The following is a 96,443-nucleotide window of genomic DNA, read 5'->3' as shown; positions in this document are numbered from 1 at the left end:
TTTGTTTATACTCCCCTGGGGGTTTTGTTGGCCTCCCGGGGGCGCGCTAACAACCCCGTTGTGTGGGGGGCCTTCACCCCGGGCCGCGGGCCGGGGCGCGCGCCCCCCGCGGGGGGGGCGCCCCCCGCCGGGGTGTGGTAGAGCGGCAGGAGAGCGGTTCGACACCGGGCGGCCGTGCGCGGGACACCGCGGCGACATCCGGCCGACGGCCGCGACCTGCGGCGTTGCATTTGTTTTGACCGAGCCCGATGCGCTAGGTACGCTCTGACCTTGTGCCTGGGGTGTCCCCGGGTCCTTGTGCGTGCATGCACACCGGCCGCCGCGCCGAGCCGGAGCACCTTTCAGTGCTCCGCGCGTTGAGCGCCGTCGCTGTACATCAGCTCATGGGATTCCGTGTCGGAATAAGCCCAACACACCCGACCGCGTGGGTCGACCACGGGGCCGTGTGCGATGGAGACACCGCAGGTTAGTTTCACCAAGCCTTGGCACACAGAAAACGGAGAAACGGTGCCTACGATCCAGCAGCTGGTCCGAAAGGGCCGGCAGGACAAGGTCGAGAAGAACAAGACTCCCGCGCTGAAGGGCTCGCCCCAGCGCCGCGGGGTCTGCACGCGTGTGTACACGACCACCCCGAAGAAGCCGAACTCGGCGCTTCGCAAGGTCGCCCGTGTGCGCCTCACCAGCGGGATCGAGGTCACCGCTTACATCCCGGGCGAGGGCCACAACCTGCAGGAGCACTCCATCGTGCTGGTGCGCGGTGGTCGTGTGAAGGACCTTCCTGGTGTCCGCTACAAGATCATCCGCGGTTCGCTTGACACCCAGGGTGTCAAGAACCGCAAGCAGGCTCGCAGCCGCTACGGCGCCAAGAAGGAGAAGTAAGAATGCCTCGTAAGGGCCCCGCCCCGAAGCGCCCGGTCATCATCGACCCGGTTTACGGCTCCCCGGTCGTCACCCAGCTGGTCAACAAGATCCTGCTGCACGGCAAGCGTTCCACCGCCGAGCGGATCGTCTACGGCGCCCTCGAGGGCGTCCGCGAGAAGACCGGCTCGGACCCCGTCGTGGCGCTGAAGCGCGCGCTGGAGAACGTCAAGCCGGCCCTCGAGGTCAAGTCCCGCCGTGTCGGTGGCGCGACCTACCAGGTTCCGGTCGAGGTCCGTCCGGGCCGCGCCAGCACCCTGGCGCTGCGCTGGATGGTCGGTTACTCCCGCGCCCGTCGCGAGAAGACCATGACCGAGCGCCTGATGAACGAGATCCTCGACGCCAGCAACGGCCTGGGCGCTTCCGTGAAGCGTCGTGAGGACACCCACAAGATGGCCGAGTCCAACAAGGCCTTCGCGCACTACCGCTGGTAGTCCCAACCCCGTCACTAGACAGAGAGAGAACGAGCCACCATGGCTGCAACCTCCCTTGACCTCGCCAGGGTCCGCAACATCGGGATCATGGCGCACATCGACGCGGGCAAGACCACCACCACCGAGCGGATCCTGTTCTACACCGGTGTCTCGTACAAGATCGGTGAGGTCCACGATGGCGCTGCCACCATGGACTGGATGGAGCAGGAGCAGGAGCGCGGCATCACGATCACGTCGGCCGCGACGACCTGTCACTGGACGCTCGACGGCGTTGACAACACGATCAACATCATCGACACCCCGGGTCACGTCGACTTCACCGTCGAGGTGGAGCGTTCGCTGCGCGTCCTCGACGGTGCCGTCACGGTGTTCGACGGTGTCGCCGGTGTCGAGCCCCAGTCCGAGACCGTGTGGCGGCAGGCTGACCGCTACGGCGTCCCGCGCATCTGCTTCATCAACAAGCTGGACCGCACGGGCGCGAACTTCTTCTTCTGCGTCGACACCATCGTGGAGCGCCTCGGCGCGACCCCGCTGGTGATGCAGCTCCCGATCGGTGCCGAGGCGGACTTCCAGGGCGTTGTCGACCTGGTCCGCATGAAGGCGCTGGTCTGGACGGCCGAGGCCGCCAAGGGCGAGATGTACGACATCGTCGACATCCCGGCCGACCTGGTGGAGCAGGCCGAGGAGTACCGCGAGAAGCTGCTGGACACCGTGTCGAACGTCAGCGACGAGGTGATGGAACTCGCCATGGAGGGCGAGGACGTCCCCGAGGCGCTGCTCATCGCCGCGATCCGCAAGGGCACGCTGAACTCGGACTTCACGCCGATCTTCTGTGGCACCGCCTTCAAGAACAAGGGCGTTCAGCCCCTGCTCGACGCGGTCGTCAACTACCTCCCGTCGCCGCTGGACATCGAGTCCATCGAGGGCACCAAGCCCGGCGACGACACGGTCAAGATCTCCCGCAAGGCGTCGGACGACGAGCCGCTCGCGGCTCTGGCGTTCAAGATCATGTCCGACCCGCACCTGGGCAAGCTCACCTTCGTCCGGATCTACTCCGGGCGCCTTGAGGCCGGCACCGCCGTCCTCAACGCGGTGAAGGGCCGCAAGGAGCGGATCGGCAAGATCTACCGCATGCACGCCAACAAGCGTGAGGAGATCGAGTCGGTGGGCGCCGGCGACATCGTCGCCGTCATGGGTCTCAAGCAGACCACCACCGGTGAGACCCTGAGCGACGAGAAGCACCCGGTCATCCTGGAGTCCATGGACTTCCCGGCCCCGGTCATCCGCGTCGCGATCGAGCCGAAGTCGAAGGGTGACCAGGAGCGTCTGGGCACCGCGATCCAGCGGCTGGCCGAGGAGGACCCGTCCTTCCAGGTCAACACCGACGAAGAGACCGGCCAGACCATCATCGCGGGTATGGGCGAGCTGCACCTCGAGGTGCTGGTCGACCGTATGAAGCGTGAGTTCAAGGTCGAGGCCAACGTCGGCAAGCCGCAGGTCGCGTACCGCGAGACGATCCGCAAGGCCGTCGAGCGCATCGACTTCACGCACAAGAAGCAGACCGGTGGCTCCGGCCAGTTCGCGAAGATCCAGATCGCGATCGAGCCGATCGAGTCCGGCGAGGGCTACGAGTTCGTCAACAAGGTCACCGGTGGCCGCGTGCCGAAGGAGTACATCCCTTCGGTCGACGCCGGTTGCCAGGAGGCCATGGAGTTCGGCGTGCTCGCCGGCTACCCGCTCCAGGGTGTCCGCGTGACGCTGCTCGACGGTGCCTCGCACGACGTCGACTCCTCCGAGCTCGCGTTCAAGATCGCCGGTTCGATGGCCTTCAAGGAGGGCGCTCGCAAGGCGTCCCCGGCGCTGCTCGAGCCGATGATGGCCGTCGAGGTCACCACGCCCGAGGACTACATGGGCGATGTGATCGGCGACATCAACTCTCGCCGTGGCCAGATCCGGTCCATGGACGAGCGTTACGGTGCCCGCGTCGTTTCGGCGCTGGTGCCCCTCTCCGAGATGTTCGGCTACGTCGGTGACCTGCGCAGCAAGACCTCTGGTCGCGCGAGCTACTCGATGCAGTTCGACTCGTACGCCGAGGTTCCGCGGAACGTGGCGGACGACATCATCGCCAAGGCCAAGGGCGAGTAAGGACCGGCGCGAGCCGAGTCCCTACCCGAGGCCGCAGGACATCCCGACATTCGGGACGATTGCGAACCCTTAGGCTATTAGGAGGCGACCCGGGAGAATCCAGCCGGATTCTCCCGGGGCCTCCGCCCCCACCCGCGGGACGGTGTGAGGCGCTCCCGGGCGCCCCGTACCCAACCCGATCAAAGACCAACTGACGTCAGCACGGCGTACAGAACTGTCCTCAGGAGGACTGCAGTGGCGAAGGCGAAGTTCGAGCGGACGAAGCCCCACGTCAACATCGGCACCATTGGTCACATCGACCACGGTAAGACGACCCTTACCGCGGCCATCACCAAGGTGCTGCACGACGCTCACCCGGACATCAACCCCTTCACGCCGTTCGACCAGATCGACAAGGCGCCGGAGGAGCGGCAGCGCGGTATCACCATCTCGATCGCGCACGTCGAGTACCAGACCGAGGCGCGTCACTACGCCCACGTCGACTGCCCGGGTCACGCGGACTACATCAAGAACATGATCACCGGTGCGGCCCAGATGGACGGTGCGATCCTCGTCGTCGCCGCCACCGACGGCCCGATGCCGCAGACCAAGGAGCACGTCCTCCTGGCCCGCCAGGTCGGCGTCCCCTACATCGTCGTCGCCCTGAACAAGGCCGACATGGTGGACGACGAGGAGATCCTGGAGCTCGTCGAGCTCGAGGTCCGTGAGCTCCTCTCCGAGTACGAGTTCCCGGGCGACGACCTGCCGGTCGTCCGCGTCTCCGCGCTGAAGGCGCTGGAGGGCGACAAGGAGTGGGGCGAGAAGCTCCTCGGCCTGATGGCCGCGGTCGACGAGGCCATCCCGACCCCGGCTCGCGCCGTGGACCAGCCGTTCCTGATGCCGATCGAGGACGTCTTCACGATCACCGGTCGTGGCACCGTCGTCACCGGTCGTATCGAGCGTGGCATCCTCAAGGTCAACGAGACTGTCGACATCATCGGCATCAAGGAGACCAAGACCACCACCACGGTCACCGGCATCGAGATGTTCCGCAAGCTGCTCGACGAGGGCCAGGCCGGTGAGAACGTCGGTCTGCTCCTCCGTGGCATCAAGCGCGAGGACGTCGAGCGCGGCCAGGTCATCATCAAGCCCGGTTCGGTCACCCCGCACACCGAGTTCGAGGCCCAGTCCTACATCCTGTCGAAGGACGAGGGTGGCCGTCACACCCCGTTCTTCAACAACTACCGCCCGCAGTTCTACTTCCGTACCACGGACGTGACCGGCGTCGTGACCCTCCCCGAGGGCACCGAGATGGTCATGCCGGGCGACAACACCGCCATGACGGTCGTGCTGATCCAGCCGATCGCCATGGAGGAGGGCCTGAAGTTCGCCATCCGTGAGGGTGGCCGCACCGTCGGCGCCGGCCAGGTCACCAAGATCCTCAAGTAATCGAGGCTCTTGACCTGCCTGTGTCACACAGGTGATGTTCGAAGGGCCCCGCACACCTCGGTGTGCGGGGCCCTTCGGCGTGTCGCACTTGGAGGGCGCGGGGGTCCTGTGTGTAGGGCGATCTCGCTGCGGATAGACTGAGCCACCCGCAGCCGTCGCCAGGGCGAGGCTGACCGAGGCTCTCCGCCCCACTCGCTGAAAGCGCTCCGGAATGACCTCTGCCCCCCTTCTCACGAAGCCCTCGCTTCTCCGTCGCCGCTCGGCCACGCGCGCGGAGCGGTCGCCCGACGGCCGCACCAAGCGTCCCCGGCTGTACGCGCTCGACGGGATGCGACTGTTCGCGGCCCTGAGCGTGCTCTCCTTCCACTGGACCGCCTACGTCGGCATCTCCGGGGTGTGGCAGGGCGTCACCCCGAAGGACGTACTGCCGCAGGTGAACCGGATGGCGGCCTACGGCTGGCTCGGGGTGGAGCTGTTCTTCGTCATCAGCGGCTTCGTGATCTGCATGAGCTGCTGGGGGAAGCGACCGGGGGAGTTCTTCGTCTCCCGGGTGGTCCGCCTGTACCCCGGCTACTGGGCCGGCATAGCGCTCACCAGCCTGGTGGTGCTGAACTTCAAGCAGTTCGCCCGCTCGGGGGCCGGTGACGGGCTCAACGCCAGCACCATCCTCGGCAACCTGACCATGCTTCAGACCCCGCTCGGGATGCGGCACGTCGACGGCGTGTACTGGACGCTCTGGGTGGAGATGCGGTTCTACCTGCTCTTCGCGATCGTGGTGGCGACCGGCCTCACCTACCGCAAGGTGGTGGCCTTCTGCGGGATCTGGACGATCCTCGCGGTGCTCGCCCCGCAGGCGGACCTCCCGCTGCTGACCACCCTCGCCATGCCGAACGAGTCGCCCTTCTTCATCGCCGGCGTCGGCATGTTCCTGATGTACCGCTTCGGTCAGAACCTGCTGCTCTGGGGGATCGTCGGATTCTCCTGGATCCTCGCGCTGACCCGCCTCGGTGCCATCCAGGAGGTCTACGTCAACGTCCTCGGCCACCCCCTTTCGTGGAACGTCATGGCCGGTGCGGTGACGGCGGCGTTCGCCCTGGTGCTGGGTGCCGCGCTGGGCCTGTTCGACTGGGTGCAGTGGAAGTGGCTGACGGTCGCCGGCGCGCTGACCTACCCGCTCTACCTGATCCACCAGGAGATCGGCTGGACGCTGATCCACTTCCTGCTCACCAAGGACTTCGGCGTCCGGGCGGCGCTGGGGACGACCCTGGCCGCGGTGATGGTGGCGGCCTGGCTGATCCACCGGTTGGTCGAGCGGCCGGTGTCGAAGATCATGAAGAACGCGTTGGACCGTTCGATGGCGACCCTGCGCCGGGTCTCGGACGAACCCGCCCCGGTGAAGCACTGACCATGCATGAGGGCCGCGTGGAATCAGCGGCCAAAGGATCATTCATGCAATCGCAAAATCCTGCTGCTAGCCTGGCCGCCGTCACGGCTCAGGCCCAGGCCGCGCACCCCTCCTTCGCATCCATCAGCTCGGTCGTCCGGGCCATCCGGCCGTTATCCGGCATCGATCGATCGTTCTCAAAGACATAAGGGACAGGCGACAACTGATGTACAACGCAGCAGTATCGGCAGAGCAGGCCGTCCCGCCGGCGCCGCTGTTGTCGGTCGTGATGCCGATCTACAACGAGCAGGAAGCCCTGCCGCTGACGGTCCAGCGCCTGCGCCCGATCCTGGACGAGCTGGGGATCCACTACGAGGTCGTCGGCATCGACGACGGCAGCACCGACGCCACCCCGGCGATCATGCAGAAGATCCACCAGGACTGGCCGGAGTTCCGGATCGTCCGCTTCGCGCGCAACTCCGGGCACCAGGCGGCGCTGACCGCCGGCATCCACCGCGCCTACGGCGACTACGTCGTCTCCATCGACGCGGACCTGCAGGACCCGCCGGAGAAGATCCCCGAGATGCTCGCGCTCGCCCGCGAGAAGAACCTCGACATCGTCTACGGCGTGCGCGGCGACCGCGGCACCGACACCTTCTTCAAGCGGCGGACCGCCGGCGCCTACTACTGGCTGATGCGCAAGCTCGTCGGCAAGAACATGCCGAACCAGGCCGGCGACTTCCGCCTGCTCAGCCGGGCCGCGGTGGACGCGCTCAAGGCGATGCCCGAGCACCAGCCGGTCTACCGCCTGCTGGTCCCGTGGCTCGGCTTCCCCAGCGGCGAGGTCGTCTACGTCCGCGAGGAGCGGGTCGCGGGCAGCACGCACTACCCGCTGTCCAAGATGGTCCGTCTCGCCATCGACAGCATCACCAACTTCTCCGCCAGCCCGCTGCGGCTCGCCACCTGGCTCGGCCTGCTGAGCTTCGTGCTCTGCTTCTGCCTGGGGATCTACACCACGGTCGAGTACGCGCTCGGCAAGACCGTGCCCGGCTGGTCCTCGCTGTTCATCGGCATGCTCTTCCTCGGCGCCGTCCAGCTCGTCTGCATCGGTCTGCTCGGCGAGTACGTCGGCCGGATCTACTCGGCGGCGCAGGCCCGGCCGGCCTACTTCGTCGGTTACGACTCGGCCGAGGACAACAGCGCGAAGACGGCGAAGGTCTCCGAGTACGCGGTGTGACCCCCCGGTCCGTCCCGCGGCGCCGGCCGCCGCGGGACGGACCACCCGCCGCCGACCGAGAGCCGACGCACAGCCCGCAGGAGAAGAAGAGCGATGGGCACTACCGACAGCACCGCGCCCGCCCTGGGTACGCCGACCGCGCCCGACGGGCGGCGGACCGGCAGTTCCGCGCCGGACGCCGACGGTGCCCCGCTCGGCCTCCGCGACCGGCTGACGGCGTTCCTGCCCGCGGTCGCGGCCTACCTCTTCCTGGCCGGCCTGCTGCTGGCGGCCGACACCTCGGTCAGTGACGTCGCCCGCTACACCTTCTACGTGCTGTGGGGCGTCATGCTCCCGGGCACGCTGGTCTTCCGGCTCCTGCGGCGCCGTCCGCACACACTGGTGGAGGACCTGGCCTTCGGCGCCGTGGTCGGCCTGGTGCTGGAACTGGTCGCCTGGGCCGTGCTGGTCGGCCTGGGCCTGCAGTCGGTGGCCACGGCCTGGCCGCTGGCGGTCGTGATCCCGTTCGCCGCCGTGCCGCGGCTGCGGCGGCACTGGCGGCCGCGCGGCTACCGCCGGACCTCGCCGGGCTGGTCCTGGTCGGTCGCCGGCACGGTCGCGTTCACCAGCGCCTACATGTACGGGGCGGTGCTCAGCCGGAACCCGATCGTGCCGGACAGCGAGACCACCCGGCAGTACATCGACCTGCCCTACCTGCTGTCGCTGGCCGGGAACGCCAAGCACAACTTCCCGCTGACCTTCCCGCAGGCCGCCGGCGAGCCGCTGCACTACCACTGGTTCACCTTCGTCCACATGGCGATGAGCGACCTGGTCGGGCACATCGACCTGTCCGTGGTCCAGATGCGGCTGATGGTCCCGGCGCTGGCCGCCCTGGCCATGGTGATCACCGCCGTGGTGGCGCACCGGCTGACCGGCCGGCCCTGGGCCGGCCCGGTCGCCGCCCTGCTGATCTTCGCGGTGGGCGAGTTCAACGCCGTCTACCCCAACAACGTCGGCCACTGGACCTTCGGGGCTCCGGCGGTGCCGCTGATGTCCTGGGCGAGCCTCTCGCTGACGTACAGCCAGCCGCTGCTGATGGCCCTGATCGGCGTGGTCGGCGACGCCCTGCGCGGGCGCGGCGGCGAGGAGCGCGGCGGGCAGGACGGAGCCGGCCGGATCCCGGCGTTCGGCCGGGGCGCGTTCGTGCTCACCGCGCTGTTCGCGGTGGCCTCCAGCGCGGCCAAGGCGAGCTCGCTGCCGGTGACGCTGGCCGCGCTGGCCTTCGCCGGTGCGATGGTGCTGATCGGGACGCGGCGCATCCCGTGGACCGTCGTCGGCCTCGGCGCGATCGTCGCGGGCGCCCAGGTCTTCGCCACCGCGGTGCTGTTCCGCTTCGAGAGCTACGGCCTCGAAGTGGTGCCCTTCGGCAACATCCAGAAGTACTGGGCCGATCCGCAGCAGACCCGGACGGCGGTGACCCAGAGCGTGGTCGTCGCCGCGACGCTGGTCGCGTTCCTGCTGAACCACCAGCTCCGGATGGTCGGCATGATCCCGCTCCTGTGGCGCCGCCGGCTCCGTCTGGAGCAGACCCAGTGGTTCCTGCTCGGCGGGGCCCTCGCCGGCCCGGCCGTCTACCTGGTGGTCAACGGCTTCAACGCCAGCTACTTCACCCTCGCCGGCCTCTCCTTCGGGGTGCTGCTCTCGGCCTGGGGCTACTGCGAGGTCTTCGAGCGTGCCGCGCTGCCGGCCCGGGGCAAGCTCGCGCTCGGCGTCGGCACGGTGGCCTTCGTCCTCCTGCTCACCTACGGCATCTACCAGTACGCGGGCGACTGGGCGACCTTCGCGCTCAAGGCGGTCGGCGACGCCGACGGCACCGCGTCCTACACCGCGCTGGTGCCGGCGCTGGCGGCGGCGGCGGCGCTGGCCGGGGTCGCGGCGGTCGGCGGTGTGCTCTGGTGGGCGGCCGGCCGGGCGCTGCCGGCCCTGCGCGGCCGGGGCGCCGTGGTCCTGCTCACCGCGGCGCTCGCGGCGGGCGCCCCCTCGCTGCTGCTCGACGTCCAGCAGTCCCGGCAGGTCCCGTGGGACGGCGCGTGGCCGCTGCCGGCCAGCCAGGTAGAGGCCGCCCGCTGGGTCCGCGCGCACAGCGAACCGGACGACGTCCTGGCCACCAACGGCCACTGCCGCTCGGAGAGCGACTACGCCGTCCCCGGGGAGAACTGCTGGAACTCCCTGTCCTTCTACCTGAGCGCCTACTCCGAGCGCTCGGTGCTGGTGGAGGGCTGGGCCTACTCGCCGCGGCTGATGTCGGAGAAGTCCGGCTCCTTCTGGGACCAGGAGCTGCTCAAGCTCAACGAGGACGCCGTCTACCGGCCGACGGCCGCTATCCTCGATCAGTTGCGCGAGCGGCACCACGTCCGTTACGTGGTGGTCAACCGCAAGGTGGCGCCGGAGTCCCCGGCCCTGAAGACCCTCGCCAAGCAGGTCTTCGACAACGGCCGGATGGCCGTGTACGAGATTTCCTGATCCGACGAACCGATCGCATGGGTGCTCACATGGTTTCCACCGACCAGCCGACCGAAGCGGCCGAGGTGCCGCCGGCCGGCCAGGGCCCGCGGCCCGCCGACACCGGGACGGCCAAGCGCCAGGTCCCCTCCTTCCTGGTGATCGGGGTCCTGAGCACCCTCTTCTACCTGCTCCTCTACGTGGTGGCCCGGCGATTCGTCGACCCCCAGGTGGCCAACCTCGTCGCGCTCGCGGTCAGCGCGGTCGCCAACACGGCGGCCAACCGCCGGTTCACCTTCGGCATCACCGGCAGTGAGGGCGCGCTGCGTCACCAGCTCCAGGGCGCGGTGGCCTTCGTGATCGGGCTCGGTCTGAGCGCCGGGGCGCTGGCGCTGCTCGACCTGGCCGCGCCGAACGCCTCGAAGACCGTCGAGGTGGCCGGGCTGGTCGCCGCGAACGGTCTGGCGACGGTGGTCCGGTTCCTGCTGATGAAGGTCTGGGTCTTCAAGGCGAAGTGACCTCGGGCGGCTGCGACGGCGGCTGCGGCTGCGACGCGGGCCGGGGCTCCCGCCCGGCGGCCCGGCGCAGCGGTCCCGGGGTCCAGGAGCGCAACCGCAGCGCGGGCGCCTCGACGAGGTGCCAGGAGAGCACCGCCGGCAGGGCGGTCGCGGCGAGGGCGCAGGCCAGGAAGCCGAGCGGGCCGAAGCGCGCGGCCCCGACCAGCGCCAGCGCCTGCTCGACCGGGAAGCCGTGGATGTACACGCCGTACGAGTAGTCGCCGCGGCTGCCGATCGCCCGGAGGCGGCGGGGGAGCCTGGCCGCGGCCCAGAACAACAGGTAGACCAGCGCGGGGACGCCGAGCAGCGCGAAGCCGCCCCAGCGGGCCGAGCCGGCCGCGGTGAGGGCGGCGGCCAGCGCCAGGGCGTCGTCGACCGGGATCCGCTCGGCGTGCAGCCGTAGCGCGCCTCCGAGCAGGAAGGCGAGGCCGAGACCGGCGGCGAGGTGGAAGGTGACCTGGCCCAGCGGCGGGAGCGCGATCCCGGGCCCGCCGGCCGGGGGCACCCCGGCCGGGAGGTCCGTCGCGCCGGTGGCGATCAGGAGCCAGAGCGCGAGCGCCGCCGAGGCGACGAACGGTCGTCGGTTCAGCAGCCCGAGGGCGGCCAGCAGCCCGGCCACCAGGTAGCAGAGCAGCTCGTACTTGAGCGACCAGAGGGCGCCGTTGAGGCTCCGGTCGAAGTTGGTTCCGCTGCGGACGCCCTCGGCGATCACGCCCGAGATGTCCCAGCCCGTGGTCGGGGCGGCGCTCCCGAGGCTGGTCAGATAGCTCAGCGGACCGTCCGAACGGGTCCAGAAGCCGTTCAGGTTGCCGTGCTGCCACCAGTAGAGGGCGGGCATCAAGGCGGCGGCAGAGAAGAGCAGTGAGCCGCAGAGGCCGGGCACGATGCGCAGGGCCCGGTGCCAGAGGTAGCGGCCGGCCGGCAGCCGCCGGGCGCTGTCGATGATCACGAACCCGGAGAGTGCGAAGAACCCGAGGACGGCGGCCTTGCCGAGGTCGGTCTGCCCGCCGCTCCAGGACCAGAGCGGATCGGGGCGCCCCCAGCCGATGGGGAAGACGTGCGAGGCGACGACGGTGGCGGCCAGCAGGAGCCGGAGCGCGCCGAGCCCGTTGGCCCGGCCGTGGGCGAGCTGCGCGAGCGTGCCGCGCGGGCGGAGCACTGCTGGTCGGCTGATGGCTCCCCCGGCTGGTTCGGCCGGGCGGCGTCCGCGACTGCTCACGGACGCCGCCACGTCATGGCATGCGCTGCTCGTACGGCGTGCGGTCGGGGCCCGCTACGCCTGGGGAGCGGCGATCTGGGCCTCCCAGAGCTCCCGGACGGCCTCGCGCAGGGTGCGCCGGGGCTCCCAGCCGAGCTGCTCGCGGGCGACGGTGATGTCGAGCTGCTGCCACTCGGTCTCCGGGCCGGTGCCGTCCGGCGCGGGGACCTCGGTGATCTCGGTGGGCACCCCGCTCTCCTCGATCAGCAGCTCGACCAGCAGCCGGGCCGAGGACGCGGCGCCGGTGCCGATGTTGACCACCGGCGGGACGTCCCGCCGGACGGCGGCGAGGAGCACGGCGTCCAGGGTGTCGGTGAGGTCGACGAAGTCGCGCTGGGCGGTGAGCGGCTGGAGCGAGAGCTGCGCGGTCTCGCCGGCCCGGCGGGCGGCGTCCAGCTTGGCGGCCATCACGCCGAGCAGGCTGTGGCCGGGCTGGCCGGCGCCGACCACGTTGCCGAGCCGCAGCGACACCGCGTCCAGCCGGCCCGCCTCGACGGCGCGGACCACGGCCTCGGTGGCGGCGAGCTTGAGCTTGCCGTACTCCATCACCGGGGCGGCCGGGTCGCTCTCGCGCTGGCTGGTGCCGACCGGCGCCATGCCGTACTCGTGCACGGTGCCGAGGTGGACCAGGCGGGCGGGGGAGGCCATCGCGGAGACGGCCTCGATCAGCCGGTCCACCAGGACCACGTTGGCCTGGTACATCTGCTCGTCGTTCAGGCCCCACATGCCGCCGGCCGCGTTGACGACCGTGTCGATCCGCTCGCGGTCGAGCAGTGCGGTGAGGTCGGCGGCGGCGTCGGAGGAGATGTCGAAGGCGACGAACCGGCCGGGCGCCGGCACCGCCGGGGCCTTGCGGGCGAGGCTGACGACCTCGGCGCCCTGCTCCAGCAGGCGGGCGCCGAGCACGCGGCCGATGAAGCCGGTGCCGCCGAGGACGGCGACCCGGGAGGGGGCCGGGTGCGGTGCGGTCATTGCGGTGACTCCCTGGGACGGTGATGGGCCTTGGGCGGTGACGGGCGGGGTCAGCGGGGGCGGGCGGCGGTGCTGGTGGCGTTGCGCAGCAGGGCCTTCGCCCCGTCCCACTGGCCGGCGCGCATCGCGCCCGGGACCAGGGTCAGGGCGTGGATCCGGGCCGACAGGTGCATCCGGGACGCCTTGGCGGCGCGCGGCCAGCCGTGCGCGTCCAGGCGGTCGGCGGCGTCCAGGAAGTACCGGCGGGCCTCGGTGAACCGGGTGCCGCTGAAGGCGGAGGAGGAGGAGATGCTGACGGCGTGCCGGCGGTACTGGAAGGCCCGGACGTCGTCGACGACCATGTGCTCGCCGGCCTGGAGCAGGTCGATGACGAGCGCGAGGTCCTGGATGATCTCCAGGTTGTCGCGGAAGCCGGTGGTCTTCACGGCCTCGGTGCGCCAGCAGATCGACGGGAAGTACAGCCAGTTGCCCTTGAGCAGGCTGACCGCGAGCTCCTCGCCGCCCCGCAGGGTGCGGCCCTGCTGCTTGGGCGCGTAGATCCGGCGCTTGGCCTCGTCGGCGAGCGAGCTGGAGGGCTTCCCGTCGCCGTCGATCACCTGGACGCCCGGCTGGATCATCGCGACGCCGGGGTACTGGGCCAGGATCGAGCGGATCGTGGCGACGTAGTTGGGCAGCATGATGTCGTCCGTGCCCATGAACATCATGTACTCGTACTCGGCCATGCCCAGGCACTTGCGGTAGTTGCCGGTGACGCCGAGGTTCTGCTCGTTGCGGAAGTACCGCACCCGCGGGTCGTCGAGCTCGGCGAACCACTCCGGGACGCCGGGCTCCCGGCCGTCGTCGACGACGGTCAGCCGCCAGTCGGGATCGCTCTGCGCCAGCACGCTGCGGACCGCGGCCTGCATCAGCGCGACGTTGCCGTAGTACGGAAGCAGGATTTCCAGAGTGGTCATGGTGGAGGGCACATCCGCTGGTCTGAGTCGGGGCCGGGAGCGGGGCGAAGACCCCGCGGCGGGCCCATCATACTGAGCCCGCCGACGGCTCCCGCCGGGGCGGACGACGATGCCCGGGCCCGCGCCGGAGGGCGGCGGGCCCGGGCATCGGGCGGTTCAGCGGGTGCGCAGGCTCTCGGTGAAGGCCAGGCACTTCTCGTAGTCCGGCAGCAGGCCGGTGGCGAGCGCCTCGGCCAGCGACGGCGCGGCGTCGTCACGGGCGGACAGCTGCGGGGCGTCGGTGGGCCACTCGATCCCGAGGTCCGGGTCGAGCGGGTGCACCGCGTGCTCACCGGTCGGGTTGTAGGTCTCGGAGCAGACGTACGACAGCGTGGCGTCGTCGGTCAGCGCGCAGAAACCGTGGCCGATCCCCTCGGGGATGTAGACCGACCGGCGGTCGGCGTCGTCCAGCCGGACGAACTCCCAGCGGCCGAAGGCGGGGGAGCCGACCCGCAGGTCCACGATCACGTCGAGCACGGCGCCGCGCACGCAGCTGACGTACTTGGCCTGGCCGGGCGGGACGTCGGCGAAGTGGATGCCGCGCACGACGTCCTTGGCGGACACCGACAGGTTGCCCTGGGCGAACTTCAGCGGGTGGCCGACCACCTCTTCGAGCCGGTCGAAGCGGTACCACTCCATGAACAGGCCGCGCGGGTCGCCGTGCTGCTGCGGGGTGACCTCGAAGGCGCCGGGGATCGAGAGTTCGCGGAACCTCACTTGGCCGCCTCCTCTTCGAGCAGCGCGATCAGGTAGTCGCCGTAGCCGCTCTTGCACAGCGGCTCGGCCAGCTCGCGCAGCTGAGCGTCGTCGATCAGGCCGGCCCGCCAGGCGGCCTCCTCGATGCAGCCGATCTTGAAGCCCTGGCGCTCCTCGATGACCCGGACGAACTCGGAGGCCTGCACCATCGAGACGAACGTGCCGGTGTCGAGCCAGGCGGTACCGCGGTCGAGGATGGTGACGTGCAGCTCGCCGGTCTTGAGGTACTCCTCGTTGACCGCGGTGATCTCCAGCTCGCCGCGCGCGCTCGGGCGCAGGCCGGCCGCGATCTTGACCACGCGGTTGTCGTAGAAGTACAGGCCGGGCACCGCGTAGCGGGACTTCGGCTGGGTGGGCTTCTCCTCGATGGAGATGACCTGGCCGTTGTCGTCGAACTCCACCACGCCGTACGCGGTCGGGTCGGCGACCGGGTAGGCGAAGACCATGCCGCCCTGCGGCGCGGTGCGCTGCGCGAGCCGGGTGCCCAGGCCGCTGCCGTGGAAGATGTTGTCGCCGAGGATCAGCGCGACGGGCTCGTCACCGATGAAGTCGGCACCGAGCACGAAGGCCTGGGCGATGCCCTCCGGCTTCTCCTGGACGGCGTACTCCAGCTTGAGGCCGAACTGGGAGCCGTCGCCGAGCAGACGCTGGAACTGCTCCTGGTCCTGGGGGGTGGTAATGATCAGGATCTCGCTGATACCGGCCATGACCAGGGTCGACAGCGGGTAGTAGATCATCGGCTTGTCGAAGACGGGGAGGAGCTGCTTCGAGACTGCTCGGGTCAGCGGCCACAGTCGTGACCCGGTGCCGCCCGCCAAGAGGATTCCACGCATGCGCGCAGCTTATGTGAGGTTCGGAGCCTGCTGCTGACCCGGGGCGATGGCCCCGGGGCACACCGGTAGACTGCCCGCACTATGCGCATCCTCGTTACCGGCGGCGCCGGCTTCATCGGTTCAGAGTTCGTCCGGCAGCTGCTCGGCGCCGACGCAACGGATCAGATCACCGTCTTCGACAAGCTCACCTACTCGGGCGTCGAGGCCAACCTGGCGCCCGTCGCCGGTCACAGCGGCTACTCCTTCGTGCGCGGCGACATCTGTGACGCGGACGCCGTCGACCAGGTCATGCCCGGCCACGACGTGGTCGTCCACTTCGCGGCCGAGTCGCACGTGGACCGCTCCATCGAGGGCGCCGGCCCGTTCGTGGTGACCAACGTCCTGGGCACCCAGGTGCTGCTGGACTCGGCCAAGAAGCACGGCGTCGCCCGCTTCGTCCACGTCTCCACCGACGAGGTCTACGGCTCCATCTCCGAGGGCTCGTGGACCGAGGAGTGGCCGCTGGCGCCCAACTCCCCGTACTCGGCCTCCAAGGCCGGCTCCGACCTGCTGGCGCTCGCCTACCACCGCACCCACGGCATGGACGTGGTGGTCACCCGCTGCTCCAACAACTACGGGCACTACCAGTTCCCGGAGAAGGTCATCCCGCTGTTCACCACCAACCTGCTGGACGGCAGGAAGGTGCCGCTGTACGGCACCGGCGGCAACATCCGCGACTGGCTGCACGTCTCGGACCACTGCCGCGGCATCGAGCTGGCCATGCGCAAGGGTCGCGCCGGCGAGGTCTACAACATCGGCGGCGGCACCGAGATCACCAACAAGGAGCTCACCGAGCTGCTGCTCCAGGCGGCCGGCGCCGACTGGTCGATGGTCGAGCCGGTCGCCGACCGCAAGGGCCACGACCTGCGCTACTCGCTGGACATCACCAAGATCAGCGAGGAGCTCGGCTACTCCCCGCAGGTCCGCTTCGAGGACGGCCTCGCCGCCACCATCGCCTGGTACCGCGAGAACCGCGCCTGGTGGGAGCCGCTGAAGGCCAAGGCCGCACTGCGATGACGAACCCGGTGGCCAAGCTGCTGGGGGCGCTGCCCCCGGGCGTGCGGCTCGTCGCGGGGGGCACCGTGGTCCTCGGTGTCTCCTCGTACATCTTCCTGGCACTGGCCGGGCACAGCTTGGACACCACCCAGGTCGCCGGCGTCTCGATGCTCTGGACCGTGGTCATGTCCGTCGGGTACGGCCTGTTCTCCCCGGTCGAGCTGGAGCTGACCCGCCTGGTGGCCGCCCGCGACGTGGCCGGCCACGGCCCCGGGCCGGCGATCCGGCGCGTGCTGCTGGTCACCGTCGGGGTGCTGGTGGCGGTGCTGGCCGTGATCGCGGCCGCCGCCCGGCCGATCGCGGACCGCTTCTTCGACGGCGACCTCGGCCTGGTGGCCGGCCTGGGCGGCGCCCTGGTCGGCCTGGCCGTGAGCTCGGTGGCCCGCGGCGCGCTGGCCGGCCTGGGCAACTTCGGCGCGTACGGCATGCAGCTCGCCGTCGACGGCGGGCTGCGGATCGGGCTCGCCGCGCTGATCCCGCTGTTCGGCGCGCACTCGGCGTTCGCCTTCGCGCTGATCCTGGTGGTGGCGCCGCTCGCCGCCTCGGCGATCGGGATGCGCTCCGTCCTCGCGGACCGGCGCGGCGGGCCGGCGCCGGTCTGGCGCGACGTCGTCACCGGGCTCGGCCTGCTGACCGGTTCGACGCTGCTGGCGCAGCTGATGGTCAACGCGGCGGTGGTCAGCGTCGGCCTGCTCTCGCCGTCCTCCAAGGCGCTGATCGCCGCCCTGCTGAACGCGGTGGTGCTGGCCCGGGTGCCGCTCTTCGCCTACGCGGCGATCCAGGCCTCGCTGGTCTCCTCGCTCTCCGGCGCCGCGGCGGCCGGCAACCACGCGGAGTTCCGCAAGGTCCTGCTGCGCACCGGCGGCATCGTGGTGCTGATGTGCACCGCCGCCGGGCTGCCGACGGTGTTCCTCGGCCCCTGGGCGATCCGGCTCTTCTTCAAGGCGCAGGACGTGCTGGGACCGGTGGACTTCCTCTGGCTGTCCCTCGGCACCCTCTGCTACATGCTGGCGACCGTCTTCGGTCAGGCCCTGCTCTCGCTCGGGCGCCACCAGCGGCAGTTGCTCTCCTGGCTGGTGGGCTCCGCGGTGCTGGTGGCCGTCACCCTGGTGCCCGGGAACATCGCGACGAGGGTCGAACTCGCCTACCTGGCTGGTGCGGCGGTCAGCGCTGCTGCCATGCTATGGGCGCTGGCCCGCTCGCTGTCCGCCCCGGCCCGGCCCGTGGCGGAACACCGGGCGCCGATGGCGGCGCATCAGTCGTCGGAGGTATGACGCCCGTTCGTCGGGCCCGGCACAGCCGGCGGCGGCGGTACGTTCACGTCACGCCTTTAATATGTGATTACCCTTGGCCACGCCACTGCCGCTGAAAGGCGCCTCCAGTCGTGCATCTCACCGTCATCACTTCGATCACCGGCGTGCTGGTGCTCGTCTACATCCTGGAGTTGTTGCGCCGACAGCAACTCCGGGAGAAGTACGCGGCTATCTGGCTCGCGATCGGCGTCGTCGTGGCGCCGCTCGGGTTCTTCCCGACGATCCTCGACTCGACCGCCCGCCGGCTCGGCATCGCCTCCGGCGTCAGCCTCGTGCTGTTCGCGGGCTTCGTCCTGGTCCTGATGGTCTCGCTGCACCTGAGCTGGGAGGCCTCCCGGCTGGAGGCGGAGACCCGGACCCTGGCCGAGGACGTGGCCATGATGCGGGCCCACCTGGCCGAGCACCACGGCTACCCGATCGCACGCAGCAGCAACGACGCCGCCAAGGCGACGGACCCCGGGGTGACGGCATGATCGACGGCAAGCGGGTACTGATCATCCTCCCGGCCTGGAACGAGGCCGAGGGTCTGCCCAAGATCCTCCACGAGATCCAGCAGAAGCTCCCCGGCGTCGACACCCTGGTGGTCGACGACGGCTCGGTGGACAACACCGCGGCCGTGGCCGCCGCGGCCGGCTCCCGGGTCGCGCAGCTGCCGTACAACCTCGGCGTCGGCGGCGCCATGCGGTTCGGCTACCGCTACGCGCACCTGCACGACTACGACGTGGCCATCCAGTGCGACGCCGACGGTCAGCACGACCCCGCGTACGTACCGGCCCTGCTGGAGAAGCTCCAGGAGGCGGACCTGGTCATCGGCGCCCGGTTCGCCGGCCAGGGCAGCTACAAGGTGCGCGGGCCGCGCAGCTGGGCGATGAAGCTGCTGTCCGTGGTGCTGTCGCGGGTCACCCGTACCCGCCTCACCGACACCACCTCGGGCTTCAAGGCCTGCAACAAGCCGATGATCGAGTTCTTCTCGCAGTGGTACCCGGTGGAGTACCTGGGCGACACCATCGAGAGCATGGTCGGCGCCGCCCGCTGCGGCTTCGTCATCCGGCAGGTCCCGGTGGCGATGCGCGAGCGGACCACCGGCACGCCCAGCGCCTCGCCGATCAAGGCGACGATCTACCTGGCCCGCGCCGGCCTGGTGCTGCTGCTGGCGATGATCCGCCGGATGCCCAAGCACCTGAAGACCATCGAGCCCGCCAGCCGCACGGCGGCGAGCCGGCGCGAGCTGGTCGGCAAGGCCTAGTCCGCACAGAGTTCGGCACGCCTCCGGCGGTTGACCCCACGGGGCCGACCGCCGGAGTCCGTCGGGGCGCGTTCGGCGCCTGCCGCTAGGCTGAGCGCTGCGCGGACCGTGCTGTGGGAGCCGGACCCACCGCGGCGGTGACGGCCCGGTCCCGGCCGCGGAGCAGGGCGCCCGAGTGCGGGCCCTTCGCGAGTTGTTAGCGTGACCTCCACAATCGAACGGGCCGGGCGGCCTGCCGGATCCACCTCAGAGCCGGGCTACCAGGGGAAGAGTCGGAGTTCAGTGCAGACTTCAGCAGAGACCGTCGACGATCAGCTGGACGGTGTCCAGGGGACCGGACAAGCCACCGCCTCGCGGTCGGCGGGTCCGGCCGCCAGGGCGGTTCAGCGGTTCGAGGAGGCCCGTGGGCGGCGCTGGTTCTGGCCCGCCGTCCTGGTGGCCGGGTACGCGGCGGAGGTCGTCTTCCGGCTGGTGCTCGTCCGGCACCTGAGTTACCCGTCGGTGCACGCGGACGAGGACGGCTACCTGGCGCTGGCCCGGGTGCTGGCCGGGCGGCCGACCACCGAGATGCCGGTCGGTGTGGTGATCCCGGGCGGCTACCCGCTGCTGATCTCGCCGGCCTTCCGGATCGCCGACGGCCCGGCCATGGCCTACCACCTGATCATGGGGATCAACGCGCTGCTGAACGCGCTGGTCTTCCCGCTGGCCTACCTGGCGCTGCGCCGGCTGGGCCTGCGCCGGCTGCTGGCGTACGTCTTCGCCGGGGCCACCGCGCTGCTGCCGCCGGTGATCTTCTACTCCGAGTACGTCATGTCGGACACCGTCCTGCCGGTGCTGATCCTGGCCTGGCTGCTCTGCATGCACGGCTGGCTCAGCGACGGCCCGGTCAAGCACCGCTACTGGTACGCGGCCGGCACCGGCGCGGCAGCCGCCTACTCGATGGCCACCCACGACCGCGGCGGCGTCGTGGTCGCCCTCACCGCCGTGGTCTTCGTCGGCGTCCTGGTGCTGCGCTGGGCGCCGTGGCGGACCACCGTGGCGGGCCTCGGCGCGCTGGGTGTCGGCGTGGTCTTCGCCAAGGCGCTGTCCTGGTGGCTCGACCGCCAGTTCGACGTGGAGCCGAGCAAGGTCGGCAGCTACCTGATCGACGGCCTGAAGAACCCCGACATCCTGCAGCGCACGCTGACCAGGACCGTCGGCCAGGTCTGGTACTTCATCGTCTCCACCTGGGGCATCGGCGGCCTGGCGGTCGTCACCTGCCTGTTCGCGCTCTTCAGCAGCCGCTTCCCGCGCCCGCACCGGATCGTCGGCGGCGTGATGGTGGCCCTGCTCTTCGGCACCGCGCTGGCCTCTGCCGCCGCCCTGCCGGACGACGCGCGGATCGACAACTGGGTCTACGCCCGCTACCTGTCGTACCTCGTCCCGGTGGCCTTCGTGGCCGGCGTCGCGGTTCTGGCCCGGTTCAACCGCCGCAACCTCGGCCTGGCCGTGGCCGGCTCGATCGGGCTGACCCTGGTCCTCGCCCAGCTGGTGATCTGGTCCGCGGGCTCGAAGCTGTACAAGCAGGTCTTCATCGGCTGGGGCATGCCGGACGTCCTGTTCCTGGCCAGCGACTGGGGCAGGCTGAACATGATGCGGTCGACCGCCGCGGCGTTCATCATCCTCGGCGCGATCGTGATGATCCTGCTCGCGGGCGGGCGCCGGGTGCTGTGGGCGATCGGTGTCTCGCTCCTGCTGTTCGCCGGGTTCGCCACGACCACCATCACCGAGCAGATCACCGACCCGTACACGGCCTGGCGCAAGACCTACGCGACCGATTTCACCAAGGCCGCCGGTCTCAAGGTCAAGGACAACGTGGTGCTCGCCTGGGACCTGGACGGCAGCACCCGGATGGCCCAGGCCTTCGAGGTCTACCAGGGCCGGGTCTGGTACCGGGACCCGCGCTGGCAGCCCGTCCCCGCCGGGGCGACCGCGATCGTCACCCCGCTCGCGGAGGAGGGCAAGGCGCCCGAGTCCTACTGGAAGGACCACCCCGCGGAGTGGTACGTCGAGCGGACCAACCAGCAGCAGGGCTGGATGGTCTGGCGCAAGCACTGAGTGACCGGACCACCCCGATCGGGGCCGGCGGGGGAGACCCCGCCGGCCCCGATTGGCTTTGTCGCTGCTCCATGTGGCAGTATGTCCAAGTTGCTCGGTTGAGTGCCGATGCTACGCGCCTCCCGCCGGGAGGACTGGAAGCGAGTCCCATGTACTCGTCGTTCCCGTGATGGCCGTTCATGTGTTCACGTGAAGTATGTGAATGCAGTGGTGTGAAGTCGACACCGCGGCAGCTGCGGGGCGGACGTACGGGAATCTTCCGGGAAGCGTGGGCGGGGCCTCGATCCGGCGCCTGGTGGGTGCAAGACCTCACCGATCCAGTGGGAAATCCGCAGGGGGAGACTCTTGTCGGATTTTTTGCAGGCGGACGTGCGACACGCCCGACCGCGTGGGTCGGAGGTAACCACCCAGGGGCGCCGCCGGACACAGTCCACCCGGACGAATCCGGTCGCAGAAGCAGCAGACGACACAAAGGACTACTGAGTAGCCATGGCGGGACAGAAGATCCGCATCCGGCTCAAGGCCTACGACCACGAGGTGATTGACTCCTCGGCGAAGAAGATCGTCGAGACCGTCATTCGCACTGGTGCGCAGGTCGCGGGCCCGGTGCCGCTGCCCACTGAGAAGAACGTGTACTGCGTCATCCGCTCGCCGCACAAGTACAAGGACTCGCGCGAGCACTTCGAGATGCGCACTCACAAGCGTCTGATCGACATCCTCGACCCCACGCCGAAGACGGTTGACTCGCTGATGCGTCTCGACCTGCCGGCTGGTGTCGACATCGAGATCAAGCTCTGAGAGGCACACCGAAGATGGCTAAGCAGATTAAGGGCATCCTGGGCGAGAAGCTCGGCATGACCCAGGTCTGGGACGAGAACAACCGGATCGTTCCGGTGACCGTCGTCAAGGCTGGGCCCAATGTCGTGACCCAGGTCCACACCGCCGACAGCTCGGCCGGCTACGACGCCGTCCAGATCGGCTTCGGCGAGATCGACCCCCGCAAGGTGAACAAGCCCCTCGCGGGCCACTTCGCCAAGGCCGGTGTCACCCCGCGCCGCCACCTGGTCGAGCTCCGTACGACGGACGCGTCCGAGTACACCCTCGGCCAGGAGATCACCGCGGAGCTGTTCGAGGCGGGTGTCAAGGTCGACGTGACCGGCACCTCCAAGGGCAAGGGCTTCGCCGGTGTCATGAAGCGCCACAACTTCCGGGGCCTCGGCGCCGGTCACGGTGTGCAGCGCAAGCACCGCTCGCCCGGCTCGATCGGTGGCTGCGCCACCCCGGGTCGTGTGTTCAAGGGCGTACGGATGGCCGGCCGGATGGGCCACGAGCGCGTGACCACCCAGAACCTGACCATCCATGCCGTTGACGCGGAGAAGGGGCTGCTCCTGATCAAGGGCGCAATCCCGGGCCCGAACGGCGGCCTCGTCCTCGTCCGCACCGCGGCGAAGGGGCTGTGAGGATATGAGCACCATTGACATCCTGTCGCCCTCGGGCGACAAGACCGGCAGCCTTGAGCTTCCGGCCGAGATCTTCGACGCGAAGGTCAGCGTTCCGCTGATGCACCAGGTCGTCGTGGCGCAGCTCGCTGCGGCCCGTCAGGGCACCCACAAGACCAAGACGCGTGGCGAGGTCCGCGGTGGCGGCAAGAAGCCGTACCGTCAGAAGGGCACCGGCCGCGCCCGTCAGGGCTCGACCCGCGCCCCGCAGTTCGCCGGTGGTGGCGTCGTGCACGGTCCCGTGCCGCGTGACTACTCGCAGCGGACCCCGAAGAAGATGATCGCCGCCGCCCTGCGCGGTGCGCTCACCGACCGGGCCCGCCACAACCGCATCCACGTCATCACCGACGTGATCGCGGCCGAGGCGCCGTCGACCAAGGCCGCCAAGGGCCTGTTCGGCAAGATCAGCGAGCGCAAGAACATCCTCCTCGTCGTCGAGCGTGCCGACGAGCTGGGTCTCAAGAGCGCCCGCAACCTGCCGAACGTGCACATCCTGGACGCCGGCCAGCTGAACACCTACGACGTGCTCGTCTCCGACGATGTGGTCTTCACCCAGGCCGCCTTCGAGCGTTTCGTGGCGGGTCCCGCCGCGTCCGCCAAGGCCGTGGCTGCTGAGGGCGAGCTCGAAGGGAGCGCCGCCTGATGGCTGCAGAGATCACGAGCAAGACGTTCACGGACCCCCGTGACGTCCTGGTGAAGCCGGTCATCTCCGAGAAGAGCTACTCGCTCCTCGACGAGAACAAGTACACGTTCGTCGTGTCGCCCGGTGCCAACAAGACCCAGATCAAGCAGGCCGTCGAGGCGGTCTTCTCGGTCAAGGTCGAGTCCGTCAACACGCTCAACCGTCAGGGCAAGCGCAAGCGCTCCAAGACGGGCTTTGGCAAGCGCAAGGACACCAAGCGCGCCATCGTGACGCTGGCTGAGGGCAACCGCATCGACATCTTCGGTGGTCCGGTCTCCTAACGGGGATCGTGATCGTCGATAAGGACGAGGACGAGAGAGCCAAATGGGCATCCGCAAGTACAAGCCGACTACGCCGGGCCGTCGTGGCTCCAGCGTGGCCGACTTCGTAGAGATCACGCGGTCCACGCCGGAGAAGTCGCTGGTTCGCCCCCTGCACAGCAAGGGCGGCCGTAACAACGCCGGTCGGATCACCGTTCGCCACCAGGGTGGTGGACACAAGCGCGCCTACCGCGTGATCGACTTCCGTCGTCACGACAAGGACGGCGTGCCGGCCAAGGTCGCGCACATCGAGTACGACCCGAACCGCACCGCGCGCATCGCGCTCCTGCACTACGCGGACGGCGAGAAGCGCTACATCATCGCGCCGCGCGGCATCGCGCAGGGTGACCGGGTCGAGAACGGCGCTGGCGCCGACATCAAGCCCGGCAACAACCTGCCGCTTCGCAACATCCCGGTCGGTACGACCATCCACGCGGTGGAGCTGCGTCCCGGTGGCGGTGCCAAGATGGCCCGCTCCGCCGGTGCCGGCATTCAGCTGCTGGCGCGTGAGGGCAAGATGGCGCACCTGCGCATGCCCTCCGGTGAGATCCGCCTGGTCGACGCGCGCTGCCGCGCGACCGTCGGCGAGGTCGGCAACGCCGAGCAGTCGAACATCAACTGGGGCAAGGCCGGCCGTATGCGCTGGAAGGGCGTTCGCCCGACCGTGCGTGGTGTGGCCATGAACCCGATCGACCACCCGCACGGTGGTGGTGAGGGTAAGACCTCCGGTGGTCGCCACCCGGTCTCGCCGTGGGGCCAGAAGGAGGGTCGCACTCGTAGCCCGAAGAAGGCTTCGAACGCCCTCATCGTGCGCCGCCGCAAGACCAACAAGAAGCGCTAGGAGCAGGTCAGATGCCGCGCAGTCTCAAGAAGGGCCCCTTCATTGACGGCCACCTTCTCAAGAAGGTGGACGCGCAGAACGAGGCGGGTACCCAGAACGTCATCAAGACCTGGTCCCGTCGCTCCGTGATCTTCCCGGCCATGCTCGGCCACACGATCGCGGTGCACGATGGCCGTAAGCACGTCCCGGTGTTCGTCACCGAGTCGATGGTCGGCCACAAGCTCGGCGAGTTCGCGCCGACGCGTACCTTCCGCGGTCACGTCAAGGACGACCGCAAGTCGAAGCGTCGCTAGTCGCCAGCGAGATTACCGACTCAATGACTTACACCAGCAAGGGGACAACCATGGAAGCCAGGGCCCAGGCGCGGTACATCCGCGTCACGCCCATGAAGGCCCGCCGCGTGGTGGACCTCATCCGTGGCCTGAACGCCACGGAGGCCCAGGCGGTCCTGCGTTTCGCTCCGCAGGCCGCTACCGTGCCGGTCGGCAAGGTGCTCAACAGCGCCATCGCCAACGCCGCGCACAACTACAACCACTCCAACGTGGACGACCTCGTCATCAGCGAGGCGTACGTTGACGAGGGCCCGACCCTGAAGCGGTTCCGTCCGCGTGCCCAGGGCCGTGCCTACCGGATCCGCAAGCGGACCAGCCACATCACCGTGGTCGTCAGCAGCAAGGAAGGGACCCGGTAATGGGCCAGAAGGTTAACCCGCACGGGTTCCGCCTCGGCATCAGCACGGACTTCAAGTCCCGCTGGTACGCCGACAAGCTGTACAAGGACTACGTCAAGGAAGACGTTGCCATTCGTCGCATGATGACGAAGGGCATGGAGCGCGCCGGCATCTCCAAGGTCGAGATCGAGCGCACCCGCGACCGCGTCCGCGTCGACATCCACACCGCCCGTCCCGGCATCGTCATCGGTCGCCGTGGCACCGAGGCCGACCGCATCCGCGGCGACCTCGAGAAGCTGACCGGCAAGCAGGTCCAGCTGAACATCCTCGAGGTCAAGAACCCCGAGCTGGACGCCCAGCTCGTGGCTCAGGGCGTCGCGGAGCAGCTGTCCTCCCGCGTCTCCTTCCGTCGTGCCATGCGCAAGTCGATGCAGGGCACCATGAAGTCCGGCGCCAAGGGCATCAAGGTCCAGTGCTCCGGTCGTCTCGGCGGCGCCGAGATGAGCCGTTCGGAGTTCTACCGCGAGGGCCGTGTGCCGCTGCACACCCTGCGCGCGAACGTCGACTACGGCTTCTTCGAGGCCAAGACGACCTTCGGCCGCATCGGCGTGAAGGTCTGGATCTACAAGGGCGACGTCAAGAACATCGCCGAGGTCCGCGCTGAGAACGCCGCTGCCCGCTCGGGCAACCGTCCGGCCCGTCCCGAGGGTGGTCGTCCCGCCCGCGGTGGCGAGCGCCGTGGTGGCGAGCGCGGTGGCCGTGGCCGTCGTCCCGCCGGTGCCGAGGCTCAGGCCCCGGTCGCCGCCGAGACCCCGGCTGCCGAGAACACCGGAACGGAGGCCTGACCGCAATGCTGATCCCCCGTCGGGTCAAGCACCGCAAGCAGCACCACCCCAAGCGCCGTGGCGCTGCCAAGGGTGGCACCGAGCTCGCCTTCGGCGAGTACGGCATCCAGGCCGTCACCCCGGCCTACGTGACGAACCGGCAGATCGAGTCCGCTCGTATCGCCGTCACCCGTCACATCAAGCGTGGCGGCAAGGTCTGGATCAACATCTACCCGGACCGTCCGCTCACCAAGAAGCCGGCCGAGACCCGCATGGGTTCCGGTAAGGGTTCGCCCGAGTGGTGGATCGCGAACGTGCACCCGGGTCGGGTCATGTTCGAGCTGTCGTACCCCAACGAGAAGGTGGCTCGTGAGGCGCTGACCCGCGCAGCTCACAAGCTCCCGATGAAGTGCCGGATCATCCGGCGCGAGGCAGGTGAGAGCTGATGTCGGCCGGCACCAAGGCTGCTGACCTCCGCGAGCTGGACAACGAGGGTCTCGTTGCCAAGCTCCGTGAGGCCAAGGAGGAGCTGTTCAACCTCCGCTTCCAGGCGGCGACCGGGCAGCTCGACAACCACGGACGGCTCAAGCTCGTCCGTAAGGACATCGCGCGGATCTACACCCTGATGCGCGAGCGCGAGCTGGGCATCGAGACGGTGGAGAACGCCTGATGACTGAGAACACCAACGAGACGCGCGGTTTCCGCAAGACCCGTGAGGGCCTCGTCGTCAGCGACAAGATGGACAAGACCGTCGTCGTCGCCGTCGAGGACCGCGTCAAGCACGCGCTGTACGGCAAGGTCATCCGCCGTACGAACAAGCTGAAGGCGCACGACGAGGCGAACGCCTGCGGCATCGGCGACCGGGTCCTCCTCGCGGAGACCCGCCCGCTGTCCGCGACGAAGCGCTGGCGCGTCGTCGAGATCCTCGAGAAGGCCAAGTAACGAAGTTGATGCGGTACGGCCGTATGTGCACCAGGCCCCTCGCGGGCGCTGGTGTGAGCAGCGGCCGGCCCGTCAGCTCTCGTTGACGATCAGGAGAAAGCTGTGATCCAGCAGGAGTCGCGACTGCGTGTCGCCGACAACACGGGCGCGAAGGAAATCCTTTGCATCCGCGTTCTCGGTGGCTCCGGTCGCCGCTACGCCGGTATCGGGGACGTCATCGTCGCCACCGTCAAGGACGCGATCCCCGGCGGTTCGGTGAAGAAGGGTGACGTCGTCAAGTGCGTCGTCGTCCGCACCGTGAAGTCGCGCCGTCGTCCCGACGGTTCGTACATCCGGTTCGACGAGAACGCCGCTGTCGTTCTCAAGAACACCGACGGTGACCCCCGCGGTACCCGCATCTTCGGCCCGGTGGGCCGCGAGCTGCGCGACAAGAAGTTCATGAAGATCATCTCGCTTGCGCCGGAGGTGCTCTAACCCATGGCGAACAGCATGAAGATCAAGAAGGGTGACCTGGTCCAGGTCATCACCGGCAAGGACCGCGGCAAGCAGGGCAAGGTCATCCAGGCCATGCCCGCCGAGAACAAGGTCCTGGTCGAGGGTGTGAACCGGGTCAAGAAGCACACCAAGCCGGGTCCGGGCACTCAGGGTGGCATCGTCACCGTCGAGGCCCCGGTGCACGTCTCCAACGTCCAGCTGGTCGTGGAGAAGGACGGCAAGAAGGTCGTCACCCGCGTGGGCTACCGCTTCGATGACGAGGGCAACAAGATCCGCGTTGCCAAGCGAACCGGTGAGGACATCTGATGTCTGAGACGTCTGTTGAGAAGGTGACCCCCCGTCTCAAGGAGCGTTACAACTCCGAGATCAAGGGTCAGCTGCAGGAGCAGTTCTCGTACGAGAACGTCATGCTGACGCCCGGCCTGGTCAAGGTCGTCGTCAACATGGGTGTCGGCGAGGCCGCCCGTGACAGCAAGCTGATCGAGGGTGCGATCCGCGACCTGACCGCGATCACCGGTCAGAAGCCGGCCGTGACCAAGGCTCGCAAGTCCATCGCGCAGTTCAAGCTGCGCGAGGGCCAGCCGATCGGCACCCACGTCACCCTCCGTGGTGACCGCATGTGGGAGTTCCTGGACCGTCTGGTGTCGCTGGCCCTGCCGCGTATCCGTGACTTCCGTGGTCTCTCCCCCAAGCAGTTCGACGGCCGTGGCAACTACACCTTCGGTCTGACCGAGCAGGTTATGTTCCACGAGATCGACCAGGACAAGGTCGACCGTCAGCGCGGTATGGACATCACCGTCGTGACCACCGCTCAGACCGACGACGAGGGCCGGGCGCTCCTGCGCGCTCTGGGCTTCCCGTTCAAGGAGGCGTGAGCCAATGGCGAAGAAGTCCCTCATCGCAAAGGCCGAGCGGAAGCCGAAGTTCGGCGTCCGGGCCTACACCCGGTGCCAGCGCTGCGGTCGCCCGCACTCGGTGTACCGCAAGTTCGGCCTCTGCCGTGTGTGCCTCCGTGAGATGGCCCACCGCGGCGAGCTGCCGGGCGTGACCAAGAGCTCCTGGTAGTCAGGACCTCGCGGTAACGCCATCGCGAAGCAGGTGTGCCCGATCCCACAGCGCCCCTTTTTGGGGCTACGTACGGAATCCCGTAAGGTAGTGAGGTCGGGCCCCCTGTCGCGGGAGCTCCATAGCTGCCGTCGACCCTCTTCGGAGGGCTCGCACCCAGTCTTACGACGCCGCAGGTCCCCTGCGTCTGTGCCCCTGTCGCACTCCTCGGAGTGCGACGGGGGGACCTGGCGCGGAGAAACCACGGCGAGAGAGGCCTGAGGCCATCATGACCATGACCGACCCCATCGCAGACATGCTCACGCGTCTGCGTAACGCGAACTCGGCGTACCACGACACCGTGGCGATGCCGGCCAGCAAGATCAAGGCGCACGTCGCCCAGATCCTGCAGCAGGAGGGGTACATCTCCTCCTACAAGGTTGAGGAGCCCGTCGAGGGCGAGGTCGGCAAGAAGCTGACCATCGAGCTCAAGTTCGGCCCCAACCGTGAGCGCTCGATCGCTGGCATCAAGCGGATCAGCAAGCCGGGCCTGCGGGTCTACGCAAAGTCCACCAACCTGCCGAAGGTGCTCGGCGGCCTGGGCGTGGCGATCATCTCCACGTCTTCCGGTCTCCTCACCGACAAGCAGGCTGCCAAGAAGGGCGTAGGCGGAGAAGTTCTCGCCTACGTCTGGTAATTCGGGAAACGGAGGTACAGCAATGTCGCGCATTGGACGGCTGCCCATCCCGGTTCCCGCCGGCGTGGACGTCACCATCGATGGCCAGGCGGTCTCGGTGAAGGGCCCGAAGGGGTCCCTCACCCACCACGTCGCCGCGCCGATCGAGATCGGCAAGGGCGAGGACGGCACGCTGCTCGTCACCCGCCCCAACGACGAGCGTCTGTCGAAGGCCCTGCACGGCCTTTCCCGCACGCTGGTGGCGAACATGATCACCGGCGTGACCGCGGGCTACCGCAAGTCGCTGGAGATCAGCGGTGTTGGCTATCGAGTTCTGGCGAAGGGCTCCAACATGGAGTTCCAGCTGGGCTACAGCCACCCGATCCTGGTCGAGGCCCCGGAGGGCATCACCTTCGTCGTCGAGTCGGCCACCAAGTTCCACGTGGACGGCATCGACAAGCAGAAGGTCGGCGAGGTCGCCGCGAAGATCCGCAAGCTGCGCAAGCCCGACCCGTACAAGGCCAAGGGCGTCAAGTACGCGGGCGAGGTCATCCGCCGCAAGGTCGGAAAGAGTGGTAAGTAAGCGATGAGCGTCTCTGTCAAGATCGGCAAGGGCAACGCCTACAAGAGCGCCGCTCGCAAGCGCCGCGCTATCCGTGTTCGCAAGCGCGTCACCGGCACCGAGGTGCGTCCGCGCCTCGTCGTGACCCGCTCGAACCGCCACATGGTCGCCCAGGTCATCGACGACGCCAAGGGTCACACCCTGGCGTCGGCGTCCACCCTCGACGTGTCCATCAAGGGCGTCGAGGGCGACAAGACCGAGCTGGCCAAGAAGGTCGGGAGCCTGGTCGCCGAGCGCGCCAAGGCCGCCGGCATCGAGTCGGTCGTCTTCGACCGCGCGGGCAACCGGTACGCAGGCCGCATCGCCGCTCTGGCCGATGCTGCCCGTGAGGCCGGGCTCGACTTCTAAGCCGCTCGTCGGCTCAGTCGACGGACGTAATCGAGAGAGGTAATTCCAATGGCTGGACCCCAGCGCCGCGGTAGCGGCGCCGGCGGCGGCACCGGCGGTGGCGAGCGGCGCGACCGTAAGCGTGACGACCGGGGTAACGCCCCCGCCGTCGAGAAGACCGCTTACGTCGAGCGTGTCGTTGCGATCAACCGTGTCGCCAAGGTTGTCAAGGGTGGTCGTCGTTTCAGCTTCACCGCGCTGGTCGTGGTGGGCGACGGTGACGGCACCGTAGGTGTCGGCTACGGGAAGGCGAAGGAGGTTCCGGCCGCCATCGCCAAGGGTGTTGAGGAGGCCAAGAAGAACTTCTTCAAGGTCCCCCGTATCCAGGGCACCATCCCTCACCCGATCCAGGGCGAGAAGGCTGCCGGCGTCGTGCTCCTGAAGCCGGCCGCCCCCGGTACCGGTGTTATCGCCGGTGGCCCGGTGCGTGCCGTGCTCGAGTGCGCCGGTATCCACGACATCCTGTCGAAGTCGCTCGGCTCCGACAACGCGATCAACATCGTGCACGCCACGGTGGCCGCTCTGAAGGGCCTCGTGCGCCCCGAGGAGATCGCCGCCCGTCGTGGCCTGCCGCTGGAGGACGTGGCTCCCGCCGCTCTGCTGCGGGCTCGTGCTGCAGGGGTGAGCGCCTGATGGCTCGCCTGAAGATCACGCAGACCAAGTCCTACATCGGCAGCAAGCAGAACCACCGCGAGACGCTGCGCTCGCTGGGTCTGAAGCGCATGCACGATGTGGTCGTCAAGGAGGACCGTCCCGAGATCCGCGGGATGGCCCAGACCGTGCGTCACCTCGTCACGGTCGAGGAGGTGGACTGATTATGGGCGACTCGCCGATCAAGGTTCACAACCTGCGTCCCGCCCCGGGTGCCAAGACCGCCAAGACCCGTGTCGGTCGTGGTGAGGGCTCCAAGGGTAAGACCGCCGGTCGTGGCACCAAGGGCACCAAGGCCCGCTACCAGGTTCCGGCACGCTTCGAGGGTGGCCAGATGCCGCTCCACATGCGCCTGCCGAAGCTGAAGGGCTTCAAGAACCCGTTCAAGATCACGTTCCAGGTCGTCAACCTCGACAAGCTGGCCGAGCTCTACCCGCAGGGTGGCACGGTCACGGTCGAGGACCTGGTCGCCAAGGGCGCGGTTCGCAAGAACTCCCTCGTCAAGGTGCTCGGCACCGGCGAGATCTCGGTCGCGCTGCAGGTGACGGTCGACGCCGTCTCCGGCTCCGCCACCGAGAAGATCACCGCCGCCGGCGGTACCGTCACCGAGCTCGTCTGAGCCCGCTGACTCTCCACGAGCCCCGCACCTCCTTCACGGAGGTGCGGGGCTCGTGCGTTGTCGAAGTGGTCCGCCGCCGCCCCCGGGCGGCTGCGGGCCTCGTTCTTTTGTGTGGCAAACCCGGGCATCCCGTACCCCGTGAGTGGGGGAGGGGCCGTACGCGCTTCTTTCGAGTGGCCGCGCACTGTTAGAGTCCGTGGAGTTCCCTTGTAGGCTGCGCGTAGGCTCGCCTGTGCCGTCTGTACGGGGGCCCGAACCGCAAACTCCCCATTCAGGACCGACCCTCCCGCCGACGACGCGCGGGAGGCGCAGGAGGCACCGTGCTCAGTGCGTTCGCGCGGGCGTTCCAGACGCCCGACCTGCGCAAGAAGCTGCTGTTCACGCTGGGCATCATGGTGCTGTTCCGGCTGGGCTCCCACGTCCCGGTTCCCGGGGTCAGCTTCCAAGCTGTCAACGAATGTGTGAAGGACACCAAGAGCAGCGGATTGTTCGGGCTCGTCAACCTGTTCAGTGGTGGCGCGCTCCTCCAGCTGACGATCTTCGCGCTCGGCATCATGCCGTACATCACGGCCAGCATCATCCTCCAGCTCCTCACCGTCGTGATCCCGCGACTCGAGGCGCTGAAGAAGGAGGGGCAGGCCGGTACCGCCAAGATCACCCAGTACACGCGTTACCTGACCATCGCGCTCGCCGTGCTCCAGGGCACCGGCATCGTGGCGACGGCCTCCAGTGGTGCGCTGTTCTCGGGCTGCGTCTACGCCAACCAGATCGTGCCGGACCAGTCGGTGTTCCGGATCGCCGTCATGGTGATCACGATGACCGCCGGCACCACGTTCATCATGTGGCTGGGTGAGCTGATCACCGACCGCGGCATCGGCAACGGCATGTCGATCCTCATCTTCACCTCGATCGCCTCGGGCTTCCCGGGCTCGATGTGGGCGATCAAGCAGTCCGGCACCATCGGTGACGGCTGGGTCGAGTTCCTCTCCGTGGTCGCGGTCGGCGTCATCGTTGTGATGCTGGTCATCTTCGTGGAGCAGGCCCAGCGCCGGATCCCGGTCCAGTACGCGAAGCGGATGATCGGGCGCCGCGCCTTCGGCGGCACCTCGACCTACATCCCGCTCAAGGTGAACCAGGCCGGTGTCATCCCGGTCATCTTCGCCTCGTCGCTGCTGTACATCCCCGCCCTGGTGGTCCAGCTGACCAGCAGCCAGGCCGGCTGGGCGACGTGGATCAGGACCAACTTCGTCAAGGGTGACCACCCCGTCTACATGGCCACCTACTTCCTGCTGATCGTCTTCTTCGCCTTCTTCTACGTCGCCATCTCCTTCAACCCCGAAGAAGTTGCCGACAATATGAAGAAGTATGGTGGGTTCATCCCGGGCATCCGGGCCGGCCGGCCGACGGCCGAGTACCTGAACTACGTGCTCACCCGCATCACGTGGCCGGGTTCGCTCTACCTGGGCCTGATCGCGTTGATCCCGATGATCGCCCTGGTCGCCTTCGGACAGCAGACCAACTTCCCGTTCGGCGGCACCAGCGTTCTCATCGTCGTCGGCGTCGGACTCGAAACTGTGAAGCAGATCGAGAGCCAGCTCCAGCAGCGCAATTACGAAGGGTTCCTCCGCTGATGCGTATCGTCCTCGTCGGGCCTCCCGGGGCCGGGAAGGGTACTCAGGCGCACCTGCTCGCCAAGACCCTGTCCATCCCCCACATCTCCACCGGCGACCTGTTCCGCGCCAACATCGGTCAGGGCACCCCGTTGGGGCTCGAGGCCAAGAGCTTCATGGACGCGGGTCGTCTGGTGCCGGATGAGGTCACCATCGGGATGGCCAAGGACCGCATGCTCCAGCCCGATGCCGCCAACGGCTTCCTGCTCGACGGCTTCCCGCGCAACCTTGGCCAGGCCAAGGCGCTGGACGAGTTCCTGGCCGAGCAGGGCATCGCGCTGGACGGCGTGCTGGACCTGGAGGTCCCCGAGGACGAGGTCGTCCGCCGGATCGCCGGCCGTCGCCTGTGCCGCAACGACGGGGGCCACGTCTTCCACGTGGACTACAACCCGCCGAAGGCCGAGGGCGTCTGCGACGAGTGCGGCGGCGAGCTGTACCAGCGCTCCGACGACACCGAGGAGAAGGTGCGGACGCGGCTGGAGGTCTACCACACGGAGACCGAGCCGATCATCGACTACTACGCCCAGCAGGGCCTGGTGGCGACCATCCCCGCGCTCGGCAAGGTGGACGAGGTGACCCAGCGCGCGATCGAGGCGCTGAAGCAGGACAGCTGACATCACGAGCGACGCCCTACGGCCGCGGCGCCCCCCCCCGGGGGGGCGCCGGCCGGCCGCGGGGGTAGGTGGGAAAAGAGCACCGCCGCCCGGCGAGTGCACGGCGGGGACCCCAAGGCTGGGAGGCCAGATGGTGGAGATCAAGACCCCCGAGCAGATCGCGAAGATGCGAGTGGCCGGGCTGGTCGTCGCCGAGGCGCTGAAGGCCTGCCGGGAGGCGGTCGCCCCGGGGGTGACCACCCAGGAGCTGAACGACGTCGCGGACAAGGTCATCACCGACCACGGCGCCACCTCGAACTTCCGCGCCGACCACGGCGGCCTCTGGTTCCCCGGGGTGATCTGCGCCTCGGTGAACAACGAGGTCGTGCACGGCATCCCCGGCGACCGGGCGCTGCAGGAGGGCGACGTCATCTCGATCGACTGCGGCGCGATCGTGGACGGCTGGCACGGCGACGCGGCGATCACCGTGGCGGTCGGCGAGGTCCGGCCCGAGGTGGAGATGCTCAGCCGGGTCACCGAGGGCTCGATGTGGGCCGGCATCGCCCAGATGAAGAAGGGCAACCGCCTCGTCGACGTCTCCAAGGCGATCGAGGGCTTCATCCGCCGCCAGCCGCTGCCGCCCAAGGGCAAGTGGGGCATCACCGAGGGCTACGGCGGCCACGGCATCGGCACCGCGATGCACATGGAGCCGCACGTGCTGAACTACGTCGAGCGGGGCCGCGGCAAGGGCCCCAAGCTCGTCCCCGGCACCGTGCTGGCCATCGAGCCGATGGTCTCGCTGGGCACCCCGCACACCACCGTGCTGGAGGACGACTGGACCGTCGTGACCACCGACGGCACCTGGGCCTCGCACTGGGAGCACTCGGTGGCCGTGACCGAGCAGGGCCCGCTGGTGCTGACGGCCTTCGACGGCGGCCGGGCCGAACTCGCGAAGCTGGGCATCACCGCAGCTCCGGACCCCCTCGGCTAGTCGCGGAGGCGGTCAACTGCCGCGTCTGACAAGGGATCAGAGCCCTGGAGGTTTGGACCTCCAGGGCTTTTGTCCTATTTTTATCGGCTGGCAGTGGCTTCAGTGGCTGCAGCGGCTTCGATCAAGCAGGAGAGTGCAGTGCTCAAGGGATTCCGCGACTTCATGATGCGCGGCAACGTGGTCGACATGGCCGTCGGTGTGGTCATCGGTGCCGCCTTCACCGGGGTGGTGACCGGCTTCGTGTCGGCGTTCCTCACCCCGCTGGTGGGCGTGGTGGTCGGTGCCGCCGGCGACTTCAGTTCCTACAAGGCCAACCTGGGCGGGGTCATCTTCCCGTACGGGCAGTTCCTCAACGTGCTGATCGCGTTCCTGATGACCGCCGCGGTGCTGTACTTCTGCGTCGTGCTGCCGGTGACCAAGGCCACCGCCCGCTACCTGCCGAAGAAGCCGAAGGCCCCGAAGCGCCCCTGCCCGGAGTGCCTGACCGAGATCCCCGAGGCGGCCCGCCGCTGTTCGGCCTGCACCGCCCACGTCGAGCCGCTGGTGGTCTCCGCCGGTCTGTGACCGCGGCCGTGCGGCACGACGGCCTCCTCCGGGCCCCGTTTTGGCCCATCGGACGCGCTGACGTAGGATGGACCGTCGGCTCACTCGTAGCGTGCTCCAGCACGCCCTCTTCCCCCTCGGGGGGTGGGGTGGACCCAGGTTCGCACGAGCGTTCCGCATACGGTAGCCGGTCCCGGAAGGTGGATCTCGCAGTTCATGGCTAAGAAGCAAGGCGCCATTGAGATCGAGGGCACCGTGATCGAGTCTCTTCCGAACGCGATGTTCAAGGTCGAGCTGCAGAACGGTCACAAGGTCCTCGCGCACATCAGTGGCAAGATGCGCATGCACTACATCCGCATCCTGCCGGACGACCGGGTCGTGGTGGAGCTCAGCCCCTACGACCTCACGCGTGGCCGGATCGTCTACCGCTACAAGTAAGAACGTCAGATCTAGACCCGGAGAACCTGAAGCATGAAGGTCAAGCCGAGCGTCAAGAAGATCTGCGACAAGTGCAAGGTGATCCGCCGTCACGGCCGGGTCATGGTGATCTGCGACAACCTGCGCCACAAGCAGCGCCAGGGCTGATCAGTTCTCCCCAGCATTTCTCGTAGTACTTCGCGCGACGCGAAAAAGCCATAAGCGGGCTGCCCGATCCGTCCTTCGCGGGACGGACTGCCACCCCCGGTCAGAGGCCGGGGCTCCCACACCGTGAGGTGTCGGAGTAGGCAGCACGCAAGACCTCTGAAGAAACACAGGAGCCATGAATGGCACGCCTCGCCGGCGTTGATCTCCCCCGTGAGAAGCGGATCGAGATCGCCCTTACGTACGTGTACGGCATCGGTCGTACCCGCGCCCAGCACACCCTCGCCGAGACCGGCGTCAACCCGGATGTCCGCGTTCGCGACATCTCCGAGGAAGACCTCGTCAAGCTGGGTCAGTACATCGACGCCAACTTCACGGTCGAGGGTGACCTCCGCCGTGAGGTGGCCGCCGACATCCGCCGCAAGGTCGAGATCGGCTGCTACGAGGGTCTGCGTCACCGCCGTGGCCTGCCGGTCCGCGGTCAGCGCACCCACACCAACGCGCGTACCCGCAAGGGCCCGCGTCGCGCGATCGCCGGCAAGAAGAAGCCGGGCAAGAAGTAGTCCGTCCCGTCACCGGACATCCCTCCGGCCCGCGGGTCAGCGGACCGACCACCTCAGTAGGAGAACAGACTTATGCCCCCCAAGGGTCGTCAGGCTGCCGGCGCGAAGAAGATCCGCCGCAAGGAAAAGAAGAACGTCGCTCACGGCCACGCGCACATCAAGAGCACGTTCAACAACACCATCGTTTCGATCACCGACCCCGCGGGCAACGTGATCTCCTGGGCCTCTGCCGGCCATGTCGGCTTCAAGGGCTCGCGCAAGTCCACCCCGTTCGCCGCGCAGATGGCCGCCGAGGCCGCTGCCCGTCGCGCGCAGGAGCACGGCATGCGCAAGGTTGACGTCTTCGTGAAGGGTCCGGGCTCCGGCCGCGAGACCGCGATCCGTTCGCTCCAGGCCACCGGCCTGGAGGTCGGCTCGATCCAGGACGTCACCCCCACCCCGCACAACGGCTGCCGTCCGCCGAAGCGCCGCCGCGTCTGACGCAGCGCCTTCGGGCATCGGTGTTGCTTTAAACCACGTACGGGGTCCTGTTTCTAGCGGGACCCCGTACGCTGGTTCTGTTCGGCATCAAATAGTGGGTGCCGAAGACAACTGGAGGATCTGAACATGCTGATCGCTCAGCGCCCCTCGCTGACCGAAGAGGTCGTCGACGAATTCCGCTCGCGGTTCGTGATCGAGCCGCTGGAGCCGGGCTTCGGCTACACCCTCGGCAACTCCCTTCGCCGCACGCTCCTCTCCTCGATCCCCGGCGCCGCTGTCACCAGCATCCGGGTCGACGGCGTCCTGCACGAGTTCACCACCGTGCCGGGCGTCAAGGAGGACGTCACCGACCTCATCCTCAACATCAAGCAGCTGGTCGTCTCCTCGGAGCACGACGAGCCGGTCGTGATGTACCTGCGCAAGCAGGGCCCGGGTGTGGTCACCGCCGCCGACATCGCGCCGCCGGCCGGTGTCGAGGTGCACAACCCCGAGCTGGTCCTCGCCACGCTGAACGGCAAGGGCAAGCTGGAGATGGAGCTGACCGTCGAGCGCGGTCGCGGCTACGTCTCCGCCGTGCAGAACAAGGCTTCCGGCCAGGAGATCGGCCGCATCCCGGTCGACTCGATCTACAGCCCCGTGCTGAAGGTCACCTACAAGGTCGAGGCCACCCGTGTCGAGCAGCGGACCGACTTCGACAAGCTGATCGTCGACGTCGAGACCAAGCCCGCCATGCGCCCGCGTGACGCCATGGCCTCGGCCGGCAAGACCCTGGTCGAGCTGTTCGGTCTCGCCCGCGAGCTGAACATCGACGCCGAGGGCATCGACATGGGCCCGTCCCCGACGGACGCCGCCCTGGCCGCCGACCTGGCGCTGCCGATCGAGGAGCTCGAGCTCACCGTTCGGTCGTACAACTGCCTCAAGCGCGAGGGCATCCACACCGTGGGTGAGCTCGTCGCCCGCTCCGAGGCCGACCTGCTCGACATCCGCAACTTCGGTGCGAAGTCGATCGACGAGGTCAAGGCGAAGCTGGCCGGCATGGGCCTGGCCCTCAAGGACAGCCCGCCCGGGTTCGACCCGACCGCCGCCGCCGACGCCTTCGGCGCCGACGACCTGGACGACGCGGGTTACGCGGAGACCGAGCAGTACTGAGCTTGATCCGGGGGAGTTCCCCCGGACCCCCGTTTTGCTGGCGGGGGCGGTTCCCCGGAGCCGCCCCCACCATCATGAAAGTCGTACGGACACCGTGTCCGTCCGCCCGCTGCGGTACCTGGTACGGCCGCAGTCGGAGATCCAAGGAGTAATTCCATGCCGCGTCCCACCAAGGGTGCCCGCCTCGGCGGCGGCCCGCACCACGAGCCGCTGCTGCTCGCCGGTCTGTGCCGGGAGCTGTTCCAGTACGGCCGCATCACCACGACCGAGGCCAAGGCCCGTCGGATGCGCCCGCTGGCGGAGAAGCTGATCACCAAGGCGAAGAAGGGCGACATCCACAACCGTCGTCTGGTTCGCAAGACGATCACCGACATCTCCGTGCTGCACACCCTCTTCACCGAGATCGCGCCGCGCTACGAGAACCGCCCGGGTGGCTACACCCGCATCACCAAGATCGGTGGCCGTCGTGGCGACAACGCCCCGATGGCCGTGATCGAGCTGGTCGAGGCGCTGACCGTCGCGCAGACCGCCGTCGGCGAGGCCGAGGGCGCCACCAAGCGCGCCGTCAAGGAGGCCGAGGCCAAGGTCGAGGAGACCAAGGTCGAGGACACCAAGGCCGACGAGGCCGAGGCCGAGCAGGCCTGACACCCTTGGGTGCAGTGCGGGCCCGCTCTCCCATTCCGTGGGGGAGCGGGCCCGTTCCTTCTGTCTGGAGTGAAGCAGTGGTCAACGATTGCGCCGAGCGTCCGCCGGCGAAGGACGGCCCGGCGGACGGGTTCGTCCGGGTCCGGCTCGACCTCGCCTACCACGGCGCGGAGTTCTCCGGCTGGGCCCGCCAGCGCGGCGGGCGCCGCACGGTGCAGGAGGAGATCGAGACCGCGCTGCAGATCGTCACCCGCAGCTCGGAGCTCCACCCGCTGACGGTCGCCGGACGGACCGACGCCGGCGTGCACGCGCGGGGCCAGGTCGCCCACGTCGACCTGCCGGCCGAGCTGTGGGCCGAGCACCGCGAGAAGCTGCTGCGCCGGCTGGCCGGACGACTGCCCGGGGACGTGCGGATCTACCGCCTCGGCGAGGCGCCGGCCGGCTTCGACGCCCGCTTCTCCGCGATCTGGCGCCGCTACGCCTACCGGGTCGCCGACCACCCCGGCGGAGTGGACCCGCTGCTGCGCGGCCACGTGCTCTGGCACGACCGGCCGCTGGACGTCGAGCGGATGAACGCGGCCGCCGCGCTGCTGCTGGGGGAGCACGACTTCGCCGCGTACTGCAAGAAGCGCGAGGGTGCGACGACCATCCGCACCCTGCTGGAGCTGCGCTGGGACCGCGTCCCGGTCGACTCCTACGCCTCCCAGGAGGGCACGCTGGCGGTCGCCACCGTCCGCGCCGACGCCTTCTGCCACAACATGGTGCGGGCCCTGGTCGGCGCGATGCTGCTGGTCGGCGACGGGCACCGGCCGGTGGAGTTCCCCGGCGAGGTGCTGGCCGGCGGGGTGCGCAACTCCGCGGTCAACGTGATCCGGCCGTACGGGCTGACGCTGGAGGAGGTCGGCTACCCGGCGGACGACCAGCTCGCCGAGCGCAGCCGGCTGGCCCGCCGGGTCAGGACGCTGCCGGGGCAGCCGACCGTCGGGTAATCCGTTTTGGTCCTGGGCGGCGGCTTGGGAGAATCGTCCGCATGGGACACGTCGAGATTTCGCACCTTGAGTACTACCTGCCGGACGGGCGGGTGCTGTTCGACGACGCGTCCTTCCGGGTCGGCGAGGGCACCGCGGTCGCGCTGGTGGGCGCCAACGGAGCCGGCAAGACCACGCTGCTGCGCATGATCGCGGGCGACCTCCAGCCGCACGGCGGCTCGGTGACGATCAGCGGCGGCCTCGGTGTGATGCGCCAGTTCGTCGGTACCACCGGCCGCGAGGCCAAGCAGGAGGACGAGGACCGGCAGGGCCCCGCCCCGCTGCCCGCCGACGCCTCCGTCCGCGACCTGCTGGTCTCGGTGGCCCCCGAGCGGATCGCCGTCGCGGCCCGCGCGGTCGACGCCGCCGAGCTGGCGATGATCGCCCAGGACGACGAGAAGACGCAGATGGCCTACGCCCAGGCGCTCTCCGACTGGGCGGACGTCGGCGGCTACGACTACGAGACCGACTGGGACGTCTGCACCACGGCCGCCCTCGGGATGCCCTTCGACAAGGCCCAGTGGCGCGGGCTGAACACCCTCTCCGGCGGCGAGCAGAAGCGCCTCGTGCTGGAGGCGCTGCTCCGCGGCCCCGAAGAGGTGCTGCTGCTGGACGAGCCGGACAACTACCTGGACGTGCCCGGCAAGCGCTGGCTGGAGGAGGCGATCAAGTCCACCTCCAAGACCGTGCTCTACATCTCGCACGACCGCGAGCTGCTCTCCCGCACCGCCGAGAAGATCATCAGCGTCGAGTCCGGCGCGGCCGGCAGCAGCGTCTGGGTGCACGGCGGCGGCTTCGACTCCTTCCACGAGGCCCGCAAGGACCGCTTCGCCCGGTTCGAGGAGCTCGGCCGGCGCTGGGACGAGGAACACGCCAAGCTCAAGAAGCTTGTGGTCACCCTGCGCCAGGCGGCCTCGGTCAGCCACGCGCTGGCCACCCGCTACGCCGCCGCACAGACCCGGCTGAAGAAGTTCGAGGAGGCGGGCCGCCCGGAGGAGCCGCCGCGCGAGCAGAACATCACCATGCGGCTCAAGGGCGGCCGGACGGGCGTCCGGGCCTTCACCATGGAGCAGCTGGAGCTCACCGGCCTGATGAAGCCGTTCGACCTGGAGGTCTTCTACGGCGAGCGGATCGGCGTGCTGGGCTCCAACGGCTCGGGCAAGTCGCACTTCCTGCGGCTGCTCGCCGGCGACGGCACGGTCGCCCACAACGGCCAGTGGAAGCTCGGCGCCCGCGTCGTGCCCGGCCACTTCCGGCAGACCCACGCCCACCCGGAGCTGTTCGGCCGCACGGTGCGCTCGATCGTCGAGGAGGAGCACGCGCTCAGCCGCGGCGCCGCGATGGGGGCGCTGCGCCGCTACGAGCTGGACCGCCAGGAGGAGCAGAAGTTCGAGTCGCTGTCCGGTGGTCAGCAGGCCCGGCTGATGATCCTCAAGCTCGAACTCGACGGGGTGACGGCGCTGTTGCTCGACGAGCCGACCGACAACCTGGACCTGGAGAGCGCCGAGGCGCTGCAGGCCGGCCTGGAGGCCTTCGACGGCACCGTGTTGTGCGTCACGCACGACCGCTGGTTCGCCAAGACCTTCGACCGCTTCCTGGTGTTCGGTGCGGACGGCCGCGTCTACGAGTCCGCGGACCCGGTCTGGGACGTCACCAGGGTCGAGCGCGAGCGCTGATCGGGCCCACGCCCGGCTCCGGCGCGAGCGCCGGACGGGGCCGTCCGGGCCGCTTTCCGGCCCGGCCGGGCCGGGCGGATTTTGACCCACCCCGGCGCGCCCAGTAGGCTGGGTGCTTGTTGTGCGTATTGGCTCGCTCTATCTCACGTGAGAGGTCGGTACGCCGGAGATATCAGGTCGACGACCCAGCGGCCCCCCTTGAATTGCGTCCAAGGCGGCCAGGCTGATGCGCTCGACCGGGTGCTCCTGTCAGGACTCACTCACTGAAAAGCAGAGGCTACGACCGTGCGTACGTACAGCCCCAAGCCCGGCGACGTCCAGCGTCAGTGGCACGTCATCGACGCGACCGACGTCGTGCTCGGCCGCCTGGCCTCCCAGGCCGCCAACATCCTCCGGGGTAAGCACAAGGCGATCTACGCGCCGCACGTTGACACCGGTGACTTCGTCATCATCATCAACGCGGACAAGGTGCACCTGTCGGGTAACAAGAAGACCCAGAAGCTGGCGTACCGCCACAGCGGTTTCCCGGGCGGTCTCCGCTCGGTCCGCTACGACGACCTCCTGGCGAACAACCCGGAGAAGGCCGTCGAGAAGGCCATCAAGGGCATGATCCCCAAGAACACCCTGGGTCGCCAGATGCTCTCGAAGCTGAAGGTCTACTCGGGCGACCAGCACCCCCACGCTGCCCAGCAGCCGGTGCCGTTCGAGATCACCCAGGTCGCGCAGTAACTCCGGCCACCTAGCCCCCCAACACTGAAAAGAGCTGAGGAACACCGTGGCCGAGACCACTGAAACCCTTGAGGTCGAGTTCGACGAGACCGTCGTCGAGGGCGAGTACACCTCCGAGGAGAGCTACACCTCCGAGTCGCTGGCCGGCCGCTTCGGCGAGGCCATCCCCGGCGCCGGCCTTGGCCGCCGCAAGGAGGCGATCGCCCGCGTGCGCATCGTCCCGGGCACCGGCGTGTGGAAGATCAACGGTCGCACCCTGGAGAACTACTTCCCCAACAAGGTGCACCAGCAGACCGTGAACGAGCCCTTCAAGCTGCTGGAGCTCGACGGTCGCTACGACGTCGTCGCCCGCATCTCGGGTGGCGGCACCTCCGGTCAGGCCTACGCGCTGCGCCTCGGTGTGGCCCGCGCCCTGAACGAGGCCGACGTGGACAACAACCGCGCCGCCCTCAAGAAGGCCGGCTTCCTGATGCGTGACGCCCGTGCCGTCGAGCGCAAGAAGGCCGGTCTGAAGAAGGCCCGTAAGGCCCCGCAGTACAGCAAGCGCTAGTCGCGCCCGAGGGGTGTGCCGCCCTGGTGGTGCACGCCCCTGGTTGCGCTCTCACGCCCCGGAGTACCCCGTGTACTCCGGGGCGTCGTGCTCCCCGGCCATGGTGCGCAGGCCTGGGATTCGATCGAATGGACTGCCGGGTTTTACCTGCCAGCAGCGGTGATGGAGGACGGGACAGTGGGACGACTCTTCGGTACGGACGGCGTACGCGGTGTGGCCAACCAGGGGCTGACGGCGGAGCTCGCGCTCGGGCTGTCCGTCGCGGCGGCGCACGTTCTCGGTGAGGCGGGGGCCTTCGACGGCCACCGGCCGGTCGCGGTGGTCGGCCGCGACCCGCGCGCCTCGGGCGAGTTCCTGGAGGCCGCGGTCATCGCCGGCCTGGCCAGTGCGGGCGTCGACGTGCTGCGGGTCGGCGTGCTGCCCACCCCGGCGGTGGCCTACCTCACCGGCGCCCTCGGCGCCGACTTCGGCGTGATGCTCTCCGCCAGCCACAACGCCATGCCGGACAACGGCATCAAGTTCCTCGCCCGGGGCGGCCACAAGCTGGACGACCGCATCGAGGACGCCATCGAGGCGCACTACCGCACCCACACCGTCGGCGGCGAGGCGTGGAAGCGCCCGACCGGTGAGGCCGTCGGCCGCGTCCGCGAGTACACCGAGGGCTTCGACAAGTACGTCGCGCACCTGATCGGCGTGCTGCCCAACCGCCTGGACGGTATCCGGGTCGTCATCGACGGCGCGCACGGCGCGGCCGCCTACGTCGCGCCCGAGGCGTTCGCCCGGGCCGGCGCCGAGGTCGTCCACACCCTGGGGGCCGAGCCCACCGGTCTCAACATCAACGACGGCGTCGGCTCCACCCACCTGGACCGGCTGCGCGCCGCGATGAAGGAGTACCGGGCCGACCTCGGCATCGCGCTCGACGGCGACGCCGACCGCTGCCTGGCCGCCGACGCGGACGGCAACGAGGTCGACGGCGACCAGATCATCGCGATCCTGGCCGTCGCCATGAAGGAGGCCGGCACCCTGCGCCGCAACACGGCCGTCGCCACCGTGATGTCCAACCTGGGCTTCAAGCTGGCGATGGAGCGCGAGGGCGTGGAGCTGGTGCAGACCGCGGTCGGCGACCGGTACGTGCTGGAGGCGATGAAGGAGCACGGCTTCGCGCTCGGCGGCGAGCAGTCCGGCCACGTCATCCTGCTGGACCACGCCACCACCGGCGACGGCACCCTGACCGGCCTCATGCTGGGCGCCCGGCTGGCCGCCACCAAGCAGCCGCTGGCCGACCTGGCCGCCGTGATGATCCGCCTGCCGCAGCTGCTGATCAACGTCAAGGGCGTGGACAAGAGCCGGGTGAACACCAGCCCGGAGCTGGCCGCGGCGGTCGCCGAGGCCGAGGCCGAGCTGGGCTCCACCGGCCGGGTGCTGCTGCGCTCCTCGGGCACCGAGCCGCTGGTCCGGGTGATGGTCGAGGCCGCCGACCAGGTGCAGGCCAAGGCCGTCGCCGAGCGGCTGGCCGAAGCGGTCCGTACGCACCTGGGCTGACGCCCGCTCACCGCACAGGGCCCCCGCCGTCTCGTACGGCGGGGGCCCTGCGGCGTGTCGGGGCGTTCAGAGTTTGCGCAGCAGCGCGCGGCGGACCTTGTGGTCCTGGCCCTTCTGCAGGATCAGGGTGGCGCGGCCCCGGGTGGGCAGCACGTTCTCCAGCAGGTTGGGCTTGTTGATGGTGCGCCAGACCTGGCGGCCGTACTCCATCGCCTCCTCCTCCGGCACCTCGGTGAAGCGGCGGAAGTAGGAGTTCGGGTCCTGGAAGGCGGTCTGCCGCAGCTTGCGGAAGCGGTCCAGGTACCAGCTCTCGATGTCGTCGGTGCGGGCGTCGACGTAGATCGAGAAGTCGAAGTAGTCGGCCACCGCGAGCCTGGTCCGGCCGTCCGTGCCGGGCAGGGCCGGCTGGAGCACGTTCAGGCCCTCGACGATGAGGATGTCCGGGCGCTCCACGGTGAGCCGCTCGCCGGGCACGATGTCGTACACCAGGTGCGAGTAGACGGGGGCGGTGACGAGCTCCTTGCCGGCCTTCACGTCCGCCACGAAGCGCATCAGCGCGCGGCGGTCGTAGGACTCCGGGAAGCCCTTGCGGGCCATCAGGCCCCGCCGGCGCAGCTCGGCGTTGGGCAGCAGGAAGCCGTCGGTGGTGACCAGTTCGACCCGGGGGTGCTCGGGCCAGCGGGCCAGCAGCGCCTGCAGCAGGCGCGCGGTGGTGGACTTGCCGACGGCGACCGAGCCGGCCACGCCGATGATGAACGGCGTGCGGGTGCGCTCGGTGTCCGGGGTGTCCAGGAAGGTGCCCAGCGCGCCGCGCAGATCGTGCGTGGCGTGGATGTAGAGGTTCAGCAGGCGGGACAGCGGCAGGTAGACGTCACGGACCTCGTCCAGGTCGAGGGCGGTACCGAGGCCGCGCAGCCGTTCCACCTCCTCAGCGGTCAGCGGCAGCGGCGTACGCTCGCGCAGCGCGCTCCACTCGGCCCGGCTGAGGTCCACGTAGGGCGACGGCGACGGGCCGGGCGTGGCGGCGCCCCGCGTACAGAGTTCGGTCAGCACGTGCTCCATTGTGGGCCGTAGCGGCGTTCACGGTGGCTGTGGTGTCGGTCACGCGCAGTGGGCGAAGCGTGCGAATGGGGCGTCTTGGGCGCCCTTATGCTGGCACGCATGTGCGGAATCGTTGGATACGTGGGCTCTCAGCCCGCTCTGGATGTAGTAATCGCAGGCCTGCAGCGACTGGAGTACCGGGGCTACGACTCGGCCGGTGTCGCGGTGCAGGTGCAGGGCTCCGACGGGCAGTGGAGCCTGGCCACCGACAAGCGGGCCGGCAAGCTCGCCAACCTGGAGAAGTCGCTCGCCGAGACCCCTCTTCCCGGCGGCACCACCGGCATCGGTCACACCCGCTGGGCCACCCACGGCGGCCCGACGGACGCCAATGCCCACCCTCACCTGGACGACGCAGTCCGGGTGGCCGTGGTCCACAACGGCATCATCGAGAACTTCGCCCAGCTGCGGGCGGAGCTGGCCGAGCGCGGCCACACGCTGCGCTCGGAGACCGACACCGAGGTCGTCGCGCACCTGCTGGCCGAGGTGTACGAGGGTGACCTCGCGGAGGCCATGCGGATCGTCTGCCGCCGGCTGGACGGCGCCTTCACCCTCGTCGCCGTGCACGCCGACGCGCCGGACGTCGTGGTCGGCGCGCGGCGCAACTCGCCGCTGGTGGTCGGGCGCGGCGAGGGCGAGAACTTCCTCGCCTCGGACGTGGCCGCGTTCATCGCCCACACCCGTGAGGCGATCGAGCTCGGGCAGGACCAGGTCGTCGAGCTGCGCCGCGAAGGCGTCACGGTGACCAACTTCGACGGCAGCCCGGCGGACGTGCGCGAGTACCACGTCGACTGGGACGCCTCGGCCGCCGAGAAGGGCGGCTACGACTACTTCATGCTCAAGGAGATCGCCGAGCAGCCGAAGGCCGTCGCCGACACCCTCCTCGGCCGGATCGGCACCGACGGCCGGCTCACCCTCGACGAGCTGCGGATCTCCGACGCCGACCTGCGGTCGGTGGACAAGGTCGTCATCGTCGCCTGCGGCACGGCCTTCCACGCCGGCATGATCGCCAAGTACGCGATCGAGCACTGGACCCGGATCCCGTGCGAGGTCGAGGTCGCCTCGGAGTTCCGCTACCGCGACCCGATCATGGGCCCGGGCACGCTGGTCATCGCCATCTCGCAGTCCGGCGAGACCATGGACACCCTGATGGCGCTGCGGCACGCGCGCGAGCAGGGCGCCAAGGTGCTGGCGATCTGCAACACCAACGGCTCGACCATCCCGCGCGAGTCGGACGCGGTGCTCTACACGCACGCCGGTCCGGAGGTGGCGGTCGCCTCCACCAAGGCGTTCCTGACCCAGCTGGTGGCCTGCTACCTGGTCGCGCTCTACCTGGGCCAGGTGCGCGGCACCAAGTGGGGCGACGAGATCTTCGCCGTCATCAAGGAGCTCGGCGACGCGCCCCGGCAGGTCGAGCAGGTGCTGGAGACCATGGAGCCGGTGCGTGAGCTGGCCCGCTCGCTGGCGGACGCCACCTCGGTGCTGTTCCTCGGCCGGCACGTCGGCTTCCCGGTGGCCCTGGAGGGCGCGCTCAAGCTCAAGGAGCTGGCGTACATGCACGCCGAGGGCTTCGCGGCGGGCGAGCTGAAGCACGGGCCGATCGCGCTGATCGAGGAGGGGCTGCCGGTCGTGGTGGTCGTGCCGTCGCCGCGCGGGCGGTCGATCCTGCACGACAAGATCGTCTCCAACATCCAGGAGATCCGGGCCCGCGGTGCGCGCACCATCGTCATCGCGGAGGAGGGCGACGAGGCGGTCGTCCCGTACGCGGACCACTTGATCCGCATCCCGGTGACGCCGACCCTGCTGCAGCCGCTGGTCTCCACCGTGCCGCTGCAGGTCTTCGCCTGCGAGCTGGCCACGGCCAAGGGCCACGAGGTCGACCAGCCGCGCAACCTGGCGAAGTCGGTCACGGTCGAGTAGTACCCCGGCCGGCCGGTGCCCCTGCGGTGGCTGCGTCCTACCGCAGGGGCGCCGTGTCGAGCGTGAACGAGAACGGGGCGGGGATGTCGAGGGGCTTGCCGAACTCGACCTGGCTACGGGTGATGTAGTCCTCGCCCTGTGGGGCGGTGAACAGCGTCACCTTGCCCTCGCCGCGGTCGACCAGCAGGTAGCAGGGGATACCCGCCGCGGCATAGCCGTGGCGCTTGGGCCCGCGGTCCTTGTGCGGGTTGGTGGACGTCACCTCGAAGACGAGCAGGACCCCTGTCGTCGGAGCCCAGGAACCCGCGTTCTCGAAGTGCCCGACCGGGCTGACGGTGCCGTCCGGGATGTACCGGCCCCTCGGCGTGATCAGCCCCTTGTTGGGCGAGAGATCGACGTCGACTGCGGCCTTGCGAAAGAACTGCCTGGCGAGCAGCGAGAACGCGGTCTCGTGCGATCCGTCCGGCGGCGGCGTCACGACGATCTCTCCTTCGATCAACTCGGCCTTGAAGCCCGGCGGCGTGTCCAGCGCCAGGAATGCCTGGAGTACGTCCTGCTGCGGCAGCGGGTGCTCGATTGCCGGCATGGCGGCCATGGCCCTTCTCCCTCCTGCTGGTCCCTCTCTTGCCTGCCTCGTGGGCGACACGGTAGGCGTACGGACCGACACCGGTGGGGGATCGAAGTGGTTGTCACTCGAAAGTGTCCCGCAAAGTCGGAGGAGCAGCCCGTGATCATCGGGGTCGGGATCGACGTGGCAGGGATCGACCGGTTCGCGGCCGCGCTGGAGCGCACGCCCGGGCTGGCGGAGCGACTGTTCACGCCGGGGGAGCTGCGCTTGCCGTCGGGGGAACGGCGGGGTGCGGCCTCGTTGGCGGCGCGGTTCGCGGCGAAGGAGGCGCTGGCCAAGGCGCTCGGCGCGCCGGGCGGGTTGCGCTGGGGGGACGCCGAGGTGGTGAGCGCCGACTCGGGCCGGCCGGTGCTGCGGGTGTGCGGGACGGTCGCCGCGCGGGCGGCGGAGCTGGGAGTCGTCTCGTGGCACGTGTCGCTCAGCCACGATGCGGGCGTAGCGTCGGCGGTAGTCATCGCCGAGGGTTAGGGCTTTTGCATGCGCCGCGCTCACCGTGTCGAACAGGTCCGGGCCGCCGAGGCCGAACTGATGGCCCGACTGCCCGAGGGCACCCTGATGCAACGGGCCGCCGCAGGCCTCGCCGCCACCTGCGCCCGACTGCTGACGCGCCGTCGCGGCCGGGTGTACGGCAGCCGGGTCGTGGTGCTCGCGGGCAGCGGTGACAACGGGGGTGACGCGCTGTACGCCGGCGCGGCGCTGGCCCGGCGCGGCGCGCGGGTGACGGCGGTGCTGCTCGCGCCCGGGCGCGCCCACGCGGACGGGCTGGCGGCGCTGCGGGCGGCGCGCGGCCGGGTGGTGCTGGAACAGGAAGTCGGCATGGCCGACTTCTCGCGCGCCGACCTGGTGCTGGACGGCATCGTCGGGATCGGCGGGCGGGGCGGGCTGCGCCCGGAGGCGGAGCCGTACGCGCGGGCCGGGCGGCGCGGCGTGGTGGTGGCGGTGGACGTGCCCAGCGGGGTGGACGCCGACACCGGCGAGGTGACGGGTCCGGCGCTACGGGCGGACGTCACGGTCTGCTTCGGCACGTACAAGCCGGGGCTGCTGATCGACCCGGGCGCCTCGTACGCCGGTGCGGTGCAGCTGGTGGGGATCGGGCTGGACCTGCCGCCGGCCGAGGTGGAGGCCCTGCAGCACGCCGAGGTGGCGGCGCTGCTGCCGGTCCCGGGAACGGAGAGCGACAAGTACCGGCGCGGCGTGGTCGGGGTGGCGGCCGGCTCGGCGACGTACCCGGGGGCGGCCCTGCTGGCGGTCGCCGGCGCGCTGCACGGCGGGGCGGGCGCGGTGCGGTACGTCGGCACGGCGGCCGAGGAGGTGGTGCGACGGTTCCCGGAGGCCCTGGTCACCGAGGGCGGGCCGGCCGGAGCCGGGCGGGTGCAGGCCTGGGTGGTCGGCCCGGGCGGCGGGGAGGGGGCCCGGCAGGCGCTCGGCGAGGCGCTGGCGAGCGACGTGCCCGTCCTGGTGGACGCGGACGGGCTCACCGAACTGGGCCGGCTCGGCCCGCAGGCCCTGGCCGGGCGGACCGCGCCCACGCTGCTCACCCCGCACACCGGGGAGGCGGCCCGGCTGCTGGCGGGGGCGGGGGGCAGTGCACCGCCGGCCGCCGACGACCTGGCCGCCGCCCGGCTGGCCACCGCGCGCCGGCTCGCTGTCGCGTATCGGGCGACGGTGCTGCTGAAGGGCTCCACCACGGTGATCGCCGACCCGGGGGGCGCGGTGCGGGTCAATCCGACCGGGACGTCGTGGCTGGCGACGGCCGGGAGCGGCGACGTGCTCGCCGGGCTCGCCGGCTCCCTGCTGGCCACGGGGCTGCCCGTGCTGGACGCTGCCTCGGTGGCCGCCTACCTGCACGGCCTGGCCGGCCGCCACGCGGCGGGTGCGGGTGCAGTGGCGGGTGCGGGTGCGGGTGCGGGTGCGGTGGGTGTGGCGGGTGCTCCGGTCACGGCGCTGCAGGTGGCTGCCGCCCTGCCGGCGGTCTGGCGCGATGTGCGGGCTTCAGCGGAGGTTGTTGCGGAGGAATAGACCGACCGGTCTACATAGTGTGGGGGTGGGCCCGATTGGGTGGAGTGGGCAGTCGGGTGGGTCGACTTCTCGCGCAAGGCGGTGCAGGGGGCGGTGCTGCGGGTTGGGGGCCGGACTGTAGACCGGTCTACATATTTCGCGGGCGGGGTGGCGGGCGGGTCGCGGGGAGATGGTGGGGCGGGACTGGGAAGTCGGATGGGTCGACTTCCTGTGCGGGGTGGCGGGTGGGGACGGCTGAAGAGGTAGACCGGTCTACATATTCATCGCCCGGATGCGCCCGGTGGGGAGGGGGTTGGCGGCGGGTCTTCGCCTGGTGGAGTGGGAAGTCGGGTGGGCCGACTTCTCGTGCGGGGCGGTGTTGAGGGCCGATGCCGGAGCGGTGCTCGGGGGTGCTGCGAGCTGGGTTGAGAGGTAGACCGGTCTACATATTCGGTTGGGTTGGATGCCGGGCGGGTCTCGGGGCGGTAGCGGGCGCGGGAGTGGGAAGTCGGCTGGGGCGACTTCTCGTGCGGGCACGGGCACGGGCGCGGGCATCGGGCAGAGGGCGGTTCGGCCGGCCGGTGTGCTTCGCGCGTTGCGCCCGCTCCTTTGCCCCGTCCCCTCCTCCTCCCCTCCACCCCCTCCTCCTCTCCTCCCTTCCGCTCCCGGGAACCGGTGGTGCTTCGGGGGCGTCCGGGACGAGGTGGTGGGGTGTACGGGCTGGTCGGCGGGTGGGCGCCGGTCCGCCGCGCCGACGGGCCGTTCGGCGAGGACCATGAGACGTCTGGGAGACTGACCCTGATGACAACTGCGAACACGACCGGCACGGCCACCCTCACCGACGGCGTACGGGCCGAGGCGACCATCGATCTGGCCGCCCTGCGCGGCAACCTCGCCGCGCTGCGCGAGCGCGTCGGCGCCGCCACGGTGATGGCCACGGTCAAGGCGGACGCCTACGGCCACGGCGCGGTCCGCTGTGCCCGCGAGGCGGTCGCCGCAGGCATCGGGTGGCTGGGCACGGCGCTCCCGCAGGAGGCGCTGGCCCTGCGCGCCGCCGGGATCCGCCCCGACCAGGCCCGCATCCTCTGCTGGCTCTGGACACCGGGCGGCCCCTGGCGCGAGGCGCTGCTCGCCGACGTCGACGTCTCCGTCAGCGCCCAGTGGGCACTGGACGAGCTGCTCGCCGCCGTCCGGGCGACCGGCGTCCCGGCCCGGGTGCACCTGAAGGCCGACACCGGCCTCGGCCGCAACGGCTGCCAGCCGCACGACTGGCCCGAGCTGGTCGCCGCGGCCCGCCGTGCCGAGTCCGAGGGCCTGCTCGCGGTGGTCGGCGTCTGGTCGCACTTCGCGGCGGCCGACGAGCCGGGCCACCCCTCCATCCAGGCCCAGCTGGACGCGTTCCGCGAGGCGCTCGCGTATGCCGAGGCGGCCGGGCTGCGCCCTGCGGTCCGCCACCTCGCCAACTCGCCGGCCACCCTGCTGCTCCCGCAGTCGCACTACGACATGGTCCGTACCGGTCTGGCGATGTACGGGCTCTCGCCCGTCCCGGAGGTCGGCTCGCCGGCCGACTTCGGGCTGCGCCCGGTGATGGCGCTGACCGCCCGCCTGGCACTGGTCAAGCACGTCCCCGGTGGGCACGGCGTCAGCTACGGCCACCACTACACCACGCCGGGCCCGACCACCCTGGGCCTGGTCCCGGTCGGCTACAGCGACGGCGTCCCCCGGCACGCCAGCGGCACCGGCCCGGTGCAGATCGCGGGCAAGTGGCGCACGGTGGCCGGCCGGGTCGCGATGGACCAGTTCGTCGTCGACCTCGGTGGGGACACCCCCGCGGTCGGTGACGAGGTGCTGCTGTTCGGCAACGGCGAGCAGGGCGAGCCGACCGCCGAGGACTGGGGCCGGGCCTGCGGCACCATCTCCTACGAGATCGTGACCCGGATCGGTGCCCGGGTGCCGCGCCGCTACCTCGGTGCAGTCGCCGAGGGCCCGGCCGCATGAGCGAGGAGGCCGGCTCCGGGCCGGTCGCGGCGGTGGCCAAGGCGGCGGGTGCGGCCTCCGGAGTGAGCCGGGCCGGCCTGATCGGCATCTCGGTCGGCGTGGTCGCGGCCGGTGCGGCCGCCGGCGTGGCGATCGAGCGACTGACCGTCGGCCGGGCGACCCGTCGCCGGGCCCGCGCGGAGCTGGACGCCAACGCCCCGTACGGCTCGTTGCGCGGGCGTCCGTGCACGGTGGCCGCCGCGGACGGCACCGAGCTGTACGTCGAGCTGGACGGCACCGGTTGGCCCGAGCCCGTCCGGGGGCGCCCCGAAGCCCCGGTGCGCGGTGAGGACGGGACGGACGGCGAAACCGGTGCCGGCCCCGGCCGCCGCGGCTGGTTCGTCCGCCGCCGGGGGGACGGCGCGGGGGACGGCGCCGGGGGCGGCGAGGAGCCGGTCGACCGGAGCGGCCTGCCCGGCCTGCTGGGCGGCTCCGGCGCGCTGGTGCGGGCCGGGCGACGCTCGGGCCTCGGCCCCGCAGCCGCCGCCGTCGACCGACGCGAGCCGCTGACCGTGATCTTCTGCCACGGCTACTGCCTCAACCAGGACAGCTGGCACTTCCAGCGGGCCGCGCTGCGCGAGGGCATGCGGCTGGTCTTCTGGGACCAGCGCAGCCACGGCCGGTCCGAGCGCTCCCGCTCGTACCTGGCCGGTGAGCCCGCGAGCATCGACCAGCTGGGCGGGGACCTCAGGGCCGTGATCGAGGCCGTCGCGCCGACCGGTCCGCTCGTCCTGGTCGGCCACTCGATGGGCGGCATGACGGTGATGGCGCTGGCCGACCAGGACCCGGAGCTGTTCCGGGAGCGGGTCGCCGGGGTCGCGCTGATCGGCACGCTGGCGGGGGACTGGGAGGCCGTGACGCTCGGTCTGCCGGCGGTCGGCGCCAAGCTGTTCAAGAAGGTCGCGCCCGGGGTGATGAAGCTGCTCGGCCGTCAGGTCGAGCTGGTGGAGGCGACCAGGCGACTGGGCGCGGACGTCAGCGCCGTCTTCTACCGGAAGTTCTCCTTCGGGGGGAAGGACGTCGACCCGGGCGTGGTCCGGTTCGCCGAACAGCTGCTGGACGCCACCCCGATCGACGTGGTGGCCGAGTTCTACCCGGTCTTCGGCGCGCACGAGAAGACCGCCGCGCTGGCGGCCCTGCGGGGCATCCCCACCCTGGTGCTCGCCGGTACCAAGGACCTGCTGACCCCGCCCGCGCACAGCGAGGCGATGGCCGAACAACTGCCCGGCGCCGAGCTGCTCCTGGTGGAGGACGCCGGGCACCTGGTGATGCTGGAACGCCCCGACCTCGTCGACCAGCGCCTGGCCGCCCTGCTCAAGCAGGCGGTCGACTACCGCGGCGCGGCGCCGCTGCCGCCCTCGGTGGGGGCGTTGGAGTAGCCGCCCGGTGGCCCGGGTCCTCGCGCAGAGGGCCCGGGCCACTGGTGTGTGACGGCACTGCGGGCCCGGCCGCGTGACGGGCCGGAAGGAGGACCGCGGCGCTGTCCTGGGAACTGTCCGGGAGCGGGGCCCGGCTCGGGCGGCCGGTCGGGGCGGCAGAGCCGGGCCCTGCGGGCCGGGCCGGGCCCGGCGCACGGGCGGGCGGGGATGTGGCACGGTAGCGGAGGCGCCCGGCGGTCGGTGCGCCGCAGTACGGACCGAAGGGCTTGAAACGCGCATGGGCTCGCACGCCACTCTCACCGTCGCCACTCCCGAGCGGATGGGCCGGCTCGGCCGGGAGCTGGCCGCGTTGCTGCGGCCGGGGGACCTGGTGCTGCTCTCGGGCGAGCTCGGGGCGGGCAAGACCACGCTCACCCGGGGCCTGGGGGAGGGTCTCCAGGTGCGCGGGGCGGTCACCTCGCCGACCTTCGTGATCGCCCGGGTGCACCCGTCGCTGGTCGGCGGCCCGGCACTGGTGCACGTGGACGCGTACCGGCTGGGCGGGGACCTGGACGAGATGGAGGACCTCGACCTGGACGTCTCGCTGCCGGAGTCGGTGGTGGTGGTCGAGTGGGGCGAGGGCAAGGTCGAGCGGCTCGCCGAGGACCGGCTGGAGGTTCGGATCGAGCGTGCCATCGGCGGCGCGGCGGACGGGGACGACCTGGACCCGCGCCAGGTGCTGCTGACCGGGATCGGCCCGCGCTGGACCGGGGTGGAGCTGGCCGCGCTGGCCTGAGCCGACCGATGCCGACAGACTGTCGGGAAAGTGTTGCGGGCGGGGTGCCGGGCGTGATGGGATGGGCGCTGCGGTTAGGTCTGCCTAACTAGGGAGGCGCCATGTCGAGCACCACCCCCGCCCCGGAGCGCGCGCCGCGCGGTACCGGAGCCGGAGAGCCCGCCCGCAGCGTTCAGGGCGGGTCGATGCGTGCCCTGCTGGCCGCCTGTGCGGCCGCGGAGGCGGTTTCCACCCCGCCGGAGCGGCGTGAGAGCGCGACGCCCGCCGAGCCCGTGGCCGAAACCCGCCACGCGGCCTGACGCCGGGGCCGGCCCGCACACACCCGAACCGCGCACACCTGAACCGCACGCACCTGAGCGGGACGCGCCCGGAAGCCGCGCCCCCCAGGTCCGCGTCCTCAGGCGACCACGACGACCTTGGTGCCGTTCGGCGCGAAGTCCCAGATCAGCTGACCCTCGGGTCGACCGCTGCGGATGCCGCCGGTCTTGGCCTTCGGGTCGGCGGTCGGGGTGGCACCGTCCACCGCCGCGCTGAAGCCGAACACCACGCCGTTCTGCTGGGCGAAGCGCACCACGTGCTCGATCTGCCGGCCGTCCGTGCCGGTGGTGGTGGGCGTCCGGCTGTACACCGGGTAGCTGCCGGGGGTCGGCTCCACCGAGCCCGGGGTGACCGCGAAGGCGGCCACCACCTGCGGGTTCTTCCTGGGATCGACCAGCCAGACGTAGTGACCGCCGATCGAGTAGACGACCCGCAGCCCGCTGCCCGAGCTGGCCGGCAGTGTCGGGACGGTCGGGGTGGCCGAAGCGGTCGGGGTGGCCGAGGCGGACGGCCCGCTCGACGAGGCGGTCGTGCTCACGCTCGGCCGGGTGGCTCCCGCGCGGTCCTGAGCGCCGTTGGCCTGGAAGGCCAGCAGGCTCACCACCGCCAGGGCCCCCAGGGTCAGCCCGGTGACCACCACTCCAGGACCCATCTTCGCCACGTGTCGCTCCCACCGCCGTCCCGAAATCCGTCGGCCCCATCGTGCCAGGTCCACTCGCCCGCACCCGCACCACGTAGGACGTGTGTTCCGAACCCGGACGCCTTGTCGATCGGGCGGACCAAGACCGGCAGTGGGCCACGGCTCCGACCGGTCTAACCTTGACCCGTGCTGCTGCTCGCGTTCGACACCGCCACCCCCGCCGTCACCGCCGCCGTCCACGACGGCGCGGCCGTCCTGGCCGAGACCGACCAGGTCGACGCCAGGCGCCACGGTGAGCTGCTCCTTCCCGCCATCGACCGGGTGCTGCGGGAGGCCGGCGTCGACAAGCACCGGCTGACCGGCATCGCGGTGGGTGTCGGCCCCGGCCCCTACACGGGTCTGCGGGTCGGTCTGGTGACCGCCGCCGCGCTCGGCCACGCGCTGGGCGTACCGGTGCACGGCGTCTGCACCCTGGACGCGATCGCCCACCGGGCCCGCGCCGAGGGCCTCGCCGGGCAGCCGTTCACGGTGGCGACCGACGCGCGGCGCAAGGAGGTCTACTGGGCCTCGTACGACGCGGACGGCCGCCGCACCGAGGGCCCCGCCGTGGACCGCCCGGCCGAGCTGGCACCGCAGCCGCGGGCCGTCGGCGCCGGCGCGCTGCTGTACCCGGAGGCGTTCCCGGGCGCGCACGGGCCGGAGCACGTCTCGGCCGGCGCGCTGGCCGACTTCGCGGCCGCCGAGCTGGCCGCCGGCCGTGAGCTGCTGCCCAACGTGCCGCTCTACCTGCGCCGCCCGGACGCCCAGGTGCCCGCCGGCTACAAGGCGGTGCTCCCGGCGTGACCGGCCCGAACGGCCCGAACGGCGTGACCGGCCCGAACGGCGGCGCCGCCCTGCGCCCGATGCGCTGGTGGGACATCGCCCCGGTGATGGAGCTGGAGCTGGAGCTCTTCCCCGAGGACGCCTGGTCCACCGGGATGTACTGGTCCGAGCTGGCCGAGGCCCACCCCGGTGGCACCCGCCACTACACGGTCGCCACCGCCGCCGACGGCGCGATCGTCGGTTACGCCGGGCTGATGGCGGTGGCCGGCGAGGGCGACGTGCAGACCATCGCCGTCGACCGGCGGCACCAGGGCACCGGCCTCGGCGCGGCGCTGCTCACCGACCTGATCCGGGAGGCCGCCCGGCGCGACTGCGCCGAGCTGCTGCTGGAGGTGCGGGTGGACAACCCGCGCGCCCAGCGGCTCTACGAGCGCTTCGGCTTCGAACCGGTCGGCATCCGGCGCAACTACTACCAGCCGGCCGGCATCGACGCGCTGGTGATGCGCCTCGACAACCCCAGTCTCGACAACCCCAGTACTGACCCGAAGGACCCGAAGGAAGACCGCCATGGCTGACGAACCGCTCGTCCTCGGCATCGAGACCTCCTGCGACGAGACCGGCGTCGGCATCGTGCGCGGCACCACCCTGCTCGCCGACGCGGTGGCCTCCAGCGTCAACGACCACGCCCGGTTCGGCGGTGTGGTGCCCGAGATCGCCAGCCGCGCGCACCTGGAGGCGATGGTCCCGACCATCCAGCGCGCGCTGGACACCGCCGGCATCAAGGCGAGTGACCTGGACGGCATCGCCGTCACCGCCGGCCCGGGCCTGGCGGGTGCGCTGCTGGTCGGCGTGAGCGCCGCCAAGGCCTACGCCTGGGCGCTGGACAAGCCGCTCTACGGCGTCAACCACCTGGCCTCGCACATCTGCGTGGACCAGTTGGAGCACGGCCGCCTGCCCTCGCCGACGATGGCCCTGCTGGTCTCCGGCGGGCACTCCTCGCTGCTGCTCAGCGAGGACATCACCAGCGACGTCCGTCCGCTCGGCGCGACCATCGACGACGCGGCCGGCGAGGCCTTCGACAAGGTCGCCCGGGTGCTCGGCCTGGGCTTCCCCGGCGGCCCGGTGGTCGACCGCACCGCCCGCGAGGGCGACCGCAAGGCGATCGCCTTCCCGCGCGGTCTGAGCGGCCCGAAGGACCCGGCGTACGACTTCTCGTTCTCCGGCCTGAAGACCGCCGTCGCCCGCTGGGTGGAGGCCAGGCGCCGGGCCGGCGAGGAGGTGCCGATCGCCGATGTGGCGGCCTCGTTCCAGGAGGCGGTCACCGACGTGCTGACCCGCAAGGCGGTCAGGGCCTGCAAGGACAACGGCGTCGACCACCTGATGATCGGCGGCGGGGTGGCGGCCAACTCGCGGCTGCGCGAGATGGCCCAGCAGCGCTGCGACAAGGCGGGCATCCGGCTGCGGGTGCCGCGTCCGGGCCTGTGCACCGACAACGGCGCGATGGTCGCCGCGCTGGGGTCCGAGATGGTCTGGCGCGACCGCGCGCCCTCGGCCTTCGACCTCTCGGCCGACTCCTCGCTGCCCGTCACCGAGGTCCACGTCCCGCACACGGACGTGCACGGCCAGGCGTACCAGGCACTGGGCGGCGGGCGGTGACCACCACCGCCGTGATGTGGGAGGCGCGGGCCGCCGACGGCCGCGGCGCCGAGCTGTCCGGCTGGGTCCGCGAGGTCGCGCTGCCCGCGCTGCGCGGCTCGGCCGGCCTGGTCCGCACCGAGCTGTTCGGTGCGCCGGGCGAGCGCGTGCTGCTGATCACCTGGTGGACGGCGGAGCCGGTGGCGCTCGCCGAGCCGCCCGCCGAGCTGATCGGCCGTCCGGTGCACCGCTGGTCCTTCGTCAGCGAGCATCTGGAGTAGCCGTTCGCAAGCTCGTCCTGGAACCGAACAGCTGACCGTTACCGTGCATAGCTGAGGAACAGCTGGACGGTACCGGGGAGCGCGGCGCGGTGAAGTGGCACGGGCGGGGCAGGACGAGGACGTACGCGGTGGGGGCGCTGGCCCTGCTGGCCGCCGCCACCGGCTGTGGCAGCGGCGGTGCGGGCGCCGGGCCGGCGGCCACGGCCGCCACGACGCCGGCGGCCGCGGCCACCGCACCGCGGACGGCGCCCGCGGCGAGCCCGACGCCGGCCGCGGCGCCCGCCGGCGGGGACGCGGCGGCCTGGGCGAAGTGGAACCTCAAGCCGTTGCCGCCCGCTCCCGCGGCGCCCGCGGACAAGCCGGTCAAGCTCGAACGGACCGGTGCCGTGCCGGTGTTCAGCGAGGTGAGGACCACCGACAAGGTCGTCTTCGTCACCATCGACGACGGCGCCGAGAAGGACCCGAAGTTCGTCGAGATGCTGACCGACCTCAAGGTGCCGATCTCGATGTTCCTGACCCGGGACATCGTCAAGGAGAACTACGGCTACTTCAAGCCGCTCCAGGCGCTCGGCAACCACATCCACAACCACACCGTGGACCACGCCCAGATGAGCAAGGTCGCGCCGGAGAAGCAGAAGTCCGAGATCTGCGACGCCCAGTCCGCGCTGACCCAGCAGTACGGCAGCGCGCCGTTGCTGTTCCGCCCGCCGTACGGGGACGGCGCCAGCACCGCGGCGCTGAACACCTCGGTGCAGCAGTGCGGGCCGCGCGCGATCGTGCTCTGGCGCGAGTCGATGCAGATCCACGACATGCAGTACCAGGCGGCGGACAAGAAGCTGCGGCCCGGCGACATCGTGCTCGCCCACTTCCGGGGGCCGAAGGACCTCAAGGGCGAGACGATGACGCAGATGTTCGGGGAACTGCTGGCCCGCATCCAGGAGCAGGGTTTCGCGGTGGCCCGGCTGGAGGACTACATCCAGGCGCCCGCCACCTGACCGGGCCGCGCACCCGATCGGGCGCTACGGGAGCGCCACCGGCCGGCCGAGCATCATCAGCGGGCCGTGGTCGGTGCGGCAGAGGATCACCGTGACGCTGTTCGGCCCGCTCGGCTTCAGCTGGCGGCGCAGGTCCTCCGGGGTGATCGCCATCCCGCGCTTCTTGATCACCACGGTGCCGACGGCCCGCTCGCGCAGCAGCGCCTTCAGCTTCTTGATGTGGAACGGCAGCACGTCGGTCAGCTCGAAGGCGTGCGCGTACGGGGTGGCGACCAACCGGTCCGAGGTGATGTAGGCGATCTTCGGGTCGATCAGCCGGCCGTGCACCTGCCCGGCCACCTCGGCGACCAGGTGGGCCCTGATCACCGCGCCGTCCGGCTCGTAGAGGTAGCGGCCGACCGGCCCGGCCGGCGGGTCGGGCAGGTCGCCGCCGGTCAGCGAGGCGCCGTGCGGCAGCAGGGTGGCGCGGTGCGGGCGCGCGGCTCCGGTGCCGAACCAGAGCACCGCCTCCTTGACGTCGCCGTGGTCGGAGACCCACTCGGCCTCCGCGTCGGCCGGCACGGCCTCGTGCGGAATGCCCGGGGCCACCTTGAGCGCGCCGATTGGGGTGCGCCGGCCGGCCTCGATCGCCCAGGAGAGCGGCGGGGCGTACGCCTCGGGGTCGAACACCCGGCCGCGCGCGGTGCGGCGGGCCGGGTCGGTGAAGACCGCGTCGTAGCCGGTGACGTCGACGTCGGCGACGTCCGCGCACCGCACCTCGACGAGGTCCGCCAGGCCCAGCGCGGCGGCGTTGGCGGCGGTGGCCGCGCAGGCCGCCGGGTCCTTGTCGACGGCGAGCACCTCGATGCCGGCCCGGGCCAGCGCGAGGACGTCCCCGCCGATCCCGCAGCAGAGGTCGGCCAGCCGGCGCACGCCCAGGTCGGCGAAGCGCCGGGCCCGCCACTCGGCGACGCTGCGCCGGGTGGACTGCTCGACGCCGTTGGGCGTGAAGTACATCAGGTCGGCGTCCGCGCCGAACTTCGCCCGCGCCCGCTGCCGCAGCCGGGCCTGCCAGAACGCGGCCGAGACCAGTTCCGCCGAGTGCTCCCGGCGCAGCCTGGTCGCCAGTGCGAGCTCCTCCTCGGGCGCGAACTCGCGCAGTTCGGCGAGCAGGGACTGACCCTCGGGGGTCAGCAGGGGCTGCAGGTTCTCGGTCTCCACCCGGTCATTCTCCCCGGTCGGGGCGTCCGCCCGCCCGGAGCGGGCGGGTGGCGGAGCGGGGAGCGGGCGGGTGGCGGCCGCGGCATCGCACAGCAGTACGGCCGGGTACCCGCCGTCCGAACCGTTCGGGCGCGCCGTTGGCACTCTGGTTGACTGAGTGCTAACCGCGGCCTATGGTCGTCCTTGGCACTCTCCACCAGGAGAGTGCTAACGCGAAGAAGCGTGTCTGACCCCCGCGACGGCAGGCCCGCAGGTTCGCCACTACCCGTTAGACAACCCCGTAATCTCCGAAGGGGAGCTCGGACGTGACCACCAGCAGCAAGGTTGCCATCAAGCCGCTCGAGGACCGCATTGTGGTCCAGCCGCTCGACGCCGAGACCACCACGGCCTCCGGCCTGGTTATCCCGGACACCGCCAAGGAGAAGCCCCAGGAGGGCGTCGTCCTGGCTGTCGGCCCGGGCCGCTTCGAGGACGGCCAGCGTCTGCCGCTCGACGTCGCCGTCGGTGACATCGTCCTGTACTCGAAGTACGGCGGCACCGAGGTGAAGTACCAGGGCGAGGAGTACCTCGTCCTCTCGGCGCGCGACGTTCTCGCCATCATCGAGAAGTAAGCAGCACCGAGAAGTAAGACGTTCCAGCCCGCCCCGGATCCGTGTCCCAGTGACAGGGGCCCGGGGCGTGGTTGTTGGTTCACGTAAGTCCGGTGGCCGGCGTGCCGGCCGCAGCCCCGAGGGAATAGGGAACATGGCGAAGATCCTGCAGTTCGACGAGGACGCCCGCCGCTCGCTGGAGCGCGGTGTCAACAAGCTGGCCGACACCGTCAAGGTGACCATCGGCCCCAAGGGCCGCAACGTCGTCATCGACAAGAAGTTCGGTGCCCCGACGATCACCAACGACGGCGTCACCATCGCGCGTGAGGTCGAGCTGGACGACCCGTACGAGAACCTTGGCGCGCAGCTCGTCAAGGAGGTCGCCACCAAGACCAACGACGTCGCGGGTGACGGCACCACGACCGCCACCGTGCTGGCCCAGGCCCTGGTCAACGAGGGTCTGCGCAACGTCGCCGCCGGTGCCGGCCCGGCCGCCCTGAAGAAGGGCATCGACAAGGCCGTCGCCGCCGTCTCCGAGCACCTGCTCTCCATCGCCCGCGAGATCGAGGGCAAGGACGACGTCGCCGCCGTCGCGTCCCTCTCCGCGCAGGACACCCAGGTCGGCGAGCTGATCGCCGAGGCGATCGACAAGGTCGGCAAGGACGGTGTCATCACCGTCGAGGAGTCCAACACCTTCGGTGTGGAGCTGGACTTCACCGAGGGCATGCAGTTCGACAAGGGCTACCTGTCGCCGTACTTCGTCACCGACGCGGAGCGGCAGGAGGCGGTCCTGGAGGACCCGTACATCCTGATCAACCAGGGCAAGATCTCCTCCATCCAGGAGCTGCTGCCGCTGCTGGAGAAGATCCTGCAGGGCGGTGCCTCGAAGCCGCTGCTGATCATCGCCGAGGACGTCGACGGCGAGGCGCTGTCCACCCTCGTGGTGAACAAGATCCGCGGCACCTTCAACGCGGTCGCCGTCAAGGCCCCGGGCTTCGGTGACCGCCGCAAGGCGATCCTGGGCGACCTGGCCACCCTGACCGGTGCCACCGTCATCTCCGAGGAGGTCGGCCTCAAGCTCGACCAGGCCGGTCTGGACGTGCTGGGCACCGCCCGCCGCGTGACCATCACCAAGGACGAGACCACCGTCGTCGACGGTGCCGGTGACAGCGAGGCCGTGGCCGGCCGCGTCGCCCAGATCAAGGGCGAGATCGCCAACACGGACTCCGACTGGGACCGCGAGAAGCTGCAGGAGCGCCTGGCCAAGCTGGCCGGCGGCGTCTGCGTCATCAAGGTCGGCGCCGCCACCGAGGTGGAGCTGAAGGAGCGCAAGCACCGCCTGGAGGACGCCATCTCGGCGACCCGTGCCGCGGTCGAGGAGGGCATCGTCGCCGGTGGTGGCGCCTCCCTCGTCCACGCCGCCAAGGTGCTGGAGGGCGGCCTGGGCCTGGAGGGCGACGAGGCGACCGGTGTCGCGGTCGTCCGCAAGGCGCTCGCCGAGCCGCTGCGCTGGATCGCCCAGAACGCCGGCCTCGAGGGTTACGTCATCACCCACAAGGTCGCCGAGCTGGAGGCCGGTCACGGCTTCAACGCCGCCACCGGTGAGTACGGCGACCTGCTGAAGGCCGGCGTCATCGACCCGGTCAAGGTCACCCGCTCCGCGCTGGAGAACGCCGCGTCGATCGCCTCCCTGCTGCTCACCACCGAGACCCTCGTGGTGGAGAAGAAGGAAGAGGAGGCCGACAACGGCCACTCGCACGGTGGTCACGGCCACTCCCACTGACGCCTGATCAGTGACCGCAGGCCCGGTCCGCGCCCCTCGGGGGTACGGGCCGGGCCTGCGGCGTGTCCGCGCGTTTCACTCTTCAACTATCAGTTGAATTTTGCATAACGCAAAGATTGCCTTATAACTGAGGCATGATCGAGGCCCGCCATCTGCGCGTACTGCGTGCTGTCGCCCGCACCGGCTCCTTCTCCGCCGCCGCCCGTGAACTGGGCTGTACGCAGCCCGCCATCAGCCAGCAGATGAAGGCCCTGGAGAAGTCCGTGGACACCCCGCTGGTGGTCCGTTCGGGGCGCGGCATGCAGCTGAGCGAGGCCGGGCGGGTGCTGCTCAAGCACGCCACCGGAATCCTGGCCGGGCTCTCCGCGGCCGAGGAGGAGGTCGCTGCGATCGCCGGACTGCGGGCCGGGCGGGTGCGGCTGGTCTCCTTCCCGACCGCGAGCTCCACCCTGGTGCCGCCGGCCGTCGCCCGGCTGCGGGACAGCCATCCGGGGGTGCGCGTGTCGCTGGTCGAGGCCGAGCCGCCGGAGTCGCTGGCGATGCTGCGCGGCGGCGAGTGCGAGATCGCGCTGGCCTTCCGCTATCCGCAGGCGCCCGGCGGCGCCCCGGCGCCCGCCCCCGCGCACGGCACGCCGCGCGAGGCCCGGGCCGAGGCCAACCTGGAGGCCCAGCAGCTCAGCGCCACCACCGACTGGTCCGATCTGGTGGTCACCCCGCTGCTGGACGACCCGCTGGTCGGCCTGCTGCCCGCCGCGCACCCGCTGGCGGGGCGCGGCGGCGGGCGCGGACCGGTGGAGCTCGCCGAGCTGGCGGGGGAGCAGTGGATCGCCGGCTGCCCGCAGTGCCGGGGGCACCTGGTGGAGCTCTGCGCGGGAGCGGGCTTCGAGCCCCGGATCGACTTCGCGACCGACGACTACCCGGCGGTGGTCGGCCTGGTGGCGGCCGGGCTCGGGGTGGCGGTGCTGCCGGGGCTGGCGCTGGAGTCGGTGCGCCCCGACGGCGTGTCGGAGGTGGCGGTGCGGACCGCCTCGGGGGCGCCGGCGGTGCGGCAGGTGGTCGCGCTGACCCTGCCGGACCTCGCCGAGGTGCCGGCGGTGGCGCTGATGCTGGAGCGGCTGGCGGGTGCGGCGGCCGGGCGCTGACCGGGCCCTCGGGCGGGCGGACCGGCGGCCCCGGGCGCTGTGAAGAAACGTTTCTTCATGGCGCGGAACGGGTGCGTGTCTAGCGCGACAGCCCCGTCGGTGCGACCAGCGGGACCTCCACCAGGCGGTTGCGCGAGCGGCCCATCATCTCCTCGCGCTCGTCCTCGGTGAGGCCTCCCCAGACGCCGTACGGTTCACGGACCGCCAGTGCGTGCGCCGCGCATTCGGTGCGTACCGGGCAGCGCATGCAGACCTCCTTGGCGCTCGCCTCGCGCGAGCTGCGCGCGGCGCCGCGCTCCCCCTCGGGGTGGAAGAAGAGCGAGCTGTCCACGCCGCGGCAGGCCGCGGAGAGCTGCCAGTCCCAGAGATCGGCGTTGGGGCCGGGGAGGCGGGAGAAATCTGCCATGGCTCATTCCCTTCAGAGGCTCGGCGGCCGCGGACCGGCCATCGGCGGGCTGGGCTGCGCGGCACGGCGAGGCTTCGATGCGCTGATGTGGACACCTGGAAATATGACTTACGGCAACTCCATGGACAAGTCACCCACAGAGTGGCACAACAGTCAATGACCATACAAAAGCTATAAAAACGGGCAAAGTGGGCATGGAGTTCGGCGGGCGCAGACGTGGCAATCGGGTGGTCGACGGGCGCACGACGCCCCGCACCGGCGTGCGGGTCGTGCGCCCACCGCGCACGAGCTGCACAAAAGTGCGGCGTGTGCACCGCGAGGTGGCTGATCGGTAACGGGTCGGCCACGTACAGTGGTGGAGATGGCCCTGAAAGCCGTAACTCATTCGAGTGACGGTCGTTGGAAGTGCGGAGGCGGTTAGCGGGCGCCGGACGTCGGGAACGATCGCGGGAAGTTCGGGCGATCGGTACGGAGTCCGTCGCCAATCGGCCGTGTCGGAGAGATTCGTACCAGCCAGGAGGCTCAACGTGACGCGGATCAGCTGCGGAGGACGACGGTCATGACTTCCGTTCTCGTTTGCGACGATTCCCCGCTCGCCCGCGAGGCGCTTCGCCGCGCGGTCGCGACCGTACCCGGCGTCGACCGGGTCACCACCGCGACGAACGGGGAGGAGGTCCTCCGCCGCTGGGTGGCCGACCGCTCCGATCTCGTTCTGATGGACGTCCGGATGCCCGGCCTCGGCGGGGTCGAGACGGTCCGGCGGCTGCTGTCCGCCGACCCGGGCGCGCGGATCATCATGCTCACCGTGGCGGAGGACCTCGACGGCGTCGCCCTCGCGGTGGCCGCCGGCGCCCGCGGGTACCTGCACAAGGACGCCTCGCGCGCCGAGCTGCGGGCCACCGTCACCCAGGCCCTCGCCGACCCGACCTGGCGGCTCGCCCCGCGCCGGCTGCGCAGCCCCGACATGGGCGCCGCGCCGACGCTGACGGCGCGTGAGATCCAGGTGCTGGAGGGCATGAGCCACGGCCGCAGCAACGCCGAGATCGGCCGCGAGCTCTTCCTCTCCGAGGACACCGTGAAGACCCACGCCCGACGGCTGTTCAAGAAGCTCGGCGCCTCGGACCGCGCGCACGCGGTGGCCCTGGGCTTCCGGTGGGGCCTGGTCCGCTGACCACCGCCGGTTCCGCCGGCCGCGGCGCGCTGGTCGCGGTTCCCTTCGCAGGGGCGTATGACGTTACGGTCCCGAGGTTGCACCATGGAGGTGTGGAGCACCTCGGGGACCAGCGGACAGGCACTGCGGCGAACCACGGAGCCGCGGGACACTCGGCGAACGGCGCGACGGACGGGACCACCGACGGCGGCGGGGCGGGAGGCGGCACGGTGCAGGAGGGGCCGGTGGTGCGCGGCGGCGCGGTGCCCGGCGCCGCACCGCATAACGTTCCGGTGCACAACTCCGGACGCGGTGCCGCGTTTTCCCGTTCGACCAGGCACCATGGACCGATGCGTGACGACGTTGCCGGTACTTCCGGCGAGGCTGACCCGGTGGAGGCCGAGCCCTCCGGACCGGGTCGCGATCAGTCGTACGCGGATCTCGGTGACGGCGAGCCCGGGCAGGGCCCCGAGCACGGCTCCGACGGGCCGGGCTCCGGTCGGGCCCCGGTGCTCGGCACCGGCGGCTCCCCGCTGGTCGGCGAGCTGGTCGCGGCTGCCGTCCGGGGCGAGGGCCCGGCGATCGACGCACTGCTCGCCTACGTGCACCCGCTGGCGCTCCGCTACTGCCGGGGCCGGCTGGTCCGGCTGCCGGGCGGGGCCCGGCACCACGTGGACGACGTCGCCCAGGAGGTCTGCGTCGCGGTGCTCTGCGCGCTGCCGCGCTACCGGGACCAGGGCCGCCCGTTCGAGGCCTTCGTCTACGGCATCGCCGCGCACAAGATCGCCGATCTGCAGCGGGCCGCGATGCGCGGTCCCGGCTCGACGGTCGTCCCGCAGGACGACCTGCCGGAGGTGCCGGACGAGGCGCTCGGCCCCGAGGAGCGGGCGCTGCTCAGCAGTGACGCGGCCTGGGCCAAGGAGCTGCTCTCCAACCTGCCGGCGCGTCAGCGCGAGCTGGTGCTGCTGCGGGTGGCCGCCGGGCTGTCGGCGGAGGAGACCGGAGAGGTGCTCGGGATGTCGCCCGGCGCGGTCCGGGTCGCCCAGCACCGGGCGCTCAGCCGGCTGCGGGCGCTCGCGGAGGAGTCCTCCTGATCGTCCGCCCTGGTGGGGGCTGGAATGGTCCACGGGCGGTGGGTGTTGTCAAGGGCACACGAGGACACATTCGCGGTGCCAGTACCATGGGGTATCGGCGCCTGGGCGGGTCGCCAAAGTTCCGTGGGTGCGAGCGGGGTTTCCCTGGAGGTTCCTCCAATGGCACCGAGCTTTCGGCGGCCTGAGCGAGTGAGCGATGGAGTGCGCCCCCACCCTCAGGGCGCGAGCGGATTAGGCCGGCCACGGAAGGTACCCCCAAATGTCCTACAACGCCGCAGGCGTACCCGAGAAGTTCGCGATGCTCGGGCTCACGTACGACGACGTGCTGCTGTTGCCCGGGGCCTCCGAGGTGCTGCCGAACCAGGTCGACACCTCCTCGCGGGTCTCCCGGAACGTGCGCGTCAACATCCCGCTGCTGTCCGCGGCGATGGACAAGGTCACCGAGGCGCGGATGGCGATCGCGATGGCCCGCCAGGGCGGCGTCGGCGTCCTGCACCGCAACCTCTCGGTCGAGGACCAGGCCAACCAGGTCGACCTGGTGAAGCGCTCCGAGTCCGGCATGGTCACCGACCCGATCACGGTCGGCCCGGAGACCACCCTGGCCGAGGCGGACGCGCTCTGTGCCAAGTTCCGGATCAGCGGCGTGCCGATCGCGGACGAGGCGGGCAAGCTGCTCGGCATCGTCACCAACCGTGACATGGCCTTCGAGTCTGACCGCAGCCGTCAGGTCCGCGAGATCATGACCCCGATGCCGCTGATCACCGGCAAGGTCGGCATCTCCGGCGAGGACGCGATCGGGCTGCTGCGTCGCCACAAGATCGAGAAGCTCCCGCTGGTGGACGACGAGGGCCGGATCAAGGGCCTGATCACCGTCAAGGACTTCGTCAAGGCCGAGAAGTACCCGAACGCCGCCAAGGACGCGGAGGGCCGGCTGCTGGTCGGCGCCGCCGTCGGCGCCAGCGCCGAGGCGTTCGACCGGGCCCAGGCCCTGGTCGAGGCGGGCGCGGACTTCCTGGTCGTGGACACCTCGCACGGCCACAGCCACAACGCGCTGGCCTGGATCGCCAAGATCAAGGCCGCCGTCGGCATCGACGTGGTCGGCGGCAACGTCGCCACCCGCGACGGCGCCCAGGCGCTGATCGACGCCGGCGTGGACGGCGTCAAGGTCGGTGTCGGCCCCGGCTCCATCTGCACCACCCGCGTGGTCGCCGGCATCGGCGTCCCGCAGGTCACCGCCATCTACGAGGCCGCGCTCGCGTGCCAGGCGGCCGGCGTGCCGGTGATCGGCGACGGCGGCCTGCAGTACTCCGGCGACATCGGCAAGGCGCTCGCCGCCGGTGCCGACACCGTGATGCTGGGCTCGCTGCTGGCCGGTTGCGAGGAGTCCCCGGGCGAGCTGCTGTTCATCAACGGCAAGCAGTTCAAGTCCTACCGCGGCATGGGCTCGCTGGGTGCGATGCAGTCCCGCGGGCAGGCGAGGTCCTTCTCCAAGGACCGGTACTTCCAGGGCGAGGTCACCTCGGACGAGAAGCTGATCGCCGAGGGCATCGAGGGTCAGGTGCCCTACCGCGGCCCGCTCTCCGCCGTGCTGTACCAGCTGGTCGGCGGGCTGCGGCAGACCATGGGCTACGTCGGCGCGGCCACCGTGGCCGAGATGGAGAGCAAGGGCCGGTTCGTCCGGATCACCTCGGCGGGCCTCAAGGAGAGCCACCCGCACGACATCCAGATGACCGTCGAGGCGCCGAACTACACCAGCCGCTGACACGTCGGACACTGAGGGGCCCGCAGCCGCGGGCCCCTCGCGCGTGTCCGCGGGCGGTCCGCGGAGCGGGGACCGCGGGTGGCGGTCCCAGTCCCCGGAGGCGAGCGCGCGAGTCACACCAGGTGCGGGATACTGGGGGCGGCCGGGGTGACCCGGCGGGTATGAGCAACAAACCAGAAGGGCTCGAACGAAGTGACTGAGATCGAGATCGGGCGAGGTAAGCGCGGCCGCCGGGCGTACGCATTCGACGACATCGCCGTCGTCCCCAGCCGCCGCACCCGGGACCCGAAGGAGGTCTCGATCGCCTGGCAGATCGACGCCTACCGCTTCGAGCTGCCGTTCCTGGCCGCCCCGATGGACAGCGTGGTCTCCCCGCAGCAGGCCATCGCCATCGGCCGCCTCGGCGGTCTGGGCGTGCTCAACCTGGAAGGCCTCTGGACCCGCTACGAGGACCCGCAGCCGCTGCTGGACGAGATCGCCACGTTCACCGACGAGGCCGCCGCCACCCGCCGCCTGCAGGAGATCTACGCCGCGCCGATCCGGGCCGAGCTGATCAAGCAGCGGATCCAGGAGGTCCGCGACTCCGGCGTGGTCACCGCCGCCGCGCTCTCCCCGCAGCGCACCGCCGAGTTCTCCAAGGCCGTCGTGGACGCCGGCGTCGACGTCTTCGTCATCCGCGGCACCACCGTCTCCGCGGAGCACGTCTCCAGCGGCGCCGAGCCGCTCAACCTCAAGCAGTTCATCTACGAGCTGGACGTCCCGGTCATCGTCGGCGGCTGCGCCACCTACACCGCCGCGCTGCACCTGATGCGCACCGGTGCGGCCGGCGTGCTGGTCGGCTTCGGCGGCGGCGCCGCCCACACCACCCGCAACGTGCTCGGCATCCAGGTGCCGATGGCCAGCGCCGTCGCCGACGTCGCCGCCGCCCGCCGCGACTACATGGACGAGTCCGGCGGCCGCTACGTGCACGTGATCGCGGACGGCGGTGTCGGCTACAGCGGCGACATCCCCAAGGCCGTCGCCTGCGGCGCCGACGCGGTGATGATCGGTGCGGCGCTGGCCCGTGCCACCGACGCCCCGGGCAAGGGCTTCCACTGGGGCATGGAGGCCGTCCACGAGGAGCTGCCGCGCGGCAAGCGGGTGAACCTCGGCACCGTCGGCACCACCGAGGAGATCCTCACCGGCCCGTCGCACACCCCCGACGGCACCATGAACCTGTTCGGCGCGCTGCGCCGCGCGATGGCCACCACCGGCTACACGGAGCTCAAGGAGTTCCAGCGGGTCGAGGTGACGGTCAACCCGGCGCTCCACCACCGCTGAGCCGCCCCCCGTACACGAGGCCCCGCCGGACGCGATCCGGCGGGGCCTCCCGCGTTCAGTCCCGGGTGGCCGCGCGGCGGGTGAGCAGGAAGCCGCCGATCACGGCGATGCCGTAGAAGACGGCGTCCAGCGGGCGGCGGTCCGCGCGCCAGACGGGCAGGGCGTCCCGGAGCAGTTCGCCGTACGCGGCGCCGGCCAGCTCGTGCAGGCGGCGGGTCTGGCCGATCAGCTGGCCGAGGAAGAGTGCGCCGGCCGCGAGCAGCGCGCCCAGCGGCGGCAGGGCGCGGCCCCGCCCGCCGAGCCGGCCGAGCGGCCAGGCGACGGCGGCGGCCGGGGCGATGGCCAGCCAGCCGACGGTGGTCGCCGCGCGGGCCGGCGCGAGCCCGTACGCCAGCGCGCCGGCCAGCATCGCGGCGACGGCGAGGGCGATCGCGACGGCGGTGCGCCCGGCCCGGCGGCGCGGGGCGGGCCCGGTCGCGGGGGCGGGTCGGTAACCGGCCACCGGCGTGCCGGGCATGCCCGGGGCGACGTAGCCCCCGGGGGTCTCCGGCTCCGGTGCGACGGAGTAGTGCGCGGCCGTCCGAGGCCGGTCCGACCGGCCGTCAGCGCCCGGTGCGGGTGCGGTCATGGGCGTCGAAATCCCCCCGGAAAGACGGTGAGCTGCCGAACGCTAGCAGCGCCCGGGGGCGGCCGGACAGAGTTTTCGATCACAGATCGGGCACGGAGCGCCGGGTCCGCCCCGGTCCGCGACCAGGGTGGCCGGGGGCCGGGTGGTCGCGGGCCCCCGGGACAGGGGATGATGGAGGCTTGGCGTTCGGGCCCGCGCCGGGCCGACGCGCCGTCACCTCGACCGCCAGCAGCACATGGGGGAACGTTCCGAATGACCCAGGCGCAGGGTTCCACCGGCCGCCTCCTGGCCGGACGCTACCGGCTGGACGCGGTGCTCGGGCGCGGCGGCATGGGCACCGTCTGGCGTGCCGAGGACGAGATGCTGGGCCGGATCGTCGCGGTCAAGGAACTGCGGATGAACGGCAGCGTCGACGAGGACGAGAAGCACCGGCTGATCGTCCGGACGCTGCGCGAGGCCAAGGCGACGGCCCGGATCCGGCACAGCTCGGCCGTCACCGTCTTCGACGTGGTCGAGGAGGACGACCGGCCGTGGATCGTCATGGAGCTGGTCGAGTCCCGCTCGCTGGCGGACGTGATCAAGGAGGACGGGCCGCTGTCGCCCGGCCGGGCGGCCGAGATCGCGCTGGACGTGCTGGGCGTGCTCGTCGCCGCCCACGCGCACGGCATCCTGCACCGTGACGTCAAGCCGTCCAACGTGCTGATCGGCGAGGACGGCCGGGTGGTGCTCACCGACTTCGGCATCGCCAGCGTGGAGGGGGACGCCTCGGTGACCTCCACCGGCATGCTGGTCGGCGCTCCCTCGTACATATCCCCGGAGCGGGCCCGCGGGCAGAAGCCCGGACCGCCGGCCGACCTCTGGTCGCTGGGCGGCACGCTGTACGCGATGGTCGAGGGCCGGCCGCCGTACGACCGGGGCTCGGCGCTCGCCACCCTGACGGCGGTGATGACCGAGGAGCTCGGCGCGCCGCTGAACGCCGGTCCGCTGCGGCCGGTCATCGAGGGGCTGCTGGCGAAGGACCCGGCCGAGCGGCTGGACGCCTCGCAGACCCGCTCGCTGCTCAAGCGGGTGGTGGCCGAGGCCACCACCCGGGCGGAGTCGACCACCGAGCACGCGATGCCGGTGAAGCCGGCCGCCGGGGCCGACCGGGAGCGCGCGGCCGACGAGGCCGAGGGCGGCGCCGAGGAGAAGCCCGCGGGCGGGGGCGCCGGCCGGCGCACGGTCGGCGGGCTGCTCGGGACCGTCCGGGTGGGGAGCCGCGCCAAGGACGCCAAGCCCGCCGAGGAGACCGCGAAGCCGGTGGCCGGGGCCGCCGGCACCGAGGCCGCCGCCGCACCCGCGACCGATCCGATCCGGCCGGTGACCAGTGAGTGGACCCTGGGGGCGACCCAGGCCGCCGGTGCCGACCCGCGCAAGGGCCGGCGGCGGCTGGCCGTGGTCACCGTGGTGGTGGTGCTGCTGCTGATCGCCGGAGTGGTGGCGATGGTGCGGGCCTTCGGCGACGCCGACGGCGGGGCGGCCGACGGCGCGGGCGCCACCTCCCCGGGGGCGGTCGGCACCTCGGCGGTCGGCACCGCGGGACCGGGCACCTCCCCGGCCACGCCGTCGGGTGCGGCGACGGCCCCGGTCGGTGGCGGGGTCGGTCCGGCCGAGACCACCCCGGCCGCCGCGCCCTCGACCCAGCCCGTCGCCGCACCCGTGACCCAGCCCCCGGCCGCGCCGCCCGCCCCGGCGGCGACCGGCGCGCCGGTGCCCGCCGGGTTCCACGAGTACAAGGACCCGACCGGCTTCTCGATCGTCCTGCCGGACTGGCTGCAGCCCGCCGGCTCGGAGTCCAACCGCCGCGTCTTCAAGGGCAACGGCAGCACCCTGAAGGTCGAGTGGACCACCACCCCGGGCCAGAGCGCCGTCGCCGACTGGCAGGAGTCCGAGCCCGGGCTGCGCGGCCAGGTCAGCAACTACCAGCGGGTGCAGCTGCAGGCCGTCACCTACCGGGAGTGGACCAACGCCGCCGACTGGGAGTGGACCAACGGCACTCCCCGGACGCACTCGCTCAACCGGGGCTTCGTCACCGGCACGCCGGCCAAGTACGGGTACGCGATCTACTGGACCATGCAGGACGCGGACTGGAGCGCGCCGGCGAACGCGCAGGCCCGCCAGGTCGCCTTCGACACCTTCCAGCCCGCGCCGTAGGGCGGCTCGGGCCGCAGGAGGCGGCGGCGGGGCCCGGCCGAGGGGCCCGGCCGCCGGGCGTCAGCCGATCAGGCGCTGCTTGGCGCGGCCGAACTCCTCGTCGGTGAGCGCCCCCGCGGCGTGCAGGGCCGCCAGCCGCTCCAGCTGGTCCAACAGCTCGGCGCCGGAGGCGGCCGGCGCCGCGGGCGCGACCCGGGGCTCGGCCGAGGCGTCGCGCACCAGCCGGGCGGCGGCCCGGACCTGCTCCGCGAACACCTCGGCCTTGACCACGTCCTCGAACCGGTGCGAGCCGGTGAGCGCGACCACCAGCAGCACCTCGCCGTTCAGCCTGGTCTTCGCGACGGTCGCGTCCGTCACGGCGGAGAGCGGAACCGGGACGGGCGGCTTGCCGTCCTTGAGGAAGAGCAGCCGCTGCGTGGTGAGGACCAGCACGCCCTTGCGGAAGTGGTCCGGGTGGCGCCCCGCCGTGGAGGCGACCGGCCTCTCGTCGGGCACGACGTTCGCCTCGACGGTGCGCAGGGCTTCGGCCCGGTTGTCACGGTTGCTGTTGCCGGCCACGTCGAAGGCCGCGTCGATCAGATCGGTCCAGTCCATGGGACCGAGCCTAATGCGGCCGTCGGCGGGCCCCCGTTCGGCCGGTCGCCGCGCACCCGGCGAGGATCGACGGGGCAGGGCCTAGGCTGGGCGGTGAGCGAGAGGAACACGCATGCGAGCGGGTCCGGGTCAGGTATTGGCGGGGCGTTACCGACTGACGGACCGTCCGGAGGCGCTGCGCGCGTTCGCCGTGGACGAGCGGACGGGGGCCACCGTCCTCCTGCGCGCCCTGGAGCTGCCCGCTCTGCTGACGAGCGGTCACGACCCGGACGAGCCGGTCCCCGAGCAGGGCGAGCGGTTGGTCCGCCGGGTGGCCGAGGCGGGCTCGACCGCGCCCGTGCACCCGAGGCTGCTGCAGGGCGTCGGCGCGTTCGTCGAGGGTGAGCTGCTCTGGACGGTCGAGGAGCGGCCGGCCGGAGTGCTGCTGGCCGACCTGACCGCGGCCGGGCCGATCGCGCCGTACCGGGCGGCCGAGTTGGCGGCGGACCTGGCCGGCGCGCTGCGGGTGTTGCACGACGCCGGGCTCACGCACGGCAATCTGACCGTCGCGTCGGTCCTGGTCTGCGAGGACGGCGCGGCACTGCTGGGCGGACTGCTCCCCGGGGTGGCCGAGGAGGCGCTGGCCGAGGAGCTGGGCGGGCCCGGCGGACGCCGCCGGTACGAGGTCCGGGCCACCCTGGTCGGCCCGGTGGCGGAGCGCTGGCCGCTGGACGGCGGCCCGGCGGGCGACTGCTGGGCGCTCGGCGTGCTGCTGCACCGGCTGGTGACGGGCCGCTCGCCCTACCCCGACCAGGGGGTGCCGGAGCTGGTGACGGCGGTGCGGGACGGCCGGCGGGAGCCGTCGACGGTGTGCGGTCCGCTGGCGCCGCTGGTCGAGCGGCTGCTGCAGCCCGATCCGGCGCTGCGGCCGGCGGCGGCGGGGATCCGGCGGGAGCTGGCGGACCTGCTCGCGGGGGCCCCGGAGCCGGCCGACGAGGAGCGCGCGGCACGGGCGCTCACGCTGCGCCCGGAGGGCCCGCTGGTGCCGCTGAGCCCGCGTCGGCGCGGCCGCGGCGCTCCGTCCCCGGAGGCGGTGGCGGCGGACGCCGGGGCGCTGCCGGCCCGGGCGCCGCTGCTGCCGCCGGCCCTGTTGGGCCCGGTCCTGGTCGGCGGGGTGTTCCTGCTGCTTGTGCTCGGGGTGGCAGCCGTGGTGATGTTCGCAGGCTGACGGTGCCCGCCGGGCCGTTGCCGACTCTCCCGCGCACGGGGGAGGTTATCGGGGCCCGCGCGGTGCGCCTAGGGTGTGCGTGAGATCTGTTCGAAAAGTGGTCTGTACCGGGCCCTCCGTCGCGGTGACGGCAGGTGGAGGAGGGGGAGCGGTCGCCGATGGGCGTGCAGGACCGGCCGGAGGCGGCCGAGGGGGAGCGGCTGCTGGCCGGGCGCTACGAGCTGGGCGACCGGCTCGGCCGGGGCGGCATGGGCACGGTCTGGCGGGCCTGGGACCGGATGCTGGACCGCGAGGTCGCGGTCAAGGAGCTGACCGTCAGCCACCTCCCCGAGGAGGAGCTGCAGATCCTGCACGCCCGGATGAAGCGCGAGGCCAGCGCGGCCGCCCGGATCAAGCACCCCGGGGTGATCACCGTCCATGACGTGCTGGAGCACGACGGCCGGCCGTGGATCGTGATGGAGCTGGTCGACGGCCGCTCGCTGGCCGATGTGATCAGCCAGGACGGCACCCTCCAGCCGCGTGCCGTCGCCGAGGTCGGCAGCCAGGTGCTGGCCGCGCTGCACCGCGGTCACCAGCTGGGCGTGCTGCACCGGGACGTGAAGCCGGCCAACGTCCTGCTGGAGCGCGGCACCGGGCGGGTGGTGCTGCTGGACTTCGGCATCGCGACGTACGAGGGCTCGGCCGAACTGACCCGGCCGGGCGACCTGGTGGGCTCACCGGACTACCTGGCGCCGGAGCGCGCACAGGGCGAGCGGCCGGGCCCGGCCTCCGACCTGTGGGGCCTCGGGGCGACGATGTACGCGGCGGTGGAGGGCGAGTCGCCGTTCCGCCGGACCTCGCCGCTGACCACGCTGGCCGCGGTGGTCGGCGAGCCGCTGCCGGAGCCGCGGCGGGCCGGGGCGCTGGGGCCGGTCCTGGCCGCGCTGATGGCCAAGGACCCGGCGGAGCGGCCGAGCGCGGACGAGGCGGCCCGGATGCTGGCCGAGGTGAAGGCCGGGCACACGATGGGCTTCAAGCCCGTCGCGCCGGTCAAGGCGCCGACCCAGTCGGTGCCGGTGGTCGACCGGACCGACGCGCCGTCGGGGCCGGCTCCGGCCGGGGAGTCCGAGGGGCCGACCGTGCCGCAGCCTCCGGCGCGGGCCGCCGGGGGCGTCGGGAACGCGGGTGCGGGGCCGGCGGAACTCGACGGGGTGGTCGGCGACGGGGCACGGGCGTTCCCGGGGGCGCCGGGGGCGCACTCCGCTCCACTGGCGCCCGGAGTGCACTCTGTTTCGCCCGCGCGCGGCCCGGCCGCCCGCCGGGGTGTGCTGCGGATCGCCGCGATCGTGCTGGCCGTCGCCGTGGTGGCCGCCGGGGCGACCTTCCTGGCGACCCGCGATCGGGGGACCCCGCTGCCCGGGCCCACCCCGACCACCTCCGGGACGCCGCAGCCCACCGAGTCCGGCGCCACCGGCCCCCCGCCCACCGGCTACCAGTGGGTGAACGACCCGGCGGGCTTCCGCTTCCCCCTGCCGGTGGCGACGCCGGCCTGGCAGCGCACCACCGACACCGCGAACCAGATCTTCTACAGCCCGGACAACAAGACGCACTACCTGCAGTTCGCCGTCACCGTCGGGCAGTCGGTCAAGCCGCTGGAGCACCTGCGGCAGATGGAGACCACCGTCTCCAAGCTGAAGGAGTACCGCCAGCACAAGCTGACCAGCGTCCTGGTGAACGGCCACGACGCGGCAGTCTGGGAGTTCAGCTACGCGGCCAAGGAGGGCGGCCGGCGGCGGGCCATAGAGGCGGAGTTCATCGACGCCGACGGCACGGGCTACGCCATCTACCTGTCCAGCCCGGACACGGACAAGGACTGGCCGGAGGGGGAGCAGCGGTTCAACGCCGTGCTCAAGGACTTCACCCCGACCCGCTGAGCCCGCCCGCCCGTCGGCCCGGCGGGCGGGGTGGATGGCCGGGGGCTTCACTCCGACACCGACAGTTTCTTGTTACCGACGGGTACCGAACCGGCCGTCGAGCGCCTAGGCTGCGCCCCATGACGGACCTCACAGCAGATGCCACGGTCTCCGGGCAGCCCGGCGCCGGCGCCGCGGACCGCAACCCCGCCGCCCCCGGCGGCGGCCGCACCGTCGCCGCGGCCGTTCCGCCCTCCCTGGTCGCCCGCCTGGCCGGCGGGGTCACCGCGACCGGCGAGCCGGACCTGGTGGAGACCGTCGCCCCGCTGACCGGTGAGCGGCTGGCCGGTCTGCCGCGCTCGACCCCGGCCGACGTCGAGGTCGCCTACGAGCTGGCCCGGCGCGCCCAGCCGGCCTGGGCCGCGCTGCCGGTGCGCCGCCGCGCCGCCGTCCTGCTGCGCTTCCACGACCTGCTGCTCAAGCGCCAGGACGAGGTGCTGGACCTCATCCAGGCCGAGACCGGCAAGGCCCGGCTGCACGCCTTCGAGGAGGTGCTGTCCGTCGCGATGGCGGCCCGGCACTACGGGCGCGCCGCGCACGGCTACCTGCGCGACAAGCGGCACGGCGGAGCCCTGCCGCTGCTCACCCGGGCGGTCGAGGCCCGCCGCCCCAAGGGCGTGATCGGGCACATCTCACCCTGGAACTACCCGCTGGAGCTGTCCATCGGCGACGCGCTGCCCGCCTTCGTGGCCGGCAACGCGGTGGTCAACAAGCCGGACACGCAGACCGCGTTGACCGCGCTCTGGGCCCGCGAGCTGCTGATCGAGGCCGGGCTGCCGGCCGACCTCTGGCAGATCGTGATCGGCGACGGCCCGGTGGTCGGACCGGCCGTGGTCGAGCACGCCGACTACGTCTCGTTCACCGGCTCCACCCGCACCGGCCGCGAGGTTGCCCAGCGCGCCGCCGCCCGGCTGGTCGGGGCCTCGCTCGAACTCGGCGGCAAGAACGCCATGCTGGTGCTCGCCGACGCCGACCTCGACCGGGCCGCCGAGGGTGCCGTCCGGGCCTGCTTCTCCTCCGCCGGCCAGCTCTGCATCTCGATCGAGCGGCTGCTGGTGCACCGCGCGGTGGCCGACGAGTTCCTGGCGAAGTTCGCCGAGCGGACCCGCGCGCTGCGCCTCGGCGGTGGCCTCGCCTACGGCGCTGACATGGGATCGCTGGTCTCCGTGCGGCAGTTGGACGCCACCACCCGGCACGTGGAGGAGGCGGTCAAGGCCGGCGCCACCGTGGTGGCCGGCGGCCGCGCCCGGCCGGACCTCGGTCCGTTCTTCCACGAGCCGACCATCCTGGACGGCGTCACCCCGGAGATGGCGGTCTGCACCGAGGAGACCTTCGGACCGGTCGTCTCGGTGTACCGCTTCGACACCGAGGACGAGGCGGTGACCACCGCCAACGCCACGCCGTACGGCCTCAACTCCAGCGTCTGGACGAAGGACCTGCGGCGCGGCCGGGCGATCGCGGCCCGCCTGCGCACCGGCACGGTCAACGTCAACGAGGCCTACGCGGCGGCGTACGGCTCGGTCGGCTCGCCGATGGGCGGCATGGGCGAGTCGGGGCTCGGCCGGCGGCACGGCGCCGAGGGCATCCTGCGGTACACCGAGGCGCAGACCATCGCCAGCCAGCGGGTGATGCCGCTCGCGCCCGCCTTCGGCCTGGACGACCGGCAGTTCGCCGTGGTGTTCACCGGCGGGCTGCGGGTGCTGAAGGCACTGCGGTTCAAGTAGCCCGGTCCGTCCGTCAGGGCCGGCCGGACCGGCCCTGACGTCCGTTCGTTTCCCGAAGGAGCAGTGGCACATGGTGGGGTCCCGCGACGAGGCGGACTTCGACTACGACGTGGTCGTGATCGGCTCGGGCTTCGGTGGTTCGGTCTCCGCGCTGCGGCTGACCGAGAAGGGGTACCGGGTCGCCGTCCTGGAGGCCGGGCGGCGCTTCGAGCGCGACGAACTGCCCAAGAACTCCTGGGACCTGGCCAAGTACCTGTGGGCGCCCAGGCTCGGCCTGTACGGCATCCAGCGGATCCACCTGCTGGCCAATGTGATGATCCTGGCCGGCGCCGGGGTCGGTGGCGGCTCGCTGAACTACGCCAACACCCTGTACGTGCCGCCGAAGGCCTTCTTCGAGGACCGCCAGTGGCGCCACATCACCGACTGGCAGGAGGAGTTGGCGCCCTTCTACGACCAGGCGCAGCGGATGCTCGGGGTGCGGCTCAACCCGACCGTCACCCCGTCCGACGTCCATCTGCGCGCGGCGGCCGAGAAGATGGGCGTCGGGGACACCTTCCACCTGGCGCCGGTCGGGGTCTTCTTCGGCGACGGGAAGGACGCCGACCGGACGGCCAAGGCGGCGCCCGGCGAGGAGATCGCCGACCCGTACTTCGGCGGCGCCGGCCCGGCGCGGCGGGCCTGCGTGGAGTGCGGCGAGTGCATGACCGGCTGCCGGCACGGCGCGAAGAACATGCTGACCGAGAACTACCTGTACCTGGCCGAGCGCGGCGGCGCCGAGATCCACCCGCTCACCACGGTGGCCCGGATCCGCGAGCACGGGGAGGGCTTCGCGGTGGACGTCCGCCGGACCGACGCCCGCTCCACGACCGACCCGGTGAAGGCGGGGGCCCGGACGATCACCGCCGCCCGGGTGGTGGTCGCGGCCGGCACCTACGGCACCCAGTCGCTGCTGCACCGGATGCGCGACCGCGGTCACCTGCCGCGGATCTCCGGCCGGCTCGGCGAGCTGACCCGGACGAACTCCGAGGCGCTGGTCGGCGCGCAGACCACCGACCGGCGCTACGGCAGCCGGGCGGACTTCACCAAGGGCGTCGCGATCACCTCCTCGATCCACCCGGACGCGAACACCCACATCGAGCCGGTGCGCTACGGCAAGGGCTCCAACGCCATGGGCGCGCTGTCGATCATGCAGGTCAAGGGCGGTGGCAAGGGGCCCCGCTGGCTGCGCTACCTGGGGACGGCGGCCCGGCACCCGGTGACCTTCGCCCGGTCGATGAACCAGCACCGCTGGTCGGAGAAGACCATCATCGGCCTGGTGATGCAGTCGCTGGACAACTCGATCACCGTCTCGCTGAAGACCAAGGGCCTCGGCAAGGGCCAGCTGACCTCCACCCAGGGCCACGGCGCGCCCAACCCGAGCTGGATCCCGGCGGCCGAGCAGGGCGCCCAGGCGCTGGCCGACGAGATCAACGGCTTCGCGGGCAGCACCGTCGGCGAGATCTTCGACATCCCGATGACCGCCCACTTCCTCGGCGGCTGCCCGATCGGCGACTCCGCGCAGACCGGTGTGGTCGACCCGTACCACCGGCTCCACGGCCACCCCGGGATCAGCGTGGTGGACGGTTCGGCGGTCTCCGCCAACCTCGGGGTGAACCCCTCGCTGACGATCACCGCGCAGGCCGAGCGGGCCATGTCGATGTGGCCCAACAAGGGCGAGGCGGACGGCCGCCCGGCCCCGGGCGAGGCGTACCGGCGGGTCGAGGCGGTGGCGCCGGTGCGTCCGGCGGTGCCGGCGGAGGCCTTCGGCGCGCTGCGGCTGCCGCTGCTGGCCGTGCCGAAGGTGCCCAAGAAGCTTGGTGGAACGGCCTCCTGAGGTCCTGCCCGGTGCCGCGGGGGGCCGTGGCCGGGGCCGGTTGACAGCCGTCCGGGCACGATGGGATAAACGGGCTCCCTGGGGGGACCAGGGAGCACCGTTCACGGGGGGATCTCGGTCCATGGCCATCTGCGCATCGTGCGGCGCGGCTTCGGGGGAAGGGGCGCTCGCCTGCGCCTCCTGCGGGCGGCCGCTCACGCCGCCGCCCCCGCCCGCTCCGACCTCGGCGCCGCCCTCCGGGGCCGCCTATCCGCCGCCCGCCCCGCCCGGCCCGCCCGTCGTGCCGGTGACGGCCCCGCCGCCGCCCGTCTTCGCGCCGCCGGCGGTGGGCGGTTGGGGCGCCGGCCGGCCCTACGACCCGGCCGCCGCCCGCCCGGCCGTCCTGCGCGGGCTCACCGGCGAGGACTGGCGGCCGGCGTTCAAGGTGATGATCGCGCCGACCGCGGTGCTGTTCCTGGCGGCGCTGATCGCGGCGGTCCCGGACGACTACACCTTCTTCTACCTCTTCGAGGCGCCGTCCTTCGGCAAGCGGTTCGGCGGCGCGCTGGCGCTGGCCCTGGCCGCCCTCGGCGCACCGTTCGAGCTGGGCTTCTCCGGCGGGGGCCGGTACTCGGACGGCGGCGGGGAGGCGCTCGTGCGGGCGGTGCCGATGACGGTCACCGCGCTCTGGCTGTTCGCGCTCTGGCTCGGCCTGCGGGCCGGCGCGCGCCGCCGGCAGGCCCGTACCGGTGAACAGCCGACCAGGCGGCAGGCGGCCGGTGAGGCGCTGCGCACCGCGGTGGCCGCGGCGGCGGTGACCCTGCTGATCGGCCTCGTCTGCGGGACCACCTGGCGGCCCGGGTCCCCGGCCGGCGGGGTCGGGTTCGGCGTGGACGACTCCGGCGACCCGTACGGCGGGGTGAGCTACTCGGCCGACGCCGGCTGGCTCCAGGCCGTCGGCTGGACGGCGCTGCTCGCCGGACTGCTGGCGTTCACCGTGCACGGCACGGACGCGCTGCGCTGGGCGGCCTGGCGCAACCGCGCGGTGCGCGGCTGGGCGGTGGCCGCGCTGGCGGCCGGCCGTGCGCTGGCGATGACGGTCGGCCTCGCCGCGCTGGTCGGCTTCGTGCTGATCTCCGTCCAGGGCGAGGAGGGGCAGGCGGGCGCCTCGCTGGCCGTCCTGCCGAACGTCGGCCTGTTGCTGCTCGGCCTGGGTTCGGGGGCGACGCTCAGGTCGACGAGCGGCGAGAGCGGCCCCTCCGCCGCCCCGGACTGGGAGTCCGGCGCGCCCGGCGGCGACGAGTTCTCCTTCTTCGACCTGCACGGCGAGAGCGCCGACTGGCGGTGGACCGGTCTGCTCGCGCTGGCCGCGGTGGCCTTCCTCGGGTGGACGGCGTACCGGCGCCGGCTGGACGCGGCCGACCGGCTGCGGCTGGCGGTGGTGTACGCGGCGGGGCTCAGCCTGCTGATGGCGATCGCCGGCGCGGTGCTCTCGACCAGCTCGACCACGTCGTACTTCGGTCGCCAGCGGGAGCTCGGCCACGCGTACTCGGTCGGCCTGGTCTTCGCCACCCTGCTGGCGGCCAATGTGATCTGGGCGGCGGTCGGTGCGCTGGCGGTGCCGCCGCTGCTGGCGGCCGCGCGCGGGGGCCGGGAGGTCGGCCCGCCCGGGGCGGCGCCGCAGGACGTGTCGTACCAGGGGGCGCCTTCCCCGGGCCGCGCGCCGCGGGAGGCCGGGGCCGCGCCGGAGCCCTCCGGGCCGTCGGGGGTGCCGTCGGGGGTGAGCGAGGTGATCGGCTCGTACGAGGAGCCGCCGCCGCGCCCGGCGGTGGGGGTCCCCCCGGCCGAAGGCTGGGGGAGGGTGCCCGCCGCGCGGCCGCCGGGTGAGGACGACCCGGTCGACCCGAGCGTCTGGCGCAAGCAGCAGTAGCGGCCGAGGGGCGCGCGGCCTTCGGCCCGCGCCCCTCACCCGTGTGCCGGCCGGCTCGGCCGCGCGGCCCGGACCGGCCCCGAACAGGGCAAAGGGCCCCGTGGGGGAACGGGGCCCTTTGTCGCTCAGCACGCGGCGTCAGGGCTGCGCCGGTGCTGGGGTGACGGCGCCGGGGGAGGAGCGCCGTCGCGTCGAATGGCTTCTGGGTGGCGCCGTCGCGGCGCCGGCATGAGGTGGGCCGGTCGCGCGTGGCGCGTCCACACGCGGCGGGGCGGGCCGGCGCGCATGCCTGCGCCGAGCTTTCGCTCACGGAGCGTGAGGTGATAATCGTTGCCATCGCGGGTCTCGGTGGCAACGGGGCGGCACCCCGCAGTGGGCCTTCGGCCACCGGGAGAACCTCTTCCAAGCAGCATCGTGCTGGACGAAGGGCTTGCTCTGCAACCGATTCGGCACGATTCGGCACAGTCCATTTTCGGCCCGGCCGGCGCCTGGAGCTCGCTGCGGACCGGCTCGGCGGCCGCCGGGAGGCCAGGCGGCGGGCGCTACCGATGATCACCGTGCGTAGTGGTGGCGCCGGAGCGCACGGGGACGCGCGTAGCGGAGCGGGACGGTGAAAGGTGTGCGCCCGGGTCGCGCCGGGGTGCGGCGGCCGGTGCCCGGGCGTCCCCGGGGCCGGCCGCCCCACCTCCTTGGGTCCAGTCGCGGCCGGGGTCGCTGTCCCCTGCTGGCCGGCCGCTGCACCCGCGCACGGTCCCACGGCGCACCGCTCCCGGCGGGGCCGGGACAGCGGCGGCGCCACGCGCGCCGGTGGACTGGGATGAGCTCCACGCGTGGTCCTGCAAGCCCGCACGGCGGCGCCCCTGCCGGGGCGGAGGCGGCGCACCTGGCAGGCGCGGCGCGGTCGTGCGGTCGTCAGATCCAACGAAGCGGCCGCCCGGCCGGTCACGGCCTCTTGGACGTGCAGACGAGTGAAACCGGCCAGCCCGGTAGACTCGTGCCCAGACCCCCGCCCGTCGCCCGCCGCCGCCCTCTCGGGGGGCGTGCTCCGCGACACCTCTAGATACCGCTGCCGGAAGGCCGTCCGTGTCCTCTGCTATTCCCGACCAGTCCGTGCCTGAGACCGACACCGTTCTGGTGGTCGACTTCGGCGCCCAGTACGCCCAGCTCATCGCCCGTCGGGTGCGTGAGGCCCGGGTCTACAGCGAGATCGTGCCGAGCAGCATGCCGGTCGCCGAGATGCTCGCCAAGAACCCGAAGGCGATCATCCTCTCCGGCGGCCCCTCGTCGGTCTACGAGCAGGGCGCGCCGCAGCTCGACCGCGCGATCTTCGAGGCCGGCGTGCCGGTCTTCGGCATGTGCTACGGCTTCCAGCTGATGGCCAAGACGCTCGGCGGCACCGTCGACAACAGCGGCGCCCGCGAGTACGGCCGCACCCCGCTGGTCGTCTCCCGCACCGGCTCGACCCTGTTCGAGGGCGTCCCGGCGCAGCACTCGGTGTGGATGTCGCACGGCGACGCCTGCTCCGCCGCGCCCGAGGGCTTCACCGTCACCGCCTCCACCGACGTGGTGCCGGTCGCGGCCTTCGAGAACGACGAGGCCCGCCTCTACGGCGTGCAGTACCACCCCGAGGTGCTGCACTCCGACCACGGTCAGCAGATCCTGGAGCACTTCCTCTACCGCGGCGCCGGCATCGCGCCGACCTGGACCACCGGCAACGTGGTCGACGAGCAGGTCGCGCTGATCCGCGCCCAGGTCGGCGACAAGCGCGCCATCTGCGGCCTCTCCGGCGGCGTGGACTCCGCGGTCGCGGCGGCCCTGGTCAACAAGGCCATCGGCACCAAGCTGACCTGCGTCTACGTCGACCACGGCCTGATGCGCAAGGGCGAGACCGAGCAGGTCGAGAAGGACTTCGTCGCGGCCACCGGCGTGCAGCTGAAGGTCGTCGACGCGCAGGAGCGCTTCCTGAACGCGCTGAAGGGCGTCAGCGACCCGGAGGAGAAGCGCAAGATCATCGGCCGGGAGTTCATCCGGGTCTTCGAGCAGGCGCAGGCCGAGATCGTGGCCGAGGCCGGCGAGCACGGCGAGTCCGTGGACTTCCTGGTCCAGGGCACCCTGTACCCGGACGTGGTGGAGTCCGGCGGCGGCACCGGCACCGCCAACATCAAGTCCCACCACAACGTCGGCGGTCTGCCCGAGGACCTGCAGTTCCAGCTGGTCGAGCCGCTGCGCAAGCTGTTCAAGGACGAGGTCCGGATGGTCGGCCAGGAGCTCGGCCTGCCGGAGGAGATCGTCCAGCGCCAGCCGTTCCCGGGCCCGGGCCTGGGCATCCGGATCGTCGGCGAGGTCACCAAGGAGCGTCTCGACCTGCTCCGCGAGGCCGACGCGATCGCCCGCGAGGAGCTGACCGCGGCCGGTCTGGACCGGGAGATCTGGCAGTGCCCGGTGGTGCTGCTCGCGGACGTCCGCAGCGTCGGCGTCCAGGGCGACGGCCGGACGTACGGCCACCCGATCGTGCTGCGCCCGGTCTCCTCCGAGGACGCCATGACGGCCGACTGGTCGCGCCTGCCGTACGACGTGCTGGCGAAGATCTCCACCCGGATCACCAACGAGGTCCCCGACGTGAACCGCGTGGTGCTGGACTGCACCAGCAAGCCGCCGGGCACCATCGAGTGGGAGTAGGCACTCCCCGCCGGCGCTGAACCGGCATTGAACGGCCGCGCCGTCGTTCCCGTATACAAGGGAGCGGCGGCGCGGCCGTTCGCGGTGGACGACCGGGGCGCCGGGCGCCCATCGGGTGGGATCTCCCACCGAAAGCGCTCACGAGCGTGCAGAATGCGGACCGGACCTGTCAGGTGATGGCGGGCCGTGAAGGAAGGTGTGAGGGATGTCGGAGGCCAGCAGCTCCGTGGCGACCAACAACTCCACGGCAGGCGGCGACTCCACGGCGACCGGCGCGGCGGCGAGCGGCGGCAGGGTCGAGCGGCTGGCCCTGCGCAAGGCGGCCGCCTCCCGGTACGCGCTGCTGCCGCTGCGGATCTTCCTGGGCGTCACCTTCGTCTACGCGGCGCTGGACAAGCTCGCCGACACCCACTACCTGGCCGGCGCGGGCGACCCGGCGTCCTTCGTCTCGCAGACCCAGGCCGCCAAGGGCTCCAGCCCGATCTCGTTCCTGCTCGGCGCCGCGCTCGACGCGCCGACCCTGTTCGCGCTCGCCATCGCCTTCGGCGAGCTGGCGGTCGGCCTCGGCACCCTGCTCGGCCTCTGGGGCCGGGTCGCGGCCGTCGGCGGTGCGCTGATCAACCTCAGCCTCTGGCTGACCGTCAGCTGGAACGTCTCGCCGTACTACCTCGGCAACGACCTCGTCTACCTGATGGCCTGGACCCCGCTGGTGCTGGCCGGCACCCCGTACCTCTCGCTGGACGGCTACCTGGCCAAGCGGGCCGCCCGGGACCGTGAGCGCGGGCTGCGCGAGCAGCACGTCCGGCGGCGGGCGCTGGTGGACGGCGGGATCGCGGCCGTCGCGATCGGCGGCGCGGGGCTGCTCACCGGCTCGCTGACCGCCACCTTCGGGCGGGACGGGAAGGCCGTCGGGCCGTCGGCCGCGCCGGCGCCCGCCGGGCCGGCCGTCTCGGTGGACGCCGCGAGCGTCCCGGTCGGCGGCTCGGCCCAGGTCAAGGACCCGGCCACCGGCGACGCGGTCTACATCGTCCAGCCCAAGGCCGGCCAGTACTGCGCGTTCTCCTCGGCCTGCACGCACTCCGGCTGCGCGGTCGACGCGCCGAAGAACGGTCAGCTGTACTGCCCGTGCCACGGCTCCCGGTTCGACGCGGCCACCGGCGCGGTGGTCAACGGCCCGGCCACCAAGCCGCTGCCGAGGTACGGCGTCACCAAGGACGGCGACAAGCTGAACCTCGGCCCGCTGCAGAGCTGAGCGGGGCGCCGGGGGCGCCCGGCCGTCAGGGCGCGTCCTGGTCCTGCGGGTCCGGGCGGTCGCGCCGCACCGCCGCCGCGACCGCCCCGGCCAGCCCGCCGACGCCGAGCACGATGAAGGTCACCGGGATGACGATCCGGCCGTTCACGGAGATGTCGTTCAGCGCCGCCACCAGGTAGAGCACCGCGATCACGGTGAACAGCCCGCCCGCGATCAGCGAGAACAGATCGAGCTGGTGCTTCCTCACGACTGGACCACCTTGATGTCGCCGAGCCCGACCATCAGCCTGAGGTCGAGCGTGCCCTTGGATGCCTGACCGTTCACGGGGTGCAGCTGGAAGCTGCGGGAGCTGTTGCCGCTGACCTCGTCCGCCCCGGGCACCTTGACGTTGCCCAGCCCGACCCTGGTCTCCAGGTTCACCGTCACGTCCGCCGGCACCAGGACGGTCAGCTGCCCGGCGCCGACCTCGACGGTGGTCCGCAGGGTGTCCCCGGCCGGGTCGAGCCCGGTGAGGTCCAGCTTGGCGTCGCCGAGTCCGAGCGTGTACCGGTCGTCCAGGTCGCCCGCCGCGACCACGGTCCAGTCGCGGTCGCCGAGCGCGTTCTGGACCGAGAACGACGAGCCGCCCGAGAACGCCAGCACCAGGGTGATCAGCAGGCCCGGCACGACCAGCTTGCGGGCCCGGCCGAACTTGGCGGCGACCAGCAGGGTCAGCCCGACGACCAGCAGCGCGGTGGCCAGCACCGTGCCGGTCACCACCTTGGTGTCGCCGTGGGCGGAGGCCGTCCAGACCGCGCTGGCCGCGCCGACCGCCAGGAGCAGCCCGATCAGGCCGAGCGGCGAGCGCTCGTGCCGGTGGCGCACCACCACCGGCCGCGGCGGCCGGCCGGCCGGGCCGCCCTTGCGCAGCGGGTCGCCCTCGGGCAGGTCGGTGCGCTGCCACCACGGCTGCGCCGGCCCGCCGGGCGGCGGGGTGGCGGTTGCGCCGTACGGGTTGCGCTCGGGGTGGCGGGGGTCCCACAGGTAGCCGCTCGGGCCGGCGTGCGGGGTGTCGGTCGGCACCGTGCCGGCCGCCCGTTCCCGGGCGTGCCGCTCGCGGGCCCGCTCGTCCGCGTCCGTGCCCGGCCAGGAGTGGTCGACGGCCGACGGCTCCGACTCGGGGAACCACCGGTCGTACGGGCCGGGCCGCCGCTCCCGGCCGCGCCGGCGCCCCCGCAGCCGACCGCCGTGGCGCCGCTCCGGGTCGTAGCGGACCGCCAGGAAGACCAGGGCCCCGAGCAGCAGCATCGGGAACAGCGTGTCCCCGTCGCCCATCGAGGCGAAGAAGACGCCGGTGCCGATCACGGTCAGCAGCACCGCGCCGATCGACTGGCCGTCCACCCGGCCGGTGAGCACCCGCTGGAGCTCGGTGCGCCCCGCCCCGCCGCCGCCCCGGCCGTCGGGGACCGGCTCGGTCGGGATGATCAGCCAGGCCAGCCCGTACAGGAACAGACCGAGGCCGCCGGAGAGGCAGAGCACGACCGTCACCACCCGGAACACCACCGGGTCGATGTCCAGGTGCCGGCCCAGGCCGCCGCAGACACCGGCCACCACGCGGTGGTGCTCGGTGCGGTTCAGCGGCGGTCGGTCCGGTGCCGGCGGGGCGCTCGGCCCGGTCTCCTGGATGCGGTGGTCTTCGGTCATGCCCACCATCCTGGTGGCTTCCGCGGCCCCGCCCAACCGGTGGGAGCCCTGTCCGGACCCTGACTTGTCCCTGAGACGGATGGGGGCTCCACCCTGATGCGCCCGGGCCCGCGCGCGTGGAACCATCGGTGCCGTGGCAGCACCCGGTACCGATCCCCGCCCCCTCGCCCCCGACACCGCGTCGGCGGCGAGCACCGACCCGGCCGCGCCCGGCGGCGAGCGTCCGCCGTACCGGCGGCTCTACCGGAGCCCGCAGGGCCGGATGCTCGGCGGCGTCGCGCACGGGCTCGCGGTGCACCTCGGGCTGCCGGTCGCCTGGGTCCGGGTCGCCTTCGTACTGCTCTTCTTCGCGCAGGGGATCGGCGCGCTGCTGTACGCGGCGTTCTGGTTCGTGGTGCCGATCGGCATCGGCGAGCCCGCGCAGCGCGGCGGCGCGCACTGGGTCTACGTCAACGGCGCCTTCGTGCCGTCCGGCTCCTGGCAGGCCTCCGGTGCCTCCGGGGCGGAGCTGAGCAAGGGCCGGCGGGGCTGGATCGGCCGGCTGCGCGAGCTGCTCCAGCACGCCCTGCAGGGCGAGCCCGCCACGGCCGCGGCCGAGCCGGGCGGGGAGGGCGCTCCGGCCCGGTCCGCCTCCGGCCGCCGTCAGGGCGGGCTGGGCCAGCTCGCCGCGCTGGTCATGGTGGTGATCGGTCTGATCGCCCTGCTCAGCGTGCTCGGCGTGCAGACCGCCCGGCCGTACACCTGGCCGCTGCTGGCGATCGGCGTCGGTGTCGCGCTGGTCTGGCGGCAGGCCGACGACTCCCGCTGGCAGCGCTGGTTCGGCCTGGAGGAGGGCGAGAAGCGGCGCGGTGCCTACACCCGGGTCGGCGGCGGTGTGCTGCTGGTGGTGGCCGGCACCATCGCCTTCCTCGTGATGCAGGGCAGCGGCTCCACGCTCGGCTCGGTGGTCGAGGCCTCGCTGGCGGTGCTGGCCGGCGTCCTGGTGCTGGTGGGCCCGTACGCGCTGCGGATGTGGCAGGACCTCGGCGCCGAGCGGACCGCCCGCATCCGCGCCCAGGAGCGGGCCGAGATCGCGGCACACGTCCACGACTCGGTGCTGCACACCCTGACCCTGATCCAGCGCCGGGCCGAGGACCCGAAGGAGGTGCTGCGGCTCGCCCGGGCCCAGGAGCGTGAGCTGCGGCTCTGGCTCTACCGCCCGGAGGCGGTCGCCGAGGACGCTCCGGACACCATGGCGGAGAGCCTGCGCGCGGTGGTCGCCGAGGTCGAGGACCGGCACGGCGTCCCGGTCGAGCTGGTCGTGGTCGGCGACTGCCCGATGGACGAGCGGATCGCCGCGCAGATGCAGGCCGCGAGGGAGGCGACGGTCAACGCGGCCAAGTACGGTGGCGGGGGACCGGTCCAGGTCTACGCCGAGGTGGAGGGAAAGACGGTGTCGGTGTTCGTACGCGACCACGGCCCCGGCTTCGACCCCGACACGGTGCCCGAGGACCGGATGGGTGTCCGCGAGTCGATCATCGGCCGGATGAAGCGCAACGGCGGCACCGCACGGGTGCGGCCCGCGCCGGACGGCGGCACCGAGGTCGAGCTGGAGATGGAGAGAACGAATGACTGACGCAGCGCCGACGGGGGGGACCCCGGCCGAGGGCGGGGGAAGGGTCGCGCGGGTCGTGCTGGTCGACGACCACCGGATGTTCCGCACGGGGGTGCGCGCCGAGATCGGGCGCACCGAGGTCACCGGCATCGACGTGGTCGGTGAGGCCGACGACGTGGAGTCGGCGGTCCGCGTGGTCGCCGAGACCAGGCCCGACGTGGTGCTGCTCGACGTCCACCTGCCGGGCGGCGGCGGGGTCGAGGTGCTGCGCCGCTCGGCCGGACTGATGGGCGAGCAGGTGAAGTTCCTGGCGCTGTCCGTCTCCGACGCCGCCGAGGACGTCATCGGCGTGATCCGCGGCGGAGCCCGCGGGTACGTCACCAAGACGATCACCGGCACCGACCTGGTCAACGCGGTCTTCCGGATCGCCGACGGCGACGCGGTGTTCTCGCCGCGGCTGGCCGGCTTCGTGCTGGACGCCTTCGCCGCCACGGACACCCCGCCGGTGGACGAGGACCTCGACCGGCTGACCCAGCGCGAGCGCGAGGTGCTGCGGCTGATCGCGCGCGGCTACGCGTACAAGGAGATCGCGAAGCAGCTGTTCATCTCGGTGAAGACGGTGGAGAGCCACGTCTCGGCCGTGCTGCGCAAGCTCCAGCTGAGCAACCGGCACGAGCTGACCCGGTGGGCCACGGCCCGCCGCCTGGTCTGACGGCCCCCGCGACGCCTCCCGCCCGGCCCGGATCCTTCCGGCCGGGCGGGCTTGTCAGTGCGGGGCCATAGACTCGTAGGGCCATGAGTAGCCTCTTTGACGACCTCCCGCTCCCCGGTTTCGAGGCCCCCGCCGCCGGGTCGAAGCAGCAGCCCGCCGCCGCCCCGACGGCCCAGGAGCCGCCGCCGTTCGAGGACGACGTCCCGTACGACGCCTACGAGGAGGCGATCCCGGAGGGGCTCTTCCACACCACTGCCTTCCACGAGCCAGGGGGCGCGGCCCAGGCCGAGCGGGACGCCTACTACCGCAACGGTGCCGCCCGGCCGGTGGTGGACCCGGCCCAGCTGCTGGAGGGGATGAACGACCCGCAGCGCGACGCGGTGCTGCACGCCGGCTCGCCGCTGCTCATCGTGGCCGGCGCCGGCTCCGGCAAGACGCGCGTGCTGACCCACCGGATCGCCCACCTGCTCGGCGCCCGCGGGGTGCAGCCGGGCGAGATCCTGGCGATCACCTTCACCAACAAGGCGGCCGGCGAGATGCGCGAGCGCGTCGAGCAGCTGGTCGGGCCCAGGGCCCGGGCGATGTGGGTCTCCACCTTCCACAGCGCCTGTGTGCGGATCCTGCGCCGGGAGAGCAAGCTGCTCGGCTTCACGTCGTCGTTCTCGATCTACGACTCGGCCGACTCGCAGCGCCTGATGTCCCTGGTCTGCCGGGACCTCGACCTGGACCCGAAGCAGTTCCCGCCGAAGTCCTTCACGGCCAAGGTCAGCAACCTGAAGAACGAGCTGATCGACGAGGAGACGTACGCCGACCAGGCCGCCAACCCGATGGAGAAGAAGCTGGCCGAGGCCTACTTCCTCTACCAGCGGCGGCTTCGCGAGGCCAACGCGCTCGACTTCGACGACATCATCATGACGACGGTGAACCTGCTCCAGGCGTTCCCCGACGTCGCGGAGCACTACCGGCGGCGGTTCCGGCACATCCTGGTCGACGAGTACCAGGACACCAACCACGCCCAGTACATGCTGGTGCGGGAGCTCAGCGGGGGCTCCGCCGCGGCCGCGCCGAAGCGCACCGTGGACGGCGACTTCGTGGACCCGGCGGCCGGGCGCCTCGCCGAGGTGCCGCCGGCCGAGCTGTGCGTGGTCGGTGACGCGGACCAGTCGATCTACGCCTTCCGCGGCGCGACGATCCGCAACATCCTCCAGTTCGAGGAGGACTACCCGAACGCGACCACCATCCTGCTGGAGCAGAACTACCGCTCCACGCAGACCATCCTGAGCGCCGCCAACGCCGTCATCGAGCGGAACACCAGCCGCCGCGAGAAGAAGCTCTGGACGGCCGGCGACCACGGCGAGAAGGTCGTCGGCTACGTCGCGGACGACGAGCACGGCGAGGCCCAGTTCATCGCCGACGAGATCGACCGGCTCACCGACGCCGGCGACGCCAAGCCCGGCGACGTCGCGATCTTCTACCGGACCAACGCCCAGTCGCGCGTGTTCGAGGAGGTGTTCATCCGGGTCGGCCTGCCGTACAAGGTGGTCGGCGGGGTGCGCTTCTACGAGCGCAAGGAGGTCCGGGACGTCCTGGCGTACCTGCGGGTGCTCTCCAACCCGGAGGACACCGTGCCGCTGCGCCGGATCCTCAACGTGCCCAAGCGCGGGATCGGCGAGCGGGCCGAGGCGATGATCGACGCGCTCGCCGGGCGCGAGCGGATCTCCTTCGCGCAGGCGCTGCAGCGGGTCGACGAGGCGTACGGGATGGCCGCCCGCTCGGCGAACGCGGTGAAGAAGTTCAACGCGCTGATGGCCGGGCTGCGGCAGGTCGTCGAGTCCGGTACAGGACCGGCCGCGGTGCTGGAGGCGGTGCTGGAGGAGACGGGGTACCTCGCCGAGCTGCAGTCCTCCACGGACCCGCAGGACGAGACGCGGGTGGAGAACCTCCAGGAGCTCGCCTCCGTCGCCCTGGAGTACGAGCAGGACCCGGGCGAGCGGCCCGACGCGGGCGAGGACGGCGCACCGCCGGTCGGCTCGCTGCCCGACTTCCTGGAGCGGGTCGCGCTCGTCGCGGACTCCGACCAGATCCCGGACGACGACGAGGAGGGCCGGGGCGTCATCACGATGATGACCCTGCACACCGCCAAGGGGCTGGAGTTCCCGGTGGTCTTCCTGACCGGCATGGAGGACGGCATCTTCCCGCACATGCGGGCGCTCAACCAGGTCAAGGAGCTGGAGGAGGAGCGGCGGCTCGCGTACGTCGGACTCACCCGGGCGCGCGAGCGGCTCTACCTGACGCGCTCGGTGCTGCGCAGCGCCTGGGGGCAGCCCTCGTACAACCCGGCCTCGCGGTTCCTGGAGGAGATCCCGGACACGCTGGTCGAGTGGAAGCGGACGGGGGCGTCGGCGGTGCCCGCCTCGCGCGGGTACTCCTCCGGGTCGTCCTGGGGCGGGAAGTCCGCCGGTTCGGGCGGCTCCTCCCGGGGCGCCTCGCGCGGCGCGGCGGCGGCGGCCTCGCCGAAGGCGGGCTGGGGGCAGTCGGCGCGGCGCTCCGGCGCCGCCGTCGAGCGCGAGGTCGTGGCACTGGCGGTGGGCGACCGCGTCACCCACGACACCTTCGGCCTGGGCACCGTGGTGGCCACCGCCGGGGTCGGGGAGAAGGCGCAGGCCACGGTCGACTTCGGGACGGAGGGGCGCAAGCAGCTGCTGCTGCGGTACGCGCCGGTGGAGAAGCTGTAGGGCCCTCGGCCCGCGCCGGCCCGGGTGGCGCCGCCACCCGGGCCGGGTGCCGGCGCGGCCGGGGTCAGCGCGGGTCGACGCCCTGGGCGAGGAACCACGGCAGCGGGTCGACGGGTGCGCCGCCACCGGCCGGGCGGATCTCGAAGTGCAGGTGCGGGCCGGTGCTGTTGCCGCTGCTGCCGACGAAGGCGATGACGTCGCCCGCCTTCACGGTGCCCTTGCGGATCTTGTACGACCGCAGGTGGCAGTACCAGGCCTCGGTGCCGTCGGCCATCTTCAGTATCGACATGTAGCCGTACGACGGGTTCCACTGCGTGCGGATCGTGCCGTCGGTGACCGCCAGGACCTGGGTGCCGCCGTCGACGGGGAAGTCGATGCCGGTGTGACGGGCGGCCCAGTGCGTACCGGACGCGCCGAACATCTCGCCGAGGCCCCGTTGGGCGACCGGGAGGGAGACCTTCGGGAGCGCGGGAGCGGGAGCCGGGCCGTCCTCGGCCCCGGGCGGGCCGGCTCCCGCGTCGACGGGCTGGGTGGCGGAGAGCGGCGTGCGGGCGTCGCCGCGGGAGGCCTGGTCGGCCTCGCCCGCGGCGAGGGCCTGCTGGGCGGCGGCCCTGGCGGGCGCGCTGCCCGGAGCCTCGGCGGCCAGCTCGGGAGCCCGGCCGGCCGCCTGTGCGCGCTGCTGGTCCGCCTCGCCCTGGACGGTCGCGGCGGCCGCCCCGGCCACGCCGAGGGCAGCCACCGACGGCAGGGCGACGCGCAGCAGCGCCGTCCGGGTGGCGGCCTTGGCGGCGCCGCGGCGCTGCGCGCGCGACTGCTCGCGGGCGGCCACCCGCAGTTCCGCACGGGTCGGGCGGGCGGCTGCGTCGGGAGCCATCGGGGGCTGCCTCCTCGGTGGGCCTCTGGCACGTCGTCGGGCGAGGGGAAGGACGAGGGGAAGGGCGGGCGGAAAGACGAGGGGAAAACAGCCGAGACTGTAGCCGCAACGCCGACATCCGGACAAAAGTCCGGATGTCAAGAGGGGAGTTGGCGCGCTGCGGGCGGATCCGGCGGGGTATACCGACCGGTAGCAAGAGGCGGAGCTGTGATTTTGCCCTCCTCTTGAGGGGCGGCACGGTCAGCCCGGCCGGGTGACGCTAACCTCCCCTCAGGTTGGTTATTGCTGGTTAACCGCGCCCGTGCCCGACGAGGTCCGGTGGGGTGGTGGACGACGAAGTCCAGGAGGCAGTGATGGGTGTGTCAGGGCCGATCCGTGTGGTGGTCGCCAAGCCCGGGCTCGACGGTCACGACCGCGGCGCCAAGGTCATCGCGCGCGCCCTGCGTGACGCCGGGATGGAGGTCATCTACACCGGCCTGCACCAGACGCCCGAGCAGATCGTCGACACCGCGATCCAGGAGGACGCGGACGGCATCGGGCTGTCGGTCCTCTCCGGGGCGCACATGACGCTCTGCGCGCGGGTGCTGGAGCTGCTGAGGGAGCGCGAGGCGGAGGACATCAAGGTCTTCTGCGGCGGCATCATCCCGGAGGAGGACATCGTCGAGCTCAAGGCGATGGGCGTCGCGGACATCTTCACCCCGGGGACGCCGACCCGGGACGTGGTGGCCTGGGTCGAGGCGAACCTGCGGGCCGCGAGCTGAGCCCTCCGGCGGTGGTCCTCGGCCGGGTGCGGGCTTCCTGAGCACGCGGTTTCTGAGCACGCGGCTTCGGGCCCACGCACTGTCGGGCCGCGCGCTTGCTGGGCGCGCGCCTTCGGGCGGGTCGCCAGGGTTGTCGCCGAGCCTTACGCCGAGCCGGTACGGGTGTCCCGTACCGGCTCGGCCGTTCCCGGTGGCGGGCGCCTCAGGCGCCGAGTTCGGCGAGCATGGCCTCCCGGAAGCGCAGGGTGCCGGCCAGCCGGGCGAAGGTCTCGGCCCAGGCGCCGGCGGGAGCGGCCCCGGCCGCCAACTCCTCGACGGCGGCGGCCGTCCCGGGGGAGAGGGCGCGCTCCGTCATGCCGAGCACCCCGCTGTGGCTCCACGGGTACGCACCGGAGGCGGCCGCCTGGGCAAGGGCCGCGACGACGGCGGTGGACAGCGGCGGCGTCCAGGGGGCCGCGCAGGCGCCGAGCAACTGGAAGGCCTCGCCCAGGCCGTGCACCTCGATGAACGCGGCCGTCCAGGCGGCGCGTTCGGGGGGCGGCAGGACCGAGAGCAGCTTGGCGGGGGCACCGGTGCTCCGGGGGGCGCGGGCGGCGCGGCCGGTGCGGCCGCCCGGGGCGGGGGCCGGGGCCGGGCCCAGCAGCGCCCGGGCCCAGTCGGCGTCCTGCTGGCGGACGGCGGCCCGGGCCCAGGCCTCGCGCAGGTCGTCGGCCCAGCTGCTGTTGGTCTCGTCGATGCTGTCGCCCACCCGGAGCCCGAGCAGCCGGCTCGGCGTCAGACCGGTGGACTCCTGCCAGAGGCGCAGCGGCGCGGCGGCGATCACCTCGCCGAACCACCAGGCCCGCTCGCCGCGCCCGGTGGGCGACTTGAGCGGTATGCCGTCGCGCTGCATCGCGGCGTCGCACTCGGCGGGCGGGGTCACGAGCAGGTGCGTGCCGCGCTCGGAGAGGCGGACGGCGGCCCGGGCGCGCTCGGCTATCCGGTGGGCGAGGGTGGAGCCGGGGAGGGTCGAGAGCAGCTCGGCGGCGGTGGCCCGGACGTTCTTGCTGCGGTCGCCCAGCGCGGCCTCCAGGAAGGGTTCGTCGGCGAGCGAGAGGCCGTCCTGGAGCGCGTCGAGGAAGAGCAGCCGGTCCTCGGCGCGCTCGGTGGGCCAGGTGCTCGCGAGCAGGGCGAGTCCGGCGGCGGGGTCGGTGCGGCGCAGCGCGGTGAGGTGGGTGACGCGCTCGGCGAAGAGGCCCTCGTGCCAGAGGTGGTTGTCCCCGGCGGCGGCCGCCGTGCCGCCGGGCCCGGGTGCACCGCCCGGGGTGTCCGCGGTGGTGCGCAGGACGAACCGCCAGTCGGGGTTGCGGGCGGCGAGCCAGCGGCCCAGGGGGCCGGCCAGCGCCACCGCGTCGGGGCGCAGCTCGGTCCGGCCGCGGGCGGCGTCCAACAGGGCCGGGACGACGACGGCGGGCGGGCGCAGGCCCCGGGCGCGGGCCGTGGCGAGCCACTGCGGGAGCAGCTCGGTCAGGTTGGCGAGGGTGCCGGGGGACCCGGCGCCCCGGCTGCCGAGCAGCAGGGCGAGCCGGCGGGCGGCGGGGGCCGGCAGTTCGGCCCGGGGGTCCTCGGGAGCCGGGGCGGTGAGCAGGGCGGTGGCGGCCTCGGTGGCGGGGGCCGGGAGGGCGCCGGCGCGGCGGCGGACGGTCTCCAGGGCAGCCAGTTCGAGCAGGGCGGTGGCCGGGTCGGTGCGGTCGACGGCCCGGTGGGCGGGGGAGTCGTCGACGGCGGGGGGTGGCAGGGGGCGGCGGTCGGTGCCGAGGAGGGCGGTGGTGTGGAGGGTCTCCCAGGGGTCGGCCGGGGTCGGGGTGGTGGGCGGCACGCGGGGCTCCTGCGGGTCGGTGGGTGCGGTGCGGAGGCTCTCGGGAGGCGGCTTCGGGGCCGCTCCCGGTCGGCTCCCGGGGTGGGGCCGGGCGGGCGTCGCGCGCGGGGGCCGGTCACGCGCCCGCCCGGGGCCCGGACGGGCGGGCCCTACGGGGTGGTCAGGTCGATCGGGCGGTGGTCGGCGCTCCAGGCGGTGACCGGGGCGAAGCCCTGGTGGCCGTGCTCGCCGAAGACGGTGAGGGGGCGGCCGGTGGAGACGGCCGCGAGCCGCCACAGGGCGGCCTCGGGGGTGGCGCCGCGGTGGACCGGGAGCGTGTGCCGGCCGTCGGTGAGGTGCCAGCCTTCGGGCGTGAGGACGGGGACGACGCCGGTCAGGACGGTGGGCCAGGCGTCGAGCCAGGGGTCGTCGGCGACGGCGGCGCCGTAGGCGGCGACGGCCTCGGCGGGGGTGAGGCCGGGCGGCGGGGCGGCAGGGCCCGGCCCGGGGGCGTCGTAGCGGGTGCCGAGGGCGGCGCGCAGGGGGCGGGCGCCGGGGTGGAAGGCGAGCTCGGCCTCCAGCAGGTGGCCGGTGGGGAGGGCGAGGTCGGGGGCCCGGCCGGGGCGGCCGAAGGCGAGGAGCAGGGCGGGGCGGCCGGTCTTGGCTCCGCGCAGCCAGAGACGGCGGGTGGTGAGGCGTTCGTCCGCTCCGCCCTCCGACGGCGAGGTGCGGCTGCCGAGGACGAACCAGCGGTCGCGGACGGTGGGCCCGGCCAGGACCTCGGCGGCGTCGGTGGTGTAGCCGACCCGGGCCCGGACGGTGGCGGCGAGCGGGCCGGGCAGGTCGTCGATCCGGGTGGCGGCGGTGGCGAGCAGATGGAGCATGGCGTACTCCTCCAGGAGGTCGGGCCCGGCGGTGGTGTCGAGCTCGCGGACGCGGGTGGCGAGGCCGGGGGCCTGGGCGTCCACCATCCGGGCGGCGACCTCCTCCCAGGGGCCGGTGGCGGACGGGTCGGCCAGGCCGTGGCGGATCCGGTCGGCCAGCCGCAGGCGCAGCTCGCCGGCGCCGGCGGCCACCCGGGCGTTGCGCTTCTCGGCCCGGCGG

At 71.8% G+C, this 96,443-nt stretch carries 97 protein-coding genes and 1 pseudogene; 81 read left to right on the top strand and 17 right to left on the bottom strand.

Annotation, left to right across the window (positions count from 1 at the left end; genetic code table 11):
* Positions 1-507 precede the first annotated feature (507 nt).
* The 8 genes from rpsL (at position 508) to ACFVYI_RS24830 (ending at position 10,545) form a co-directional block, all read left to right on the top strand.
* Complete coding sequence (rpsL, locus tag ACFVYI_RS24865) at positions 508-879, top strand: 30S ribosomal protein S12 (RefSeq protein ID WP_014144289.1); 372 nt, start codon at positions 508-510, stop codon at positions 877-879.
* Positions 880-881: 2 nt separating this feature from the next.
* Positions 882-1,352, top strand: a complete 471-nt coding sequence (rpsG, locus tag ACFVYI_RS24860) for a 30S ribosomal protein S7 (protein ID WP_148644378.1) — start codon at positions 882-884, stop codon at positions 1,350-1,352.
* A gap of 39 nt (positions 1,353-1,391) precedes the next feature.
* A complete protein-coding gene (fusA, locus tag ACFVYI_RS24855; protein ID WP_360630287.1) occupies positions 1,392-3,497 on the top strand; it encodes an elongation factor G in 2,106 nt (701 codons plus the stop codon).
* 234 nt (positions 3,498-3,731) lie between these two features.
* Entirely contained in the window at positions 3,732-4,925 is a 1,194-nt protein-coding gene (tuf, locus tag ACFVYI_RS24850) for an elongation factor Tu (protein ID WP_360630284.1), read from the top strand.
* A gap of 211 nt (positions 4,926-5,136) precedes the next feature.
* Entirely contained in the window at positions 5,137-6,330 is a 1,194-nt protein-coding gene (locus ACFVYI_RS24845; protein WP_387889231.1) for an acyltransferase family protein, read from the top strand.
* A gap of 205 nt (positions 6,331-6,535) precedes the next feature.
* The gene (locus ACFVYI_RS24840) at positions 6,536-7,546 is read left to right on the top strand and encodes a glycosyltransferase (RefSeq protein ID WP_387889229.1); all 1,011 of its coding nucleotides are present in this window, start codon (positions 6,536-6,538) and stop codon (positions 7,544-7,546) included.
* Positions 7,547-7,639: 93 nt separating this feature from the next.
* Positions 7,640-10,048 (top strand): hypothetical protein, encoded by a 2,409-nt coding sequence (locus tag ACFVYI_RS24835; RefSeq protein WP_387889226.1) that lies wholly within the window; start codon positions 7,640-7,642, stop codon positions 10,046-10,048.
* A 29-nt stretch (positions 10,049-10,077) separates the two neighbouring features.
* Positions 10,078-10,545 (top strand): GtrA family protein, encoded by a 468-nt coding sequence (locus tag ACFVYI_RS24830; RefSeq protein ID WP_387889223.1) that lies wholly within the window; start codon positions 10,078-10,080, stop codon positions 10,543-10,545.
* On the opposite strand, the gene ACFVYI_RS24825 is transcribed toward ACFVYI_RS24830, so the two are convergent.
* The 5 genes from ACFVYI_RS24825 to rfbA form a co-directional block, all read right to left on the bottom strand.
* Positions 10,532-11,743, bottom strand: coding sequence for an acyltransferase family protein (locus tag ACFVYI_RS24825; RefSeq protein ID WP_387889220.1), 1,212 nt, complete (start codon positions 11,741-11,743; stop codon positions 10,532-10,534). The genes ACFVYI_RS24830 and ACFVYI_RS24825 overlap by 14 nt on opposite strands.
* Positions 11,744-11,857: 114 nt before the next feature.
* Positions 11,858-12,814: an NAD-dependent epimerase/dehydratase family protein gene (locus ACFVYI_RS24820; RefSeq protein ID WP_387889219.1), complete on the bottom strand. Its 957-nt coding sequence runs from the start codon at positions 12,812-12,814 to the stop codon at positions 11,858-11,860.
* A 50-nt stretch (positions 12,815-12,864) separates the two neighbouring features.
* A complete protein-coding gene (locus ACFVYI_RS24815) occupies positions 12,865-13,767 on the bottom strand; it encodes a glycosyltransferase family 2 protein (RefSeq protein WP_387889217.1) in 903 nt (300 codons plus the stop codon).
* Between the two features lie 156 nt (positions 13,768-13,923).
* Positions 13,924-14,523 carry a dTDP-4-dehydrorhamnose 3,5-epimerase gene (gene rfbC, locus ACFVYI_RS24810; RefSeq protein ID WP_387889214.1) on the bottom strand — a complete coding sequence of 200 codons (600 nt, stop codon included), beginning with the start codon at positions 14,521-14,523 and terminating at the stop codon, positions 13,924-13,926.
* Positions 14,520-15,395, bottom strand: a complete 876-nt coding sequence (gene rfbA, locus ACFVYI_RS24805; protein ID WP_387889212.1) for a glucose-1-phosphate thymidylyltransferase RfbA — start codon at positions 15,393-15,395, stop codon at positions 14,520-14,522. The genes rfbC and rfbA overlap by 4 nt, the downstream gene beginning before the upstream one ends.
* 81 nt (positions 15,396-15,476) lie before the next feature.
* Here rfbA and rfbB point away from each other — a divergent pair, with 81 nt between their 5' ends.
* The 41 genes from rfbB (at position 15,477) to glmM (ending at position 44,159) form a co-directional block, all read left to right on the top strand.
* Positions 15,477-16,451 carry a dTDP-glucose 4,6-dehydratase gene (gene rfbB / locus ACFVYI_RS24800; RefSeq protein WP_360630256.1) on the top strand — a complete coding sequence of 325 codons (975 nt, stop codon included), beginning with the start codon at positions 15,477-15,479 and terminating at the stop codon, positions 16,449-16,451.
* Positions 16,448-17,764, top strand: a complete 1,317-nt coding sequence (locus ACFVYI_RS24795; protein WP_387889209.1) for a hypothetical protein — start codon at positions 16,448-16,450, stop codon at positions 17,762-17,764. The genes rfbB and ACFVYI_RS24795 overlap by 4 nt, the downstream gene beginning before the upstream one ends.
* Positions 17,765-17,874: 110 nt before the next feature.
* On the top strand, positions 17,875-18,276 hold the full coding sequence (locus ACFVYI_RS24790; RefSeq protein WP_387889206.1) for a DUF2304 domain-containing protein: 402 nt from the start codon (positions 17,875-17,877) through the stop codon (positions 18,274-18,276).
* Positions 18,273-19,049 carry a glycosyltransferase family 2 protein gene (locus ACFVYI_RS24785; RefSeq protein WP_387889204.1) on the top strand — a complete coding sequence of 259 codons (777 nt, stop codon included), beginning with the start codon at positions 18,273-18,275 and terminating at the stop codon, positions 19,047-19,049. The genes ACFVYI_RS24790 and ACFVYI_RS24785 overlap by 4 nt, the downstream gene beginning before the upstream one ends.
* Before the next feature lie 282 nt (positions 19,050-19,331).
* A complete protein-coding gene (locus tag ACFVYI_RS24780) occupies positions 19,332-21,146 on the top strand; it encodes a phospholipid carrier-dependent glycosyltransferase (RefSeq protein WP_387889201.1) in 1,815 nt (604 codons plus the stop codon).
* Between the two features lie 489 nt (positions 21,147-21,635).
* On the top strand, positions 21,636-21,944 hold the full coding sequence (gene rpsJ, locus ACFVYI_RS24775; RefSeq protein ID WP_012785157.1) for a 30S ribosomal protein S10: 309 nt from the start codon (positions 21,636-21,638) through the stop codon (positions 21,942-21,944).
* 14 nt (positions 21,945-21,958) lie between these two features.
* On the top strand, positions 21,959-22,606 hold the full coding sequence (gene rplC / locus ACFVYI_RS24770; RefSeq protein WP_380577784.1) for a 50S ribosomal protein L3: 648 nt from the start codon (positions 21,959-21,961) through the stop codon (positions 22,604-22,606).
* Positions 22,607-22,610: 4 nt separating this feature from the next.
* Positions 22,611-23,288 (top strand): 50S ribosomal protein L4, encoded by a 678-nt coding sequence (gene rplD, locus ACFVYI_RS24765; protein WP_387889198.1) that lies wholly within the window; start codon positions 22,611-22,613, stop codon positions 23,286-23,288.
* Positions 23,288-23,608 (top strand): 50S ribosomal protein L23, encoded by a 321-nt coding sequence (gene rplW / locus ACFVYI_RS24760; protein ID WP_063348967.1) that lies wholly within the window; start codon positions 23,288-23,290, stop codon positions 23,606-23,608. Before rplD ends, rplW begins: the two co-directional genes overlap by 1 nt.
* A gap of 43 nt (positions 23,609-23,651) precedes the next feature.
* Complete coding sequence (rplB, locus tag ACFVYI_RS24755) at positions 23,652-24,488, top strand: 50S ribosomal protein L2 (RefSeq protein ID WP_360631633.1); 837 nt, start codon at positions 23,652-23,654, stop codon at positions 24,486-24,488.
* An 11-nt stretch (positions 24,489-24,499) separates the two neighbouring features.
* Complete coding sequence (gene rpsS / locus ACFVYI_RS24750) at positions 24,500-24,781, top strand: 30S ribosomal protein S19 (RefSeq protein WP_030055821.1); 282 nt, start codon at positions 24,500-24,502, stop codon at positions 24,779-24,781.
* 50 nt (positions 24,782-24,831) lie between these two features.
* Positions 24,832-25,179 (top strand): 50S ribosomal protein L22, encoded by a 348-nt coding sequence (gene rplV, locus ACFVYI_RS24745; RefSeq protein ID WP_360631630.1) that lies wholly within the window; start codon positions 24,832-24,834, stop codon positions 25,177-25,179.
* Positions 25,179-26,003 carry a 30S ribosomal protein S3 gene (gene rpsC, locus ACFVYI_RS24740; RefSeq protein WP_329885381.1) on the top strand — a complete coding sequence of 275 codons (825 nt, stop codon included), beginning with the start codon at positions 25,179-25,181 and terminating at the stop codon, positions 26,001-26,003. The genes rplV and rpsC overlap by 1 nt, the downstream gene beginning before the upstream one ends.
* Before the next feature lie 5 nt (positions 26,004-26,008).
* Positions 26,009-26,428 carry a 50S ribosomal protein L16 gene (rplP, locus tag ACFVYI_RS24735; protein WP_030055824.1) on the top strand — a complete coding sequence of 140 codons (420 nt, stop codon included), beginning with the start codon at positions 26,009-26,011 and terminating at the stop codon, positions 26,426-26,428.
* Entirely contained in the window at positions 26,428-26,652 is a 225-nt protein-coding gene (gene rpmC / locus ACFVYI_RS24730) for a 50S ribosomal protein L29 (RefSeq protein WP_063348970.1), read from the top strand. Before rplP ends, rpmC begins: the two co-directional genes overlap by 1 nt.
* Complete coding sequence (rpsQ, locus tag ACFVYI_RS24725; RefSeq protein WP_030055826.1) at positions 26,652-26,924, top strand: 30S ribosomal protein S17; 273 nt, start codon at positions 26,652-26,654, stop codon at positions 26,922-26,924. Before rpmC ends, rpsQ begins: the two co-directional genes overlap by 1 nt.
* Positions 26,925-27,026: 102 nt before the next feature.
* Positions 27,027-27,398: a 50S ribosomal protein L14 gene (gene rplN / locus ACFVYI_RS24720; protein ID WP_030393301.1), complete on the top strand. Its 372-nt coding sequence runs from the start codon at positions 27,027-27,029 to the stop codon at positions 27,396-27,398.
* Positions 27,399-27,413: 15 nt separating this feature from the next.
* A complete protein-coding gene (gene rplX, locus ACFVYI_RS24715; RefSeq protein WP_030055828.1) occupies positions 27,414-27,725 on the top strand; it encodes a 50S ribosomal protein L24 in 312 nt (103 codons plus the stop codon).
* Positions 27,725-28,294, top strand: coding sequence for a 50S ribosomal protein L5 (rplE, locus tag ACFVYI_RS24710; protein WP_030300393.1), 570 nt, complete (start codon positions 27,725-27,727; stop codon positions 28,292-28,294). The genes rplX and rplE overlap by 1 nt, the downstream gene beginning before the upstream one ends.
* A gap of 4 nt (positions 28,295-28,298) precedes the next feature.
* Positions 28,299-28,484 carry a type Z 30S ribosomal protein S14 gene (locus ACFVYI_RS24705; protein WP_030393303.1) on the top strand — a complete coding sequence of 62 codons (186 nt, stop codon included), beginning with the start codon at positions 28,299-28,301 and terminating at the stop codon, positions 28,482-28,484.
* A gap of 268 nt (positions 28,485-28,752) precedes the next feature.
* Positions 28,753-29,160, top strand: a complete 408-nt coding sequence (rpsH, locus tag ACFVYI_RS24700; protein WP_030232489.1) for a 30S ribosomal protein S8 — start codon at positions 28,753-28,755, stop codon at positions 29,158-29,160.
* Between the two features lie 22 nt (positions 29,161-29,182).
* Positions 29,183-29,722, top strand: coding sequence for a 50S ribosomal protein L6 (rplF, locus tag ACFVYI_RS24695; protein ID WP_329488120.1), 540 nt, complete (start codon positions 29,183-29,185; stop codon positions 29,720-29,722).
* 3 nt (positions 29,723-29,725) lie between these two features.
* Positions 29,726-30,109: a 50S ribosomal protein L18 gene (rplR, locus tag ACFVYI_RS24690; protein WP_360631627.1), complete on the top strand. Its 384-nt coding sequence runs from the start codon at positions 29,726-29,728 to the stop codon at positions 30,107-30,109.
* 48 nt (positions 30,110-30,157) lie between these two features.
* On the top strand, positions 30,158-30,781 hold the full coding sequence (gene rpsE / locus ACFVYI_RS24685; RefSeq protein ID WP_030055834.1) for a 30S ribosomal protein S5: 624 nt from the start codon (positions 30,158-30,160) through the stop codon (positions 30,779-30,781).
* The gene (rpmD, locus tag ACFVYI_RS24680) at positions 30,781-30,963 is read left to right on the top strand and encodes a 50S ribosomal protein L30 (RefSeq protein WP_030300409.1); all 183 of its coding nucleotides are present in this window, start codon (positions 30,781-30,783) and stop codon (positions 30,961-30,963) included. Before rpsE ends, rpmD begins: the two co-directional genes overlap by 1 nt.
* A gap of 2 nt (positions 30,964-30,965) precedes the next feature.
* The gene (rplO, locus tag ACFVYI_RS24675; protein WP_387889192.1) at positions 30,966-31,418 is read left to right on the top strand and encodes a 50S ribosomal protein L15; all 453 of its coding nucleotides are present in this window, start codon (positions 30,966-30,968) and stop codon (positions 31,416-31,418) included.
* Positions 31,419-31,738: 320 nt separating this feature from the next.
* Positions 31,739-33,049, top strand: coding sequence for a preprotein translocase subunit SecY (gene secY / locus ACFVYI_RS24670; protein WP_360631624.1), 1,311 nt, complete (start codon positions 31,739-31,741; stop codon positions 33,047-33,049).
* Positions 33,049-33,702, top strand: coding sequence for an adenylate kinase (locus ACFVYI_RS24665; RefSeq protein ID WP_360631621.1), 654 nt, complete (start codon positions 33,049-33,051; stop codon positions 33,700-33,702). The genes secY and ACFVYI_RS24665 overlap by 1 nt, the downstream gene beginning before the upstream one ends.
* A 130-nt stretch (positions 33,703-33,832) precedes the next feature.
* The gene (map, locus tag ACFVYI_RS24660) at positions 33,833-34,672 is read left to right on the top strand and encodes a type I methionyl aminopeptidase (RefSeq protein WP_387889188.1); all 840 of its coding nucleotides are present in this window, start codon (positions 33,833-33,835) and stop codon (positions 34,670-34,672) included.
* A 138-nt stretch (positions 34,673-34,810) separates the two neighbouring features.
* A complete protein-coding gene (mscL, locus tag ACFVYI_RS24655) occupies positions 34,811-35,236 on the top strand; it encodes a large conductance mechanosensitive channel protein MscL (RefSeq protein ID WP_387889186.1) in 426 nt (141 codons plus the stop codon).
* Between the two features lie 195 nt (positions 35,237-35,431).
* On the top strand, positions 35,432-35,653 hold the full coding sequence (gene infA / locus ACFVYI_RS24650) for a translation initiation factor IF-1 (protein WP_003956442.1): 222 nt from the start codon (positions 35,432-35,434) through the stop codon (positions 35,651-35,653).
* 33 nt (positions 35,654-35,686) lie between these two features.
* Complete coding sequence (gene rpmJ, locus ACFVYI_RS24645; protein WP_003956441.1) at positions 35,687-35,800, top strand: 50S ribosomal protein L36; 114 nt, start codon at positions 35,687-35,689, stop codon at positions 35,798-35,800.
* 179 nt (positions 35,801-35,979) lie between these two features.
* Entirely contained in the window at positions 35,980-36,360 is a 381-nt protein-coding gene (gene rpsM / locus ACFVYI_RS24640) for a 30S ribosomal protein S13 (RefSeq protein WP_360631611.1), read from the top strand.
* Between the two features lie 72 nt (positions 36,361-36,432).
* The gene (rpsK, locus tag ACFVYI_RS24635; protein ID WP_030232513.1) at positions 36,433-36,840 is read left to right on the top strand and encodes a 30S ribosomal protein S11; all 408 of its coding nucleotides are present in this window, start codon (positions 36,433-36,435) and stop codon (positions 36,838-36,840) included.
* Positions 36,841-36,966: 126 nt separating this feature from the next.
* Positions 36,967-37,989 (top strand): DNA-directed RNA polymerase subunit alpha, encoded by a 1,023-nt coding sequence (locus ACFVYI_RS24630; RefSeq protein ID WP_030232516.1) that lies wholly within the window; start codon positions 36,967-36,969, stop codon positions 37,987-37,989.
* 156 nt (positions 37,990-38,145) lie between these two features.
* Positions 38,146-38,634, top strand: a complete 489-nt coding sequence (rplQ, locus tag ACFVYI_RS24625) for a 50S ribosomal protein L17 (protein WP_360631608.1) — start codon at positions 38,146-38,148, stop codon at positions 38,632-38,634.
* 77 nt (positions 38,635-38,711) lie between these two features.
* Positions 38,712-39,623 (top strand): tRNA pseudouridine(38-40) synthase TruA, encoded by a 912-nt coding sequence (truA, locus tag ACFVYI_RS24620; protein WP_387889182.1) that lies wholly within the window; start codon positions 38,712-38,714, stop codon positions 39,621-39,623.
* 41 nt (positions 39,624-39,664) lie between these two features.
* A complete protein-coding gene (locus ACFVYI_RS24615; protein ID WP_387889180.1) occupies positions 39,665-41,338 on the top strand; it encodes an ABC-F family ATP-binding cassette domain-containing protein in 1,674 nt (557 codons plus the stop codon).
* Between the two features lie 285 nt (positions 41,339-41,623).
* Positions 41,624-42,067 (top strand): 50S ribosomal protein L13, encoded by a 444-nt coding sequence (rplM, locus tag ACFVYI_RS24610; RefSeq protein WP_329488106.1) that lies wholly within the window; start codon positions 41,624-41,626, stop codon positions 42,065-42,067.
* A 46-nt stretch (positions 42,068-42,113) separates the two neighbouring features.
* Positions 42,114-42,617 carry a 30S ribosomal protein S9 gene (gene rpsI / locus ACFVYI_RS24605; RefSeq protein ID WP_387889178.1) on the top strand — a complete coding sequence of 168 codons (504 nt, stop codon included), beginning with the start codon at positions 42,114-42,116 and terminating at the stop codon, positions 42,615-42,617.
* 177 nt (positions 42,618-42,794) lie between these two features.
* Positions 42,795-44,159, top strand: coding sequence for a phosphoglucosamine mutase (gene glmM / locus ACFVYI_RS24600; protein ID WP_387889175.1), 1,365 nt, complete (start codon positions 42,795-42,797; stop codon positions 44,157-44,159).
* 66 nt (positions 44,160-44,225) lie between these two features.
* On the opposite strand, the gene coaA is transcribed toward glmM, so the two are convergent.
* Positions 44,226-45,221, bottom strand: a complete 996-nt coding sequence (gene coaA, locus ACFVYI_RS24595; RefSeq protein ID WP_387889173.1) for a type I pantothenate kinase — start codon at positions 45,219-45,221, stop codon at positions 44,226-44,228.
* Between the two features lie 99 nt (positions 45,222-45,320).
* Here coaA and glmS point away from each other — a divergent pair, with 99 nt between their 5' ends.
* On the top strand, positions 45,321-47,177 hold the full coding sequence (gene glmS, locus ACFVYI_RS24590; protein ID WP_387889171.1) for a glutamine--fructose-6-phosphate transaminase (isomerizing): 1,857 nt from the start codon (positions 45,321-45,323) through the stop codon (positions 47,175-47,177).
* 37 nt (positions 47,178-47,214) lie between these two features.
* Here the strand turns inward: glmS and ACFVYI_RS24585 are convergent, their stop codons facing one another.
* Positions 47,215-47,763, bottom strand: coding sequence for a Uma2 family endonuclease (locus ACFVYI_RS24585; protein ID WP_387889246.1), 549 nt, complete (start codon positions 47,761-47,763; stop codon positions 47,215-47,217).
* 141 nt (positions 47,764-47,904) lie between these two features.
* On the opposite strand from ACFVYI_RS24585, the gene ACFVYI_RS24580 reads away from it, so the two are divergent.
* The 6 genes from ACFVYI_RS24580 to ACFVYI_RS24555 all read left to right on the top strand — a co-directional run bounded on the left by ACFVYI_RS24580 (position 47,905) and on the right by ACFVYI_RS24555 (position 54,293).
* The gene (locus ACFVYI_RS24580) at positions 47,905-48,273 is read left to right on the top strand and encodes a holo-ACP synthase (protein WP_387889168.1); all 369 of its coding nucleotides are present in this window, start codon (positions 47,905-47,907) and stop codon (positions 48,271-48,273) included.
* Between the two features lie 9 nt (positions 48,274-48,282).
* On the top strand, positions 48,283-49,824 hold the full coding sequence (locus ACFVYI_RS24575; RefSeq protein ID WP_387889166.1) for an NAD(P)H-hydrate dehydratase: 1,542 nt from the start codon (positions 48,283-48,285) through the stop codon (positions 49,822-49,824).
* Positions 49,825-50,604: 780 nt separating this feature from the next.
* A complete protein-coding gene (gene alr, locus ACFVYI_RS24570; RefSeq protein WP_387889164.1) occupies positions 50,605-51,801 on the top strand; it encodes an alanine racemase in 1,197 nt (398 codons plus the stop codon).
* Positions 51,798-53,219, top strand: coding sequence for an alpha/beta fold hydrolase (locus tag ACFVYI_RS24565; protein ID WP_387889161.1), 1,422 nt, complete (start codon positions 51,798-51,800; stop codon positions 53,217-53,219). The genes alr and ACFVYI_RS24565 overlap by 4 nt, the downstream gene beginning before the upstream one ends.
* A gap of 277 nt (positions 53,220-53,496) precedes the next feature.
* Positions 53,497-53,994 carry a tRNA (adenosine(37)-N6)-threonylcarbamoyltransferase complex ATPase subunit type 1 TsaE gene (gene tsaE, locus ACFVYI_RS24560; protein ID WP_387889158.1) on the top strand — a complete coding sequence of 166 codons (498 nt, stop codon included), beginning with the start codon at positions 53,497-53,499 and terminating at the stop codon, positions 53,992-53,994.
* 101 nt (positions 53,995-54,095) lie between these two features.
* Positions 54,096-54,293: a hypothetical protein gene (locus ACFVYI_RS24555; RefSeq protein ID WP_387889156.1), complete on the top strand. Its 198-nt coding sequence runs from the start codon at positions 54,096-54,098 to the stop codon at positions 54,291-54,293.
* Positions 54,294-54,391: 98 nt separating this feature from the next.
* Here the strand turns inward: ACFVYI_RS24555 and ACFVYI_RS24550 are convergent, their stop codons facing one another.
* Positions 54,392-54,964 carry a hypothetical protein gene (locus tag ACFVYI_RS24550; RefSeq protein WP_387889244.1) on the bottom strand — a complete coding sequence of 191 codons (573 nt, stop codon included), beginning with the start codon at positions 54,962-54,964 and terminating at the stop codon, positions 54,392-54,394.
* Positions 54,965-55,138: 174 nt separating this feature from the next.
* Between ACFVYI_RS24550 and tsaB the strand changes: the two genes are divergently transcribed.
* The 5 genes from tsaB (at position 55,139) to ACFVYI_RS24525 (ending at position 58,685) form a co-directional block, all read left to right on the top strand.
* Complete coding sequence (tsaB, locus tag ACFVYI_RS24545; RefSeq protein ID WP_387889153.1) at positions 55,139-55,795, top strand: tRNA (adenosine(37)-N6)-threonylcarbamoyltransferase complex dimerization subunit type 1 TsaB; 657 nt, start codon at positions 55,139-55,141, stop codon at positions 55,793-55,795.
* 59 nt (positions 55,796-55,854) lie between these two features.
* Entirely contained in the window at positions 55,855-56,349 is a 495-nt protein-coding gene (gene rimI / locus ACFVYI_RS24540) for a ribosomal protein S18-alanine N-acetyltransferase (protein WP_387889241.1), read from the top strand.
* Positions 56,342-57,430 carry a tRNA (adenosine(37)-N6)-threonylcarbamoyltransferase complex transferase subunit TsaD gene (gene tsaD, locus ACFVYI_RS24535; protein WP_387889152.1) on the top strand — a complete coding sequence of 363 codons (1,089 nt, stop codon included), beginning with the start codon at positions 56,342-56,344 and terminating at the stop codon, positions 57,428-57,430. Before rimI ends, tsaD begins: the two co-directional genes overlap by 8 nt.
* Positions 57,427-57,690, top strand: coding sequence for a hypothetical protein (locus tag ACFVYI_RS24530; protein ID WP_387889149.1), 264 nt, complete (start codon positions 57,427-57,429; stop codon positions 57,688-57,690). The genes tsaD and ACFVYI_RS24530 overlap by 4 nt, the downstream gene beginning before the upstream one ends.
* 89 nt (positions 57,691-57,779) lie before the next feature.
* Positions 57,780-58,685, top strand: a complete 906-nt coding sequence (locus ACFVYI_RS24525; protein WP_387889147.1) for a polysaccharide deacetylase family protein — start codon at positions 57,780-57,782, stop codon at positions 58,683-58,685.
* 24 nt (positions 58,686-58,709) lie between these two features.
* Here ACFVYI_RS24525 and ACFVYI_RS24520 read toward each other — a convergent pair whose 3' ends face one another.
* The gene (locus ACFVYI_RS24520; protein ID WP_387889145.1) at positions 58,710-59,885 is read right to left on the bottom strand and encodes an SAM-dependent methyltransferase; all 1,176 of its coding nucleotides are present in this window, start codon (positions 59,883-59,885) and stop codon (positions 58,710-58,712) included.
* Between the two features lie 305 nt (positions 59,886-60,190).
* Here ACFVYI_RS24520 and groES point away from each other — a divergent pair, with 305 nt between their 5' ends.
* The 3 genes from groES to ACFVYI_RS24505 all read left to right on the top strand — a co-directional run bounded on the left by groES (position 60,191) and on the right by ACFVYI_RS24505 (position 63,400).
* Positions 60,191-60,496, top strand: a complete 306-nt coding sequence (groES, locus tag ACFVYI_RS24515) for a co-chaperone GroES (protein ID WP_014136232.1) — start codon at positions 60,191-60,193, stop codon at positions 60,494-60,496.
* Between the two features lie 133 nt (positions 60,497-60,629).
* The gene (gene groL, locus ACFVYI_RS24510) at positions 60,630-62,258 is read left to right on the top strand and encodes a chaperonin GroEL (protein ID WP_387889144.1); all 1,629 of its coding nucleotides are present in this window, start codon (positions 60,630-60,632) and stop codon (positions 62,256-62,258) included.
* Positions 62,259-62,392: 134 nt separating this feature from the next.
* Entirely contained in the window at positions 62,393-63,400 is a 1,008-nt protein-coding gene (locus ACFVYI_RS24505) for a LysR family transcriptional regulator (RefSeq protein WP_387889141.1), read from the top strand.
* A 79-nt stretch (positions 63,401-63,479) separates the two neighbouring features.
* Here the strand turns inward: ACFVYI_RS24505 and ACFVYI_RS24500 are convergent, their stop codons facing one another.
* Positions 63,480-63,806: a WhiB family transcriptional regulator gene (locus ACFVYI_RS24500; protein WP_360631553.1), complete on the bottom strand. Its 327-nt coding sequence runs from the start codon at positions 63,804-63,806 to the stop codon at positions 63,480-63,482.
* 559 nt (positions 63,807-64,365) lie between these two features.
* Between ACFVYI_RS24500 and ACFVYI_RS24495 the strand changes: the two genes are divergently transcribed.
* The 4 genes from ACFVYI_RS24495 (at position 64,366) to ACFVYI_RS24480 (ending at position 69,132) form a co-directional block, all read left to right on the top strand.
* Positions 64,366-64,977, top strand: coding sequence for a response regulator transcription factor (locus ACFVYI_RS24495; RefSeq protein ID WP_014136228.1), 612 nt, complete (start codon positions 64,366-64,368; stop codon positions 64,975-64,977).
* Positions 64,978-65,465: 488 nt separating this feature from the next.
* Entirely contained in the window at positions 65,466-66,050 is a 585-nt protein-coding gene (gene shbA / locus ACFVYI_RS24490; protein ID WP_387889239.1) for an RNA polymerase sigma factor ShbA, read from the top strand.
* A gap of 259 nt (positions 66,051-66,309) precedes the next feature.
* The gene (gene guaB / locus ACFVYI_RS24485; RefSeq protein WP_387889140.1) at positions 66,310-67,812 is read left to right on the top strand and encodes an IMP dehydrogenase; all 1,503 of its coding nucleotides are present in this window, start codon (positions 66,310-66,312) and stop codon (positions 67,810-67,812) included.
* Between the two features lie 192 nt (positions 67,813-68,004).
* Positions 68,005-69,132 (top strand): GuaB3 family IMP dehydrogenase-related protein, encoded by a 1,128-nt coding sequence (locus tag ACFVYI_RS24480; RefSeq protein WP_360631547.1) that lies wholly within the window; start codon positions 68,005-68,007, stop codon positions 69,130-69,132.
* 55 nt (positions 69,133-69,187) lie between these two features.
* Here ACFVYI_RS24480 and ACFVYI_RS24475 read toward each other — a convergent pair whose 3' ends face one another.
* Positions 69,188-69,760, bottom strand: coding sequence for a hypothetical protein (locus ACFVYI_RS24475; RefSeq protein WP_387889137.1), 573 nt, complete (start codon positions 69,758-69,760; stop codon positions 69,188-69,190).
* A gap of 252 nt (positions 69,761-70,012) precedes the next feature.
* Between ACFVYI_RS24475 and ACFVYI_RS24470 the strand changes: the two genes are divergently transcribed.
* Positions 70,013-71,953 (top strand): serine/threonine-protein kinase, encoded by a 1,941-nt coding sequence (locus ACFVYI_RS24470; protein ID WP_387889136.1) that lies wholly within the window; start codon positions 70,013-70,015, stop codon positions 71,951-71,953.
* A gap of 60 nt (positions 71,954-72,013) precedes the next feature.
* Here ACFVYI_RS24470 and ACFVYI_RS24465 read toward each other — a convergent pair whose 3' ends face one another.
* Entirely contained in the window at positions 72,014-72,547 is a 534-nt protein-coding gene (locus ACFVYI_RS24465; RefSeq protein WP_387889133.1) for an SHOCT domain-containing protein, read from the bottom strand.
* Positions 72,548-72,659: 112 nt separating this feature from the next.
* Here ACFVYI_RS24465 and ACFVYI_RS24460 point away from each other — a divergent pair, with 112 nt between their 5' ends.
* From ACFVYI_RS24460 to ACFVYI_RS24425, 8 genes and pseudogenes are all read left to right on the top strand, one after another.
* Positions 72,660-73,754 carry a hypothetical protein gene (locus ACFVYI_RS24460; RefSeq protein ID WP_387889131.1) on the top strand — a complete coding sequence of 365 codons (1,095 nt, stop codon included), beginning with the start codon at positions 72,660-72,662 and terminating at the stop codon, positions 73,752-73,754.
* A gap of 158 nt (positions 73,755-73,912) precedes the next feature.
* Entirely contained in the window at positions 73,913-75,667 is a 1,755-nt protein-coding gene (locus ACFVYI_RS24455) for a serine/threonine-protein kinase (RefSeq protein ID WP_387889129.1), read from the top strand.
* Between the two features lie 119 nt (positions 75,668-75,786).
* On the top strand, positions 75,787-77,430 hold the full coding sequence (locus ACFVYI_RS24450) for a succinic semialdehyde dehydrogenase (RefSeq protein ID WP_387889127.1): 1,644 nt from the start codon (positions 75,787-75,789) through the stop codon (positions 77,428-77,430).
* Between the two features lie 70 nt (positions 77,431-77,500).
* On the top strand, positions 77,501-79,303 hold the full coding sequence (locus ACFVYI_RS24445; RefSeq protein WP_387889125.1) for a GMC oxidoreductase: 1,803 nt from the start codon (positions 77,501-77,503) through the stop codon (positions 79,301-79,303).
* Between the two features lie 121 nt (positions 79,304-79,424).
* Positions 79,425-81,212 (top strand): hypothetical protein, encoded by a 1,788-nt coding sequence (locus ACFVYI_RS24440; RefSeq protein ID WP_387889123.1) that lies wholly within the window; start codon positions 79,425-79,427, stop codon positions 81,210-81,212.
* A 1,110-nt stretch (positions 81,213-82,322) separates the two neighbouring features.
* Positions 82,323-83,891: a glutamine-hydrolyzing GMP synthase gene (gene guaA, locus ACFVYI_RS24435; protein WP_387889121.1), complete on the top strand. Its 1,569-nt coding sequence runs from the start codon at positions 82,323-82,325 to the stop codon at positions 83,889-83,891.
* A gap of 205 nt (positions 83,892-84,096) precedes the next feature.
* Positions 84,097-84,660, top strand: a pseudogene (locus ACFVYI_RS24430) (DoxX family membrane protein); the annotation flags it as partial.
* Positions 84,661-84,708: 48 nt separating this feature from the next.
* Positions 84,709-85,143 carry a ubiquinol-cytochrome c reductase iron-sulfur subunit gene (locus tag ACFVYI_RS24425; protein WP_387889236.1) on the top strand — a complete coding sequence of 145 codons (435 nt, stop codon included), beginning with the start codon at positions 84,709-84,711 and terminating at the stop codon, positions 85,141-85,143.
* 25 nt (positions 85,144-85,168) lie between these two features.
* Here the strand turns inward: ACFVYI_RS24425 and ACFVYI_RS24420 are convergent, their stop codons facing one another.
* Both ACFVYI_RS24420 and ACFVYI_RS24415 read right to left on the bottom strand, forming a co-directional pair.
* On the bottom strand, positions 85,169-85,390 hold the full coding sequence (locus tag ACFVYI_RS24420; RefSeq protein ID WP_387889119.1) for a hypothetical protein: 222 nt from the start codon (positions 85,388-85,390) through the stop codon (positions 85,169-85,171).
* A complete protein-coding gene (locus ACFVYI_RS24415; RefSeq protein WP_387889118.1) occupies positions 85,387-86,826 on the bottom strand; it encodes a PspC domain-containing protein in 1,440 nt (479 codons plus the stop codon). Before ACFVYI_RS24415 ends, ACFVYI_RS24420 begins: the two co-directional genes overlap by 4 nt.
* A 133-nt stretch (positions 86,827-86,959) precedes the next feature.
* Between ACFVYI_RS24415 and ACFVYI_RS24410 the strand changes: the two genes are divergently transcribed.
* The 3 genes from ACFVYI_RS24410 (at position 86,960) to pcrA (ending at position 91,867) form a co-directional block, all read left to right on the top strand.
* Entirely contained in the window at positions 86,960-88,441 is a 1,482-nt protein-coding gene (locus ACFVYI_RS24410; protein ID WP_387889116.1) for a PspC domain-containing protein, read from the top strand.
* A complete protein-coding gene (locus ACFVYI_RS24405; protein WP_329488057.1) occupies positions 88,434-89,132 on the top strand; it encodes a response regulator transcription factor in 699 nt (232 codons plus the stop codon). Before ACFVYI_RS24410 ends, ACFVYI_RS24405 begins: the two co-directional genes overlap by 8 nt.
* Before the next feature lie 83 nt (positions 89,133-89,215).
* On the top strand, positions 89,216-91,867 hold the full coding sequence (pcrA, locus tag ACFVYI_RS24400; RefSeq protein ID WP_387889113.1) for a DNA helicase PcrA: 2,652 nt from the start codon (positions 89,216-89,218) through the stop codon (positions 91,865-91,867).
* 64 nt (positions 91,868-91,931) lie between these two features.
* Here pcrA and ACFVYI_RS24395 read toward each other — a convergent pair whose 3' ends face one another.
* Positions 91,932-92,741 (bottom strand): M23 family metallopeptidase, encoded by an 810-nt coding sequence (locus ACFVYI_RS24395; RefSeq protein WP_387889111.1) that lies wholly within the window; start codon positions 92,739-92,741, stop codon positions 91,932-91,934.
* 353 nt (positions 92,742-93,094) lie between these two features.
* On the opposite strand from ACFVYI_RS24395, the gene ACFVYI_RS24390 reads away from it, so the two are divergent.
* Complete coding sequence (locus tag ACFVYI_RS24390) at positions 93,095-93,502, top strand: cobalamin B12-binding domain-containing protein (protein WP_329492132.1); 408 nt, start codon at positions 93,095-93,097, stop codon at positions 93,500-93,502.
* A gap of 202 nt (positions 93,503-93,704) precedes the next feature.
* On the opposite strand, the gene ACFVYI_RS24385 is transcribed toward ACFVYI_RS24390, so the two are convergent.
* A complete protein-coding gene (locus tag ACFVYI_RS24385; protein ID WP_387889109.1) occupies positions 93,705-95,360 on the bottom strand; it encodes a DUF5691 domain-containing protein in 1,656 nt (551 codons plus the stop codon).
* Positions 95,361-95,509: 149 nt separating this feature from the next.
* Positions 95,510-96,443, bottom strand: a 934-nt coding sequence (locus tag ACFVYI_RS24380; protein ID WP_387889106.1) for an SWIM zinc finger family protein, incomplete at its 5' end; no start/stop codon positions are given.

It is taken from the genome of Kitasatospora sp. NPDC058218, from assembly GCF_042882445.1.
Lineage (GTDB): Bacteria > Actinomycetota > Actinomycetes > Streptomycetales > Streptomycetaceae > Kitasatospora.
This window is presented reverse-complemented; position numbering and strand designations above follow the sequence as displayed.

Coding starts and splice junctions, on each gene's coding strand:
- rpsG (WP_148644378.1), top strand. CDS start 882: ATGCCTCGTAAGGGCCCCGCCCCGAAGCGCCCGGTCATCATCGACCCG.
- fusA (WP_360630287.1), top strand. CDS start 1,392: ATGGCTGCAACCTCCCTTGACCTCGCCAGGGTCCGCAACATCGGGATC.
- ACFVYI_RS24845 (WP_387889231.1), top strand. CDS start 5,137: ATGACCTCTGCCCCCCTTCTCACGAAGCCCTCGCTTCTCCGTCGCCGC.
- ACFVYI_RS24840 (WP_387889229.1), top strand. CDS start 6,536: ATGTACAACGCAGCAGTATCGGCAGAGCAGGCCGTCCCGCCGGCGCCG.
- ACFVYI_RS24835 (WP_387889226.1), top strand. CDS start 7,640: ATGGGCACTACCGACAGCACCGCGCCCGCCCTGGGTACGCCGACCGCG.
- ACFVYI_RS24830 (WP_387889223.1), top strand. CDS start 10,078: ATGGTTTCCACCGACCAGCCGACCGAAGCGGCCGAGGTGCCGCCGGCC.
- ACFVYI_RS24820 (WP_387889219.1), bottom strand. CDS start 12,814: ATGACCGCACCGCACCCGGCCCCCTCCCGGGTCGCCGTCCTCGGCGGC.
- ACFVYI_RS24815 (WP_387889217.1), bottom strand. CDS start 13,767: ATGACCACTCTGGAAATCCTGCTTCCGTACTACGGCAACGTCGCGCTG.
- rfbA (WP_387889212.1), bottom strand. CDS start 15,395: ATGCGTGGAATCCTCTTGGCGGGCGGCACCGGGTCACGACTGTGGCCG.
- rfbB (WP_360630256.1), top strand. CDS start 15,477: ATGCGCATCCTCGTTACCGGCGGCGCCGGCTTCATCGGTTCAGAGTTC.
- ACFVYI_RS24795 (WP_387889209.1), top strand. CDS start 16,448: ATGACGAACCCGGTGGCCAAGCTGCTGGGGGCGCTGCCCCCGGGCGTG.
- ACFVYI_RS24785 (WP_387889204.1), top strand. CDS start 18,273: ATGATCGACGGCAAGCGGGTACTGATCATCCTCCCGGCCTGGAACGAG.
- rpsJ (WP_012785157.1), top strand. CDS start 21,636: ATGGCGGGACAGAAGATCCGCATCCGGCTCAAGGCCTACGACCACGAG.
- rplC (WP_380577784.1), top strand. CDS start 21,959: ATGGCTAAGCAGATTAAGGGCATCCTGGGCGAGAAGCTCGGCATGACC.
- rplD (WP_387889198.1), top strand. CDS start 22,611: ATGAGCACCATTGACATCCTGTCGCCCTCGGGCGACAAGACCGGCAGC.
- rplW (WP_063348967.1), top strand. CDS start 23,288: ATGGCTGCAGAGATCACGAGCAAGACGTTCACGGACCCCCGTGACGTC.
- rplB (WP_360631633.1), top strand. CDS start 23,652: ATGGGCATCCGCAAGTACAAGCCGACTACGCCGGGCCGTCGTGGCTCC.
- rpsS (WP_030055821.1), top strand. CDS start 24,500: ATGCCGCGCAGTCTCAAGAAGGGCCCCTTCATTGACGGCCACCTTCTC.
- rplV (WP_360631630.1), top strand. CDS start 24,832: ATGGAAGCCAGGGCCCAGGCGCGGTACATCCGCGTCACGCCCATGAAG.
- rpsC (WP_329885381.1), top strand. CDS start 25,179: ATGGGCCAGAAGGTTAACCCGCACGGGTTCCGCCTCGGCATCAGCACG.
- rplP (WP_030055824.1), top strand. CDS start 26,009: ATGCTGATCCCCCGTCGGGTCAAGCACCGCAAGCAGCACCACCCCAAG.
- rpmC (WP_063348970.1), top strand. CDS start 26,428: ATGTCGGCCGGCACCAAGGCTGCTGACCTCCGCGAGCTGGACAACGAG.
- rpsQ (WP_030055826.1), top strand. CDS start 26,652: ATGACTGAGAACACCAACGAGACGCGCGGTTTCCGCAAGACCCGTGAG.
- rplX (WP_030055828.1), top strand. CDS start 27,414: ATGAAGATCAAGAAGGGTGACCTGGTCCAGGTCATCACCGGCAAGGAC.
- rplE (WP_030300393.1), top strand. CDS start 27,725: ATGTCTGAGACGTCTGTTGAGAAGGTGACCCCCCGTCTCAAGGAGCGT.
- ACFVYI_RS24705 (WP_030393303.1), top strand. CDS start 28,299: ATGGCGAAGAAGTCCCTCATCGCAAAGGCCGAGCGGAAGCCGAAGTTC.
- rpsH (WP_030232489.1), top strand. CDS start 28,753: ATGACCATGACCGACCCCATCGCAGACATGCTCACGCGTCTGCGTAAC.
- rplF (WP_329488120.1), top strand. CDS start 29,183: ATGTCGCGCATTGGACGGCTGCCCATCCCGGTTCCCGCCGGCGTGGAC.
- rplR (WP_360631627.1), top strand. CDS start 29,726: ATGAGCGTCTCTGTCAAGATCGGCAAGGGCAACGCCTACAAGAGCGCC.
- rpsE (WP_030055834.1), top strand. CDS start 30,158: ATGGCTGGACCCCAGCGCCGCGGTAGCGGCGCCGGCGGCGGCACCGGC.
- rpmD (WP_030300409.1), top strand. CDS start 30,781: ATGGCTCGCCTGAAGATCACGCAGACCAAGTCCTACATCGGCAGCAAG.
- rplO (WP_387889192.1), top strand. CDS start 30,966: ATGGGCGACTCGCCGATCAAGGTTCACAACCTGCGTCCCGCCCCGGGT.
- ACFVYI_RS24665 (WP_360631621.1), top strand. CDS start 33,049: ATGCGTATCGTCCTCGTCGGGCCTCCCGGGGCCGGGAAGGGTACTCAG.
- map (WP_387889188.1), top strand. CDS start 33,833: ATGGTGGAGATCAAGACCCCCGAGCAGATCGCGAAGATGCGAGTGGCC.
- infA (WP_003956442.1), top strand. CDS start 35,432: ATGGCTAAGAAGCAAGGCGCCATTGAGATCGAGGGCACCGTGATCGAG.
- rpmJ (WP_003956441.1), top strand. CDS start 35,687: ATGAAGGTCAAGCCGAGCGTCAAGAAGATCTGCGACAAGTGCAAGGTG.
- rpsM (WP_360631611.1), top strand. CDS start 35,980: ATGGCACGCCTCGCCGGCGTTGATCTCCCCCGTGAGAAGCGGATCGAG.
- rpsK (WP_030232513.1), top strand. CDS start 36,433: ATGCCCCCCAAGGGTCGTCAGGCTGCCGGCGCGAAGAAGATCCGCCGC.
- ACFVYI_RS24630 (WP_030232516.1), top strand. CDS start 36,967: ATGCTGATCGCTCAGCGCCCCTCGCTGACCGAAGAGGTCGTCGACGAA.
- rplQ (WP_360631608.1), top strand. CDS start 38,146: ATGCCGCGTCCCACCAAGGGTGCCCGCCTCGGCGGCGGCCCGCACCAC.
- ACFVYI_RS24615 (WP_387889180.1), top strand. CDS start 39,665: ATGGGACACGTCGAGATTTCGCACCTTGAGTACTACCTGCCGGACGGG.
- coaA (WP_387889173.1), bottom strand. CDS start 45,221: ATGGAGCACGTGCTGACCGAACTCTGTACGCGGGGCGCCGCCACGCCC.
- glmS (WP_387889171.1), top strand. CDS start 45,321: ATGTGCGGAATCGTTGGATACGTGGGCTCTCAGCCCGCTCTGGATGTA.
- ACFVYI_RS24585 (WP_387889246.1), bottom strand. CDS start 47,763: ATGCCGGCAATCGAGCACCCGCTGCCGCAGCAGGACGTACTCCAGGCA.
- ACFVYI_RS24575 (WP_387889166.1), top strand. CDS start 48,283: ATGCGCCGCGCTCACCGTGTCGAACAGGTCCGGGCCGCCGAGGCCGAA.
- alr (WP_387889164.1), top strand. CDS start 50,605: ATGACAACTGCGAACACGACCGGCACGGCCACCCTCACCGACGGCGTA.
- ACFVYI_RS24565 (WP_387889161.1), top strand. CDS start 51,798: ATGAGCGAGGAGGCCGGCTCCGGGCCGGTCGCGGCGGTGGCCAAGGCG.
- tsaE (WP_387889158.1), top strand. CDS start 53,497: ATGGGCTCGCACGCCACTCTCACCGTCGCCACTCCCGAGCGGATGGGC.
- ACFVYI_RS24555 (WP_387889156.1), top strand. CDS start 54,096: ATGTCGAGCACCACCCCCGCCCCGGAGCGCGCGCCGCGCGGTACCGGA.
- ACFVYI_RS24550 (WP_387889244.1), bottom strand. CDS start 54,964: ATGGGTCCTGGAGTGGTGGTCACCGGGCTGACCCTGGGGGCCCTGGCG.
- rimI (WP_387889241.1), top strand. CDS start 55,855: ATGCGCTGGTGGGACATCGCCCCGGTGATGGAGCTGGAGCTGGAGCTC.
- tsaD (WP_387889152.1), top strand. CDS start 56,342: ATGGCTGACGAACCGCTCGTCCTCGGCATCGAGACCTCCTGCGACGAG.
- groL (WP_387889144.1), top strand. CDS start 60,630: ATGGCGAAGATCCTGCAGTTCGACGAGGACGCCCGCCGCTCGCTGGAG.
- ACFVYI_RS24505 (WP_387889141.1), top strand. CDS start 62,393: ATGATCGAGGCCCGCCATCTGCGCGTACTGCGTGCTGTCGCCCGCACC.
- ACFVYI_RS24500 (WP_360631553.1), bottom strand. CDS start 63,806: ATGGCAGATTTCTCCCGCCTCCCCGGCCCCAACGCCGATCTCTGGGAC.
- ACFVYI_RS24495 (WP_014136228.1), top strand. CDS start 64,366: ATGACTTCCGTTCTCGTTTGCGACGATTCCCCGCTCGCCCGCGAGGCG.
- guaB (WP_387889140.1), top strand. CDS start 66,310: ATGTCCTACAACGCCGCAGGCGTACCCGAGAAGTTCGCGATGCTCGGG.
- ACFVYI_RS24475 (WP_387889137.1), bottom strand. CDS start 69,760: ATGACCGCACCCGCACCGGGCGCTGACGGCCGGTCGGACCGGCCTCGG.
- ACFVYI_RS24470 (WP_387889136.1), top strand. CDS start 70,013: ATGACCCAGGCGCAGGGTTCCACCGGCCGCCTCCTGGCCGGACGCTAC.
- ACFVYI_RS24465 (WP_387889133.1), bottom strand. CDS start 72,547: ATGGACTGGACCGATCTGATCGACGCGGCCTTCGACGTGGCCGGCAAC.
- ACFVYI_RS24460 (WP_387889131.1), top strand. CDS start 72,660: ATGCGAGCGGGTCCGGGTCAGGTATTGGCGGGGCGTTACCGACTGACG.
- ACFVYI_RS24455 (WP_387889129.1), top strand. CDS start 73,913: ATGGGCGTGCAGGACCGGCCGGAGGCGGCCGAGGGGGAGCGGCTGCTG.
- ACFVYI_RS24450 (WP_387889127.1), top strand. CDS start 75,787: ATGACGGACCTCACAGCAGATGCCACGGTCTCCGGGCAGCCCGGCGCC.
- ACFVYI_RS24445 (WP_387889125.1), top strand. CDS start 77,501: ATGGTGGGGTCCCGCGACGAGGCGGACTTCGACTACGACGTGGTCGTG.
- ACFVYI_RS24440 (WP_387889123.1), top strand. CDS start 79,425: ATGGCCATCTGCGCATCGTGCGGCGCGGCTTCGGGGGAAGGGGCGCTC.
- ACFVYI_RS24415 (WP_387889118.1), bottom strand. CDS start 86,826: ATGACCGAAGACCACCGCATCCAGGAGACCGGGCCGAGCGCCCCGCCG.
- ACFVYI_RS24405 (WP_329488057.1), top strand. CDS start 88,434: ATGACTGACGCAGCGCCGACGGGGGGGACCCCGGCCGAGGGCGGGGGA.
- pcrA (WP_387889113.1), top strand. CDS start 89,216: ATGAGTAGCCTCTTTGACGACCTCCCGCTCCCCGGTTTCGAGGCCCCC.
- ACFVYI_RS24395 (WP_387889111.1), bottom strand. CDS start 92,741: ATGGCTCCCGACGCAGCCGCCCGCCCGACCCGTGCGGAACTGCGGGTG.
- ACFVYI_RS24390 (WP_329492132.1), top strand. CDS start 93,095: ATGGGTGTGTCAGGGCCGATCCGTGTGGTGGTCGCCAAGCCCGGGCTC.